The sequence below is a fragment of the Caproicibacter sp. genome, from assembly GCF_046707225.1.
Lineage (GTDB): Bacteria > Bacillota > Clostridia > Oscillospirales > Acutalibacteraceae > Caproicibacter.
In genome coordinates, this window is the sequence record NZ_JBJKOP010000051.1 from 57,672 (window position 1) to 143,021 (window position 85,350).

76 protein-coding genes (1 of these 76 cut by a window edge) are annotated in these 85,350 nt (G+C 52.5%); 21 read left to right on the top strand and 55 right to left on the bottom strand.

The features are described from left to right. The 6 genes from ACLQ3M_RS14210 to ACLQ3M_RS14235 form a co-directional block, all read right to left on the bottom strand. Positions 1-219 carry the start of a hypothetical protein gene (locus tag ACLQ3M_RS14210; RefSeq protein WP_411678349.1) on the bottom strand. Its footprint begins 585 nt before the window's first position, so only the first 219 of its 804 coding nucleotides appear in the window; its start codon is at positions 217-219; its stop codon lies beyond the left edge, outside the window. A gap of 29 nt (positions 220-248) precedes the next feature. Next, positions 249-1,181 carry a hypothetical protein gene (locus ACLQ3M_RS14215; RefSeq protein ID WP_411678350.1) on the bottom strand — a complete coding sequence of 311 codons (933 nt, stop codon included), beginning with the start codon at positions 1,179-1,181 and terminating at the stop codon, positions 249-251. Positions 1,182-1,197: 16 nt separating this feature from the next. Beyond that, on the bottom strand, positions 1,198-2,160 hold the full coding sequence (locus tag ACLQ3M_RS14220; RefSeq protein ID WP_411678351.1) for a GNAT family N-acetyltransferase: 963 nt from the start codon (positions 2,158-2,160) through the stop codon (positions 1,198-1,200). 27 nt (positions 2,161-2,187) lie between these two features. Next, positions 2,188-3,045, bottom strand: a complete 858-nt coding sequence (locus ACLQ3M_RS14225) for a carbohydrate ABC transporter permease (protein WP_411678352.1) — start codon at positions 3,043-3,045, stop codon at positions 2,188-2,190. After that, the gene (locus tag ACLQ3M_RS14230) at positions 3,035-3,928 is read right to left on the bottom strand and encodes a carbohydrate ABC transporter permease (RefSeq protein ID WP_411678353.1); all 894 of its coding nucleotides are present in this window, start codon (positions 3,926-3,928) and stop codon (positions 3,035-3,037) included. The genes ACLQ3M_RS14225 and ACLQ3M_RS14230 overlap by 11 nt, the downstream gene beginning before the upstream one ends. Before the next feature lie 146 nt (positions 3,929-4,074). After that, positions 4,075-5,373, bottom strand: coding sequence for an ABC transporter substrate-binding protein (locus ACLQ3M_RS14235; RefSeq protein ID WP_411678354.1), 1,299 nt, complete (start codon positions 5,371-5,373; stop codon positions 4,075-4,077). A 575-nt stretch (positions 5,374-5,948) separates the two neighbouring features. Between ACLQ3M_RS14235 and ACLQ3M_RS14240 the strand changes: the two genes are divergently transcribed. Beyond that, positions 5,949-6,797 (top strand): MBL fold metallo-hydrolase, encoded by an 849-nt coding sequence (locus ACLQ3M_RS14240; RefSeq protein ID WP_411678355.1) that lies wholly within the window; start codon positions 5,949-5,951, stop codon positions 6,795-6,797. Between the two features lie 181 nt (positions 6,798-6,978). Here the strand turns inward: ACLQ3M_RS14240 and ACLQ3M_RS14245 are convergent, their stop codons facing one another. The 6 genes from ACLQ3M_RS14245 to rfbF are packed head-to-tail and all read right to left on the bottom strand — an operon-like array spanning position 6,979 to position 14,918. Continuing rightward, positions 6,979-8,211: a glycosyltransferase family 2 protein gene (locus tag ACLQ3M_RS14245; protein ID WP_411678356.1), complete on the bottom strand. Its 1,233-nt coding sequence runs from the start codon at positions 8,209-8,211 to the stop codon at positions 6,979-6,981. A 6-nt stretch (positions 8,212-8,217) separates the two neighbouring features. Further along, complete coding sequence (gene rfbH / locus ACLQ3M_RS14250) at positions 8,218-9,564, bottom strand: lipopolysaccharide biosynthesis protein RfbH (RefSeq protein ID WP_411678357.1); 1,347 nt, start codon at positions 9,562-9,564, stop codon at positions 8,218-8,220. A 17-nt stretch (positions 9,565-9,581) separates the two neighbouring features. Further along, positions 9,582-10,682, bottom strand: coding sequence for a DegT/DnrJ/EryC1/StrS family aminotransferase (locus tag ACLQ3M_RS14255; RefSeq protein WP_411678358.1), 1,101 nt, complete (start codon positions 10,680-10,682; stop codon positions 9,582-9,584). Positions 10,683-10,698: 16 nt separating this feature from the next. Further along, positions 10,699-13,053: a GNAT family N-acetyltransferase gene (locus tag ACLQ3M_RS14260; protein ID WP_411678359.1), complete on the bottom strand. Its 2,355-nt coding sequence runs from the start codon at positions 13,051-13,053 to the stop codon at positions 10,699-10,701. A gap of 6 nt (positions 13,054-13,059) precedes the next feature. Then, positions 13,060-14,157: a CDP-glucose 4,6-dehydratase gene (gene rfbG, locus ACLQ3M_RS14265; RefSeq protein WP_411678420.1), complete on the bottom strand. Its 1,098-nt coding sequence runs from the start codon at positions 14,155-14,157 to the stop codon at positions 13,060-13,062. Next, the gene (gene rfbF, locus ACLQ3M_RS14270) at positions 14,148-14,918 is read right to left on the bottom strand and encodes a glucose-1-phosphate cytidylyltransferase (protein ID WP_411678360.1); all 771 of its coding nucleotides are present in this window, start codon (positions 14,916-14,918) and stop codon (positions 14,148-14,150) included. Before rfbF ends, rfbG begins: the two co-directional genes overlap by 10 nt. 195 nt (positions 14,919-15,113) lie before the next feature. Between rfbF and ACLQ3M_RS14275 the strand changes: the two genes are divergently transcribed. From ACLQ3M_RS14275 to ACLQ3M_RS14290, 4 genes are read left to right on the top strand one after another with little or no spacing between them, the layout of a single operon-like run. Next, entirely contained in the window at positions 15,114-16,424 is a 1,311-nt protein-coding gene (locus ACLQ3M_RS14275) for a hypothetical protein (RefSeq protein ID WP_411678361.1), read from the top strand. Between the two features lie 21 nt (positions 16,425-16,445). Next, on the top strand, positions 16,446-18,971 hold the full coding sequence (locus ACLQ3M_RS14280; protein WP_411678362.1) for a BclA C-terminal domain-containing protein: 2,526 nt from the start codon (positions 16,446-16,448) through the stop codon (positions 18,969-18,971). 27 nt (positions 18,972-18,998) lie between these two features. Then, positions 18,999-20,156 (top strand): glycosyltransferase, encoded by a 1,158-nt coding sequence (locus tag ACLQ3M_RS14285; RefSeq protein WP_411678363.1) that lies wholly within the window; start codon positions 18,999-19,001, stop codon positions 20,154-20,156. Further along, positions 20,143-21,261 carry a glycosyl transferase family 2 gene (locus ACLQ3M_RS14290; protein WP_411678364.1) on the top strand — a complete coding sequence of 373 codons (1,119 nt, stop codon included), beginning with the start codon at positions 20,143-20,145 and terminating at the stop codon, positions 21,259-21,261. The genes ACLQ3M_RS14285 and ACLQ3M_RS14290 overlap by 14 nt, the downstream gene beginning before the upstream one ends. 45 nt (positions 21,262-21,306) lie before the next feature. Here the strand turns inward: ACLQ3M_RS14290 and ACLQ3M_RS14295 are convergent, their stop codons facing one another. The 9 genes from ACLQ3M_RS14295 to ACLQ3M_RS14335 form a co-directional block, all read right to left on the bottom strand. Next, positions 21,307-22,479 (bottom strand): amidohydrolase, encoded by a 1,173-nt coding sequence (locus ACLQ3M_RS14295; protein ID WP_411678365.1) that lies wholly within the window; start codon positions 22,477-22,479, stop codon positions 21,307-21,309. Then, a complete protein-coding gene (locus ACLQ3M_RS14300) occupies positions 22,448-23,662 on the bottom strand; it encodes a pyridoxal phosphate-dependent aminotransferase (protein WP_411678366.1) in 1,215 nt (404 codons plus the stop codon). The genes ACLQ3M_RS14295 and ACLQ3M_RS14300 overlap by 32 nt, the downstream gene beginning before the upstream one ends. Positions 23,663-23,697: 35 nt before the next feature. After that, complete coding sequence (locus ACLQ3M_RS14305; protein ID WP_411678367.1) at positions 23,698-25,122, bottom strand: M20 family metallopeptidase; 1,425 nt, start codon at positions 25,120-25,122, stop codon at positions 23,698-23,700. A gap of 22 nt (positions 25,123-25,144) precedes the next feature. Then, positions 25,145-26,566, bottom strand: a complete 1,422-nt coding sequence (locus ACLQ3M_RS14310) for a M20 family metallopeptidase (RefSeq protein WP_411678368.1) — start codon at positions 26,564-26,566, stop codon at positions 25,145-25,147. Between the two features lie 65 nt (positions 26,567-26,631). Next, complete coding sequence (opp4C, locus tag ACLQ3M_RS14315; RefSeq protein ID WP_411678369.1) at positions 26,632-27,567, bottom strand: oligopeptide ABC transporter permease; 936 nt, start codon at positions 27,565-27,567, stop codon at positions 26,632-26,634. A gap of 14 nt (positions 27,568-27,581) precedes the next feature. Beyond that, a complete protein-coding gene (locus tag ACLQ3M_RS14320; protein WP_411678370.1) occupies positions 27,582-28,532 on the bottom strand; it encodes an ABC transporter permease in 951 nt (316 codons plus the stop codon). A gap of 20 nt (positions 28,533-28,552) precedes the next feature. Next, positions 28,553-29,539 (bottom strand): ABC transporter ATP-binding protein, encoded by a 987-nt coding sequence (locus ACLQ3M_RS14325; protein ID WP_411678371.1) that lies wholly within the window; start codon positions 29,537-29,539, stop codon positions 28,553-28,555. A 3-nt stretch (positions 29,540-29,542) separates the two neighbouring features. Beyond that, positions 29,543-30,532, bottom strand: coding sequence for an ABC transporter ATP-binding protein (locus tag ACLQ3M_RS14330; RefSeq protein ID WP_411678372.1), 990 nt, complete (start codon positions 30,530-30,532; stop codon positions 29,543-29,545). 140 nt (positions 30,533-30,672) lie between these two features. Next, positions 30,673-32,295, bottom strand: coding sequence for an ABC transporter substrate-binding protein (locus tag ACLQ3M_RS14335; RefSeq protein WP_411678373.1), 1,623 nt, complete (start codon positions 32,293-32,295; stop codon positions 30,673-30,675). Positions 32,296-32,842: 547 nt separating this feature from the next. On the opposite strand from ACLQ3M_RS14335, the gene ACLQ3M_RS14340 reads away from it, so the two are divergent. The 3 genes from ACLQ3M_RS14340 to ACLQ3M_RS14350 are packed head-to-tail and all read left to right on the top strand — an operon-like array spanning position 32,843 to position 37,373. Then, positions 32,843-33,337 (top strand): MarR family winged helix-turn-helix transcriptional regulator, encoded by a 495-nt coding sequence (locus ACLQ3M_RS14340; protein WP_411678374.1) that lies wholly within the window; start codon positions 32,843-32,845, stop codon positions 33,335-33,337. 17 nt (positions 33,338-33,354) lie between these two features. Next, positions 33,355-35,082: an ABC transporter ATP-binding protein gene (locus ACLQ3M_RS14345; RefSeq protein ID WP_411678375.1), complete on the top strand. Its 1,728-nt coding sequence runs from the start codon at positions 33,355-33,357 to the stop codon at positions 35,080-35,082. Continuing rightward, complete coding sequence (locus ACLQ3M_RS14350) at positions 35,079-37,373, top strand: ABC transporter ATP-binding protein (RefSeq protein ID WP_411678376.1); 2,295 nt, start codon at positions 35,079-35,081, stop codon at positions 37,371-37,373. Before ACLQ3M_RS14345 ends, ACLQ3M_RS14350 begins: the two co-directional genes overlap by 4 nt. A 409-nt stretch (positions 37,374-37,782) precedes the next feature. Here ACLQ3M_RS14350 and ACLQ3M_RS14355 read toward each other — a convergent pair whose 3' ends face one another. Next, on the bottom strand, positions 37,783-39,324 hold the full coding sequence (locus tag ACLQ3M_RS14355; protein ID WP_411678421.1) for a gamma-glutamyltransferase family protein: 1,542 nt from the start codon (positions 39,322-39,324) through the stop codon (positions 37,783-37,785). Between the two features lie 87 nt (positions 39,325-39,411). Then, positions 39,412-39,750, bottom strand: coding sequence for a divalent cation tolerance protein CutA (gene cutA, locus ACLQ3M_RS14360; protein ID WP_066649278.1), 339 nt, complete (start codon positions 39,748-39,750; stop codon positions 39,412-39,414). 197 nt (positions 39,751-39,947) lie between these two features. Here cutA and ACLQ3M_RS14365 point away from each other — a divergent pair, with 197 nt between their 5' ends. The 3 genes from ACLQ3M_RS14365 to ACLQ3M_RS14375 are packed head-to-tail and all read left to right on the top strand — an operon-like array spanning position 39,948 to position 41,598. Continuing rightward, positions 39,948-40,547, top strand: coding sequence for a nitroreductase family protein (locus ACLQ3M_RS14365; RefSeq protein WP_411678377.1), 600 nt, complete (start codon positions 39,948-39,950; stop codon positions 40,545-40,547). Positions 40,548-40,563: 16 nt separating this feature from the next. Continuing rightward, entirely contained in the window at positions 40,564-41,307 is a 744-nt protein-coding gene (gpmA, locus tag ACLQ3M_RS14370) for a 2,3-diphosphoglycerate-dependent phosphoglycerate mutase (protein ID WP_411678378.1), read from the top strand. 42 nt (positions 41,308-41,349) lie between these two features. Further along, positions 41,350-41,598 (top strand): heavy-metal-associated domain-containing protein, encoded by a 249-nt coding sequence (locus ACLQ3M_RS14375; protein ID WP_066649286.1) that lies wholly within the window; start codon positions 41,350-41,352, stop codon positions 41,596-41,598. 53 nt (positions 41,599-41,651) lie between these two features. Here ACLQ3M_RS14375 and ACLQ3M_RS14380 read toward each other — a convergent pair whose 3' ends face one another. Continuing rightward, the gene (locus ACLQ3M_RS14380; RefSeq protein ID WP_411678379.1) at positions 41,652-43,316 is read right to left on the bottom strand and encodes a DEAD/DEAH box helicase; all 1,665 of its coding nucleotides are present in this window, start codon (positions 43,314-43,316) and stop codon (positions 41,652-41,654) included. 223 nt (positions 43,317-43,539) lie between these two features. Here ACLQ3M_RS14380 and ACLQ3M_RS14385 point away from each other — a divergent pair, with 223 nt between their 5' ends. After that, the gene (locus ACLQ3M_RS14385) at positions 43,540-44,613 is read left to right on the top strand and encodes a M24 family metallopeptidase (RefSeq protein WP_411678380.1); all 1,074 of its coding nucleotides are present in this window, start codon (positions 43,540-43,542) and stop codon (positions 44,611-44,613) included. A gap of 70 nt (positions 44,614-44,683) precedes the next feature. On the opposite strand, the gene ACLQ3M_RS14390 is transcribed toward ACLQ3M_RS14385, so the two are convergent. After that, the gene (locus ACLQ3M_RS14390) at positions 44,684-45,931 is read right to left on the bottom strand and encodes a [Fe-Fe] hydrogenase large subunit C-terminal domain-containing protein (protein WP_411678381.1); all 1,248 of its coding nucleotides are present in this window, start codon (positions 45,929-45,931) and stop codon (positions 44,684-44,686) included. Between the two features lie 211 nt (positions 45,932-46,142). On the opposite strand from ACLQ3M_RS14390, the gene ACLQ3M_RS14395 reads away from it, so the two are divergent. Genes ACLQ3M_RS14395 through ACLQ3M_RS14405 form a run of 3 tightly spaced genes read left to right on the top strand, consistent with a single transcriptional unit; the run spans position 46,143 to position 50,048 of the window. Next, positions 46,143-46,862, top strand: a complete 720-nt coding sequence (locus tag ACLQ3M_RS14395) for an ABC transporter ATP-binding protein (RefSeq protein WP_411678382.1) — start codon at positions 46,143-46,145, stop codon at positions 46,860-46,862. Then, positions 46,859-48,712, top strand: coding sequence for a COG1361 S-layer family protein (locus tag ACLQ3M_RS14400; RefSeq protein WP_411678383.1), 1,854 nt, complete (start codon positions 46,859-46,861; stop codon positions 48,710-48,712). Before ACLQ3M_RS14395 ends, ACLQ3M_RS14400 begins: the two co-directional genes overlap by 4 nt. Position 48,713: 1 nt before the next feature. Continuing rightward, positions 48,714-50,048 (top strand): ABC transporter permease, encoded by a 1,335-nt coding sequence (locus ACLQ3M_RS14405; RefSeq protein ID WP_411678384.1) that lies wholly within the window; start codon positions 48,714-48,716, stop codon positions 50,046-50,048. Between the two features lie 72 nt (positions 50,049-50,120). Here the strand turns inward: ACLQ3M_RS14405 and ACLQ3M_RS14410 are convergent, their stop codons facing one another. The 13 genes from ACLQ3M_RS14410 to ACLQ3M_RS14470 all read right to left on the bottom strand — a co-directional run bounded on the left by ACLQ3M_RS14410 (position 50,121) and on the right by ACLQ3M_RS14470 (position 62,280). Continuing rightward, on the bottom strand, positions 50,121-51,008 hold the full coding sequence (locus ACLQ3M_RS14410) for a fructose bisphosphate aldolase (protein ID WP_411678385.1): 888 nt from the start codon (positions 51,006-51,008) through the stop codon (positions 50,121-50,123). A 161-nt stretch (positions 51,009-51,169) separates the two neighbouring features. Continuing rightward, entirely contained in the window at positions 51,170-51,982 is an 813-nt protein-coding gene (locus ACLQ3M_RS14415) for a Ku protein (RefSeq protein WP_411678386.1), read from the bottom strand. A 90-nt stretch (positions 51,983-52,072) separates the two neighbouring features. After that, positions 52,073-52,417 (bottom strand): four-helix bundle copper-binding protein, encoded by a 345-nt coding sequence (locus tag ACLQ3M_RS14420; RefSeq protein WP_411678387.1) that lies wholly within the window; start codon positions 52,415-52,417, stop codon positions 52,073-52,075. A 54-nt stretch (positions 52,418-52,471) separates the two neighbouring features. Then, the gene (locus tag ACLQ3M_RS14425; protein ID WP_411678388.1) at positions 52,472-52,930 is read right to left on the bottom strand and encodes a DUF2892 domain-containing protein; all 459 of its coding nucleotides are present in this window, start codon (positions 52,928-52,930) and stop codon (positions 52,472-52,474) included. Positions 52,931-52,945: 15 nt separating this feature from the next. Then, positions 52,946-53,638 (bottom strand): DUF421 domain-containing protein, encoded by a 693-nt coding sequence (locus ACLQ3M_RS14430; RefSeq protein ID WP_411678389.1) that lies wholly within the window; start codon positions 53,636-53,638, stop codon positions 52,946-52,948. An 11-nt stretch (positions 53,639-53,649) separates the two neighbouring features. Next, positions 53,650-54,021 (bottom strand): hypothetical protein, encoded by a 372-nt coding sequence (locus ACLQ3M_RS14435; protein ID WP_411678390.1) that lies wholly within the window; start codon positions 54,019-54,021, stop codon positions 53,650-53,652. Between the two features lie 10 nt (positions 54,022-54,031). After that, a complete protein-coding gene (locus tag ACLQ3M_RS14440) occupies positions 54,032-54,748 on the bottom strand; it encodes a DUF421 domain-containing protein (RefSeq protein WP_411678391.1) in 717 nt (238 codons plus the stop codon). Positions 54,749-54,970: 222 nt separating this feature from the next. Continuing rightward, complete coding sequence (gene ptsP / locus ACLQ3M_RS14445; protein ID WP_411678392.1) at positions 54,971-56,755, bottom strand: phosphoenolpyruvate--protein phosphotransferase; 1,785 nt, start codon at positions 56,753-56,755, stop codon at positions 54,971-54,973. Between the two features lie 21 nt (positions 56,756-56,776). Further along, complete coding sequence (locus ACLQ3M_RS14450) at positions 56,777-57,043, bottom strand: HPr family phosphocarrier protein (protein ID WP_411678393.1); 267 nt, start codon at positions 57,041-57,043, stop codon at positions 56,777-56,779. Positions 57,044-57,104: 61 nt separating this feature from the next. After that, positions 57,105-58,262 carry a mannitol-1-phosphate 5-dehydrogenase gene (locus ACLQ3M_RS14455; RefSeq protein ID WP_411678422.1) on the bottom strand — a complete coding sequence of 386 codons (1,158 nt, stop codon included), beginning with the start codon at positions 58,260-58,262 and terminating at the stop codon, positions 57,105-57,107. Further along, positions 58,262-58,702 (bottom strand): PTS sugar transporter subunit IIA, encoded by a 441-nt coding sequence (locus ACLQ3M_RS14460; RefSeq protein WP_411678394.1) that lies wholly within the window; start codon positions 58,700-58,702, stop codon positions 58,262-58,264. The genes ACLQ3M_RS14455 and ACLQ3M_RS14460 overlap by 1 nt, the downstream gene beginning before the upstream one ends. Before the next feature lie 4 nt (positions 58,703-58,706). Then, a complete protein-coding gene (locus ACLQ3M_RS14465) occupies positions 58,707-60,716 on the bottom strand; it encodes a BglG family transcription antiterminator (RefSeq protein ID WP_411678395.1) in 2,010 nt (669 codons plus the stop codon). Between the two features lie 145 nt (positions 60,717-60,861). Continuing rightward, a complete protein-coding gene (locus ACLQ3M_RS14470) occupies positions 60,862-62,280 on the bottom strand; it encodes a PTS mannitol transporter subunit IICB (RefSeq protein WP_411678423.1) in 1,419 nt (472 codons plus the stop codon). A gap of 516 nt (positions 62,281-62,796) precedes the next feature. Here ACLQ3M_RS14470 and glmS point away from each other — a divergent pair. The 5 genes from glmS to ACLQ3M_RS14495 all read left to right on the top strand — a co-directional run bounded on the left by glmS (position 62,797) and on the right by ACLQ3M_RS14495 (position 69,837). After that, on the top strand, positions 62,797-64,626 hold the full coding sequence (gene glmS, locus ACLQ3M_RS14475; RefSeq protein WP_411678396.1) for a glutamine--fructose-6-phosphate transaminase (isomerizing): 1,830 nt from the start codon (positions 62,797-62,799) through the stop codon (positions 64,624-64,626). A 216-nt stretch (positions 64,627-64,842) separates the two neighbouring features. Then, positions 64,843-65,130 (top strand): hypothetical protein, encoded by a 288-nt coding sequence (locus tag ACLQ3M_RS14480; RefSeq protein WP_411678397.1) that lies wholly within the window; start codon positions 64,843-64,845, stop codon positions 65,128-65,130. Between the two features lie 173 nt (positions 65,131-65,303). Beyond that, positions 65,304-66,212: a diacylglycerol/lipid kinase family protein gene (locus tag ACLQ3M_RS14485; RefSeq protein ID WP_411678398.1), complete on the top strand. Its 909-nt coding sequence runs from the start codon at positions 65,304-65,306 to the stop codon at positions 66,210-66,212. Further along, positions 66,209-67,000 (top strand): phosphatase PAP2 family protein, encoded by a 792-nt coding sequence (locus ACLQ3M_RS14490; protein WP_411678399.1) that lies wholly within the window; start codon positions 66,209-66,211, stop codon positions 66,998-67,000. Before ACLQ3M_RS14485 ends, ACLQ3M_RS14490 begins: the two co-directional genes overlap by 4 nt. A gap of 140 nt (positions 67,001-67,140) precedes the next feature. Next, positions 67,141-69,837 (top strand): NYN domain-containing protein, encoded by a 2,697-nt coding sequence (locus ACLQ3M_RS14495; protein ID WP_411678400.1) that lies wholly within the window; start codon positions 67,141-67,143, stop codon positions 69,835-69,837. Positions 69,838-69,962: 125 nt separating this feature from the next. Here ACLQ3M_RS14495 and ACLQ3M_RS14500 read toward each other — a convergent pair whose 3' ends face one another. The 15 genes from ACLQ3M_RS14500 to ACLQ3M_RS14570 form a co-directional block, all read right to left on the bottom strand. Beyond that, positions 69,963-72,194, bottom strand: coding sequence for a DUF3160 domain-containing protein (locus tag ACLQ3M_RS14500; RefSeq protein WP_411678401.1), 2,232 nt, complete (start codon positions 72,192-72,194; stop codon positions 69,963-69,965). 4 nt (positions 72,195-72,198) lie between these two features. Next, positions 72,199-73,230, bottom strand: a complete 1,032-nt coding sequence (locus ACLQ3M_RS14505; protein WP_411678402.1) for an FG-GAP repeat domain-containing protein — start codon at positions 73,228-73,230, stop codon at positions 72,199-72,201. Positions 73,231-73,472: 242 nt separating this feature from the next. Continuing rightward, positions 73,473-74,276 (bottom strand): MBL fold metallo-hydrolase, encoded by an 804-nt coding sequence (locus ACLQ3M_RS14510; RefSeq protein WP_411678403.1) that lies wholly within the window; start codon positions 74,274-74,276, stop codon positions 73,473-73,475. Between the two features lie 190 nt (positions 74,277-74,466). After that, entirely contained in the window at positions 74,467-74,892 is a 426-nt protein-coding gene (locus tag ACLQ3M_RS14515; protein WP_411678404.1) for a VOC family protein, read from the bottom strand. Between the two features lie 99 nt (positions 74,893-74,991). Beyond that, the gene (locus ACLQ3M_RS14520; RefSeq protein WP_411678405.1) at positions 74,992-75,264 is read right to left on the bottom strand and encodes a GIY-YIG nuclease family protein; all 273 of its coding nucleotides are present in this window, start codon (positions 75,262-75,264) and stop codon (positions 74,992-74,994) included. A gap of 175 nt (positions 75,265-75,439) precedes the next feature. Next, positions 75,440-76,687, bottom strand: a complete 1,248-nt coding sequence (locus ACLQ3M_RS14525) for a glycosyltransferase (protein WP_411678406.1) — start codon at positions 76,685-76,687, stop codon at positions 75,440-75,442. Positions 76,688-76,741: 54 nt separating this feature from the next. Beyond that, entirely contained in the window at positions 76,742-77,200 is a 459-nt protein-coding gene (locus tag ACLQ3M_RS14530; RefSeq protein ID WP_411678407.1) for a VOC family protein, read from the bottom strand. A 22-nt stretch (positions 77,201-77,222) separates the two neighbouring features. After that, entirely contained in the window at positions 77,223-77,558 is a 336-nt protein-coding gene (locus ACLQ3M_RS14535; RefSeq protein WP_411678408.1) for a hypothetical protein, read from the bottom strand. 118 nt (positions 77,559-77,676) lie between these two features. Beyond that, a complete protein-coding gene (locus tag ACLQ3M_RS14540) occupies positions 77,677-78,555 on the bottom strand; it encodes a carbon-nitrogen hydrolase family protein (protein ID WP_411678409.1) in 879 nt (292 codons plus the stop codon). 83 nt (positions 78,556-78,638) lie between these two features. Further along, positions 78,639-78,923: a hypothetical protein gene (locus ACLQ3M_RS14545; protein WP_411678410.1), complete on the bottom strand. Its 285-nt coding sequence runs from the start codon at positions 78,921-78,923 to the stop codon at positions 78,639-78,641. Positions 78,924-78,978: 55 nt separating this feature from the next. After that, positions 78,979-79,785 carry a class I SAM-dependent methyltransferase gene (locus tag ACLQ3M_RS14550; RefSeq protein ID WP_411678411.1) on the bottom strand — a complete coding sequence of 269 codons (807 nt, stop codon included), beginning with the start codon at positions 79,783-79,785 and terminating at the stop codon, positions 78,979-78,981. A 35-nt stretch (positions 79,786-79,820) separates the two neighbouring features. Further along, positions 79,821-80,336 (bottom strand): hypothetical protein, encoded by a 516-nt coding sequence (locus tag ACLQ3M_RS14555; protein WP_411678412.1) that lies wholly within the window; start codon positions 80,334-80,336, stop codon positions 79,821-79,823. Positions 80,337-80,439: 103 nt separating this feature from the next. Further along, a complete protein-coding gene (locus ACLQ3M_RS14560; protein WP_411678413.1) occupies positions 80,440-81,003 on the bottom strand; it encodes a GNAT family N-acetyltransferase in 564 nt (187 codons plus the stop codon). Positions 81,004-81,083: 80 nt separating this feature from the next. Further along, on the bottom strand, positions 81,084-81,329 hold the full coding sequence (locus tag ACLQ3M_RS14565) for a DUF3781 domain-containing protein (protein ID WP_411678414.1): 246 nt from the start codon (positions 81,327-81,329) through the stop codon (positions 81,084-81,086). A 109-nt stretch (positions 81,330-81,438) separates the two neighbouring features. Next, positions 81,439-81,939: an NUDIX hydrolase gene (locus ACLQ3M_RS14570; protein WP_411678415.1), complete on the bottom strand. Its 501-nt coding sequence runs from the start codon at positions 81,937-81,939 to the stop codon at positions 81,439-81,441. A 157-nt stretch (positions 81,940-82,096) separates the two neighbouring features. Here ACLQ3M_RS14570 and ACLQ3M_RS14575 point away from each other — a divergent pair, with 157 nt between their 5' ends. Continuing rightward, positions 82,097-82,444, top strand: coding sequence for a site-specific integrase (locus ACLQ3M_RS14575; protein ID WP_411678416.1), 348 nt, complete (start codon positions 82,097-82,099; stop codon positions 82,442-82,444). A gap of 121 nt (positions 82,445-82,565) precedes the next feature. Here ACLQ3M_RS14575 and ACLQ3M_RS14580 read toward each other — a convergent pair whose 3' ends face one another. Both ACLQ3M_RS14580 and ACLQ3M_RS14585 read right to left on the bottom strand, forming a co-directional pair. After that, the gene (locus ACLQ3M_RS14580; RefSeq protein ID WP_411678417.1) at positions 82,566-83,132 is read right to left on the bottom strand and encodes an HXXEE domain-containing protein; all 567 of its coding nucleotides are present in this window, start codon (positions 83,130-83,132) and stop codon (positions 82,566-82,568) included. 83 nt (positions 83,133-83,215) lie between these two features. Continuing rightward, positions 83,216-84,700, bottom strand: a complete 1,485-nt coding sequence (locus ACLQ3M_RS14585; RefSeq protein WP_411678418.1) for a C69 family dipeptidase — start codon at positions 84,698-84,700, stop codon at positions 83,216-83,218. Positions 84,701-85,350 lie beyond the last annotated feature (650 nt).

Genomic DNA, 85,350 nt, shown 5'->3' on the forward strand with positions numbered 1-85,350 from the left:
CGTTGCCCCGTCATAAATATCTATGCCGAGAAACAGGTACGCGTTCACCGTTTTCCCGTCGCTCCTGCGGACAAGGTTTTGTTGAATCCCGCTGACAGCGACCGCTTCGGACGCCTTGTAATAGCCCCTGTTGGAATAGACCACATAGGCCGGGCCGTCGTTGTCGCCGACTTTGCCGCTGTGATTTTTCCATGTAAGATTTGTAAAAATCCGATCCATACCGTTCGGCCTTTCTTTTGGTAATCATGTTAATGGTTCAGGTCAATATTCACGGTTTCTTCGTCATCTTTCTGAACCGACTGCAGCGTAATGCAGGGATATTGAATTCCGGATGCTTTCGTTGGCCAGAGAAAACGGTCTTTGGTGCGGTCCGCCGTCCACGGATGGCTGCCGGAGGCATCGTAAAGAGCCGCATCCTTCAGAACAGCATTTTTAAAATAAAGCCCCTCGCCGGTGTTGTACTTCAGCACTTCCGCGTAATCCGTGCTGGCCCGCCCCGCAGGATCCATGCAGATGTCCGGCGGAAACGCCATTGAAACGCAGTCGTAGTAAGAGGTCGTGCTGCCGTCTGCTTTCGAGTAATAAAGGCCCAATGTCTTGGAATCGACCATTTTGTCCCCCGCCGTCACATCAAAAACACGCAGGGTGATCTGCTCGTCTTTCTGCGAGGAATCCAAAACCAGCCTGTAGTCGTGGGTTTCGTCGAGATTCACGGAGGATTCCCACCATTTCGATTCGTCCGGATCGGCCAGGTAGCGATTTGCGCAGGCATGCCACTTTCCGCCGTTGCCGGAGCGGAGCAGGCCGGCGTCCACGCAGTTGGTCCACTGTGTTCCGCCGCGGTAGACGTCGATGCCAAGGAACGCATAAGCGTTGATAAATTTTCCGTCGGATTTTCGGTCCAGATTTGTTTTCGCCCTGCTGAGGCAGAAAACCGCCGAAGCCTTTCGGTAGCCGACCTTCGAGTAAACGGAATAGCCGGGGCCGTCCTCAGGTCCGTCCTTAATCCCGCTGTTCGTCCAGTGCAGATTATCCTGCGGAACCTCCGCTGCGGACGAAGAGGAGGAAATTCCCGGCTGAGAACCGTTTTCCGCCGGTGAAACGACACCCGCTTTGCCGGAGCAGGCCGTGCAGAAAAGCAAAAGGGCAAGGCAAATGCTTGCCAATCCCAACTTTTTCAAGCAACCCCCACCTTTTTTACAACTCTTTATATGCCGCCAGATAAGTCCTCCACGGCTGAAAACCGAACTGCCCGTAAAAATCTTTCAAAACCGTCCAGTCTATATTTACATTGCGGGCGCCCCCGCGCTGCAGATGTTTTAACGCGTCGCGGAGAAGGCGCGCGCCGAGTCCCCTGCCCCGCACGGCTGCCGAAATTCCGATTGGACCCAAAGCGCCCCAGCTTTTCCCAAGCTGCGGATTGAACTCCCCGTTTCTCTCGTCGTGATTCACATGCACTTTACAGAACCCGCAGACTTCGCGGCCTCTGCGGAGCAAAAGAATTTCGCCGGGGTCGCCCCCGCTTTCAAGGTGACGCATGACTTCAAATTTCCATCTTCCAGGAAACTCCCGGTCGAAAAAGCGCCTCATTTCGGGAAAATCGCGCTCCGTCGCGGGGCCCGTGACAAAATCGGGCGTCTCATTCATCGGTACGCCGACCCGGTCAAAATCAATTCTTGACACGTCCGCGGAAAGGTCGTAGTGCCTCGCGTCGTTCAGGACAAAGCCAAGCGATTGAAAAAACCGCTCCGTTTCCGGCTCCGGTTCCGGGATACCGGAAAAAAAGTTGTGCATCTCACCGCCCGCGATCACCGTGCGGACGCCGCTCTTTTTCAGCTCTGCTTCGGCCCGGCGGTACAAAAAGCCGCCGAATCCCCGCCGTCTGCAGTCCGCGTCCGTTACCAGAGAGCTGAGCCAGGCAGCCCGGTGATACTCCGGTAAAATTCCGTCCGAAATTTTCGTGGCAACCGCCGCGACGATGCCGTTCTCCCCGCGCAGCGCCAGCGTACCCGGAACAAATAAATCCCCGTCCTGTACCGTTTTTTTCATCAGCCAAAATTCCGTCACGTGAAACGCTTCCGGAAAGTTCCGGTTCCACAAAGCGGCGATTTCCGGGATGTTCCGCTCGCTCCACGGTTCCAATGAAACCTCTTTTTGCACCGATAACGCGCTCCCTTCCGCAGCAGATTAACCTTTTACCGCTCCGGCTACCGCTTCAATGTAGTTCTTCTGGAAACACAGGAATACGAGGATCACCGGGATAATGGAGATAATGGTGCCTGCGGCTATATAGCCGAATTTGTAATTGAACATGCCGTTGAGGTACTGCAAAGCCGTCGCAAGAGGATATTTCTGAGGGTCCTGCATAATAATGACCGGCCACAGGAATTGGTTCCAGTTGCCGATAAAGTCAAAGATAATCACCGTCGTGACCGTGGGCTTGATTTCCGGCAGCATGATTCTGGACCAGATTTTCAGCTCGCCCGCCCCGTCGATCTTCGCGGCGTCCATCAGCTCTTTCGGGATGCCGAAATAGGCCTGCCTCAGCAGGATGATGCTGAACGCTCCGACCGAGCAGGGCAGGATGCAGCCCATAAAGGTGTTGAGCAAATGCATGTAGGTTATGGTAAGGTATGTAATGACAAGCCCGGCGGCGGCCGGGACAATCATCAGCGCGACCAAAATACCGAAAACCGCCTTTTTGCCCGGAAACTTCATCATTGCCAGCGGATAGGCGCAAAGCGATGAAAAGACAACGTCTATCGCGATTGCGCCGACGGTAATGATCAGGGTGTTGACAATATACTGCGGAATATTCATGAATTTGACCACACCGACAAAATTATCCAGACTGTAGGCGCCGACTAAAAGGTTCAGATCATACAGATTGGCTCCCGTGCGAAAAGAAGTAATCAGCAGCCAGAGAAAAGGACCCGCGAAAATCGCGGCGATCAGGGTCAGAACCGCATAACGCAGAATTTTCAAAACCGTCTTTCTGGCGTGCCTTGCCGCGCCGCCCTTTGCGGCGGCCGCATTATCCGTCATAAGTCATGCCCCCACCCTTTTTGCCGTACAGGAACACGGCTATGCTGAAAACGCTTGTAATTACGGCGAGCACCAGTCCAATCGCCGCCGAATAGCCGAATTCATAATCATTGAACGCTTTAAAATAGGAGTAGTAATTGATCACCATCGTGGAATCGTTCGGCCCGCCCTGAGTAAGGACAAAGACGATGTCGAACACGCCGACCGCGGAAATCAGCGAGGTCAGAGTGCAAAACCAGACATACGGCTTCAGCAGAGGGATCTTCACCTTGACCATCGCCTGGAATCTGCTCGCTCCGTCGATCAGCGCCGCTTCGTCCAGCTCCGCCGGAATGGACTGGATACCCGCAAGATAGAGCATCATGTAATAACCGAGTCCCTGCCAGATGGTGATGAACATGATGCACAGCATGGCGGAATCGGGGCTGTCTTTAAATCCGAGCGGCTGGCTGATCCAGCCCCACTGCATCAAAAGGTTATTGATCGCGCCGTTGGAATCGAAGAGAAATCCCCAGATAATGGAAACCGCGACCATGGAGGTAACAACCGGTATGTAATAAAGTACTCGAAAAATACTGATTCCGCGTATCTTCTTATTCACAAAAATCGCAAGCAGAATCGACAATATCTGCAAAGGAGGTACCGTAAGGACAAACAGTACGGAATTGAGGATCGCTATTTTGAATTCCGGGTCGTTGAACGCGCGGATAAAGTTTGCAAAGCCGATAAACTTCGTCTGCCCCAGCACGGAGTAATCACAAAAGGCCAGGGGAATGCTTCCAACCACGGGAATTACGGCAAAAAAGAATAAAATAACAAGCGCAGGCGCCATAAAACAATAAGCGACGATTGTTCGGCGTGTTTTGGGCTTTAATTGGCTCATGACCAGTCGCACCTTTCACCCTACAAGATTCTGAAACATCGTCATTTCTCAATTTTTCCGATCGTTTTCAGCCAAAACGCCGAATGTGGCGCCCCGGGCGGGGGAACACAACCCGCCCCCGGCGGCGGGTATTCTCGGCGCCGGTGTTATTGATTTTCGGCAAGAATCCTGTTTGCGCTATCTTCGGCATCCTGAATCGCTTTTTTTGGATCCGTGCCCCCCTGGACGCAGGCTTCGTAAATTTTATTGATCGCGTTCTGAAAATTATCCTGATTCGGGATTCCTAGGCAGATATCCTTGGAATCCGCCAGCGTCTTTGCGGAGATGTCGCGGACCTGCCCCTCCAGCGTACTGGTGTCTGAAGAGAAGAACGGGTCGGCGGCCGCTTTGATTGTAGACGGCGAAACCGCGCATGCCTTGCACAGCGCCAGCTGGCACTTGTCGTTCGTAATATAATTGGCGAAATCGATCGCAGCCTTGTGGTTCTTGCTGGCCGCGGGAACAACCATATTCATCAGCGCGTCGTAAACAAACCCTGATTTTCCGACCATGGCATTCGCAATCGCCGTCGTTTTGTAAATATTCGGAGCCTCATCTTTAATTCTGTTGATCGTCTCGCCGGATGAATTGATGACGGCGAGCTTTCCGGTTTCAAACAGCTTAATCGATGTGTCCCAATCGCCCCAGCCGGTCTTCGGCAGCAGGCCCTTCGACGTCATATCTTTCAGCTCTGTGATTTTGGAAAGCGTCTGGTCATTGTTGAAGGCGGCGGTCTTCTTGTCTTCGCTCAGCATCGGAACGCCGTCGAGGAACAGCGCGTGATTGAACTCCTCCGGCATATAAAGGTAAGCGCCGGTCTTGTCCTTCATGGTTTTCGCAAGTTTGTCGGCTTCTTCATAGGTCTTCGGAACGGAAGTGACCCCGGCTTTTTCGAACAGCGCCTTGTTATAAATCATCACACACGGAGCCGCGTACCACGGGAACGCGTAAACGGAATCGCCTACGCGCGCGGAATCATAAAGAGACTTTATGTAAATTCCCTTCTGCTCCGGCGTCGCTTCCTTTTCCAGATCGACGATTGCGTTTTTGGCGACAAGCGCCAGCGTCATCTGCGTGTTCAGGTTCACAACATCCGGGGATTTTCCCCCGGCGGAAGCCGTGATCAGCTTCTGCTGAATGGACTCATACGGAAGATCAACCCATTTTATGGTAACGTTCTTATGCTCCGCTTCGTAGTCTTTGATCAAGCCGTTGAACAGGTCGGTAAAAGTCGGTTGCATGGAGATGGTCCACCATTCCACCGTAACCGGCGCGGAATCGGAACCGGAGCTTGTTTTTCCGGCCGCTGCGCTGCTTGCCGGGGAAGAGCCCGAACAGCCGGACAGAGCAGAACCAACTATGCCAAGTGCAAGGATTGTTGCAAGGATTCTCTTGGAAACACGCATATTGACACCCCTCTTAAAAATTATTGAAAGTGATACCGCAGCGAAAAAGCGGACACGTCTCCCGGTGAAAGCGCCTGAATGGAAGAAGGACCGGTCTGTCGAATGCGATAACACTTGCTCCCCTGAAAATGAAGTTTTAAATTTTGGAGCGGCATCCGGCTGCCGTTCCCCGATTTGCTGGTTCAAGTATAGCACAATAAAAAATATTTTCAATAGATTTTGAAAATTATTTTTTATATACAGTTTTATTGAGCATTTTATAGAAATATATGTCTAGTTACTATATAATATAACAATAAATCTCTTTAAAAAATATAATAAGCTATGAATATAAAAAATATTTTTATTTTTTCTTTTTAGAGGCAGAGCCTTGTGCCGCAGACCTGCCGCTTAAATTCCTTTTAATTTTGAAAGTTTCAAGCCTCCATAATGCAATTTTTTTGAAAAGTCTCCGTTTCTTTTAAAGGGATCGCTCCTCCCGCGCTTGACGGAAGCACCGGCAAAAGCTAGAATAAATCCGCCGGCCGGAAAATCCGGAATCGGCTCAACAGCAACTGAAAACGGAGGCGCTTGCCATGGAACTGCAGTACCTGGGGACGGCTGCGGCGGAGGGAATCCCCGCGCTGTTCTGCCAATGTCCGCTTTGCAAAACGGCGCGCAGTCTCAGGGGAAAAGAGATTCGCGGACGCTCCGGCCTTGTCGTCGACGGCCGGCTGATGATTGACTTCCCGCCGGATATCTTGTCCTATGCCGTCCGGTTTGACCTTGACCTTGCCAAAATCAAATTCCTCGTCGTCACGCACAGCCATACGGACCATTTCGCACCGGCCGATCTCGTTCTCAGGCTCCCTGGCTGCTATTGCAGCATCACGGACGGCGAACCTGTGATCCGTGTGTACGGGAACAGCGAAGTTCTCCGTCTGACAAGGCGGGCGCTTCGCGCCGAATATCAAACGGACCATGTTGATTTTATGAGTACCGGCCTGTTGAAGGCATTTTGCAAGGCACAGCTCGGCTCTTACGAAGTCACCCCCCTTCCGGCCGCGCACAAACCCGACGAAGAAGCTTTCATCTACCTTCTGCAAAAGGGCGGGGCCTCCCTGCTTTACGCCCATGATACCGGTTTTTTTCGTCCGGATGTATTCGAGTATCTGAAAAAGAGCAAAGTGAGGCTGGATATGGTCAGCCTTGACTGCACCTGCTGTGCGGCCAAGGAAGGAACCGCGCACATGGGTCTTCCTGACGATCTGGAAGTACTCAAAACGCTGCGAAGCTTCGGCGCCGTCACAATTGAAACAAAATGCGTAATCAACCATTTCAGCCACAACGGCGGGATGACCCACGCCCAGCTGGAGCAGGAAGCGAAAAAGCACCATTTCATCGCCGCTTACGACGGCATGAAAATCAGTCTGCCGGAAACCTGACAATCCGCACGCCCGCAAGGCTCTTTCCTAGGCGTTCCCTGTTCTAATCCTCGGTCAGTCCGTTCCGCTCATTGAACTGTCTGTTTTCAAAAAAGGCCGGGGCAGCCATCCTGTAAGGGATGGCTGCCCCGGCCTTTTTGGGGAAATCTGCGGCCCGGAAAAATGCAGGTGTGCGGATTTCCTACGACAAAGGCTTGGATTCCGGCGTCTTTCCAAAGGAAAAATAGAAATTTATATTTTTGCATGCAGAAAAGTCCTTCTCCTTGAAAGCCGCTTCAATTCTCGGGCGGGTCTCCGGGGTTACGGTTGTGAGGATCCGGCCATTTTCCGTTAACATTGAAATAAGCTGCTGAAAAAAGCCCTCCGGATAGGCCAGCGCTCCTGTATCGTATTCCACAACGATCAGGTCAAACCCGCCGCCGGAAAAAAACCGGCCGACATCATCCGGTGAACCAAAAACACAGGGCTCGCAGATTGTGGCAAGATCCGCGAGGGTTTCCTGTGCCGTTGTCAAATAAGAGAGCCTCACTTCGCTGTTGCCCCACCTGCGATATTTGTTCTTGATCTGAAGCAACGACGCCCCGCAGGAAGAGCCGATGCCAAGGACCCGGACCGGATCCGTTTTCCTGCAGTCGGCCAGAGCCACCAGAGTGTCGTCGATTTCACTCGCAATCCAGGAATCGACACCGAATTTTTGATGAAACAGCGAACGGTTTCTTACCGCCAGATTATCTTCAAAGTATTCGTTGTTGAAGGTGACGGAACCGAAATGATGCACATAGGTATCCGCGGCGAGAACCAGCCGGTAACCCAGCCGCCGGATTCGGAAGCTGATCGCATCGTCGTCGTACGAGCCCGGATTAAAATCCTCATCGAACCCGCCGATTTTTTGTATTGTGTCCGTGCGGAACAGGCAGGTGTAAGTCACCAGGCGCAATCTGTCTTCCCAGAAGCGCGAGTTGCTGTGGTTGTACTGGTCCGCGACGTTCTGCATTTCTTCCATGGAGCGGCACGGCAGCGTAATCTGCTGCCGGTTGGAGGAATAACTGCAGACCGGAACCGCCATTCCGATTTTGGGATCCGATTCCATACAGGCAACCAGATTCTTTAACCAGCGGCTTGTCGGAATAATATCGTTGCTGAGGTTCATGGTGTATTTCCCCTCCGCAAGCCGGAACCCGCTATTGATCGCCCGATCGACCCCGACGTTTTTCGGGAAGCTGACCTTTTTCTCATTCGGAAGGCTGTTGAAAAACTCTTCCGTCCCGTCGGAGGAGCCGTTGTTCACGGTAATCAGTTCGTAATCCACGTCCGTTGTATACCGGTACAGGTTTTCCACGCAAAGCTTCGTATAATCCAGATGGTTATAGGCCAGCAGCACGACGCTGACGGTCGGTTTTTGATGCTCGGACATTAAAACTCAGTCCTCCGTTCCAACGGTCTTTTCCGCAATTTTGGAAAGAAAGCGGCGCAGCACATCAAGAATATAGTGAATCATTTCGTTTGTGATGCCGGGATACACACCGATAAAAAACGATCCGTTCAAGGTCTTTTCCGTGTGAATCAGCTCTCCGGCGGTACGGCTTCGGATGTTTCGGTACCCGGGATGGCGCAGGATATTCCCGGCAAACAGCATTCTGGTCTCAATTTGATTCTGTTCCAGATACGTGACAAGTTCTTTCCGTGTAAACGGCGCGTCGTCCCGTACGGTAAGGGGAAACGCAAACCAGGACGGCTCCGCCTTTGGCAGGGCCCTTGGCAAAATGAAATATTCTTCGTACTGTTTCACGCCGTTCAAAAGCGTTTCAAAGTTCTCGCGGCGTCTTTTGGTAAACTCCGGCAGCTTTTTCAGCTGTTCGACTCCGACCGCACACTGCAGGTCGAGAGGCTTCAAATTGTAGCCGATGTTGCTGTAAATATATTTATGATCATAGCCGTCTGGCAGTCCGTCAAAAATCTGGTCAAACCGATGCCCGCAGGCGCCGTTCGGATTTCGTTCCCCGGTTCTGCAGTAGCAGGCGCGCCCCCAGTCGCGCAGGGAAAGAGCCTGCCGGTACAGGTTCAGGCTGTTGGTCAGCAGCGCGCCGCCCTCCCCCATGGTGATGTGGTGCGCCGCGTAAAAGCTGTAGGTCGAAAGATCGCCGAAGGTTCCGCAGCGTTTCCCGTCGTAAAAGGAATCCAGCGCGTCGCAGGTGTCTTCCAATACATACAGACTGTGTTTCTTTGCAAATTCCATGATACGGTCCATTTCCGCGGGATTCCCCAGCGTATGCGCCAGCACGACGGCGCGGGTCCTGTCGGAGAGCGCCGACTCCAGTCTGCCCGCATCCAGATTGTAGGTTCCTTCTTCCACGTCGATGAAAACGGGAATCAAACCGTACTGCAGAATCGGATTCAGCGTTGTCGGGAAGGCGAGCGCCGTGGTGATCACCTCATCGCCCGGCCTGAGCGGATGCGCAAGATTCGGCGAACAGAGCGCGCCGACCGCCAGCAGGTTGGCGGAGGAACCCGAGTTGGTCACAAGGCCGTAGTTCATCCCCATGCGCCGGGAAAAGTCGGAAACAAACCGATCCCCCTTTTCCCCAAGCGTCAGCCAGAAATCAAGCGCGCAATCAACGGCCGCCTGCATCTCCCGTTCGTCAAAGACGCGGCCCGCGTAATGAATTCTGCTCTTTCCCGGAATAAATTTTTCCTCCTGTTGTCTCAGTTTGAAGATTTCCTTTGTTTTCTCCAGAATCTCACGCCGCAGCGATTCCTCCGTCTCCACGGTCCCGCCCTCTTTCCTCATAGAAGCTCCAGAAAAGTATCGCAGACAAAATCCACGTCCTCATCGGTCATATTTGCCGCGGACGGCAGGCAGATACCCTTTTGCTCGATCGCCGCGCAGACCGGGTTATCAAACCGCTGTTCGTACATCGGGAACCGGCTCATGCGGGGGAACGCGGGTCTTGCATGGATATTCCGGGCGCGCAGTTCCTCCAGAATCCGGTCGCGCTTTTCCTGCGAAACGCCGGGCAGCAGCAGGGACGGATAGCAATAGTTGCTTCTGCAGCCCTCCCGTTCGCGCACCAGCCTGATTTTGCCGATTTCCCCAAGATTGCTGTCGTAGCGTTCAAAAAGATTTCTCTTCTTTTGTATCAGATCCTCCACACGTTCCAGCTGCGCCAATGCCAGCGCGGCGGAAAGATTGCTGATGGTGTACTGGTACCCGAGCTCGTCGGACCAGAACACCGCCTTGCGGTCCGTCCTCCCCATATCCGACAGACGGTAAGCCTTCCGGTAAAGGTCTTCGCTGTCGGTCAGCAAAACTCCTCCTTCACCGCTGACCGTCATTTTCGCTCCCTGAAAGCTGAAACAGGAAAAGTCGCCGAACGAACCGACCTTTTTGCCGTGATATTCCGCTCCGACCGCCGGAGCCGCGTCCTCAATGACGAAAAGGCCGTATTCCTCCGCGATCTTCATAATTTCATCCATCATGGCGGGCTGGCCGAACGAATGCACCAGCATGATCGCGCGGGTTCTGGGCGTGATCGCCTTTCTGACGCAGTCCGGATCAATCGTCCAGGTATCCGGCTCCACGTCGGCGAACACGCATTTCGCCCCCGTGTAAGCAACCGCGTGGGCGGTGGCAACCCAGCTGAAATCGGTGACGATGACCTCGTCGTCCTCTCCCAGTCCCAGGGCGGCGCAGGCCAGATGCAGCGCATGGGTGCAGCAGTGAACCGCAATCGCGTACTTGACGCCCACGTATTCGGCAAACGCTTTTTCCAGGCGTTTGATGTAATCCTCACAATGTTCGTACCATCCGTTTTGCACGGCGTCCAGAACATAGGACACTTCCTTTTCCGTAATGGACGGTCCCGCAAAGCTGATTTTATGGTTCAACAGATTTCCCTCCCGTTCAATTTGTTTCAGTAGTATTTTCTTCGCTATACCGCATCACCGTATGACACTTTCCCTCTCCGTTCTCGCCCGTCTGTTCTTCCCGCTCCACCGCGAACCCGTTCTTCCTGTAAAAACGGATTGCATGGGGATTATCCTGAAACACCCGCAGGCGGATTACTTTCAGGCCAAGCTCGCGCCGCCCCCAGCGCAGCAGCGCCATGAGCGCGAAGCCCATCAGGCCGGGGCGCGCGCTTTTTTCTCCGCGCAGGACGGCATCCACCTCGCAGCTCTTTTCCTCATAATCAAAACCTGCAAAGCCAATGTGGCCGACCGGCTTTCCGTCCGGCGCCTGAATCAGAAATAAAAGGCGGTCTTCTTTTCCGATAACCAGGCGGTCAAGCCAGACGGCGGTTCTTTCCGGCGTTGCCGTAAAGGGTTTTGCATTCAATCCCGGATTTTCATTTCTCCATTTTGAAAGCAGGGATTCGATTCCCGGCAGGGAAACGCGGAAATCCGCCGTGATCGGCCTCAGGAAAGCGGCGGCAGCGCCGCTTTCATCCGGCACTGGAATCCTGCGTGGCGAAAAATCCCCGCCGACGCCTTTATACCGGTTGAAAACCGCCCTGATTTTAGCGCGATACCGCCGGGCTTCCCCGTACGGCTCGACAATCATGTTCCTGCGTAATTCTTCCCGCGGCAGCAGGGGATTCTGGTCCTCGACCGGGCGGCCGACCTCCAGCTTCGGAACGACCAGAGTCGTTTGCGGCAGCGCAAACTCAATCAGCGCCGGCTCAGGCGAATTGAGCAGCTCCGACAGCTTTTCCGGAGATTCCCCCTCTCGTACGCGCGTATTTTCAATTCCATAGGCACCGGCAATTTTGCAAAAATCCGGTGCTCCGTAATCGTCGACCGTCGCGTTCAGCCTTCCGTCGAAATACAGTTCCTGAAACTGCCGTATCATGCCGAGACTTTGATTGTTGAACACCAGAATCTTTACCGGGATACGGTCGCGCGCAAGGACTTCCAGCTCCTGCAGGTTCATCTGCATGCCGCCGTCGCCCGTGACCGCCAGAACCTTTCCCCGGCTTCCGGCATACCACGCGCCGACGGCGCAGGGCAGCGCGAATCCCATCGCCCCCATGCCGCCCGAGGTCAAAAGCCGGTTTCCTGCCGAAAGGTGAAGGGACTGCGCCGCCCACATCTGATTCTGCCCTACATCCAGACAGACGGTGTCATCCGGGCCGATCAGTCCGGAGAGACGTTCAAGAATCCGGTTCGGGTTCCCCGGCCCGTTTTCCCCTCCGGCAGGATACCGGTTTTGATAACCCCGAACGGTTTTCCTCCATTCCTCCGTATCGGAGCAAATCTTGCCGGCATGGGAAAGCAGCTCTTCCAGAAACGCCCCCGCGTCGGCCTGAATTTGAAATTCATTCCTTTTTATCTCATGTTCCAGTTCGTCAGGATCAATATCAACCCGGATCAGCCTTGCGCCCCTGGCAAAGCTTTCCGGGTTTGTTCCGGTCTGGCGGGTATCAAGACGCGTTCCAACCGCCAGAACAAGGTCGCTGTTCGCAACGGTGAAATTCGCGCAGCGGCAGCCATAGGATCCGATCATGCCGACTGAATTTTCCATTCCCGCGCAAACATCCAGCCCCATCAGCGAGGAAACGACGGGGATGCGAAGCCGCCCCGCCAGTTCCCTGAATTTCTGTTCCGCTCCGGACAAACGGATTCCTCCCCCCGCAAGAAGGACGGGGCGGCGGCTGGCGTTCAGCAATTCCACGACTCTGCCGACGTCCGGTTTTGTTACGGGCGTCGGTGTTTCCCGATCGCCGTCCAGTGCTTCCGGCGGCACATCCTCCCGCTGAAGATCCATTGGGAGGTCCAGCAGCACGGGCCCCGGCCTTCCGGAAACCGCGATTCGCATGGATTTTTCCAGTTCTCGGCGAATCTCCATCGGATCCGTCACCCGCACGGCGTATTTTGTAACAGGAGCGGCAATCGAAACAATGTCGGTTTCCTGAAAACCGAGCTGCCTCAGCTTTTTTCTTCCCTTGTACTCGTAAGTATTGACCTGACCGGTCAGGTAAACGACCGGAACGGAGTCGAAAAACGCGCTTCCGATCCCCGTGACCAGATTTGTCGCGCCGGGGCCGCTGGTTGCCATGGCAACTCCCGGCGTGCCTTTCCTGCGCGCGTATCCTTCCGCCGCAAACGCCGCCGCCTGCTCATGGCAGCATCCGACCAGCCTGATTCCGGGGATGCGGTAAAGAGAATCGATCAGATGCGTAACCGCGCCTCCGGGATAGCCAAACACATACTCACAGCCTGTTCCGGCAAGAAAACCGGCAATATAATCTGAAACTTTCAATCGACTTTATCCCCTTTCCCCGCTTTGCTTCCCGCGGCTTTCTTCCACACGCGCGGTAAAGTCCCGAATCTGCCCGAGGCACAGGGCGAAAACATCCGGCCTTTCAAACCCACGGTACCATTCCATTGTCATCCCGAGCGATTCCTTCAGGGAAAGCTGCGGAAACCAGTCAAGGAGCGTGTTTGCCTTCGTACAGTCAAGGTTTAAAAACGAGGCTTCGTGGTCGGAATCAGGGTCGGATAAGTCTTCCCAGCTCCCGGCCCCCCACAGGTTGATCACCGCGTCCACCACTTCCCCCACCGATGCGAGCGGCCCGCCGCGCGGTCCGAAATTCCAGGATTCCGCGGTCTTTTTCGGATCCGAAAGCAAACCCGCAGCCAGCAGTAAATAACCGTACAGCGGTTCCAGCACAAACTGCCACGGTCGAATCGCGTCCGGATTTCTCACTCCGACCGGTTCGCCTTTTCTCAGCGACCGGATACAATCCGGCAAAAGCCGATCCTCAGACCAGTCCCCTCCGCCGATCACATTGCCCGCCCGCGCCGTGGCAACGGGCATGGAGAAGGACCTCCGATACGCGGAAGCCACAAGCTCCGCGCAGCCCTTGCTCGCGCTGTACGGGTCATATCCGCCCATCGCGTCGCTTTCCCGGTAGCCCCAGATCTGCTCCCGGTTTTCGTAGCATTTGTCGGAGGTGACAATCACACAGGAACGCACGCTCCCGGTCTTTCGAACGTTTTCCAGCAGATTGACGCAGCCCATGACGTTGGTCTCGAACGTTTCGGCGGGAGCGCGGTAAGACTTTCGGACGATCGGCTGGGCGGCAAGATGAAACACAATCTCCGGCTGAAAGACATCAAAGATTTCGGCAAGACGTTTGCGGTCACAAACGTCTCCTCGCAGATCCGTCAGTTTATCCTTCAGCCCGCACAAGGCAAAATTCCCGTAATCGGACGCCGGCGGCAGCGCATAACCGATTACCTTTGCCCCCAGAGCGTCGAGCCACATCGACAGCCAGGAGCCTTTGAACCCGGTGTGGCCGGTTACAAGAACCCTTTTGTTCCGAAACACTCCGCCGAACAAATCCTTCTGTGCTAACTCCATACTTTCCAAGGCGCATCTCCCCTGTTCCAAAGAGCATTTACCCTTTCAACGTCCTTGTAAGTATCGATCGCGGTCCAAAATCCGTCATGGCGATAAACGGATATCTGGGAATCCGCGGCAAGGCGGTGCAGCGGTTCCTGTTCAAACGCGCAGTCTTCAGAAGGGATATACTCGAAGACCTCTTTTTTCAGAACCATAAATCCGCCGTTTATGATGTCCTTCAGCACGGGCTTTTCCCGGAAGGCCGTGACATTTCCTTCCCGCAGCTGCATTACTCCGAACGGTGAGACAGGGTTCACCCCCGTCAGCGTGGCAATTTTGCCGGACCGCGTGTGACAGTCCTGCAGAGCGTGTAAATCCACGTCACTCAGCCCGTCGCCGTAGGTCAGCATAAACCGATCCGAATCAATGTATTCCCGGATCTTTTTGATTCTGCCGCCCGTCAGCGTCTCCGGACCTGTGTCGACAATTGTAACGTTCCAGTCCTCATCCCGGCTGGTCAGGTACCGGACCTCCCCGCTGTGCCCGGTTTGAATTGAAAAGTCGTTATTCAGCCACTGCATTTCCATAAAGTATCGTTTGATCATGTCGCCCCGGTAACCGACGCACAGGATAAAATCATGCAGTCCGTAAAAAGAGTAGTGCTTCATAATATGCCAGAGGATCGGCCTTCCACCGACCTGGACCAGAGGTTTGGGCCGGAATTCCGTTTCCTCCCTCATTCGCGTTCCTTTTCCTCCGCACAGGATTACCGTTTGCATTGCATTTTCCGCTCTCCAATCGTCTCATCTATATGCGCCGTTTATGGCATAAATCCGGTCTGACTCAGTATATGCGGGATCTCTTTTTCAGGTTCAGGACACGGTGCAAAATTCTATGCATGAATTTTGCACCGTGTCCCTGGGAACGGCGTCTTGTTTGTACGCATATACTAGCAAAAGCCGCAGGAAGCATCCATGGATCATTACAGCGGCTGGAAATTTGATGTGCAGGTGAAATATATGAGCAATATAGCATTGCAAATCGAACGGTCGGCAAGCGGGTCGATCGCAGCCGGCAGCAATGTAATTTTTGATACAACCGTGTATCTTGCGGGGAATGTCACCTATAACAGCACGACCGGAGTCATCACCTTTTTAGAGGCCGGCCGATACTCACTAAGCTGGTGGGTAGCTACGCAGGCGACGCTTTCCAGCAACGGAACCGTTTTTGCCTTGTCCTCCTCGCAGGGGGATTTTTTGGAGGGAAATTCACCGTTAAGGGCGGATGAAGTTTCCGGAATTGGAATTATTGACGTGACTGTGGCGCCCGTAACGGTTTCACTGGTGAACGCCAGTACAACCGATGTGTTTTATGCAAACGTTGTCCCGCTGAAAGCAACCTTGGTTGTGATTGAGGACGATCTGGTTGGACCGACGGGAGGAACTACCGGGCCGACAGGGCCAACAGGACCGACGGGTGCAGCCGGGCCGACCGGACCGACCGGAGACACCGGAGCAATAGGCCCAACGGGCGACACCGGACCGACAGGCCCAACCGGAGACACCGGACCGACAGGACCGACCGGAGACACCGGAGCAATAGGCCCAACGGGCGACACCGGACCGACAGGCCCAACCGGAGACACCGGGCCGACCGGCCCAACCGGAGACACCGGGCCGACAGGACCGACCGGAGACACCGGAGCAATAGGCCCAACGGGAGACACCGGGCCGACCGGCCCAACCGGAGACACCGGGCCGACAGGACCGACCGGAGACACCGGACCAACAGGCCCAACCGGCGATACCGGACCGACAGGACCGACCGGCGACACCGGGCCGACCGGACCGACCGGCGATACCGGCGCAACCGTCCAGTTACGTGGAATTCAGACTCAGCTTGACGACAGCCCCGGGGGCACCGTGACCGACGGTTCACCGGTTCTGTTCAGTACAATTTTAAGTGACCAAAGCCCCAATATCTCTTACAATGCCGCAACCGGAGAATTCACCATTACCGGCGTAGGGATTTACTATGTCAGTTGGTGGGTCGCAGAAGACAGCGCCGGTGCTGCCACATCGGTCAACTTCAGCGTAACGCTGAACAGCGTTCCAGGGCCGGTTGCATACTCGCCATTAACAACGGGCCAGGTCAGTGGCAGCGCAATCGTCACGGTAGGCGCCACTCCCGCTACCGTCACTCTAACGAACCAATCGGGAGCTACCGTAACCTATTCCACTACAACTGTTCAGGCGGGCATAACCATCATTGAAGTAAGCCTTTAATGAACTCGGGAGGAAAGTAATTTGAGCAATATTGCCCTACAAATAGAACGAACCGCCGTAGGCGGGAATATCGCTCCGGGCGGAAATGTCATTTTTGATAACGTTATTTATTCATCAGGTAATATCCTTTATAATCCCGCGACCGGCGTCATTACAATCGGCGATGCCGGAAGATATGTTTTCAACTGGTGGCTCGCCACTCAAACCTCATCCGGAGCATCCGGGATCGATTACGCGCTGGTTTCTTCGCAAGGCGACAATATTGAAGGCGTGCTGCCCATTCGAACCGGAGAGGCATACGGCATAGGAATTATAGAAGTCACCACTCCGCCTGTTACCGTATCCCTGCAAAACGTAACTGCAGGCACCACGATTTTAACCTCGCAGTTTTCTCCCAACGCGTCCCTTACCGTCGTGGAAGACGACACGCTGGGCGAAACCGGACCAACCGGGCCGACAGGGCCTGCAGGCGGGCCAACCGGGCCAACCGGGCCGACCGGACCGTCCGGCGGACCCGTAGGGCCAACCGGACCGACAGGGCCAACCGGACCAACCGGAACAACGGGGCCCACAGGCCATAACGGAGCGCAGGGCCCTCAGGGAGCAATGGGATTTGTGGGACCGGCAGGACCGGCAGGACCGACTGGGCCGACCGGGCCGTCCGGCGGACCTATGGGGCCGACCGGAGCAACCGGACCAACCGGGCCGTCCGGGTCGACCGGACCAAGCGGAACAACCGGACCTACAGGAGCGACGGGATCTACCGGCGATACCGGACCAATCGGACCGGCGGGCGGACCAACGGGGCCAACCGGCCCAACCGGACCTGGCGGGCCCGCGGGCGGTCCTACGGGGCCAACCGGACCTACAGGACCGACCGGAACCGCAGGTTCTGCCGGAGCGACCGGACCGACAGGACCGACCGGAACCGCGGGTTCTACCGGAGCGACCGGACCTACAGGACCGACCGGAACCGCAGGTTCTACCGGAGCGACCGGACCTACAGGACCGACTGGAACCGCAGGTTCTACCGGAGCGACCGGACCTACAGGACCGACCGGAACCGCAGGTTCTACCGGAGCGACCGGACCTACAGGACCGACTGGAACCGCAGGTTCTACCGGAGCAACCGGACCAACTGGCAGCACAGGGCCGACGGGGCCGACCGGAGACACCGGACCGACTGGCGACACCGGGCCAACCGGAGACACTGGACCGACCGGGGACACCGGACCAACCGGCGACACCGGACCAACTGGCGACACCGGGCCGACCGGAGATACCGGACCGACCGGCGACACCGGGCCAACGGGATCAACCGGCGATACGGGACCGACTGGTGACACCGGGCCGACTGGTGACACCGGGCCTACCGGAGATACCGGACCAACCGGCGACACCGGACCAACTGGAGACACCGGGCCAACCGGAGACACCGGGCCGACCGGAGACACCGGACCGACCGGAGACACCGGGCCGACCGGAGACACCGGACCGACCGGAGACACCGGACCGACCGGAGACACCGGGCCGACGGGAGACACCGGACCGACCGGAGACACCGGGCCGACCGGAGACACCGGGCCGACCGGAGACACCGGACCGACCGGAGACACCGGGCCGACGGGAGACACCGGACCGACCGGAGACACCGGGCCGACGGGAGACACCGGACCGACTGGCGACACCGGACCAACTGGAGACACCGGACCGACGGGATCAACCGGCGATACGGGACCGACTGGCGACACCGGACCAACCGGACCAACGGGTGACACCGGACCGACCGGAGACACAGGACCAACTGGACCGACTGGCGATACCGGGCCTACTGGAGACACTGGGCCGACGGGTGATACCGGGCCAACCGGCGACACCGGACCAACCGGACCAACTGGCGACACCGGGCCAACCGGAGACACCGGACCGACCGGAGACACCGGACCAACGGGAGACACCGGGCCGACCGGCAATACCGGGCCGACCGGAGACACCGGACCGACCGGAGACACCGGACCGACCGGAGACACCGGGCCGACGGGAGACACCGGACCGACCGGAGACACCGGGCCGACGGGGCCAACCGGAGATACCGGACCAACGGGACCGACTGGTGACACTGGGCCAACAGGGCCGACTGGTGACACCGGACCAGGCGTAACAACCTTCGGATATGTTTACAATTTAGGAACACAGGCCGTTGCCAGCGGCGCCGACGTCACATTCAGCAACAACGGTCCTCTCAGCGGAATTACCCATACCGCCGGCACGGCCGCTGTAACAGTGCCGTCCGCAGGCACGTATCAAATCGACTATTATATCAACATTACGGCGGGAACGGGAGCTTCCCTCTCCATTGCAGTGAACGGAACCACGGATGCATCAACGACCATCGATCTGCTGGTCGGGACCGGCGTGGTTTCCGGGACCGCAATGCTGACGCTGGCGGGCGGCGATGTTCTGACCCTTAGAAACAGTTCCGGCGCCACCGCGTTTACTCTGGGAACCTCTGTCAGTTCACAATTTGACGTTATCTTTTTAAGCTAATCCTTTTCGGGGGCCGCCGCTGCGGCGGTGACCCTCGGCTTTATAAAAGAGGTGTTTTTTACGGGTAAGTATAAAATCTGCGTTTACGCAATCACCAAAAACGAAGAGCAGTTTGTCGACCGCTGGATGGACGCTGTCAGCGAGGCCGATCTTATTGTCGTCGCCGACACCGGTTCCACCGACCGCACGGTAGAAAAGCTCCGGGCGCGCGGTGCGCAGGTATACCGCGAGGAAATCAAGCCCTGGCGTTTCGATGCCGCAAGGAACGCGGCGATGGACCATATTCCGGAAGATGTTGACATCTGCGTGCCAAACGATCTGGATGAGGTTTTTGAAAAAGGCTGGCGAGAAAAGCTGGAGGCGGTCTGGCAGCCGGATCTTACACGCGTCAAGTATCTTTTCACCTACAGTTACAAGGAAGACGGGGCGCCGGATAAACAATACATGATGGAAAAGATTCATTGCCGGAAGGGATTCCGCTGGATTCACCCGGTCCATGAACTTTTGTCCTACAGCGGTGGCAAGCCTGAAAAAAGCATATGGGTTCCCGGCCTCATTCTGAATCATTATCCGGACCTTTCCAAACCGAGAAGCCAGTACCTGCCTCTGCTGGAACTCTCCGCCAAAGAAAACCCTGAGGACGACCGGGTCATTTTCTGGCTTGGGCGCGAGTATATGTATTACAAAAGATACGATGAAAGCATCGTGACGCTGCGTCGCTACCTGGATATGCCAAGCGCCGCCTGGACGGAGGAACGCTGCGCCGCCATGCGTTTTATTTCGCAGTGTCTGGCCGAGCAGAAAAAGCCGGATGAAGCGAAAGAATGGCTCTACCGCGCAATCGGCGAATGCCCTTCCGTCAGGGAGCCTTATTATTACATGGCGAATCTTGCCTATCTGCAAGGCGACTGGTTCCTTCTGTTTGATATGTGCGAACAGGCGCTCACCATCAAAAACCGCTCGGGCAGCTATTTGATGGAACCACACTGCTGGGGCGCTTTCTTTTATGATTACGGCTCCATTGCGTGCTATCGCCTTGGCCTTTACCAGAAATCGCTGGAATACGTGCAGAAAGCCGCTGAGCTTTCGCCGGACGATCCGAGGATTCGGCGGAATCTCGACCTGATCCGTGCAATGGCTGATTCGGATGCCGGGAAGGAGTGTGCAGGCCATGAGGCAATATAAAATCTGCGTCTACGCCATCTGCAAAAACGAGGAGCAGTTTGTCGACCGCTGGATGGACTCCATGAGCGAGGCGGACCTGGTGGTTGTCACCGATACCGGCTCCACGGACAAAACCGCGGAAAAGCTGATTTCGCGCGGAGCGGTCGTCTATTCCGAAGGAATTAATCCCTGGAGGTTCGACGAAGCAAGGAACCGCTCGCTTAACCACGTTCCGGAGGACGTCGACATCTGCGTCTGCACCGATCTTGACGAAATTTTTGAAAAGGGCTGGCGTCGCTGTATTGAAAAGGCGTGGCAAAAGGGTACAACCATGGGCAAATACCTGTATAACTGGAGCCTGAAGCCGGACGGAACCCCCGCGGTGCAGTTCCGTTACTTTAAATGCCACGCAAGACACGGCTACCGCTGGATCCATCCCGTTCACGAATGCCTTGGCTATGTCGGGACTGAGCCGCAGCAGGTGGTCTTTATCCCCGGGATGGTTCTGAATCATCACCCCGACCCGAACAAATCGAGAAGCTCCTATCTGCCGCTTTTGGAAATGGCCGTAAAGGAAGAGCCGAGCGACGACCGCATGACGTATTACCTGGGCCGGGAATATATGTACCGGGGGCGCTGGCAGGACTGTATCAATACCATGCTGCGTTATCTCTCCCTGCCCACCGCCGTCTGGCGGGAGGAGCGCTGTGCTTCCATGCGCTGGACCGCCGCTTCCTTTTTCAGCCTGTCGCAGGTTTCGGAAGCATACCGCTGGTATTACCGCGCAATCGGCGAAGCCCCCTGGATGCGCGACGCTTATGTGGAATTTGCCAGGATGGCTTACCGGCTCGGCGACTGGCCGACCGTATTTTGCATGACGGAAGAAGCGCTCAAAATCCGCGAGCGCTCCCCTGTTTATGTCAACGCGGCTTACGCATGGGATTATACGCCCGACGATCTCTGCTCCATCGCCTGCTTTCAGCTGGGGATGTATGAGCGTTCCCTGGCGCACGCAAAGGCCGCGCTGGCGTTCAGCCCGGAGGACCAGAGGCTGAAAAACAATCTCAGTCTGATCGAGAAAAAGCTGAAAGAAACTTCGCCGGAACATGAGAAATCCCCCGGATGATAACAAAATCCATCCGGGGGATCGCATAGGGCTATTCGGTTGATTTTACTTGCCTGCTTTCAGGTAATCGCAGGCAAACCGGGCATAAAACGCGGAGCCGCGCTGCAGGGCCGCCTCATCCACCTTGAATTTGTCGCTGTGGTTGGAATAAACCGCGCCGATGTCCGGATTGCCCGCGCCGAGAAATGCAAAATAGCCGGGCGCTTTTTCCATGTAATAGCAGAAATCCTCTGAACCCGTCAGTTTCTCGACCGAAATGATTCCATCCTCTCCGTACAGTCCGACGGCGGCGTCATGCGCAACGCGGTTCAGAAGAGCATCGTCGTTACTGACCGGATCCGTGAATTTTGCGTATTCCACCTCCGCGGTCGCGCCGAATACCGAAGCGGTCTGCTGTGCGATTTTTTTCAGAACGTCTTGTGCATCGTCGGCCGTTTTCCTCGAAAACGTACGCAGGGTTCCTTCCATCTCCACACGCTGTGGAATAATGTTGAACCGGTCGCCGCCATGAATGGTGCCGACCGTTACTACCAGCGGACTCAGCGGGTCGTTCATCCGGCTGACATAGCTCTGCAAATTCATGACGATGGAGGAGGCCGCTGCAATCGCGTCCGTTCCAAGGTGAGGGGTGGAACCGTGAGCGGCCGCGCCCTTCACAATGATTTTAAAGGACGCCGCGGCAGCCATGCGGCTGCCCTCCTGAACATTGATTTTCGGGCCGCGCATCACCGCGAAAATATGCATTCCCATCACGGCGTCGACGCCGTCCATCACGCCTTCTTTCACCATGTATTCCGCGCCGTTGCCGGCTTCCTCGGCAGGCTGAAAAATCAGCTTTACGTCGCCTTCCAGCTCGTCCCTGATCTCCGTCAGGATTTTTGCCGCGCCGAGCAGCATGGAAATATGGCAGTCATGCCCGCAGGCGTGCATTTTACCGGGATTCTGCGAACGGAACGGAACATCCGCGTTTTCCTGAATCGGAAGGGCGTCGATATCCGCCCGAAGGGCGACCGTTTTTCCGGGTTTTCCTCCGTGGATCATACCCGTTACCCCTGTTTTGGAATAGCGCTTTGTTTCAATGCCCATGCCCTTGAGTTCGGCTTCAATGGTATTTGTGGTATTCTCCTCTTCCCAGCTCAGTTCCGGGTGCTGGTGAAAGTATCTTCTTTGTTCAATGATATAGCTTTCATATTTTTCCGCAAGTTCTTTGATCGGCATCCTGTATCCCTTCCTTTTCCAATTTCAGATTTTTTACAAAGTTAGAAATTCGTTTTACGCCTTTCAGAAGATTTTTCTGAGAAGTGACATACGAAATCCGAACGTACTCCGTTCCGCCCGGCCCAAACGCGGTTCCGGGTACCACAGCCACCCTTGCTTCGCGCAGCAGTCGCATTGCAAAATCCTCGGAAGTGAGTCCCGTTCCCGAAATATTTACATAAAGGTAAAATGCGCCGTTCGGCTTCACGCATTTTAAACCTTCAATTTTTTCAATTCCCTCGACCAGCAAATCTCTTCGAACGCGAAATTCGTCGATCATTTGCCTAACGGAATTCTGCGGGCCGCTCAGCGCTTCCACCGCGGCGTACTGCGCCATCGTGTTGACGCAGGAAATCACGTCGTCCTGCATGCTGATCATCAGGCGGATTATTTCCGGAGAGGACACCGCATAGCCGACGCGCCACCCCGTCATCGCATAAGTCTTGGAAAAGCTGTCGATGATAACCGTCCGCTCCTGCATGCCGGGAAAAGACGCGATGCTCACAACGGGTACTCCCCCGTAATTGTAATCCTGATATACCTCGTCGGAAATGACATAAAGATCATGTTTCACGGCAATCTCCGCTATTTTCCCGAGCGTCTCCGGGCTGATGATACTCCCGACCGGATTGGAGGGAGAGTTGAGCAGAATTGCTTTCGTTTTCGGCGTAACCGCTTTTTCCAGATCTTCACAATCCATGATGAAGCCGTTTTCCTCACGCAGGGTGACAAATTTCGGCACGGCACCGATGGAAATCGCCTGGCCGAGATAATTGGAAAACAACGGAACCCCGATGATGATTTCGTCCCCCGGATTCATCAGCGCTTTCATGGAAAGGTACAGCGCTCCGGTCGCCCCGTTTGTTACAATCACCTGCTGTTCCGGGTCTGCGTGAATTCCTTTCCTTTTCCCTACGCTTTCGGCGATTAAGGCTCTCAGCTGAGGAATGCCGGCGCTGACGGTGTACCCGGTTTTTCCCTCGTGAAGCGCCTTGCAGGCTGCTTCCACAATATGCTCCGGCGTCGGGAAGTCCGGCTCGCCGACCATCAGCTTGACGCAGTCGTCCATTTTTACGGCAAGATTGAAAATCTTGCGGATTCCGGAAGTCGGCGCGGCCAGCGCGTTGACGGATAAACTTTTCATCGTATCTCTCCTAACTTGATTTCAGACAATGCCGATTACCGGAGCGCCGCGGGTTCTACCTCCGGCGGAATCGGGCAAAGATAGCTCTCTCCATGCAGGGTTTCCTTCCACTCTTCCCGCGCCCGGCTCACGATTTCAGGGTGCTCAAAAAGCTCCGCCGCGGTCAGCGCGATGGTTTTCGCCGCCAGCAGCATTCCCTTGTGGCAAATTCCGGACTTTCCCTGCGAAACCACCTGCCAGGAGTGCCCGGGGGTGCCGAAAGCCTGTGTCGCGGCGGAGCACTGTGCGGTAGGCACAATCCAGCTGACGTCACCGACGTCCGTTGACCCGGGCATCGGCGTATCCGACTTTTGATAAGGCCTGACAAAACCGGCAATTCCGGTTTCCCGGATGACTCCGAGCTCTTCCCGGTCGCGAACCCGGGCGTTCGCGGTTGCTTTCTGGGTCGCAGTCAGCGTTTCTCCGATTTCTTTCGCAAACCCGATCTCCTCGCCGTCAGCCTGCCACGGGCCCAGCTCTTTCATCTTTTCGCTCATCAGACGACTCAGGGTATCGTTCGGAATATAATCGGTATAGCCGCTGTCAATGACGGTTTCGAAGGCGGTGCCGGTCATTAGTGCCGCACCCTTTGCAATTTTAACCACGCGGTCAAAAATTTCTTTCGCCTGCCGGAATTTCGGGGCGCGAACCACATACAGGACTTCCGCGTTTGCCTGCACCACATTCGGGGAAAGCCCGCCCGCGTTCGTGATCGCGTAATGGATTCTTGCCTCCGGAATCACATGCTCGCGCAGGTAGTTGGCGCCGACGTTCATCAGTTCCACGGCGTCCAGCGCGCTGCGGCCAAGCTGCGGAGCCGCGGCCGCGTGAGAGCTGGTTCCGCTGAATTTGAAATACGCCTGTGTCACGGCAAGGCTGCTGCATCCCCAGACTTCGTTCATATCGCCCGGATGCCAGGAGAGAGCCGCGTCCGCATCATCAAAGACTCCCTCGCGCGCCATAAACGCTTTTCCGCTCCCTACTTCTTCCGCAGGGCATCCGTAGTACCGAACCGTCCCCGAAAGTCGATGCTTCTTAATATAATCCTTGACCGCTACGGCGGCCGCCAGGGCCCCGACGCCAAGGGCGTTATGGCCGCAGCCATGCCCGCTGCCGCCCGGAACCAGCGGCTTTTTTTCCGTAACTCCGGCTGCCTGGCTCAATTCAAACAAAGCGTCAAATTCACCCAGAATCGCAATCACGGGTTTCCCGCTGCCGAAACTGCCGACGAAAGCCGTCTGCATTCCGGCAAGCCCTGTTGTAACCTCAAATCCCTCTTCCCGCAGAATTTTACAGAGCAATTCCGCAGACTGATGTTCTTCAAACCGTGTTTCCGCATAATCCCAGATGGAATCGCTTGCCTGCTCATAAAGTTCCTTTTTCCCGTCAATCAGCATGGATATTTTATCTTTGCACGCCATATTTCAGTCCTCCTTTCATCAGTCAGCGCGAGGCATGCGGCTGAAAGCCTTCCGGTATCAGGCAGTCGTATGGTTCTCCGTTTCGCCTTTCTTTCAGTTCCTCTTTCGCCCGTTCGCAGAGTTCCGGATTTTGAAACAGCCTGAGCCCCGTCAGGGCCATTACTTTGCCGGCATACAGCATCCCCGTGTGGCTGATCCCGGATTTTCCCTGCGAAACGATCTGCCAGGAATGCCCCGGTGTGCCGAGCGCCTGCGTGGCGGCGGTCAGCTGAACCGTCGGTACATTCCAGCTCACGTCGCCCACATCGGTGGAAAACGGCATCGCCTTTTCCGTCGGATGGTAGGGCACCACAAATTCGGCCAGTGCGCAGCTTTTCAGCCGTTCCGCAGTCTTTTGGTCAAACCGGCCCAAGCCGGCCGCTTTCTGCTCCGGAGTCAGGGTCTTTTCAATTTCCCTCGCAAACGCCTGATCTTCCTCACTGAAAACCGGTCCTCCCAATTCTTCCATCACTTCCTGCATCACCTTGCCAAGCGTGTCGTTTGGAACCAGGTCGGCGGTCCCCCCGTCCGGGACGATTTCGACCTGTGTTTCTGTCATCAGGGCCGCGCCCTTTGCAATGTCGCAGACACGGTCGTAAATTTCCCTTACCTGAGAAATCGTCGGCGCACGCAAAAGATAAAGAACTTCCGCTTTGGCCTGAACCACGTTCGGAGAAACTCCGCCCGAGTCGGTAACGGCATAGTGCATTCTGGCGTCCTCCATCACATGCTCCCGCAGAAAATTCACTCCCACATCCATCAGTTCCACCGCGTCGAGGGCGCTGCGGCCCAGGTGCGGGTCGCTGGCAGCGTGGGAACTGGTCCCACTGAAAACAAAATAGGTTTCAATATTGGCAAGCGTGCTGGAAGCCATGACGCGGTTCAGGTCACCCGGATGCCAGGTGATTGCCGCATCCAGTCCGTCAAAGAGATGGTCGCGGGCCATAAAGACCTTGCCGCCCCCGCCCTCTTCCGCCGGGCAGCCGTAATATCTTACGGTGCCAGGGCCTCCGGTCTCCTTCAGATAATCTTTCAGCGCAATCGCGGCCGCAAGCGATGCCACACCCAGCGCGTTATGTCCGCATCCGTGTCCGTTTGCGCCCTGAATCAGCGGCTTTTTCTCCGCGATGCAGGGCTCCTGGCTCAGGCTGGAAAGCGCGTCGTACTCGCCGAGCAGGGCGATGACCGGCTTGCCGCCGCCATAAGTCGCAAGGAACGCGGTGTCCATACCCGCAACTCCGGTTTCGACCTGAAAGCCCTCCCGTTTCAGGATTTCACAAAGCAGCGCGGCCGATTTGGTTTCCTGAAAGCGGGTTTCCGCAAGTTCCCAGATCCGGTCCGCCGCATCAAGATACCGCACGGATTTCTCGTCGATGGAAGCCAGTATGGATTCCGTTTCCGTCATAAGGCAATCCTTCTTTCAAAACGCAGCCCGCCGTCGCGCGGCGGGCCACAGTCGTAATTTCATGATCAGGACATACTTTTGGGATCGATCGCATCCCGAAGACCGTCGCCGACAAAATTGACCGCCAGAACGCTGAGCATGATCATCACTCCGGGCGGGACCCACAGCCAGGGCTGAGAGGTCAGAATCGTCAGGGACTGCGCGTCGGTCAGCATGTTGCCCCAGCTTGCGGTCGGCGGCTGTACGCCGAGCCCGAGGAAGCTAAGCCCGGCCTCCATCAGGATATTGCCGGCGATGCCGAACGTCGCGTTGACCAGAATCGGCGCAAGAGTATTGGGCAGAATGTGCTTGAACAGCTTGCGCGGAACGTGATATCCAAGCGCGGTGCAGGCTTTCATATAATCGGACTGCTTTACGCTCAATACATTGCCGCGCACCAGCCGCGTCACCTGCGGCCAGCCCAAAAGCCCGAGGACCAGGGTAATGTTCCTTGTGTTCGGCCCGACGATGCTGACAACCACGAGAATCAGCATCAGTTGCGGGAACGACATGAAAATATCACAGATTCTCATGATCAGCATATCGATCGCCTTGCCGAAATAGCCGCTGATCAGGCCCAGGACCGTGCCGATGACAACGGAGATGGCGACCGTCAGGAACCCGACCGTCAGGGAAACGCGCGTACCGAAGATCAGACGGCTCAGCACGTCTCTGCTGACGCGGTCCGTGCCGAGCGGATATTCTGCGGACGGCGCCGCGTTAAAGTTATTCGTAATTGCGTTCGGGTCGTGCGGGGCAATCGCCGGAGCAAACAACGCGCATACAATTAAAAGAAGAACGACCAAGACCCCCGCCACCGCGAGCTTATGTTTCAGAAAGCGGCGTATCACCATGTGCAAATAGGTTTCCTGCACGGCTCCGAATTCCAGCGTATCCGGCGTATCAGGTTCCGGTGCGCCGGGATTGGCTGCGTTCGGTACTTTCAGTTCTGCAACTGCCATGTCTTCTACTCCTTTTAATTGTATTTGACACGCGGGTCCACCACGGAATACATAATATCCGTCAGCAGATTCGCGGCCAGCACCATGACCGCGGCGATCAGGTTGATCGCCATTAAGGTCGGGTAATCGCGGCCTGAAATCGAATCGATGGTCAGCTGGCCGATTCCGGGCCAGGCAAAGATCTGTTCCGTAATGACCGCGCCGCCGAACAGAAGAGGAATCTGCATGCCGATGACCGTAATAATGGTGATCAGCGCGTTGCGCAGGGCGTGCCGGTTGATAACGACGGATTCCTTCAAGCCTTTCGCGCGCGCGGTTCTCAAATAATCCTGCCCCAGAATTTCCAGCATGCCGGAACGGACGTAACGGATATCCTGCCCGGCGATCTGCACCGCGAGCACAATCACAGGAAGGACCAGATGCGCGGCCGTGTCGCCAATGCCGTTGTTGCCGCCCAGTGTGAACATGCCCGAGGACGGCAAGACCTTCAGTTTAACCGCGAAGATATAAATCAGGCCGAGACCAAGGAAAAAGTTCGGGATGGAGACGCCGAAAAACGCTCCGCCGGTCGCGACATAATCCAGCGCGGAATTCTGGTGCGTCGCGCTGACAATGCCGAGCGGCACCGCGATCAGCAGTCCGACAATCAGGGAAAGACCCATCAGCAGCATGGTCGGACCGATCCGCTGTGCCAACATATCGCCGACCGGCTGATACGTCGTCATGGAATAGCCGAAATTCAGCTGCAGGATGTTCACCAGCCAGTGCCAGTACTGCACATACAGCGGCTGATTCAGGCCGAGAGCCGCTTTCTTTAATTCCAGCGCGGCGCCCGTCACATTCGGGCTGACCATCATGTCGACCGGATTTCCGGGGGCCATATTGACAATCAGAAAATCTATAATTGTAATCCCGAGCAGAATCGGAATTGCAATCAGAATCCGTCGGATAATATAGTTAAACAATCCAGTTCACCGGCCTTTCCTCACAAATCGACTTTCAGGCAGGCGACTTTGTGAGCCCTGCCCTTTAATACGGGGGTCTGCCTGCTGCACTCTTCGGTCGCCATCGGGCAGCGGGTATGGAACCGGCAGCCGGAAGGTGGGTTTGCGGGGCTGGGAACATCCCCTTCCAAAACGATTCGTTCCTTGCCCCGCAGGTGCGGATTCGGAATCGGATACGCTTCCATCAGCACCTTGGTATAGGGGTGCAGCGGGCGGGAAAAGATCTCTTCCCTTGATGCGATTTCAACGATTTTGCCCAGATACATCACTGCGACGCGGCTGCTGACGTAGCGGACAGAGCCGAGGCCGTGCGCGATAAACAGATAGGTCAGATTCATTTCCTGCTGCAGGTCGCGAAGCAGATTCAAAATCTGTGCCTGAATCGAAACATCCAGAGCGGACACGGGCTCGTCGCAGACAATCAGCTTCGGATGCACCGTCAGGGCCCGCGCGATTCCGACTCTCTGCCGCTGTCCGCCGGAAAACTCATGCGGATACCTCTGTTTGCATCCTTTGGGGAGCCCGACCAGATCCAGCAAACGGTCGACTTCCGCGCTGATTTTATCTTTGGGAACAATGTGATGAACGATCAGCGGTTCCTCCAGAATATCCACAATACGTTTGCGCGGATTCAACGAAGAGTAAGGATCCTGGAAAATCATCTGCAGCTTGGTTCGAATGCCGTAGAGGCTCTTCTGGTCCATCGCTTCAATATTCTTGCCTTCGAACACAATCTCTCCGTCCGTCGGCGTTTCCAGCCGGCAAAGAGTTCTGCCGAGAGTCGATTTGCCGCAGCCGGATTCCCCCACCAGACCGAGCGTTTCCCCGGGGAGAATGCTGAGGTCCACGCCGTCGACCGCCTTTACATGGCCTACCGTTTTTGAAATGATGCCCCGGCGGATGGGGTAGTAGAGCTTGACCTGTTTGGTTGTGAGTATGGGAGCCTGCGCTTGATTCATCTCAGCCATCCGTTAAGCCTCCTTCTTCTGTGGCAGATTTCCGGCGAAAAAGCACCGCGCAAGGTGGCCCTCGCCCCGCTGTGTCAACGGAGGCGCCTCGTTCCGGCAGCGTTCCGTCGCGTATTTGCAGCGGTTGCAGAAACGGCACCCCTTAATTTTCTGGTACATGGAAGGCACGGTGCCGGTAATGGATTCCAGCCGTTTGGTATCATCCAGATCTATGGTCGGAATCGAATTCATCAGGCCGATGGTATACGGATGAGCCGGATGATCAAACAGAGTGTAGACATCCGCGGATTCAATCACCTGGCCGGCATACATCACGATGATGCGGTCCGCCATCTCCGCAACGACGCCGAGGTCATGCGTAATCAGCATAATGGAGGTTCCGGATTCCTTGCGGAGCTTCTTCATCAGCTCCAGAATCTGCGCCTGAATGGTCACGTCAAGAGCTGTCGTCGGTTCGTCCGCAATCAACAGCTTCGGTTTGCAGGAAAGTGCCATCGCGATCATCACACGCTGGCGCATCCCTCCGGACAGCTCATGAGGGTAGTTGTCTATCACGGATTCCGCACGCGGGATTCCGACCTTTTTCAGCATTTCAATCGCATAGGCGCGCGATTCCTTCTTTCCCATCTGAAGATGAAGGCAAATTGTTTCCTGCATCTGATAGCCGATGGTGAAAACCGGGTTCAGGGACGTCATCGGTTCCTGAAAGATCATGGAAATCAGGCCGCCGCGAATTTTTCTCATTTCTTTTTCGTTCATCTTGGCAAGGTCCTGATTCTCAAATTGAATCTCGCCCTTGCTGATGCGTCCGTTTTTTCCCAGAAGCCGGATGATCGACAGGGATGTTACGCTTTTGCCGCATCCCGATTCCCCCACGATTCCCAGGGTTTCTCCGGGGTTCAGGTCAAAGCTGACATCCTCAACGGAAACGACTTCTCCCGCATCGGTATGGAACGCCGTTTGCAAATTCCTCACGGACAGCATGTATCCCATTCCTTACAACCTCATTTCTTCCTATCATGGCTTTGCCGCGGCTGCGGCCGTGACTGATCAATAAGAATGATGCTGAACGGAAGCGCCGCGCTTCCGTTCAGCAGGCAGGCTACGCTTTAAAAATTGTCAGCTTAGTCAGCTTATTTGATATCCCAGTCCTGAACATTGACGGTCATGCCGTAAATCTTCGGCTTACCGGTAACAATCCTCTTGTTGACCGCCATCAGTTCATAAGAAGCGTACAGTCCGGGAGTCGGCATTTCGTCGGCAAGAATTTCCTGCAGCTTCATGTAATCTTCCTTGATTTTGTTTTCATCCGTCTCAACATAGGCGGATTCGATCAGGCTGTCGACATCCGGGTTGCTGTACCCGTTATGATCCATGCCTGTTTCGTACAGGAACTGCAGCCAGCTGGTGGGGTTGGTCGGGGTCGTGGAGTTGCCGACAATCGTCAGGTCGTAATCCAGACTGCGCAGCTTGCTCATGATGGTTGGGAAATCGTATTTCTGAATCTGGACGTTCAGGCCGAGTGCGGTCAGGTTGCTCTGCACAACGTTTGCAACGGATTCACGGGTCGTATTGCCGGTCGGGACGTTAAAACGAATGGTCTTGCCGGTATCGAATCCGGATTCGGCAAGAAGCTGTTTCGCTTTCGCGAGATCAAACGCCGGAGTTGAAACATCCTTATTCAGGAATTTGTAGTCGCTGGCAAACGGAAGCTGAATCAGTTCGCCTTCGCCTTTGCACAGATTGTCGTTGATGGACTTGCGGTCGATCGCCATGGAAATCGCCTGGCGGACTTTCTTGTCATTGAAAGTCTTGTTGTTAATAAACAGATACTGAATGGTCCACGGAACGCCGGGGATGATGGTGAGGTTCTCCATTGCCTTGACCTTGTCGTAATCCTCCACCGGAACGTTGCCGATGCCGGGCCAGTTCATGTCGATTTCGCCGCTCTGAAGCTCCGCGGTGATGTTGCTGCCCTGCATGATTTTGAAATTGAGCTCATCGACTTTCGGCGTTCCCCGGAAATAATCCTTGTTGGCGGCAAGCTGTACATACTGGCTCTTCTGGAAAGACACCAGTTTAAACGCGCCGTCCGTCACGGCCGCGTCCTGAACCTGTTTGCTCATGAGAACCGTGGCGGGGTCAGCGTCCTTAAAAACGTGCTGCGGAACCGTTTTGATGTTTTTGCAGACAGAATCTTTAAAAACATCCATGCCGGCCTTGCTCTTCAGCGTGAACTGAACGGTATGGTCATCGATTTTTTTCACGCCGGAGACTGTGTCGCCGGTGGATTTACCGGTTTTATCCGTCCCGTCGATCAGGTTAATATAGGAACTTAGATTGGAGTTCGTTTTCGGGTTACAGACCAGATTGGTTGTAAAAACGACGTCATCCGCGGTAACCGGCTGACCATCGGTCCACTTGGCATCTTTATTCAGGTGAACCGTGTAAATCTTGTTGTCCGTCGTTTCCACCGAGTCGGCAAGCTGGGGCTTATAGGTTCCGTCGTCGCCGAGGTCCATCAGCGGCAGATAAAGAATCTGTGTAATCCATGTGGTCGCGTTGTCGACAAAGTCCAGAGGATCCAGATTCGCGGGCGTATTGGTCAATCCTACATTAATGGTCTTTTTAGAAGCCGCCGATGAGGTCCCCCCCGCCGATCCGTTTGCAGTTGTCGAACTTCCGCCGCAAGCCGCCAGCGAGGACAGGATGGTCGCAGCAGCCAGCAGAAGCGCAATTTTTTTCACAAACTTCATTACTTTCACTCCATTCTCAAAATTCACGATTCATAAAGCAAATGGCTTATTATAATCATTCCGGTGAACCCGGAAGCATTACCCGTGTAAATTCCCTCCGACAAAAAGCAAGGGGCCCTAATCCGATTCTTTTCGGATCAGGGCCCCTTTGCCGCATGTGTATAATAATTCCGTTGAAAACAAATAAAAAATGAAGCCCCGTATCGTTCGATACAAGGCTCCATTGCCAATAAACTAAAAGAAATTCAGCTTTACAGGTGTTTGTCTGTCAATTTATTTGTTAATAGCATAGCGTGTCTGCGGTCATCTGTCAAGAGAAAGCGGTATATTTCATCGCAAAAATATACACAATATTTATTTCCAATAGGCGAGTTATGTATGTCATCCTTTGCTTCATAAACTTATTTTTTATGAGATACCTCCAATTATTTTTCCTGTTGTTAATAAAACATTATAAACTTAAATATTGACCATTTCCTTTGTCGGACGTATAATTAGGAATCCAAATAAATAGGTGTTCTAACTAATTTCGAAAGGTTGTTGTCAAATGCCCGATGAAGACCGTACAGAAGAAGCAGGAGAAAAGCTGCTGACTGCCCTGGTCCAGTTCCAACGCCTTCGGGGAAAAAATTTTGAAGAAAAGAAGCGGGAAAACAAGCCGTGCAAACACAGCGATATTTTGATTCTGTTCGCGTTGAAACAAATGGAATCCGGCTGCCCGGACGGAGTCAGCATCTCGGAACTCAGCCGTGAGCTCCATGTGAAATCACCGACGGTGACCCCAACCGTTTATCACCTGGAAACCCTGAAGCTCGTAGCAAGAGATACGGACCGAAAGGACCGGCGGATCATCCGCGTGCGGTTGACCGAGGAAGGAAACCGCCTTCTTTCAGACCAACAGAAGCACTTTGCCGCTTACGTTAAGGGACTGGTTCACTATCTCGGTGTGGAGAAAAGTATTGTATTTGCAAATTTGCTGAACGAAGTATATGTCTACGAAAGTTCCAAAAGCCATGAAAACAGTAAACATCACAACCCATAAGCTCAGGAGGTTTCTGAATGCTGAAAATTTATCGCTACCTGAAGCCATATACCGTTTCTATTATTATGATTCTGGTATTTTTGTTTCTTCAGGTAATGTCCGACCTCTATCTGCCGACTCTGATGTCGGACATTGTCAACAACGGGATCATGACCGAAAATATCGACTATATCTGGAAAATGGGAGAATATATGCTTCTGATCGCGGCGGGAGGCGTAATTTGCGCCGTCGCAGCGGGATTTCTCGGTGCCAGGGTATCCGTCGGCCTTGGTCGGATTCTGAGAAACCGGATTTTCCGCCGTGTGGAAAATTTTTCGCTGCATGAGTTCGACAGATTCGGTTCTTCCACTCTGATTACCAGAACAACCAACGACATTATCCAAATTCAGACCGTTACAATCATGATCATCAATATGATGATCCGCGCTCCCCTGACCTGCATCGGAGGCATTATTCAGGCGTATCACCAGGACAGGACCCTGACGCTGATTCTTGCCGTCGCTCTGCCCGTCCTGATTTTGATCATCTATCTTGTCACCTCCAAAGTGATTCCGATTTTCCGTCAGGTTCAGCGAAAGCTGGACCGCATCAATCTGATTCTGCGTGAAAACCTGACCGGTATCCGTGTCATCCGCGCGTTCAATAAAATCGACCACGAAAAAGCGCGGTTTGAAACCGCCAACAAGGATCTGACGGACACTTATATTCATGTAAACCGCATCATGGCCGTCCTGATGCCGATGATGATGATGATCATGAACCTGGTCACCGTGTGCGTGCTCTGGTTCGGAAGCAAAAGAATCGACACCGGGGAGATGAACCTCGGCGCGCTGATGGCTTTTGTCCAGTACGCGATGCAGATCATGTTCTCGCTTCTGATGTTTGTGATGATGTTCGTCATGATTCCGCGCGCCCAGGCAGCCGCAGACCGCATTAACGAGGTTCTGCACACCGAGCCTGAAATAAACGATCCCCAGCTGCCGGAACCCGCCGCAACGGAAAAGGGCTATGTGGAATTCCGGAATGTGACCTTCCGGTATCACGGCGCGGAGCAGTCCGCGATTCAAAATGTGTCATTTTCCGTAAAACCGGGCGAAACCACGGCGATTATCGGCGGCACCGGCAGCGGCAAAAGCACGCTGATCAATCTGATTCCGCGCTTTTACGACGCGGATGAGGGTCAGGTTCTTGTCGACGGCATCGACGTAAAGGCGATGACACAGGAAGAACTTCGTAACAAAATCGGTTTTGTCCCGCAAAAGGCAAGACTTTTTACAGGCACGGTCGATGAAAACCTGCGGTACGGAAAAGAGGACGCGTCGGAAGATGAAATTCGCCATGCGGCGGACGTCGCGCAGGCGTCCGAATTTATCTCCCAGATGTCGGACGGATATGATTCCATGCTTTCTGAGGGCGGTCAGAATCTTTCCGGCGGACAAAAGCAGCGCCTTTCCATCGCGCGGGCTCTGGTCCGCCGTCCCGAAATTTATGTGTTTGACGACAGCTTTTCCGCGCTCGACTTTAAAACGGACGCGAAGCTTCGCGCCGCATTGAAAAAAGACACCCAGAAAGCCACCGTCATAATTGTCGCGCAGCGCGTCGGAACCGTTATGGACGCCGACCGGATCATCGTTCTTGACGAAGGTTCGGTCGCGGGAATCGGCACTCACAGCGAGTTGCTGAAAAGCTGCGACGTTTATCAGGAAATTGTGGCTTCGCAGCTTTCCGAGGAGGAATTGGCATGAGCGAAAATCGGAATAACACCAACCAGGCGGGAAGACCGGGTGCCATGGGCCACAGAGGCGGACCCGGCGGTTCCATCGGCAGACCCGTGGAAAAAGCCAAGGACTTTAAGGGAACGCTCAAGCGCCTGGTCAAATACCTGAAGCCGCACACCTTTAGACTCGCCGCCGTCGTTGTGTTCGCGCTTTTTTCAACCGCTTTCACCGTTCTGGCCCCGAGAATCAGCGGAGACGCGATCAATCAGCTGACCGACGGATTCATCGCAAAGCACATGATTTCGGAAGTCACTAAAGCGCAGGACTCCGTGAATAAGCCCCTGAAAGCCCAACTGGATCAAATCGACTCCGCACGCAGCCATGCTGAAAACCAGGCCAAAGCGGCGGCGCGCGCCGCGCTGGAGCAGAAGGGCGCTTCTCAGAACCAGATTGCGGCGGCCGAACAGCAGGCCGCGACAGCCGCGGACAAAGCGTTCGACGCTAAAATTTCACAGTCCGTTACGCCGCAGGCGCTGAGCGCCATGCGTGAAATTGTAAGCCTTCCCCGCATCAGCGACATTGCCGGCGCGGATGAAAAAGCGGACACCATCAACCAGTTCGCCTCCCTTGCCAAAAAGCTCCCCCAGTCGGGCAGCTCCGGCCAATCGTTCCAGCTCAGCGACAAAGATTTGCAGAAATATCTGGGTGATATCCGCGAAACCAACGGCGTCATTCCATTTGACGCCATCGCAAAAACCCTTCTGTTCCTTTTATTTGTCTATCTTCTCAGTTCACTTTTCACCTTCCTGATGCGGTACATCATGGCAAGCGTTTCGCAGGTAACGGTGTACAGCCTCCGAAAGGACCTGAACGACAAGCTCTCGCGCCTGCCGCTGAAATACTATGACGGCCACACCAGCGGCGATATTCTCAGCCGCATGACCAACGATATCGACACGGTTTCAAGCACTCTTCAGCAAAGCATGACCCAGCTGATTCAGTCCGTCTGCCAGATTCTGGGCTATATCATCATGATGCTTCTTTACAGCCCGATTCTGACGCTGATCGTACTGTGCACCCTGCCGCTCTATATCGGCGTGACCATGTTTATCGCCTCCCATTCGCAGAAATATTACAAAGCGCAGCAAAAACATCTCGGCACGCTCAGCGGACACACCGAGGAAATGTTTACGGGTCATATCATTGTAAAAGCGTTCGGACGCGAAAGGGAATCGATCGAAACCTTCGAAAAAGTTAATGACGACCTTTACAACGTGGGCTGGAAAGCCCAGTTCATGAGCGGAATTATGTATCCGCTGATGAATTTCGTAAGCAATATCGGCTATGTTCTTGTCTCGGTGGTCGGCGGTATTTTCGTAACGAAAAGCTTTTTGAACATCGGCGACATCACCGCCTTTATCCAGTATTCGAGATCCTTCTCAATGCCGATCATCCAGACGGCGAACATCGCGAATATTATTCAGTCCACCATCGCCTGCGCGGAACGCGTCTTTGAGGTTCTAGACGAGGAAGAAGAAATTCCGGACGCCGAAGACGCGGTTAAGATCGAGCATCCGAAAGGCGACATCCGTTTCGACCATGTGAAATTCAGCTATACCGAATCCGTCCCCTTGATGGAAGACATGAACCTTGATTTCAAACAGGGAGAAACGGTTGCGATCGTCGGCCCGACCGGCGCCGGGAAAACAACGCTCGTGAATCTGCTGATGCGCTTTTACGAAGTCAACGGCGGCGCAATCACGTTTGACGGCGTCAACATCCGGGACATCGCGCGCGGAAACCTGCGAACCATGTTCGGGATGGTTCTTCAGGATACCTGGCTCTTCAACGGTACCATTGAGGAAAACATCGCCTACGGCCGTGAAAACGCAACCCATGAACAGGTTATCGCGGCGGCAAAGGCCGCTCACGCGGACCACTTTATCCGTTCTCTTCCGGAGGGCTACCGGACGGTTCTGAACGAGGAAGCTTCCAATATCTCCCAAGGGCAGAAACAGCTTCTCACCATCGCGCGGGCGATTCTCGCGGACCCGTCCGTACTGATTCTGGACGAAGCGACCAGCAGTGTCGACACCCGCACGGAACTTTTGATTCAGAAAGCCATGGGGGTTTTGATGCACGGCAGGACCAACTTCGTCATCGCGCACCGGCTTTCCACCATCCGCGACGCCCACCTGATTCTCGTCATGAATCACGGAACCATCATTGAAACCGGCAACCATGACGAGCTCATGAAGAAAAACGGATTTTACGCCGACCTTTACAACAGCCAGTTCGTCGGGGCAAATCTGGAATAAGAACAGACGGCAGGGCTGCCGCGAAATAGCCTCGCCAAAAAATGTGTACAAAAAATGCGTCTTAATCGGGCTTTAACAGCCGTTTTAAGGCGCATTTTCTTGCTTCTCAGGTGGTTTTGTCCCCTGTAAAAATCAGCGATCTTGTACGGGCGGAACAACCGGCATGACGGAGCATGCTGTGAATTGTTTTGTACTGCCAGCTCTATTGCAGTTCCACAGGGCGGGAAAAACGGTAATGCTGGTTCCCCATGATCTCGGAATTCGGCCGGAACCGGGAACAAAATGAAAAAGCCGCCCTCCACAGCGGAAGTTTTACAGCAAAAAAAGCCCAGCTTTCGCTGGACTTTTCGACAGCCTAAAGCGGTGCGGAATTATATCTTGCACTGCTTTTTCGCCGGTTTAGGGAATATCACCACGCGGCGACTTGACCGTCCGCACGTGATTCGCTTCCGCCCGTCAAGACTCCGTCCTGATCTCTCCAGATAATCTGCCCCCTGCCGAATTCGGTCGGTTCCGCCGCAATGCTGACCTCATGTCCGCGCTCCGAAAGTTCCTGGACCAGATGATCGGGAAAGCCGCGCTCCACCTCAACTTTTTTTCCGCCGAGCCACCGCCAGCGCGGAGCGTCCAGGCTCTGCTGTGCGTTCAGCCCGAAATCCACCGTGTTCGTCACAACCTGCAAATGCCCCTGCGGCTGCATAAACCCGCCCATCACCCCGAACGGCCCGACCGGAACTCCGTTTTTTGTAAGAAACGCGGGAATAATCGTATGGTAGGAGCGCTTCTCCGGGCCAATGAAGTTTCCCGATTCCGGATTCATGGAGAAATTCATGCCGCGGTTTTGAAGCGAGATCCCCGTTCCCGGCACCACCAGGCCGGAGCCGAAGGCGCAGTAACTGCTTTGAATGTAGGAAACCATATTCCCTTCGCCGTCCGCCGTGCAAAGGTACACCGTGCCTCCCTTTTCAGGCTGTCCCGCCTTGGGAAGAATCGCCCGGTCGCCGATCAGCCCGCGCCGCTCTTCCGCATACAATTCACTCAGTAAAACCTCGGGGGATACTTTCATTGTCGCCGGGTCGCTCACAAATTCTCTGCCGTCTTCATAGGCCAGCTTCAACGATTCGATCATGCGATGAATGCAAAGCGCGCTGTCCCTGCTCTCCATCGGAAATCCTTTCAAAAGATTGAGCGCCATCAGCGCGACAATCCCGTGCCCGTTCGGTGGAATCTCCGAGACCTCATACCCGCGGTAACGAACGCTGATGGGGTCCACCCAGTCCGACGAATGCTGCTCCAGATCGCTTTTTCGCAGCAGTCCGCCTGTTTTCTGTGAAAAACGGTCGATTTTCTCCGCCAGCCGTCCGTGGTAAAAGCTGCCGCATCCGGTTTCGGCCAGTTCCCGCAAAGTCGCCGCCAGTTCGGGCAAACGGAACCGTTCCCCCGCCCGCGGCGCCCTTCCTTCCGGGAAAAAAGCCAGATGAAGCGGGGCATATTCCGTCCTTTTTAATGCTTCGAGGGATCCCCGCTCGAACCGCTTCCAGTTGAACGCGGTCACAGGCGCGACCGGAAAACCTTCTTCGGCATAACAGGCTGCGGGTTCCAGCGTCTGCGCCAGAGGAAGCTTCCCAAAGGTGCCGGAAAGCTTTGCCCAGGCGGCCGGAACGCCCGGAACGGTCACAGGCAGCCACCCAAAGCGCGGAACCTCTTCACAGCCTCTCTCCCGGACGGCCTCGGCATTCAGCAAAGCCGGCGACCGGCCGCTGGAGTTCAGGCCGTGCAGCCGGCCTTTCGTCCAGACCAGCGCAAACGCGTCGCCGCCGATCCCGTTGGACATCGGTTCCGTAACGGTAAGAACCGCGGCGGCTGCGACTGCCACGTCAACGGCGTTCCCTCCTTTTTTAAGGATATCCAGCCCGGCCTGCGCGGCTAGAGGCTGAGAAGTAGCGACCATCCCTTTCGTCCCGAAGACCACTTTGCGGGTCGAAGAATACCGGTATAATTCGTTTCGATCCAACCTTATTTCCCCCCGATTTTTAAGTTATTCCTGCGAAAGTCCCGTGCGGTACAGCGGAATCACATTGATCACCGGCACCTCGTAGGGATGCGCCGCTTTCACGGCGCGGATGGTTTCGTCCACTTTTTCCTGTTTGCAGATGACTTCCACCTTGTACTCTCTGCCGGTGCAAAGCCGGCCAACTTCTCCGCTGTAAGGGCGGCTTCCTTCCAGAGGTCGCCAGCAGCCGGTTACTTCGCCGTAGGAAAGGCAGCTGTCATAATTTCCGATATGACCCGCGTCTGCTCTTTGCAGCGCCTGCCGGATTTCTTCCAGATGAGTGACCGGAACAAAAATTTCCATTTTGCAGAATTCAAATTCCAACGCCGTCCCTTCTTTCTTTGTTTTATTATAATCTTCAAACTTCAACCTGTAAATCAATATAATAACGATATTTATTATTATTTTATAAAAATCATTCGTTTTTTCCTTAAAATTTCAGTGTTTCACCGGTGGATTTTACCATAAATTCAGGGTATGATGATAATAGAGAAAAGATCAAAAGAAATGAGGTGCTCCATATGACCGATACCTTTTTAAAAGTGCTGGAAAACCGTCGATCCGTTTATTCCATCGGCAAAGAACCCAGTGTTTCAGAGGAAGAGATTCTCTCCATCGTGCGCCGCGCAGTTATCGCGTCGCCAAGCGCATTCAACTCGCAAAGTTCCCGGGCAATCGTTCTGTTTGGAAAGGAACACGACAAGCTGTGGGATGACACCAAAGCCATTCTAAAAGGGATCGTCCCCGCAGAAAACTTCGCCAAAACGGAAGAAAAGATCGACTCATTCCGCGGCGGAACCGGAACCGTCCTCTATTTTGAAGATCAGAACGTTGTCACCGGTCTGCAGGAACGCTTTCCTTTATATAAGGATAATTTTCCGGTCTGGTCCCTTCAGTCCTCCGGAATGCTTCAGCTGGCCGTCTGGAGCGCGTTGGAAGAAGCCGGGCTCGGCGCGAGCCTGCAGCACTACAACCCGCTGATTGATGAAAAAGTGAGGCAGCACTGGGGCGCTCCGAAGAACTGGAAGCTGCTGGGTCAAATGCCGTTCGGCAGTGTGACGGGAAACCCTGGTCCAAAGGAAAATCTGCCCGTAGACGAACGAGTCAAAGTATTTCGGTAGAAACGGAGGCCCGCAGATGAAACTGGTCTTGGTTCGGCACGGAGAAAGCGAATGGAACAAAAAGAATCTGTTCACCGGCTGGACGGATGTTGACCTGACCGACACCGGCAGGCAGGAAGCCGCGAATGCGGGCGAACTGCTCCGCCGGGAGGGTTTTGACTTCGACCTCTGCTATACTTCGTATTTAAAAAGAGCCATCCACACCCTGAACCTCGCTTTAGAGCAGCTGGACCGGGAATGGCTGACGGTCATGAAAAGCTGGAAGCTGAACGAGCGGCATTACGGTGCGCTTCAGGGGCTGAACAAAGCGGAAACCTCGCAGAAATACGGCGAAGAGCAGGTACGGGTGTGGCGGCGCTCCTTCGACGTCCGGCCGCCCCTCCTCAACGAGGACGACGACCGGAATCCCCGCCGTCTGGAGCAATACCGTGCCGCCCCGCCGCAGGAGCTGCCGCTCGGGGAAAGCCTGGAAGACACCATTGCGCGCGTCGTTCCGTATTTTGAAAAAACGATTCGCAAAGAAATGCAGAACGGAAAGCGCGTCCTGATTGCTGCCCACGGGAACTCCCTTCGCGCTCTGGTCTATCATTTCGAAAAGCTGTCAAAAGAGGAAATTACCAAAGTGAACATCCCAACCGGCGTTCCCTTGGTCTATACCTTTGACGAACACTGGAATGTAACGGAGAAGAAATACCTTGGCGACCCGAATTTGATCCGGGCAAAAATCGAGAGCGTTGCAAACCAGGGAAAGAAACAGTAAACTCTGATAGAAACCTCCCCGCGGCACATACTAAGCGGGGAGGTGATTCTTATCTCAAAAGCGAGCGTTTATTTCAGCCTGAAGCATCCGGAAGATCAGAGAGACTGTGAAGAAATCAAGCGCAGTCTCGATTCGATTCCCGGAGTGATCTCCGTGAGCATCAGCAGAGACCGCGACAGGGTCGCCGTCGATTACGATACGACCGGCACCGGACCGGACCGCCTTCGCAGCAAGCTGGGCGAATGCGGATGTTCCATTGAAGCGGAGCACTGGCAGGAACACAAAATGTAAAAAAGCCGCGCGGATAAATTGCAGCCGCGCGGCTTTTCTTGATTTTTACAGCTCTATTTTTTTCCTGCGGTTCTGCGGCCCCGGTAGGGCGCTCCCCCTTTGCCTTGCCCTCGCCAGCTCTTTTTTGGGGTTCCCTGCCGGCGCTCCTGCTGCCCGGTCTTTCCGGAAACGGTAAAATGAACCGTGCGCTGGCGGAACTTCCACGCGGACATTTTTCGGGCAACCAAAGCGGCGTCTTTCTCGGAAAGCTCAATCGTGGCATATTCCCGGTAAATATTGATTTTTCCGATCGCGCCGACCGGGAGCCCCGTGGCGGCGGCGATTTCCGCAATCAGAATTTCGGGCCTGATTTTGTCGTTGGTTCCGATGTCCGCATGAACCCGCATCGTCCCGGTTTTCTCCGGTTCCGGCTGCATCCGGCGGATATTGCGGACGGAATCAAGCCTGCGGTTTTTTCCGGCGGTCAGCGTGCACAGCGCGGCAGCCACCCGCAGCGGAGAATATCCCTGCTCTTCCAGCGATTTCAAGTAGGGAATCCACGTTTCGCCGCTGTTTTCATCCGCAAGCTCCTTTAAATTCCCCAGGAATTTCTTCAGACGCCGCTCATGGATTTCTTCAAGATCCGGAACCGCGGCCTCGCTGATTTTTGCATTCATAAACCGTTCCAGCGACCGCATCCGCTCCATCTGGCTCCTGTTCGCCGCGAGCGTGTGGGATGAACCCGTCCGGCCCGCACGCCCGGTCCGACCGATCCGGTGGATATAATACTCGTTTTCCTGCGGAATATCAAAATTGAAAACCGCGTCGATATCCTCAACGTCGATGCCGCGCGCCGCAACGTCGGTCGCAATCAGCAGGCTGCTGCGGCCGTGTTTAAAATCGTTCATAACCTGCGTGCGCTGGCTTTGCTTCATGTCGCCGTGCAGGGCTGCCGCCTGAAATCCGCTGTCGTTCAGGTCGGTGCAAAGCTCCTCTACCATTTTTTTCGTGTTGCAGAAAATCAGCGCGCGCTTCGGGCGGTGATATTCCAGAAGAAGCTTGAGCGCATTCACTTTGTCTTTCTGCGGCACACGGTAATAAAACTGCGAAATGCCGTCAACGGTCTTCTGGCCTCCGTCCACCGCTACCATGGCGGGGTCGGTCTGGAAATCCTTTGTGATCGCCATAATCGCCGGCGGAATCGTCGCGCTGAACAGCACGGTCTGCCTTTTTTCCGGCGCCTGCTTCAGGATGGTCTGAATATCCTCCAAAAAGCCCATGTTCAGCATTTCGTCCGCTTCGTCGAGGACTACCGTCCGCAAATTATCGAGCGTCAGCGTTCTGCGGCGCAAATGATCCATGACGCGCCCCGGCGTGCCGATGACGATCTGCGCGGTTTTGAGCTGATGGATCTGCCCCGGCATCGACTGCCCGCCGCATACCGTGGAGATTCCGATCCGGCTGAGATATTTTGAATATTTGTGTATTTCGTCGCTGATCTGCATGGCAAGTTCCCGCGTCGGGCTCAGAATCAGCGCCTGCCCTCTGGAACCGTCACCGAGCGCCGTCATCTGGACGACCGGAATGCCGAACGCGGCGGTTTTTCCCGTTCCCGTGCTGGAACGCCCGATGAGATCCCTGCCCTCCAGAATCAGGGGAATCGATCCCGACTGAATGTCTGTGGCGGAGGTATATCCCATTTCTTCCACCGCGCGTAAAATTTCCGGTAATAAGTTCAATTCTTTAAACTGCATGTTGCTTCCTTAATCTCATATTATTTTTTATTTCCCTTTATTATAGCATAGATCGGAAAAGAATCCTATATGCACAGAGTCGGTCCGTTTTCGGTTTTCTTCACAGATTTTGTCACAAAAGCCCTCGTACCCCTGAAAATCCCGACTTGAAAACCGTGCTGGAAAACGGTAAAATAATTTTACACAAGCTGGAAGGAAGCAGAAAGCAATGAACCGAAAACGACTGAAAAAAGTCATTGATCAGATGCAAAAAGAAGGATTGAGCCAGATTCTGGTAACGGCCACCCCGTCCGTTTATTACCTGACCGGAATCTGGGTGGAACCGTTCGAGCGCATGTTTGCGCTGTACCTGCGAGACGACGGCACCGCAAAGCTGTTCGGAAACGAATTGTTCTGCCTGCGGCCCCAGGAAGGGCTGGAGCTGATTCTGCACAAGGACGGCGAAAATCCGGTGGCCGGCCTGTCCGCCGCATTGCGGCCCGGTAAAATCGGAATCGACAAAACATGGAAAGCCGGATTTCTGATCGGCCTTCTGCAAAGCAGAAGCGATCTGACGCCCGTCGAAGGCTCCGCGCCGATCGACCTTGCCCGCATGCGAAAGGACGAGGAAGAAATCGAGGCGATGCGTCACGCATCCCGGGTCAACGACCGTGTCATGGCTGCGGCGGTCGGCATGGTGCGCGAAGGCGCCCGGGAAAACGAAATTGCGCTCGCCGTTCAGAATCTGTACGCCCAAAACGGCGGCGACCACTCCCCCGAAATTGAAATTGCCTCGTTCGGCGCAAACGCGGCCGATCCGCATCACGAACCGTCCGACACCGTCTTAAAAGACGGCGACTGCGTTGTTCTCGACCTGTTCAACCCGATTCACCGCTACTGGTGCGACATGACGCGAACCGTCTTTTTCCGCAGCGCGGGAGCGCGGCAGCGGGAAGTTTACGACGCGGTGAAACGCGCGAATCTGGCGGCGGAAGCTTTCATCCGCCCCGGCGTGCCGATGAGCGAAATCGACCGCGCGGCGCGGAGTGTGCTGGAACAGGCGGGATACGGGAAATACTTCACGCACCGGCTTGGCCACGGCTGCGGGCTCGACTGCCACGAGTCACCGGACAACGGCCCCTCCTGCGGGGTGATCGCCCAGCCGGGCATGGTGTTTTCCGTCGAACCGGGCGCTTATCTTCCGGGCGAATTCGGCGTGCGAATCGAAGACCTTGTGCTTGTGACGGACTTCGGCTGCGAGGTATTGAACCGTTACACGAAGGATTTGACCGTGATTTCATAAACAATCAGTAATAACCAAGTATTAATATACAGGAAGTTTGAGCAAAAAGCAAACTTCCTGTCTTTTTATGCTAGAAATCGCGCGTGAAAATATCGCTGTGTTCCAAAAGGCTCTCCACCGTGTCGAATCCAAGCCGGTGCAGCAGTTCAATGACAAAAGGATTGTCGATCGGCGTCGGGTACGTCGCCTCGTCCCCGTAGCGATAAACGTTTCTGCGCCCCTCCTCCGCCGGAATCAGTGCCTTCGGCCCGCCGACGCATCCGCCGACACACCCCATGCCCTCGATGAAATTCGCCGTGACTTTTCCTTCCAGAACGTCGCCGAGCATTTTTTTGCAGCCCGGCACTCCGTCCGCCTGCGCGGCGCGCACCGTGATTTTCCGGTCGGGGTTCAGCCGCTTCACGGTTTTCTGAACCGCCTCGCTCACGCCGCCCGTGCTCGCGTAAATCCTGCCCGCGCGAGAGGAATGGTCGCGCTCGTCCTCCGGCATTTCCGCGGGGTCGATTCCGGCAAAATCGAAGATGTCCCGCATCTCCTGAAAAGTGAGAACATGGTCGGTCGAATCCGCCACATCCTTTTCGCGCGCCTCGGCCTTTTTGGCAAGGCACGGGCCGATAAAGACGGTCAGCGCCTTCGGATACAGCGTTTTGATCGACCGGCCGCAGGCGACCATGGGGGAAACGGACCCGGGAACATGCGGAATCAGCTCGTGGTAGACCCGGCGGATCATTGCAATCCACATGGGGCAGCAGCAGCTGGTCAGCTGATAATCCTCTTCGTTCAGAATATTGCGGTCGAATTCCAGCGCCTCCTTGAGCGTCAGGATATCCGCGAACAGCGCGACCTCCACCATCCCGGCAAAACCGATGCGCTTAAAGGCCGTGCGAAGCCTGCCCGGCGTGACCCTGCCGCTGAATTGGTTGATAAACGCCGGGGCAATCATCGCGTAGACCGGCGCGCCGGAGTGATGAATTGCTTCCAGAGCGGGCAGAATATCGCGGCTTTCCGTCAGCTTATGCGCCTTGCAGGCTTCCACGCAATCCTCACACCCGACGCAAAGCTCTTTGTTTACCGTCAGGTTTCCCTTCTCGTCCCGGTACAGCGCGTCGAACAGGCATTTCCCCGCACAGGCCGCGCGGTCGTTTTCCGAGCAGGCGCAGTCCCCAATGCGGATGACCGGCGGATGACGCTCCGGATTCAGCAGACAGTCCAGCTGGTGCGGATCGTATTTTTCCCGCCGAACCTGCTCCAGCTCCTCCGGCAGCCTGTTCTGTACGGAAGCCCTGACCAGCCTTTCGTATAACTCGTTAAATGTCATCGGAATCTCCCTCTTTCTTTGCTTCCCTGATATAATTCCCTTTTTGTTCGCTTTTTAGCAGATATGCTGAAAATTCCTGCTTTGGCTCAGACGGATCAGGCCGGAAAAAGATTGTTACAATTTTGTTGATTGAAAAAAATAAAAAATTAGAATACAATGAGAATTGTTATATTTTGGGAGAAATGCCGACCCGGTCGGAAGGGGGAATTCTATGGACATGATCAGTATCCGCGACATTCGGAAAGTGTATCATATCGGCACGGAAAAAGTCGTCGCGCTGGGCCGAATCAGTTTAAGCGTCGCACAAGGGGAAATCTGCTGTATTCTGGGGACCTCCGGTTCCGGAAAATCCACGCTGCTGAACGTCATGGCCGGTCTGGAACGGCCGTCGCGCGGCAGCGTGATTATCGGCGGCACGGACGTTACAAAGTACTCTGAAAAACAGTGGGCTCTATTCCGCCAGAAAAACGTCGGCTTTATTTTTCAGTCCTACAATCTGCTGCCGACCATGACCGCCGTTGAAAACGTCGCGCTGCCCCTCGCATTCCGAGGGGTCGCAAAAGAGCTCAGAACCGGAAAGGCGGTCAAAATGCTTCGCGCGGTGCGGCTCGGGGACCGGCTGCTTCACCGGCCGACCCAGATGAGCGGCGGCCAGCAGCAGCGCGTGGGCATCGCGCGCGCCTTCGTGGCAAGGCCGAAGCTGATTTTCGCCGACGAACCGACCGGGAATCTGGACAGCAAAACCGGGCAGGAGGTCATGGAGCTGATGGTCGCGATGGCGCGGAAATACGGCGAGACCCTGATTATCGTGACGCACGACCCGGAAATTGCAAAATACGCCGAGCGCATCATCACCATCCACGACGGAAGCAAGGTCTCGGACGAAAGCAGTCCCGCAGCAGCGGGGAAAAAGGAGGAGCCTGAATCATGAGAAAGAAAAAAGGAAAGGCGGCGGCGCTGCTGCTTGCCGCGGCGCTGTCGCTTTCGGCTGTGTTCGGCGCAGCGGTGCCGGCAGCCGCAAGCACAACCGCAGATAAGGTACCCGACCCACGTGCCACCGCGACGGTAACGCCGGCGGAACCGGGAGTCGGGAGCCCGTTTGGGGTTGATCTTTCATTTACGCAGAACGTTGAAAATTTTGACTGTAAAGACGTAGATCATATTAAAGTAGATGTTACTGAAGCGAGTGGGTCCATCTCCGTGAGCCACAAAGGATATTACGCGGAAAACATTTCAGAAGATTCCGGAGACAATAATATTTCAACACTTTCCTACGATTTACATATACCTCAAAAATATTTAAAACGATCCGGCAGTAACTACGGTGTTTTAAAATTTGAAATTACCTATTACAGCAGTACAGATGATAAAGATGTTGCCGAATCGAAAAGTGATAGCCATGATCTAAAATTCACTGTCGAATACCTGGTATTCAGCAAGCTGGATTCCAGCTCGGACACGGAAAACGACGGGCGCCTGACGGTCAGCTCCTACAAGCTGGACCATACGCCGGTGAAGGAGGGCGAAACATTCAGCCTGACCCTGACCGTGAAAAACTCGAGCAGCCTGGCCTGCACCCACGCGGTTTCCGTTCTGGACCTCTCCGGCGCGGAGGGCGTCAGCATCAGCGGCGAAACCGACACCAAAACGCTCGGGAGCCTGAACGCCGGGGCGACGGCGACCGTCACCTATCCGCTCAAGTGCCTTTCCAAAATGACGACCGGAAGCTACCCCGTGGCCGTCTCGCTTTCCGCCGACGACGTAACCGCGGCCTCCTCCAAAATCTATCTCCCGATCACGGGCACCAAGGCCGGGAAGGACGACACCGGCGAGGTCGGCGACAGCAAGCCGCAGCTGATCATCGAAAGCTACGACTTCGGCGGAAAGGCCGTCACCGGCGGGCAGGAATTCAACCTGGTCATGAACGTGCGCAATACCGGCTCCGTCCCCATCGACAACTGTAAAATGACCGTCGGCTCCGATACGGGGGATTCGGATTCCGACAAGTCGACGGCCGTCGGAAGCGTTTTTACGCCGTCCCAGTCCTCGAACACGTTCTTTATCCCCTCCCTCGGCTCGAACGCCACCGTGAAGAAAGAAATCGCGCTGCTGCCGAAAGCCGACGCGGCCCCAAACTCCTACGGGGTGATCGTCAATTTCAGCTACGACGCGGTCGTGGACGGAAAACGGCAAACCCTGACCTCTGAGGAAACCATCACGATTCCTCTCGCGCAGCCCATTCGCTTTGAGGTCGGCGATCCCGTCCTGAGCAATCCGTTTTATATGGGGGAACCCGGGCAGATCAGCATTGACTACGTCAACAAAGGGAAAAGCAAGGTCTACAACGTATCCGTGGAATTGAAAGGCAATTTCGACACCGAAGAAAGCAGCCAGTACATCGGCAATCTGGATTCCGGCGCGAGCGATTCCTTTCAGGCGAACCTGACGCCGCAGAAGGAAGGCTCTTTATCCGGAACGGCCACTTTCAGTTATGAGGACGCCTCCGGTAAAGTTCTGACCGTCGCCAAGGATTTTTCCTGCGACGTTCAGGCCGCGGAGGCGCCGACGATGGGCGGGCCGGACGGCCTCAACCCGGACGGCACGCCGGGGGCGAAGCCGGAAAAATCCGGGCCGGGCTGGAAGCTGTGGGCCGGCATTGCGGCCGGCGCGGCGGTCGTCGCCGCGGGCACCGTGTTTTTCCTAAAAAAGCGGAAAGCCAAAAAGATGCGCCTGCTGGAAGAAGCCGAAGATTACGACGACACGCCCGGCGGGGGAATATGACATGAAGTTCCGCGACATGATTGCGATGTCCCTCTCCAACCTGTTTCACCGCCGCGTCCGCACGGTGCTGACCGTCATGGGCGTCGTCATCGGCACCTGCGCCATCATCGTCATGCTTTCGCTCGGGTTCGGGATGCGGCAGAGCATGGAGGACATGATGAAAAGCATGGGCGACCTGACCGTCGTCACCGTTTACGGCGGCGGAGGTTCCAGGGGGTCCGGCAGTCTGGACGACAAAGCGCTGCAAAACATGCAGAAGCTTCCGAATGTGACCGCCGTCACGCCGGTCTATTATCTGGACCCGTCCTGCGTAACCGTCAGCTGCCGGAAGTATCAGTTCAGCGCCATGGTCTACGGCGTCGCGATGGACACGCTGAAAACGTTCGGTTTTCAGGCGGAAAGCGGAAATCTGCCCGGCTCCGACTTTAAAAAGACGGACATTCTGTTCGGCAGCGAATCCGGATACGATTTTATGGACCCCAAACGGCAAAATGACGGCATGATGGATCGCACGCCGGATAAAAACGGAAACATGCCGAAACCGTTCGTGGATTTGGAAAAGGATAAATTCACGCTCAGCGTCAATCTTCCGGAGGATTCCACGGCGAGAAAAAAAGACGTCAAACTCAATGTGCTCGGCGTTCTGGCACAGGATTACAGCAAAAACCCGAACCCGAGCGACTGCATTTTTATGGATATTGACTATGCCAAGGAGCTCAAGGCAAAATACAACAAACTGAACAACGTGAAAAGCAGCGAGTCCCAGGATTCCTACAGCCAGATCGTCATCAAAATGGACTCCATTGAAGCCGTGCCGGACGCCGTGCAGCAGATTACGGACCTGGGGTACCAGTCCTACAGCATGGAAAGTCAGCGCGACGCAATGGAAAACCAGCTGCGCACCATTCAGATGATTCTGGGCGGGCTGGGAGCCATTTCCCTCTTGGTCGCGGCGCTCGGCATCACCAATACCATGGTCATGTCGATTTACGAACGCACGCGCGAAATCGGGATTATGAAAGTTCTGGGCTGCATTGTATGGAATATCCGCGCCATGTTTCTGGTGGAAGCGGGAACCATCGGCTTTCTCGGCGGGGCGGCGGGAATCGGAATCAGCTATGGAATTTCGGCGCTTTTAAACTCTTTGGCGGCAAAAGCGGCGACGTCCGGGCAGGGGGGCGGTATTTTCGGCATGGGCGGCAATATTTCGATCATACCGCTCTGGCTGGTGTTCGCTTCTCTTGTTTTTTCCACTTTGGTCGGCCTCATTTCGGGCATTCTGCCCGCGAACCGCGCGATGAAAATCAGCGCGCTGACCGCGATCAAGCAGGAATAATCGCAAATAGCAGAAAAATCAGGAGCCCGCGCAAACTGCGCGGGCTCCTGATTTTTCACGCGTGAGGCAAGTTCAGGTGACGGACGCCCGATAGATCACGCGGACGGATTCGGAGAGCGTTTGATCAAACTCCTGATCCGACTGCCCCGCCGAAAGCCCCTGCGCGAGCGCGCGCGAAAAGCTTGCGATCAGGCCGTGGTTGCGCGCCAGTTTTTCATCCGCTTCTTCCTGCGAATAACCGCCGGACAGCGCGACCACTCGAACCACATGCGGATCTTCCATCAAATCAAGGTAAAAGTCGTCCTTCGTCGGGATGGACAGCTTCAGCATCACGCGGGTATTTGGCGAAAGCCGGAAAAGCTGTTTCCTAATTTCATCCTTCAAAAGCTTCTCCGCTTCTTCTTTTTCCCCGCTGTGAATATCGACCTCCGGTTCGATAATCGGAACCAGGCCCGCCGCCGCAATTTGTCGCGCAAGGGTAAACTGCTGCTCCACCACGGCGCGGATTCCCTCTTTGTCCGCAAGCCAGATCACCGAGCGCATTTTTGTGCCGAATATGTTCTTTTGAACGGCTTTTTGCAGCAGCTGATTCAGGCCGGGCATCGGCTTCATCAATTGCACGCCGTTTTCCTTCTGCGCAAGTCCCTTGTCCACCTTCAAAAACGGTACGATCCCCTTGCTGTTCCAGAGGTAGTCAGCGGTAAAGGAACCGTCGATTTTACGTTCCATCGTATTTTCAAACAGAATGGCTCCCAGAATATAGTCCGAACAAAACGCGGGGCTTTTAACGATTCGGGTCCTCATTTCATGCACCAGACGGAACATTTCTTCCTCGTTCGAATACGCGTCCGCCCCGATACCGTATGCCAGAAGTGCCTTCGGCGTACTTCCGCCGCTCTGGTCCAGCGCGGCGATAAAGCCCTTACCGTGTTCCATGCGTTCCATTTGTTCCTGATTCATAAAAATGCCTCCATTCCTTTGGTTCGGTCAGGGGCCCAATAATAGGCCCGCCGGTAAAAACGGCAGTCGGATGACTGAAACATTTTCCAGCATTATTATATTCTTTTCCCATTCCAATTTCAAGAACTTTTCCTGTTTTTATTGCAAATCCCACCCGCGTTTTACGCGCCTTTTTCCTTTTTGGAGCTTTTGCGGCTTTGGGGAGCCGCTTTTTCCTTGTTCTGATCCAGGCTGGCTTTCAGCGCCTCCATCAGGTCGATGACATTGCCGCCTTCCTTTTCCTCTTTGGCGGCGACGATCTCCTGCCCGCCGATCTTCTTTTCGATCAGCTCCTTCAGCCTGACCTGGTATTCGTCCTGATACTCCGACGGCTGAAAGGGCGTGTCCATGGTATTGATCAAAGCCTGCGCCATTTTCAGCTCCTGCTCCGCCACCTGCGGGCGGTTGTAGCTTTTCGGCAGCGCTTTGACCTCGTCCTCATAAAACATGGTTGAAATCAGCATCCCGTCCTCCCGCGGGATAATCGCCATCAGCGTGTCCCGCGTACCAAAAACAGCTTTCCCGATCGCGATTTTCTGCTCATCCATCAGCGCCCGGCGAAGCAGCTCGAACGCCTTTTCCCCGCCCGGCTGCGGGATAATCTGATAGGTTTTATCGTAATAAACGGGAGAAATCTGGTTCAGCTGCGCAAAGTGAAGAATCTGAATGGACTTTTCCTTTTCCGTCTTGATTTTTTCAATCTCCTCGTCCGTCACGACCACATAGTGGTCCTTGTCGTACTCGTAGCCCTTGACAATGTCCCCCGGCCCGATCTCCTTTCCGCAGTGCGCACAGGTTTTTTTGTAACGAATGCGGGAATTGTCCTCCTTATGCAGCTGGTTAAAATGAATATCGTTGTCCTGCGTCGCCGTATACATGGCAATCGGAATGGCAACAAGTCCGAAGGAAATCACGGATTTATGAGCAACCGCCATAAAAATATCGCCTCTGTTCGAGTTTTTCTTTAGTATGGCTCAAACAGAGGCGGATTATTTCATTTTTTGCTAACCGTCGGGGACCCCCGGTCACTGTGCCATTGCGGAGCACTCATTCGCGCAGCTTTTGCACTCGTCGGCGCATTTGACGCAGTGATCGTCCTTAAACATGGCGCAATCCGTCGAGCATTTGTTGCAGACCGTCGCGCAAAGATTGCAGAAATCCTTCGCGTACTGCGCGTCGAAAGACATGAAGCAGGCGGCGTCCTTGCAGTACCTGGCACATTCGATCAGCGTCGCGATGCAGCTTTTCCTCGCCTGAACATCCGGTTCGTTCAGGCACAGCTTGAAACACTCTTCGCAGGCCTGCGCGCACCGGTTGCACTGGTCGATGCATTTCTGATACTTGTCGGTCGCAGTTGATACGATTCCCATAAAAACACCTCTTTTCCGTTAAAATATATTTGATCAACGCCCCTGCGGAAACCCCTATTCTTTTTCCATCAGCTGGAGCATTTCATCCATGTTGGCGGGCTGAGCGGAGAAATCCCCGCGCAGCATTTTAAGCGCGAATTTTTCATTGCTGATTTCTTCCGGGGTTCTGACTCCAAACCGCCTGATGACGGGCAGCGGAGGGCACCATCCCAAAAGCGCGTGCATGAGAAGGAAAAAGCCCGCGCACCCTGTCAATGAGAAACAAGCGCAGTTCTTCTTCTGATAACCGCCGATCGACGCCATCAGTACAATGGAAGCCGCATGCGCCTCCAGAACCCGCTCGGTATTCCACTCCTCCTCCAGTTTGTGGATTCTGGCGGTAAAGGCGGGCTCGCCGCACCCCTGAATCGCGTTCAGACCGTCGACGGTCTGCGACCGGATCTCCTGATTGACTTGACTTGCGGTATGGTCAGCCACTCTTTTCGCGGTCGGCGGAAAAATACATTTTTTCATATTCCTAATTCCTTTCTAAACTATTTTAGGGGAATCGTCGCTCTCATTCTCTCTGAAAACAGATAAATTCCCCTGGCTGTCCAGCTCTGCCAGCAGTACATCCTTTTCCTCCTGGAAACCCGCGGAGGCAAGCTGGTCCGTGAGCCAGCCGCGGTCCAGCTTTGCATAGACAAGATTTTCCTGAATCACCTTTCCATCGACGATCAGGGGCAGCGAAAGTCCTTCATAGGGAGTTGAAATCCGGATGTCCTTCGGCTTGACGGGCCTTTCCTGCGATTTTGGAATGACAGACAGATTTCCGTTCGGCTCAATGATGGCAAACTCCACATCGGACAGTTTGGAGTATCCCTTCAGCCTCAGCAGTGACAGCAGAAACGAAACATTCATCTGGTTCTTCTTCAGCTCGCTTTTGATCAGGGAGCCATTTGCAACTACAATGCTCGGTTTGGAATCCACATTGTAGAATTTATCTTTGAGGGATAATTTTCCGATGAGCAGTGTCGCGACGGCCAGCGTCACGACCCCGATTGCCGCATTTGAGGCGATTTTATAAACCAGAGGCTCCGCCGCCACCGTCGACAGCAAAAGAATGCCCGAAAGCTCGTACCCGGTCATCTGCGCGATGGACTTTTTCCCGATGATCCGAATGCCGAGCCACGTTACCAATAGCTGAAGGACGCAGCGAATCACATAAACCAAAGTACTCATGGGCGCGCTCCTTACGGCTGCGGGGCAGGTTTCGTACAGTTGTCGAGCAGCGACTTAATGTTTCTTGAATAGAGGTCGGTCTCATAGACTTTTCTGTTGAGAACGGCGGTCTTCAAATTTTCGACGTCACGATTCAGGGTTGAAAAGCTTTGATCCGCATTGTTAAACTGAACATAGTACTCCACCCCGTTCCAAAAACTCTCAAAACGGTTCAATTCGTCGGCGGCGGACCGCCAGTCCTCCTCCCGCGCGGATGTGGAAATGGTGTCTAAAACTTCGGCGTACCGGCTGCCTGTGAATCGCAGATTTAAAACCGTGAAATAAAGGAGGAAGATGGTAAGGACTCCCCAAAAAAGGATCTGCGTAATGGCTTTGTTGCTCATAAAACTCCCCCTACTCAATTCCATGCTGCCCCGGCTGTTCTTTCCCTTTCATTCCTTTTGAAACATACAGGCTCCCGGAAGAATCCAGCGCGGCGAAAAACACTTCTTTTAAATTGCTGAATCCCTGTTTTTTCAGTTCCTCGTACAGCCATTCCTTCGTAAGATTGGTTGCTTCCAGATTTTCATTCAGCAAGATTCCGTCGATTACGATGTCTCTGGTCAGCCCCTTTTCGGGCGGATGCAGCTGCAGTTCCGACGGGGTCACCGGCTTTTTCCCGCTCTTTAACTGGACCGACAGCTTCCCGTCGTTTTCCAGCACGGCGTTATTTACGTCCGCAATATTGAACGCATTCTTTTCCCTGAGCAAAGAGGTAAGATCATTCAGCGTAATTCTTGCCTTTTTCAGATTCGCCTCAACAATTCGGCCGTTCTCAATCAGCATCAGCGGTTCGGAATTAACCGCTTTTCTGAATTTCATGCTTTTTAAATGCAGATAGCCTGTCAGAATCGTCAGCCCTGCGAGGGTAAACAGCATAACAATTGCCGTGCCCATGGAATCGTTTCCGGTCAGGCCGATTTCAGTTGTTACGGAGCCCAGCGTAATTCCGACGCAGAAATCAAAAAAGGTCATCTGTGAAATAGCTTTTTTCCCCATCAGCCTTGTGACCAGCATCAAAAGCAAAAAAGCCGCGGCTGAGCGAAGAAACGTTTCAAGAATTCCGATCACATTGAACCATCCTTTAAATGATTTGCGGTTCTTTTCTATTTTCCTGCTTTGAATGGAATTTATACATCGTCATGCAGGCTCCAAAGGATTTTCAGACATTGAAAAAGGGGCTGTTGCAAAATGAATTTGCGATAGCAAATTGCACAACGGAATAGCCCTCAAAGCAAGAAAATGCGTCTTGAAACGGCTGATAAAGCCCGATCAAGGCGCATTTTTTGTGCATTATTTTTTATCAAAGCTGTTTTGCAACAGTCCCTTTACTTCTTTAACTTCTTTTATTTCCGTTTCTAAATACTCCTGTAAAAGAGACCGAACCTCTGTCGCGTTCCGGCAGCAGTCCGCTTTTTCGGCGATTTCTCGGCAGCTTCCGGTATCCAGCCTGCTCAGAATATATTTTGTCTGCGCCAGCGAACCGGCGGCCATGCTGAGTTCGGAAAGCCCAAGCCCGACGAGAAGAGGAACGGCAAGCGGATCCCCCGCCATTGCTCCGCACATTCCCATTGGAATTCCCGCAGAGGACGCTGCGTCGGCAGTCAAGCGGATCAGCCGTATAACTGCGGGGTCGAAATAATTGTAGAGATAAGAAACCTTTTCATTGCCGCGGTCGACGGCGAGGGTATACTGAACCAGGTCGTTCGTCCCGACGCTGAAAAAATCAGCCTCTTTGGCAAGCGCTGAGGCCATCAGAGCGGCGGACGGAATTTCCACCATCATTCCGATCCGGATAGATTCATCGAACGGCTCGCCCTTCCCCCGAAGTTGCTCCTTTGCATCTTCCACCATGGTTTTGGCTGCGGCCAGCTCCTGCATGCCGGAAATCATCGGGAACATGATCGCCAGTCTGCCGAAGGCGGAAGCCCGTAAAATCGCCCTGAGCTGAGTCAGAAAGATTTCTTTCCGATCCAGACAATAGCGGATCGCGCGGTATCCCAAAAACGGATTGGTCTCTTTTTCAATCCCCAAATATTTGATCTCCTTATCTCCGCCGACATCCAGAGTTCGGACGATCACTTCCTTGGAGCCGAAGCATTCCGCTACCTTTCTGTATACTTCAAACTGCACGTCTTCACCCGGAAGCGATTTTCTGGAAAGGTACACCTGCTCCGTGCGAAAGAGGCCGACAGCTTCCGCTCCCTTTTTCAGCGAATCCTCCGCGTCGGCAACAGAGCCTATATTAGCGGCGGCGATGATTCTCGCTCCGTCTTTCGTCTGCGCGTTCCGAGACGCGAATCTGCCAAACAGCTCCGCTTTCCGGTGTTCTTCCTCCATTTTCGCAAGATACACTTTCCTGGTCTCCGGCTCAGGGGAAGCAACGCATACGCCCAGATTTCCGTCGAGGATGAGAGTCTCGCCGTCCGCTACTTCCTCCATGATTTCCGGCACGCCCACAACCGCCGGAATGCCCAATGATCTTGCGAACACCGATGTATGAGAGGTTTTCCCTCCTTGCCGCGTGGCAAAAGCGAGGATCATTTCCCGGTTGAGCTGAACCGTATCGGATGGGGACAAGTCGTCCGCAATCAGAATCACGGGGTGATCGATTTTAGAAAGGCCGAAAGACTGCACTCCTGAAAGATACTTCAGAAGCCGTGTGCCGGCGTCCCGGACATCCGTGGCGCGCTCCTGCATATAGCGGTTGTTCATTCCCTCAAAAACGGCGGCATACCGGTCCGTGACCTCGCGAACCGCTTTTTCCGCCGAGTACTGCCTGCCGAGGATCAGCTTTTTCATTTCCGGGCAATACGCGGGGTCCGCCAGAAACGTTTTCTGGCCCTTGATGACCGCGGCGTCTCCGCTGTCAAGCGTTTCGGAAGTGCGCGCGATCAGGCGATCGATTTCCTGTCCGGCCTGTTCGACGGCTTGATCCAGGCGTTTTACTTCCGCCTCCGTTTGCTCCTTTGATACGGTCCTGTTCGTGTCGGGTTCCGGTTCGCGCCGGTAAATAAAAGCGATTCCGCTGCGGATTCCGTCGGAGACACCGATTCCCTGATAAATTTTCTCAGCCATTTCATCACTCTCCGGTTAGCTTTATTCCCCGAAATTCGTGCGGAACAGTTCTTCCACAACCTCCATCGCTTCAAGCTCGTCGTTTCCGTTTATATCAATCCGGACGGTCATACCGTCGTTCAGGCCAAGGCTCATCAGCCCCAAAAGGCTTTTTGCGTCCGCTTCCGTCCCGTCTTCTTTCTTCATTTTAACCGCGCTCTCAAACGGGGTCATCTTTTCCACCATCACCTGCGCGGGTCTGAGGTGAAATCCATATTGACTGTTAATCGTGAATTCTTTGCTCAGCATTGTATCCTCAATCCTTCCATATGGCGCTTTTCGGTTTTCATTGATACGGAAACCGGGAACATTATTCTTTCCCTATGATCTGTCTGTATCTTTCCGCTATTCCCAGTACAAGTTTACCGCTTTTCTCCAGTCCCGTAAACCGTTGAACGGCATTTTCTATTCCGTTTTCCCTGATGCTTTTCTGAATTTCAACCGCCTTGGGGTCATCTGCAAAATCGTAGGCAAAGCCGGACGCGATTGCGTAAAGAATCCCGCCGCATTCGACTCCGTGCTTTTCACACATCAGCAGCGGAGAAACCAGCCTGTCGTTGTTTGAAAGCTTCCGGACCGGGTCCCGGCCAACCCGGGTCAGTTCGTCCTTCAGATACGGGTTTTGGAACCTCGCGATCAGTTTTTCCGAATACTGCTTCAGATCGCTTTCTCCCATACCGTATTCCAGGTGAAGAGCCCGCGCGGCCTCCGAGTGAAATTCCCGCACGGCCGTCAGGATCTCTGGGTCCCGAATCGCCTCATGTACAAACTGATATTGTTTTCGGTAGCCCGCGTAGGAAATCAGAGCATGGGCCCCGTTGAGCAGAAATATCTTGCGCTTTAAATACGGAGCAAGATTTTCCACATAATTGACGCCCTGAATCCGGCTGTTGACCTTTACTTTTGCGCTTTCAACATCCCATTCGTAAAAATCTTCGACGGCGACGTCGATTGGAGATTCCTTTTGAACCGACGTATTGGGAACGATCCTGTCGACCGCACAGTTCGGAAAGCCGACCTCTTTCCTCAGATAGTTCCGAAAGTCCTCCGTCGCCCCCTCCTCAACGGATTCCCTGAGAAGATCCGTGGCAAACAAGGCGTTTTCACAGGCGATCACGTCCAGGGGCCGCTCCGGGTTCCGGCTCCGGCGTTCCTGAAGAGCGTCCCGAAGGACCTTGCCGGTGTCTTTCAAATGGTTCGCGCCGATCGACAGCGTAATCAGGTCGGCGTCTTCCACGGCCTTGTTCAGTCCGGCTTCCTCATTCAGGCCGACCGCACGGATTTCACCGACGGTTTCCTCCTTTTTTTCTCCGCCGAGCGAAACGACCTTGTACGTGCCCAGGCGGTTGAGATTGCCGACCAGTTCCGCCGAAATATCGACAAAGGTGAGGTCATACCCCGATTTGGAAAGAAGATAACCGATAAAACCCCTGCCGATATTGCCCGCGCCGAAGTGGACCGCTTTCATCACATGACACCTTCTTCTATGATGGAAAGAATCTCCTGCGCCGTTTCGGCAAACCGAAGCCGCTCCACGTTCCCCTTATCCTGAACGGTCAGCGCAATTTTGGTCAGGATCTCAAGATGTTCGTCGCCTTTGCCCGCGATTCCGATGACAATATAGGCCGTGTTTCCTTTGCCGAAATCCACGCCGTCCGGATACTGTACGATCACAAGACCCGTTTCCATAATCTCGTTTTTATATTCGTTGACTCCGTGCGGAATCGCAATTCCGTTGCCGATGTAGGTGGTGAACTTTTCTTCCCGTTCTTTCATTCCGTCAAGATACTTCGGGGTGACATAGCCGCTGTTAACCAGCATGCCGCCCACCCGCTCGATGGCTTCCCACTTAGTCTCCGGTTTTTGTTTTAAGATAATGTTCTGCGTGGTCAGAATCTCTTTTGCCATGCGTTTATCCCCTTTCTTCCTTTGTTTCCAGAAGCAAATTTTCAAATATCTTTCGCAATTCTCCCAGACTGCTTTTTCGCAGCCTTTCGGGAAAATCCTTATTTTCAATCAAAGAAATGCTGATATCGCCCATCTTTTCCAGCACGACGGAGCTTTCGCTGCTCCGTGCCAGCATCATTAGATAAGTATCAACCGGTTCCTGAACAAACCCGACTCCATCCATCATGATTTCACCCTGCAATCTGTAAACGCCGACAAACGGGGAAAAGACCGAGTCGGACCGAACATGCAGAAGGGAAACGCGGGTGCCGGGAATCACGACGCTGCCGATCTTTTCCCGCTTTAAAATCAAAGCGCTGATTTCATGCCAATCCGCGACGGTTCCCCGTTCGGCCAGTTCGGCGGTAATCCTTCCGACGACCGCTTCAAACGGTTCCTCCGGAACGGTTTGAATGCATAGGTTCTCAATCATGCGGTGAATCATTGCAATATCATCCGCTTTTGCCGGAATTGTCCGGACAGCCGGCACCCGTTTTCTGATCCCGCCGGAAGCACGCTTTCGTATCATCGCCACGCGGCTGTTAATCCTCGCAATATCGTCGTCGCTCAGGAACGGAGAGACAACAAGAATGTTTTCGCAGCCGGTTTTCTCGTCCAGCTCCACCGTAGAAAGAATCAGATCATATTGCTCACAGCTGCTTTCCGACCAGTCTTTTAATGAAGCGAGATCGATGCGTTCGATCTCCCCGACGACGTTCTGTACCTTGTTGAGCAAAATACGGGACGCAAACAGGCCGTTCGGGCAAATGATCAGCACGGAGACACTTTTGTTGTAGTCTTCCTTTGTTTCCAGCGCGGCGCCGATATTCATCGTAATAAATCCAATCTCATCCTGTGACAGGCGGATATTGTATTTGGAAAAAACCAGCTTACAGGCAATTTCAACCGTCTGAAACAGAGTGCCGTAATGCTCCCGTACCTGGTCGAGCAGGGAATTTTTCACCTGAATTCCCATGTTGATCCGATAAATCACCAGATTAAAATAGTGAGACAGGCCGGCGATCACCTGGCTGTCTTCGGCGAGGTCGATTCCCAGTCCTTTCCGGACCTCATACAGGACTTCTTCCGCAAGTTTACTGACGGTCACGTCCAGGTCCCTGAATTTCTGATCCGTGTCATACAGACAGCTTGCCGGAAGATGGATGGAAATATACGCAATCTCGCTTTCCACCGCCGGAATCTCCCGCCGGAGCAAAAGCTGCTTCAGCTTTTCGTCGAAATGAAAGCTGTTTGCGGAAATCGCTTCCCGGATGAATTCATCCGGCAGGGAAATCGGGTGCCCTGCAACGGTCTTCTGAATGGAAATCATCGTGTGAAACAGAAGGGTCAGATAGGGCACGTCGTCGTTTGTTTCTTCCGGAATCAGGGCCATGACTTCCTTTGATATTTTCAGAATCCGGTCCCCGAACAAAAGCCTGAAAAACGAATGAAGAACCGGGTCTTTCTTTGTTTCGTAAATATAAGGCAAAAGCTCTTCGACCGGCTTGTATTCATAGATTAAAGTTACCAGCGCGTTGCGTCTGTTCCATTCGGAACCTTCTATCCGAATTCCATATCTTCTTTTCCTGCTCAAGGTAAGATTTTTCCCCTCAAGCCACTGTTCAATACTGTCCATGTAAAAACTGACGGTTGCCTCGGCAACATCCAGCTGAAAGCTGAAAAACGTGGATTTATACGGTTCATCCGCCAGCAGCAGCTGCGCCGTGATAAACAGGATTCTCTGTTTCGGCGTCAGCAAAAGGCGCTTGGGAACATTGCCCAGCATTTGCCTGAGCGCCTCTGTCTGTTCCGCGTTTGCAGCAAGGACCAGAGCAGAATTTTTCACCGAAATTTTCATCTGTCTCTCTTTGAGCACACGGTTTATGGAAGAAATTTCCCGAAACACCGTCCGCTGGCTAACCTCCATCTGTTTTGTAAGCGCTTCAACCTCCAGCCTGTCGGACTCCAGCAGCAAGCCGAGAATAAACTTTTGTCTGGTAGAAAGTTCTTCCGTATTTCATCACTTCCCTATTTTATCGTAGCGGTCGGATCTGCACCTGAAAGAGAAGAAAGGGGGCTCCGACACGGGTGCTTTGTGCCGGGCCCCGATTGGTTTGCCGTTAAGATTTTGACTGGCTCCGTTCCTTCAAAGCGGAAATGTACTGATCGTAGGCCGCGCTGTCCAGGAAATTGTTCACCGTGATAATCTGTGCGTTCGGAACGACTCCTCTGGCCCGTTCGGCAAGGCTTTCCTGCGTAAACACGACTTTGGCGTCCGCCGGAATTTCGCTCACGGGCGCATGATGCACCGCGATGTCCAGTCCTGCGTCTTTCAGTTTCTTTTTCAGGATTGTTTCTCCCATGGCGGAAGAGCCCATCCCCGCGTCGCAGGCAAAAATGATCAGACTTGGAATTTCGCCGGAAACGACCTGCCCCGCGGGCTGGGCAGCGGCGCTTTTCTTGCTTTCCGCTTTCATGTCTCCGACTGCCGCCTGCGCCTGCGCAAAGGAACCGTCGTCCTTATCGCCGGCGCTGGAGCGTTTGACAATCGCTGCGGACACCAGGAACGACACCACCGCCCCGGTTGTGATACCCGCAAGAACAGGCAGAAGTCCGCCTTTCGGGCACATGGCGATTTCCGCGATGATGCTTCCGGGGGATGGAGAGGCGACAAGGCCGGCTCCGGTAATTACGAACACAAAGTCCGCGGACATACCGCCCAGAATAACGGAAATCAGAAGAAGAGGATTCATCAGAATATACGGAAAATAAATCTCATGAATTCCGCCGAAGAAGTGAATGATCACGGCGCCGGGCGCGGAACTTTTCGCATTGCCCTTGCCGAACATCCAGTAGGCGAGAAGCACGCCGAGTCCCGGGCCGGGATCGGTCTCAAGCAGGAAGAAGATGGATTTTCCGAACTCCTTCACCTGAGAAATGCCAACCGGGTCAAAAATGCCATGGTTGATCGCGTTGTTCAGGAACAGAATCTTACCGGGTTCAACCAGTATCGCAATCAGCGGCAGAAGCTTTACCGATGTAATCCACTGGGCGGCGTTTCCGAGCGCCGTAGTCAGGCCGCCGACGGCCGGGCCGATTGCGAGGAAACCAAGAACGGAGATCAAAGCGCCAAGGATGCCGGCTGAAAAAGTACTGACCAGCATCTCAAATCCGGCTTTTACCTTGCCTTCTACCACCCCGTCGAATTTCTTGATTAAGTACGCGCCAAGCGGGCCCATAATCATGGCGCCCAGGAACATGGTCACCGAAGAACCGATAATCACACCCATGGTAGCGATTGCGCCGACGACCGCGCCGCGCTTGCCGTAGACCATGTTGCCGCCCGTATAACCGATCAAAAGCGGCAGCAAATACGTAATCATCGGGCTGACCAGCTTGTTCAGCGATTCATTCGGAATCCAACCCGTAGGGATAAAGAGAGCCGTTAAAAGCCCCCATGCGATGAATGCGCCGATGTTCGGCATAACCATACCGGCAAGGAATCCGCCGAACTTCTGAATTCCCGCCTTTGTCCCCATTTTCTTAGCGGGAACCTCTGCATTTCTTGCATCAACCACTAAAACTCCTCCTTCACTCCATCATATTTTGTAAATAATAACGGTCCGCAGTTTTAATATAACATCGCTTATATTTTTATACAAGAACATTTACTTTAAACCTGTCGAGACAATTTCATGACAAAATTGACAATAACCCACTTAGTATGGATGGAAATTAAATCATTATGCCGAAGCAACCGGCAATCAAAGGACTTGATGCAAAACTTTCCTCAGCCCGCGGCTTTTTTCAGGAACAATTCCACTTGAAAATGTTAATCTGGTATTGTATGATATGTTTTGGCTTTCAAAAAAGAAAACACAGCGCCAGAACTCGTATTGCGCGAGTTGACGAGGACAAGGAGAATCGAAAATTCGGCGGATGCCTTGCGGTACGGTACTACCGGAAATGTTGAAAAAAACAAAAAGCGATTTTTGAACAAATTCAACAGGGTACCTTGAAAGCCTGAATTCATTTATGAAAGGCAGGCAAAAAACATGTGCGGAATTGTTGGCTACATCGGCGATCAGGAAGCGCAGCCCGTTTTACTGAACGGTCTGTGCAGGCTGGAATACCGCGGGTATGACTCCGCAGGAATCGCGGTACTGAATCACAAAGGGGAAATGGGCCTTGCAAAAAGCAAGGGGCGGCTTGCAAACCTTGAGGAAAAACTGAAGGCCGCCGCTCTGTCCGGCACCACCGGCATCGGCCACACGCGCTGGGCGACACACGGGGAGCCTTCGGAGACGAACTGCCACCCCCACACAAACGCGAAAAAGACCATCAGCGTGATTCACAACGGAATCATTGAAAATTATCTGCACCTGAGAGAATTTCTAATTTCAAAGGGGTATCGCTTTTATTCCGAAACGGATACGGAAGTGATTCCGAACCTGATCGACTACTATTACAAAAACGATCTGCTGGAGGCGGTCACAAAAGCGGTCTCCAAGCTGGAGGGCAGCTACGCGCTGGGCATCATGTCCGTTTACGAGCCGGATAAGCTGATCGCGGTCCGCAAGGACAGCCCGCTTGTCATCGGCATCGGCAAGAATGAAAACTTTATCGCTTCGGATGTTCCCGCCGTTCTGAATTACACCAGGGACTTTATTTATCTGGAGGATAAGGAGTTCGCCGTGATTCGGAAGGATTCGGTCGAGGTTTACACGCTGGAAGGCGAACGAACGGAAAAGCCGGTCAAACACGTTACCTGGAACGCCGACGCGGCGGAAAAGGGCGGCTACGAGCATTTCATGCTGAAAGAAATCTGCGAACAGCCGGGCGCCATCAAGGCAACCATGACCTCGCGAATTCTGCCCGGCCAGCCCGTCAAGCTGGACGATATCGCGTTTACGGAAAAGGAAATCAAAGAGATAGAGAAGATTTATATCGTAGCCTGCGGAACCGCCTATCACGCGGGGGTCGTCGGGAAATACGTCATTGAAAAAATGGCGAGGATTCCGGTGGAAGTCGACATCGCGTCCGAATTCCGCTATCGCGACCCGCTTCTGAACGACAAGACTCTTTTGATCGCGGTCAGCCAGTCCGGTGAAACGGCGGATACCCTGGCGGCCATGCGCGAAGCGAAAAGCAAGGGCGTTAAGGTTATGGCCGTCACCAACGTGGTGGGCAGTTCCATCGCGCGTGAGGCCGACAACGTTCTTTACACCTGGGCGGGACCCGAAATCGCCGTCGCCTCAACCAAGGCTTACACGACCCAGTTGATTACTATGTATATTCTGGGGCTGTATTTTGCTCAGCACCGGGGCACCATGACGAACGAAGAGATCGAGGCTGTGAAAAGCGACATGCTGACTCTGCCCGAGAAAGCGGAGAAAATGCTCGGCCACAGGGAGACGCTTCAGAAGTTCGCGTCCAATAATTACATGCACAAAAACATGTTCTTCCTCGGCAGGGGCATCGATTACGCCGTCGCTATGGAGGGCGCTCTGAAGGTCAAGGAAATTTCCTATATCCACTCGGAAGCCTATGCCGGAGGAGAATTGAAGCACGGCACCATCGCGCTGATTGAAGAGGGAACGGTCGTTATTGCGCTCGCAACGCAGAGCAGGCTGTATGACAAAATGATCAGCAATATCCGCGAGGTTACCACCAGAGGCGCAAAGGTTCTCGGTCTGGCGGTTGAGGGAAACAACAGCATTGAAAAGGTGGCCGAGGCCGCTCTGTATGTCCCCCCCGTTCAGGATATCCTGATTCCTGTGCTCGCGGTGATTCCCCTGCAGCTTTTGGCCTATTACACCGCCGTTCAAAAGGGCTGCGACGTGGATAAACCGCGGAATCTGGCAAAATCCGTTACCGTCGAGTAATTGAAGCTTTTTTCACATGTCTTTCAGCGTACAAAAAGGCGCTTTCAATCATTTGAAAGTGCCTTTCCTTTTGGGGGAATTGATCCTGAAAAAAATTCCCGAACCCCCAAAAAAACATTCCTGCAAACGAATTAATCTATAATAGTGAATTTTTTGGGGGATAGTTTCATGATGTACCGTGTTGTCCTAAGAATAAAAATTCAGGAAGACCGTTGGATGCAGATCGGGAGCGGCCACGATATCCTATGGGATGTGCGCGATCTGATTGAAGCCTCCAGCGGATGGACTGTTTTGAATCAGGATGACATCGGGCCCGCAAACTCCTTTCTGTCACTGCTTGAAAGAGGAATCTGGGAACTGACGAAATCCGCGGATGCCTATCAGGACTATGAGGTCATGTACGGACTTGGCACAATCAGAGACACTTTAGCTTTTTACCGCAGTCTGCTCGAGGACTGCAAAGAACATCCCTACACCGAACTGTTCGGAAAAATCGTCACCTGAGCAAAACGGCGACTTCATCATCACGGCCCGGAGCCGGTATTGCGGTAAAAACGCTTTGCCGGCGCCCGGGCTCTTTTTTCTATAATTTTCTTTCGTAACCAAAGGCGCATAAATTCAATCGGAAAGCAGAAATTATACAGACAGGTTCACCGAATAAAACAACATCAGGTAATATGAAAAACATTAAATTGATTTATAACCCAAGCTCTGGAAAGAATAAAAAATCCCCCGTGCAATTAACGGATATTCTGACCCAACTTCAGTCATCCGGCTTCACGGCGGAACCATTTCTAATTGAACCCGACAGCGATCTTTCTCAAATCGTCAGGGAATCTCTTTCGAAGGGAATTGACCTGTTTCTGGTGTGCGGCGGCGACGGAACCGTGTCATCCGCGGTCAGAGCGCTGTATGGCACCAATTCTACCATTGGTATCATCCCGGCCGGAACCCAGAATAACATCGCATTCAGTCTTGGAATCCCCTTAGACATTCCGTCTGCCGTTTCCGTGCTTTCCGCCGGCCTGCGAACCAGGGTAGATGTGGGAATGGTCACCTGCGGCGGAATCCGCACCCCGTTTTTGGAGGTCTGCTCCATCGGCCTGCTGTCGAGTCTCTTCTCATCAGCGGATCAGATTCAGCATGGCAATCTGGTCCCTATCAGTGATTTTCTGCTTCAATTTGTCAAAAACAAACCGTGCGAATTTGAGATTCGGCTGGACGACAGATTCCAGATCACCGGCGACGGCTACGCCCTTGTAGCGGCAAACATGCCCTATATTTTTCACCGCTACAGAGTTGGGGAGGAGCGCTCCTATCAGGATGGATTTTTAAATCTTTATCTTGTCGCGGAGATGTCCAAGCTGGACCTTGTGGGATGCGCGGTCAAAAGCAATCTTACGGAGGACCCCAGAATTCACAGGCTTTGCGCCAAAAAAATTGAAATCAAAACCAGCCCTGAGATGCCGGTTATGGCGGACGGTATCGGCCTGGGAAAAGGCCCCGCCCTCGTTGAAATGAAAAACGCGTCCGTCCATATTTTAACAGCCCTGCCCGACGACCCGAAACGAAGGCCCGTCCTATGAAGCATACGCTTTCTTCCAAGCCGGACGGCGCCGCGGTCAATCGGCGCAAGCGGATCGACCCGTCCGTATGGTTTTTTCTGATTCTGATCTCTTTCACCGCCGCCGCGGCCGTCTGCCCGGTTTCCGTATGGTCTCTGCTCTGGCAGGCGATCAAAGCAAGGCTTTTCCTTTCGGGGATGCTGCTCCTGTTTTGCCTGACCGCGCTCTCTCTGATCTGGAAAAAATTCCAGCGCATCGACGAAAGGATCTTCGAACTATTTAATTTTCAAGGGCAGCGTCCTCGGTGGCTTGACCGTCTCATGCTTGCGTTTACCCAGCTTGGCAACGGGCTCTTTGCGGCCGCGGCGGCCCTTATTTTCTATCTTCTGGGGCGCAGGCTGCTGGGTTATGAATTGATTCTTGGAAATCTGGCCCTGTGGCTTGTGGTGGAACTGATCAAAATGGCCGTCGGCAGATCGAGGCCCTATCAAACAATCCAAAAGATCCGGATCGTCGGGGTCAGAGAAAAAGGGGCGTCTTTTCCCAGCGGGCACACCAGCCAGGCGTTCTTTATGGCGGCCCTCCTTTCCCACTATTTCAATCTTGGCACCGGACAGGTACGCCTGCTATACCTGGCCGCGCTGTGCGTCGGCATGACCAGAATGTATGTCGGCATGCATTATCCGCGCGATGTGCTCGGCGGAGCGGTTCTAGGCACCTGCTGGGGATTGCTGGGAATCACCGTCAACCAATACATTCTCAGCCAGCCGTTCTCGGCTTTATGGAAAATCTTTGGTCAAAGCTTATAAATGAAGGCGGACGAAATGATGGAAGAAACTCCGGACAAATTCTTTTCCGGGCGGAACGGACGGGGTTCCATATTGCTTCACTGACGGCAACATGATATAGTTAGTCATGACGTTATCCTTTCAAGCTTTGGTGAAGTATCATGAAAAAATTGGTCATTGGAATATTAGCCCATGTCGACGCCGGAAAAACCACTTTGACGGAAGCAATGCTCTACCGCGGCGGGGCCCTGAAAAAACTGGGCCGCGTGGATCATCAGGATTCATTTCTGGATTCGGACGTTTTGGAGCGGGAACGGGGAATCACCATTTTTTCCAAACAGGCGGTCCTGCCGCTGGAACATACGGAAATCACGCTGCTGGACACCCCCGGCCATGTGGATTTTTCCAGTGAAATGGAGCGAACGCTGCAAGTGCTTGATTACGCGGTTCTGGTCGTCAGCGGGACCGACGGCGTCCAGGGCCACACCCTGACGCTTTGGAAGCTCCTGAAGCGGCATCGGATTCCGGTTTTTTTGTTTATCAATAAGATGGATCTGCCCGGAGCAGACCGAAGCGCTCTGACCGAGGACCTGAAGCGAAAGCTGGACGACCGCTGTGTAGACTTTTGCGAAACAGCGGAGTCTTTTTATGAAAATGCGGCTCTGTGCGACGAAAATCTTCTGACCCGTTACCTGGAACAGGGGACCGTGTCGGACGAAGAGATTGCCGCTCTGGCGGCGCGGCGTGGAATCTTCCCCTGTTTTTTCGGCTCCGCGCTGAAGCTGGACGGTGTGGACGGCTTTTTAGGCGGTCTGGAACGATATACCGCAACTCACGAGTACCCTGCCGAATTCGGCGCGAAAATCTATAAGATTTCACGCGACGCGCAGGGCACGAGACTGACCTTTCTCAAGGTCACCGGCGGAAACCTGAAAGTAAAAACATTGCTGACAAACCGGCGCGACGGCGTTCCGGGCGAGAAACCATGGGAAGAAAAAGTCGACCAGATCCGCATCTATTCCGGCGAAAAGTATCGTACGCCGGGCGAGATTCCGGCTGGCACCGTATGTGCCGTGACCGGGCTGAGCCGCACCCGCCCCGGGCAGGGGCTGGGGTTTGAGTCAGCCTCCGAAGCGCCTGTGCTGGGTCCTGTGCTCACCTATCAGGTCCTTTTACCGGAGGGAACCGACCCGCACGGCGCGTTGCTGAAGCTGAGTCAGCTTGCGGAGGAAGACCCCCAGCTGCACATTGTCTGGAACGAGCATCTGCGCGAAATTCATCTTCAGCTGATGGGCGAAGTGCAGCTGGAAATTTTGAAGCGACTTATTCTGGAGCGATTCGGCCTGAAAGTGGAGTTCGGGCAGGGCGGCATTGTTTACCGGGAGACCATCGCGGCGCCTGTAGAGGGCGTGGGCCACTTCGAACCGCTGCGTCATTACGCGGAGGTTCATCTGCTGATGGAGCCCGGGGAAAGAGGCAGCGGACTTCAATTCGGAGCCGCCTGCAGCGAAGAGGTTCTAAGCCGAAACTGGCAGCGGCTGATTCTGACTCATCTGGAGGAACGGACGCATCCCGGCGTGCTGACCGGCTCCCCCATCACGGACATGAAGATTACTCTGGTTGCGGGACGGGCGCACCTCAAACATACCGAAGGCGGCGATTTCAGGCAGGCGACCTACCGGGCGGTGCGTCAGGGACTGATGACCGCCGAATCCATCCTGCTGGAACCATGGTACGAGTTCCGCCTGGAAATTCCGGCGGAATTCGTCGGGCGGGCCATGTCGGATCTTCAGCGCAGATCCGGCGTTGTGTCCCAACCGGAGCATTTTGGGGAAAATGCCGTTTTGACCGGCACCGCGCCGGTTCAAACAATGAGGGACTACGCTATGGAGGTTACCTCCTACACCAGGGGCCGGGGCAGGCTCGTTTGCTCGCTGAAAGGCTACGAACCCTGCCATAACCAGGACGAAGCGGTCGCCGCCGTCGGTTACGACAGCGAACGGGACACGGAAAATCCGGCGGATTCGGTTTTCTGTTCCCACGGAGCGGGCTACGTGATCAAATGGGATCAGGTTCGCAGGCATATGCATGTAAACAGCGAAATCATCCCGGCGGCGCGGGACGGGGATGCGGTAACCGAACCGCACGCCGCCCCGCGCCCGTCCGCTGCCGCCGGCTCTCTGGAACAGGACGAAGAGCTGAAATCCATTTTTGAGCGGACCTACGGCCCGGTGGAACGCAGAAAATTCACACGCCCGAAGAAACCGGACCCATCGGAGCGGGAATTCTCGGTTCAGCCCCGTTACTCCGGGCCGGAGTACCTGCTGGTGGACGGCTATAACATCATATTCGCCTGGGACGAGCTGAAAAAGGCGGCGCGGGAAGATCTGGACACGGCGCGAAAACTCCTGTCGGACATTCTCAGCAACTATCAGGGGTTTAAAAAATGTGCGGTGATTCTGGTTTTCGACGCATACAAGGTTCCCCACGGCGCCGGAGAAATATCCCGTTACCATAATATCAGCGTTGTTTTTACCAAAGAGGCGGAGACAGCGGACGCATACATTGAAAAAGTAACCAATGAAATCGGGAAAACCCACCGGGTCACGGTCGCCACTTCCGACGCGGCCGAGCAGCTGATCATTTTGGGTCACGGGGCGCTGCGCCTTTCCGCCGACAGCTTCCGGGCGGAAGTGGAACAGGCCGAAGGCGAGATCGCGTCTATTCTTTCGGAAAACCGCATAAAAAACAGATGTCCGCCCTTTCACCGCGCCGTTGTGAAAGAACCGGGAAGTTCTCTCAGTCAGACGGAAAAGGATCCGGCTGCCCCCGGTTCCGGAGATATGACCAACCACTAATCATATCGCGAAAGCCCCCGAAATTGTTCCGAATCAACGGAACCAATTTCGGGGGCTTTTCTGTTTGATAGGATCATTCCGTATGATTTTTTCAACAAGTCGGACCTATCAGTCCCGCAGGCCCACTAAGAATTATACGGGTCCTGGGGCTCCGGGATTTTTCCCTTTCCCCCGCTGATAAACGAACGGGTCCACGAAGGCTGGGCCGGCGCCTTGTTCTCTTTCAGCATCTTCTGCCATTGCTCGTCGGTCAGTCTTTTATCCGACTCAAACTCGTAATAGCTGAACACCGCGCCTCTGGTTAAATAGAGCTTGCCGCCGATCGGAACCACCACATAGATTGCATGCGCGGGACCCACGCCCGCTTCCAGGTAGCCGCCCTGATCGAATTGATTCGGAGCGATCGTGTGAAAGTCGGCGACAAGGGCCATGTTTTTATCGGTCTCGGATTCGATTTCAAACCACCTTAGCCCGTCGGTCGCGAAAGAAGCCGTCATTTCTTCCATGTTCTCCCCGTAGTCGTAAAGCCGGGCGTACTCGTCGTCGGTCAGTTGTTCCCCTTTCAGCTCCTTGACGGAACAGTCCCGCAAAAATTGCAAAAGATCCTCCAGATATTTTACCGGGCCTTCCATATTGTTTTTGCCCTCTTCGTTTTCCCCGGTAAGCAGATTTCTTGCGGAGAGGTTCTCTCTGGAATACTGCGTCAGCCACAGCAGCTTGTCGTACACCTCGACAGCGGGCTCCACATATCCGAGGACCTTCGGCTCCTCTCCGCCGCCTTTTTCAGCCCCGCTCTGCTTTCCGTACAGAATGGTGTCGTGGCGCAATTCGGACCAGCTGCCAAGCGCAGTGTTCAGGGATTTGTCCGTCCATGCCCGATTCGTCATAAAGGAAGGATATCCGTTTCCGTAAGGCTGCGTCAGCCCTTTTAAAACCCACAGCCAGCCGTAATACAGATTCGACCGCCACGTCTCTTCGGGAAGTTTTGAAAACTGCGCCCTTACACTTGTGAACTTCGCGGGGTAACCTTTCCATTGGTTTTCCTGTTTGGAGAGCTGGATTTGATACGCCCGGTCCGAGCCCAGAACTCCCATGACGTCAAGCCCGCTGGGAATTGGCCGCTGAATCGGTTCCACAAGCTCCTGAATCATTTCGGAATCGGCTAGATATCTCTGACCCATCAGCCGCAGCTGCTTGCCCACGGGGGTGTTTACTTGTGTGTATTTGGCCGCAATTCTCGGTTCCGGGAGTGTCTTTGCCTCCTGATAGAGCGCGTCCAGCCGTTCGCCGTCGCTCAAAGTCTCAAGGTTCGGCTGATCCCCGTAAACTTTCCGCAGCAGATCCCTGTAATCATAAATCGTGAGATCGTCGGACGCCCCCACGTAAAACGAGGTGGGGGCATAGATTTCCTCCCAGTTCGTGATGTCCTGCGTGCCGTCCTTTTCCATAAAAAGCGCGTAGGTGACAAGAAGCGCCTGAAGCGTCTGTTCCACGTCCCTCTCCTTCTGGTCTTTATCCTTGTAGAGCGGGAAAGGCGCCTGACCGTACCACATCATGGCGGTAAAATACCGTTTGAAATCGTCGTTTCTGGTATAATGCCCTCTCGGCTCAAACTGGCTGTAATCCAGTTCAAACGGAAAGATCGCGGACTGAGAGTAGCCCTGTTTTGCCTGAATCAGGGAATATTCTTTTTCCGCCAGATTCTTCGCTTCGTCCGGCGTCTCCTGCGGCAGCGCTTTTCCAAGCCCAAGCTCCGCCGCGGCAAAATAAGCGATATTTTTCAGCGCGGCGGCTTTTACTTCCGGGTTCTGAACACCTTTGTAAATTTGAACGGATTTTTTCAGCATGCTGCCCGTTAAATCGTCAACCGCTTTGAACAGACTGTTCTTCTCCAGGTTTCGCAGAGAAAAATCGTAGAAGATATGATAAAGCTGCAATACCGAATCCGCCGTGATAAAGCTCGGTATTTCAAGGTAACTGTTTTTTTCGTAAAGATAGAAGAGCTGCTCCTCGGCAGTCGGTGACACCATAAAAGCGTTCTGAGACAGCAGCTTTTTCTCCCCTTCCGAAAAGCTGCCGAACTGCTTCAGATTATCAATATTGGATAAATCGGGATTCACTTTGTAGGGCTCCACTTTGGTTACAAACTGCGACGGAGAATACGGTACGGCGACATTCTTGTTCACCGCGGACTCCAGGGACACCAGACGGAAAGCGGTGCTTTTCACCGTTTTACTTTCCGTTCCGTCCACGGAAACCGCTGGTCGTGAGGTAGTCGTGCCCTTCGCGCCGCATCCCGTCGCCGCAAGCAGAAAAGCACAGCACAGAACCGACGACATAGTTCGCCTGAAAAACATAGGATCATCCCTCCGTTTCAAATTTACCCCTGCTGTAGTAAAACACCGACGGCGTTCCCGCGCCCTGCTTCCCGCAGACGGCGGAAACCGTTTTCCCGTCGGAATTGAGCGCGACCATTTGATCGAACGCGTCCGAAACACCGATAGATTCAAAGCCGAACCCCGTCCATTTGTATGCGTTCAATTCCTTTTTTCCTTCTCTCGTGGATTCCACAGAGATTAGCTCATCCAAGCCGTCTCCATCCAAATCGCAGAACACATAATCGTCAAACGGCCTCGACAGTCTTGAACCGAGCCATTTCGGGTAGAGCTTGTTATTGTGAAAATAATAAAGGAACGGTCTTTTGGCGTAGACAGGATGATATTTTGCCACGGTATACACCCCAAGCGAAACCTCCTTTTTTCCGTCCCCGTCCACATCGCAGACCTGAACCTTCCACGGGTTGAGCTTTTGAAACGACGCGTCATAAGTCTTTTTCGTTTTTACACCGTTAAACTCCAAAATGATCAGCCGGTCTCCATACAGGGCGCCCCTCTTTTTCAGCAGAAGGAAAACGTCATCGTTTCCGTCTCCGTCATAATCCGTGACAAAGCTGCTGATTGGCGTCGTTGAACCGTCAATTTTATATTCGGTTACTTCCGTGCCGCCGTCAAATATTTTAATTCCCGTTCCAAAGATCAGCACCGCATAACTTTTTCCACCCGCCGTCAGCCTCTCCATTTCAATAGATTTATCTTCCCCGGAATCAACCCAATGAAATATGGGAGTTCCCCACACGTTCCCGTGAAAAAGCAGGTGGATTCCCGAAAGGCCGGCCAGTTGATACTCGTCGCCGGAAGCAACCCGCAGCTTTTCCGTTTTGACCAGGGTATGTGCAAGAAAGACCATGCAGAGCAGAACCGCCGCCAGCAGAACCGCCGCAATTAGGAATCTTTGCTTTCCGGAAATGAGCGAGATTCCGTCCGGTTCGGTCAAAAAGCGCTTTTTCACGGTTTTTCTGAATCGGATTTCCACGTGCCCGCTTCTGCTCTCCATCGATTCTCTTTCTCTTCTTCCATGTTTCCGGAATTGTGGAAAATAATGTATTTTTATTATAGCATAGAATCCATAAGGTTCCCAACAAAAATTAAGGATATAGCCCGGGTCGGGTTACATCCTTTTTGTGGAAAACTCGTTTCGCGCTGTCAAAATATGTGCGGAATGAAGTACACTGACTGAGAAGCTTAAATCATCGCCCGAGCTTCTCAGTCCGCCATAACCTCACACTTTTGACATGATCATCTTTCCAAACTCATTGTACGAAATACCTGACAGTATTTTTGGAATCCATCCGATCCAATGATATAAATATTAGGCATATAAGCTAATCTTTTTCTGGAGTATGCAATGCGTTCCAGACCGTTATCGATCGCCGTATGATTGCTTAAAGCCACATCTACATTTTTGCGCATTGACGCATCTACAAAGTAATCCAATGATTTCAGGTACTGTTTCACTTCAGCCTTTGTCCAAGGCGGCGTAGTACCTCCCCATAATGCTGCCATGTGATTTTCTCCGTTTTCTGTTACGGGAAATATATAACTCAGGCAGCCGGGGGTATGGCCGGGCGTACTGTAGACAAATATTGTCTTGTTGCCTAATGTTATGGTGTCTCCATCTTGCAGATAGTGATCAATATCGTAATCTTTCCATGTTTCAGGTCTATCCGGTTTTGTCGGGTGTTCCTGCCAGAAAACATCATCTGCTTTGGAGAGGTATGTGTCCACATGATATTGTTCAACAAACCATTTACCGCATCCCGTATGGTCAACATGACCATGCGTTAAAACAAGCTTTTTAATGGTGTCCGGATTCCATCCCACATCCTTAATTGCAGCTACGATAGCATCAAAAGCTTTTTTCGACGGCCAGATGGCATCAACGATAATCAATCCATCATTCGTCTTTAATACGAAACAGTTTGTTTCCTTCTGGGCAACAATCAGCAGGTCGTCGAAAATGAGAGAATGGGTAAAAAATGACATGTCTTCCATTGCCCTGATCGTCTCGCTTGTTAAGGCCGGTTTCTCTAATCGATTCATTTACTGCGCACTCCTCTGTACAATTTATGTTTCAGCTCAGTACAGAGGTTAAACGGTTCCTGGGGGGCATACGATCACTTCCTTGACTGATATCGTCCGACAACTAAATTACAGCGATTGCGCTTCTAATGTGATAATTTCGTGAGGAAGGAGAGACTTCCTGTGCTCATTCAACCGAGCTTAGAACTTTTTATAATAGCGCAAAATTGGAACTTTCAAAAATTGACTTCATTTGACATAGACAAAAAGGGTGTCCGGAGGGGTCAAACATTACTCTCCAGCCATCAGAAAATTGCTCATCTGCGATTGTTGCCCCGCATTTGACTGCATATTCGACCGCTTTTTCCAAATCATTGACCGCGAAATCGAGATGCGCCATCTGCTGCTGTGTTCCCGGCTTTTCCGGCCACACAGGCGGTTGATACTCAGGATTCCGCTGAAACGTTATCCCCGGATATGCCCCCTGCCCTGCGCCCGGAGCGCCTATACATACATAGTCCTCATCCTGATACGCTATTTCCCATTTGAGCAGCGCTGCATAGAATTTTGCTAATTCATACGGGTCTTTGCAGTCCAACGTTAATGCGTACATTTTGATTTTCAGTTCATCACCCATTAAACGATCGCCTCCAATTATGATAAACAATAGAATTTATTATGAAACAACGCTTACAAACCATAGTGAAAATCTTATGGCTGCTTTTATTTTTGAGCCTTATAGAACTGAGCCGGATGAAATTAAAGCAAGCTTTTCAAGATGACTTAGTTTCTTGAGAGCTGCCTCCCGCTTTAGTGCCTCCCCCTTTGTAGGAAAGCACTCCGTAAAAACCAGTTCAACGGGCAAGCGAGAGCGTGTATACTTTGCGCCTCTCCCACTATTATGGATTGCGGCACGACGGTTCGGGTCAGTTGAGTAGCCGCTATAGACTGTACCGTCGGCGCATAAGAGCATATATGCAAAATGCCCGGTTGTTGTTTTCATTTTCATTCTTGTGATTCCTTTTTTCGGCAGAGTAAAATTTCAAATAGCCGTCTTGCCCTGTTGCAGAACTTATAACCATAATGAAAAAGGTTAGAAGTTAACTCAGTTCGTACTTTGCCAAATGCAGAGCTGTCCGATTTGTTTTCTTTGATCTCCTGCGCGCAGGAGATCATTACGCAAATCATGCAAGGCTTTCAAGATAGCGAACCGCATTTTCAACGCCATTCTCCAAATTGATTTTTTTCGCAAGTTCCCCTGCCGTGTGCCGAATTTCGCTGCTGTCCAGATCGATGAGCGCATTCGACAAATCATCGGCCGTCATGGTCTTTTCTCTCAGCGGCTTCACGGAACAGCCAAGTTTATAAAGCCGGTTTGCCCAGAACGGCTGGTCTACTGAAAACGGAATGACTAACTGCGGTACACCGGCGCACAGTGCTGCAGCCATAGTTCCCACCCCTCCATGGTGAATTGCGCCTTTCGATTTTGCAAAAAGCAAGTCGTGCGGAGCTTGCTTTGTCACGTAAATCCGCTTGTTGTCCGAATTCAAAATTCCGCTGTTGCCGGACAAAACCACAGCCCGGTTGTCTGTTGCGGCTAAGGCGGCTTCCAGTTTTCTCATGAATGTATCCGGATCTTTCAGCGGCATACTGCTGAAAGTAACCGCAATCGGCTTTTTTCCGTCCCCCAAAAAAGCTTCCAAATCAGAGTCAAGGTTACTTTCCGAATGATAGTAGAAAAAGCCGGCAAGAAAAACATGGCCATTCCAGCTTTCTACTTCGGGGAAAAGCAGCGGACTGACAGGATAGACCGTAGGGATTTCCTTCCCGCTCCGGTCGAACGTGTAGATTCCGGCTTTGCGTTTCGGGAGACCGAGTGTTTTTTCGCGAAAATCGTTGATATCCTTGATCTGCATTGATTCGGCTTTTCGATTTACCAGGTACGTCATGCGGTTGATTGTTTTTCCAAAATTCGCCGTTGGGGACACGGCAAGATTGGGAAACTCCGTGATTGGATAAGAAACGGGGATTGGAGGCATGCTGACACACGGAATTTCAAGACGAACGGCGATGTCCACGGCGCCTAACGCCTTTGGATGATACACAAGAATATCTGCGTTTTTCGCCCCGTCATAAAAATCGTCCATTGTTTTGCGATAAGCGGGCCGGATAACATTTTTGGAAAGCCGCATGGCAAGTCCCATATGTTTTAAAGGAGACTCTAAAACGGCCTTACCCTTTGCAGTATTTGCCAGAGCCATTAAATCCAGCGTGGCCTTGTTGAAGTGAATTCCGTTGCTTTCAATAAACCTTTGAAAGCTTTCGCCCGTGCAGATCGTTGTCTGATGTCCGTGCTTCATCAGGCATTTTGCAAGCGCCACATAAGGCTGTACGTCCCCGCGTGAACCTAACGTTAAAAAACATATCCGCATTAGAGCCTCCTTATATAAGCCTCCGTTTATCGACCGATAAAATCCAAGTTGAAGTCAGTCCTTTCCTTTTCTCCAACTTTGCAATTCAATAATATTTCCTTCCGGGTCTTTAGCATAGACAAAAACCGCTTCCAGCCCGTCAGGATAGGCCGCAGTAACCAATTCCCCGACGCTGCTTCCTCCGGCACGGATAATTTCCTTTAGCGTTGCCTCAACATCATCCACTTCAAAGGCTATATGTGCGATGCCGGGCCGGTTAATTTCTGCAGGAACAGTCTCTTTCAGTGAATCGTAAGAGAATATTTCCAGGGTTGGATGCTCTTTGTTATAGCCGGGCAAAAGAAGATGTTCCCCTGTAATATGCGCATCGCTCAAGCCGGTAAGCCCGTCCAGCCACGCTCCGCGCAGGTCCCGTGTCTCGTTGATACTTTCGCAATGAAATACCGTCTTATAAAAATCTATCAATTTGTTTGCGTTCTTGGCAATGATGTTTGTATGAACATATCGAAACATTACAAGGACTTCCTTTTTTCGTTTATTTTAAATCATAATACTTTAAAAAAGGATTTTCCGTATCGGAAACCTCTTGCAGAACCACTATCGGATCGGATACCAAGCCGAATTTCTCATCTTCAGGGTATGTTACGGCTATGGTCGGGTCATTGCCCGCATATGCCATCACGCTATCCATTGTGTCCCATTTTGTGCATAAAAAGAAATGTGCATATTCCCCTTGCTCTACAATTTTCAAATAGGCACCTTTGTTTCCTTTTATTGAAACGGTATCCTTCACACCTGTTTCATGCTCATATTTTTCAAAGGAGTCCCTCATTTGAATTGGTACAATACCGTGCCATGTTCTCGAAATCATTTTTTATCCGTTCCTTTGCATTTGATTTTAACATACTCCGTCCAAATAGCATAACTTCATACTATTTCCGCAGTACGGACAAATATCATTATTCATTCTGGACAATTTAAGAGATTCGCTATTTCCGATAATCCGATCTAATAAATGGTTCTTCAATGCTTTCAGCAACGAGCAGCTTATATTTTTGTGGATGGCGGTATGCGTTGCCATGCACCTCGTGACTTCTATATTCTCTGATTTCATCAACCGGATAATCCGCAATAAAAATCCCTTCTCGTTCATCTGCTTCAAAGATTCGTGTATCTCTTGAACCGGAATCGGCCGGCCCGTATGCAATGCCGTCGAATGCCGAAGAATGGCCGTTGCAGTCAGGCTGGCCTTGTGGGTAATTGACAGTCGCAATGCCAACCATGTTTTCGAAGGCTCTCGCCCGAAGCTGCGATAAGCGGTTTATTTCCATCGGGCAGGCGTTTGGAACTAAAATAATTTCAGCGCCCTTTAACATGAGAATCCTTGCGCTTTCGGGAAATTCCCGATCAAAGCAGATCATGGCGCCGATTTTCACATTACCTTGTTCCGTATTTAAATTGGTAACGTAAAAATCATCGCCGGCAGTCAACCTGCGTTCCTCGCCAAAATCACAGGTATGTACTTTTGCATAGGTTAGTACTTTGTTCCCGAACCGGTCGATCAGCAGCAGGGTATTCCGGGGAGATGGTTCATAGTCTTCAAGAAAAGTTATTCCGATCGCCATATTCAACTCTTTTGCCAATTGGGCAAATGAATTGACAAAGTCACTGTCAGCGGATACGGCACTTCTTCTTAATTCCGCAATATCTTCAGGAATATGATACCCGACGCTCCACATTTCAGGGAACAATGCAATATCCGCGCCCATGCTTTTTGCCTTTCTGCAATACCTCATTCCCTTTTTCAGATTGCCGTCTAAAGTGTCTTCAGACAGAAGCTGCAATAAAGCTACTTTTAGATTTTTCACCGCAAGATTACCTCTTTCCGTGTGCGCAGGCTTCCGACGTCAGCAGTAAATAAAGCTTTGGTTCGCTTTCGTTTCCCAGCATTTCATTCTGTAGTCTTTTTTAATAATTTCACAGCATAATCAATGAGAAAAGCCAGAAATAGCGGTATGACAATACTTCCGAAAGATAACGTTGTTCCACCAGATCCATGGGGTTTATTTACCATGAAAACACTGATGTCCATTCCGTAGCCTATAAGCTGTTCCATTATAAACAGCACTAAAAATATGACTAAAGCTCTAATGTGCCAGCCTTTCTTCATACAGATAAAGCTTACTGCAAATATGGAAATAAAAGATAAAGCAATGTAAATCCAATGAGGAAACATATATTATTTCGCTCCTTCCAAACAGGATGTTTTTTGTGGGATAATTTGTTGTCCGTTACCTTACCTTCTGCCCTATATACATAGCATGTTCGGAATAGCTTAAATACTCTTCTCTTTCACATAGCTTTTCCGCCACTTCCGTCCATTTATCGATTACTTCGTCTGGCTGGCTAAGAATATTTTTCTCACATGGAGAAAGAATGCTTTCCTGTCCAAAAAGATGTTTCTTTCTCAGCGGAAATCTCGCAAGGAAAGGCAATATGTCTTTTTGCCTGATAAAAAATGCTTTCGTAAAGGCATCCCCTGCGTACGATTTGTCTTTTAAGACGGCGTTCAGGAATGTCTGTTCTGAATCCTCCAGTATCAGTTGAGGCATATATTTCATATCATAGATGATACCTGAAAACATTAAAATAAAAGAAATATAAAGGAATCCTCCGTTTTTCAATAAAGACAAAGCTGAATCCAGTGCGGCAATTCTGTCTTTTTCGCGGAGTAAATGATACATTGGTCCCATAAGAAATATGTGGTCATACTTGCCATCAAGAATCTTATCAACATCTCTGGCATCTGCGGAAACAGCTTTTATCCCGGTATGCAGTTCTTTGGATTTTTCAAGGGCAAACTTCACATTTTCTGATGACAGGTCCACCAAAGTAACGTCGCAACCTTTTTGGGTATAATAGATTGAATAGCGCCCCGGTCCTCCGCCGATGTCAAGTATTTTATCCCCTGGCTTTATGTATCTGTTCATCATACGAGTCGTCACTATGAATTCAAACGGATGTTTTTCAAGCCTGTCCCATTCCTCTTTTACATCCTGATCATAATGTTTCTGGACAATTCTAATATTTTCCTCCATTCAGGTGTTCCTCCCCCTACCGTTGACCTGCTTTATCAAAAGAACGTACCAAAATCATCGTCTGGGATTGGTCGTTCCAAACCAAGTGTTTTAGGCCACATCCCGGTGTCTTCAATAACAAAGCCCATCAGCATTCCCATATGGCTGTGCAAATGCCGATGCTGTGCTAAAATAAGCGTGAAGCGGGTCCACTCGCACTTTTCCGGCTTTTGCAGCAGAATATTGTCGGTCAGCTCGTCATTGTAGTCGGTGATCTTTCTTTTTAACATATCGAAATAGCGCCCGATATCCTCCCGATTGAGTCGTTTCTTGCTCTGTACGTCCAGATTGTTGAGTTCCCTTTCATGAAAAGAGGGCTGAATATACACCCTCGGATTGATATACCATTGATCCAGTGAATGCAGCATGTGGTAGATGTGCTTCCACAAAGGCATCTCACAATAGGATTTGTCCCAAAGTTCATCGGGAATGCAGGCAATGACATTTTCAACTTCCCATAAAGCGCGATTTGTCTCATCTTTGATGATTTCGGCACAGGTCGATTCCTTCACTTTTTTCGCACCTCACTTCATTACATTTTCGCAGGGTTTACACATTCAGAGTATGTTCCAAGCTGACCGTTATGCTCATAATTCCACTGACAATCGAAATTTGTCATCGGGAATAAGTATATCCTTCTAAATTGACTGTATCTTGTCCACCCCAATTTTTCCCTTCCGTCAGGACTTCCTCTTTTTTGAAGCCATTCTTCATCAGCGCCTTGGACGAGTAGACATTCTCCGGCATAACATATGCTTTGATAACGGGGATCTTTACCTCCGCAGACAGATATTCGATTAACAAATCAACGATCTCTGTGGCGATCCCCTGGTGCCAGTAATTTTCGTTGATGCGGTACCCTATGGTAATCTGTCCGATCCTTTTCTTGTAGTCAAACATCTCTGCCAAACCAACCAGTTTATTCGGATCACTATGCAAGTAAACTCCGGCAATAATGAATCTCTTTTTCTCAAAATCCCTTCCGCCGAGATTTCGAATGGCAGCCAGCAGATTGCTTTTGCTTTTTTTGTACAGAAACGGCGGAATATACCGATAAACGTTCTCGTTCTCCGTTATTTCCGCAAGTGCATCTACATCGCTTTCCACCATTCTTCTGACGAACAGTGTTTTGCTCTCTAAGTATGGGAAAATGCTAAATAATTCCGTCAAATCAATCACCGATTCCGTTTTATCACTCTATCGTGTTAAATCAATAACTGGATTGTGGCCCCCAGAGGCATTGCTCCCGCTCAGCTTGCTCATTTTATGCACTTGTGCGCTGTGATAATCGTATCACTTTGAGCATTTACTGTTATTTTGCAGTTATCCACAGAAACATACCAATTCTTACCTTTTCGTTCGATAAGCGAGTTAGTTTTCGTAATCATATCACAGCAATATTTAACAACATCAGAAACATCGATTTGAAGATTTCTTTTTATTCTGTCAGCGCCCATTTCCGTTGTATGTAATTTATCTAAATGCAGGAGTAATTCATTGTCCATTTCTCTATCCCGACTTTCTGTTATATACAAAATGGGCGACAGATTTTTCTGTCGCTCCAGATTATCGAAGAACTCATCCGGCGCATTAAGAAAGGGGCGATCCCGCCACCTACAGCACGCCCTTAGATCTTAAGTATTTCCTTAATGTAGCAATATGCATTGGATAAAATTGATTTTCCCTATTTTTTAGCTTTTCGCCCAATTCCGATAGAGAGATCCATTTTAAATTTTGAGTTTCATTAGTCGTTTTTAATAAAGTTCCTTCCGCTTTACATATGAAGACATGAACCATTATTGGATAATAACCCTTTATATTTTGTGAGCAACTAAATGGTGTATAGTTTAATACCCGATAGCCGTTTGCTTCATAAATGGTCGATTCTGCTTCTCCTGCTATTTCAGTTACATCAAGGCCCGTTTCTTCTTTGATCTCTCTTCTCAAGCAATTATAAACATTTTCGTATTCTCTTATTTTTCCGGCAGGGATTTCAATCATACCTTTTTCCAATGGTGCATCATCCTTGCATCTTTCTTGTATTAAAATGTGAGGAACCTGATCAATCGTTCGTTCTATTATTCCGCCAACACCTGGTTTTGAAAACTGTTCCACCTAAATTTCGCCCCATTTCTTTACTGCTTTTTATTCATTGTATATTGTTCGATGGTATCCACATGATGTGGGTCCTAGAAGTTACAACTTAAACCTCGCATATTGGATTAATAAACAAAGCACTAAACCGCTGACGCGGTGGTTTGGATTGGGATAGATGCTGCGTTTTCAAGAACCTGCTACGATTGCGGCAGGTTTTCTCTTCTTTCGGTACAATGGAATCATCACTTTCAAGGAAGATGGTTTCATGACCAATGAAAAAGTATACCTGCGTGCCTATGACGAAATCAAACTGCAAGGGTTTTCGCCACATACGGTGAAAGAATACCTCGGAAAACTGACGGCTTTTCTCCGATTTTTTGATAACCGTCCCATCGATTCCATGGGAGAGGAGGAAATCCGTGAGTTTCTGCTTCATCAGCTGGATGCTGGAAAGTCCTCCAGCACAGTGAATCTCTACAACAGCCTGCATTTCATCTTCGGCACCGTTTTAGGAAAAAGCTGAACTATCGACATCACAGATAGGTTTTTCGAGCGTAAGATGTGTCCCTCCCACTAAATATTAATCCTCATAAATTTTTGACCTAAAACGTCGGTCGGAAATGATCCCCTGTGAAATAACCGTCCTATTTTTTTGACATGACAATCTTGAACACAATCATATGAATGACAAGAGAAAATACGCAACTGCAAATCCACCATGTAGCTACATCAGAAAGGCCGTTGGTAGAAATGAAATAAGCAGCGTAGATTGACAAAGAAAACTGCACAAGCGACATTACCAAGCCCGGATTCCATTTCATCAACTTAATGCCCTGATAGATATGAGTTGAACAATTCATAATACTAAAAATAATAATAAAAAGTCCAAAACCAATATTGAAGCAGGCTGCAATGCCAAAGATCAAGAAAGCAATCCATACTAATACTATATTAATCCAAAATATCTTAATATCGGTTATTCTTTCTTCACCGAGAGGCAGATTAAAGACCTGCTCATTCATAAATTTTTTGAATCCGCCGGGCCAATAATGTTCCTCCGTTTGATGGAACAAGTAAAGAGGAATGTTACAGAGCGCCCAGAAAACCGGCTGATCCCATCTGCTGAAAACAAATAAGCCTATTGTTGCAATAATACCTATAAAAGGGCACAATCTTGCCCAAGCCTGATTTGCCGCAAATCGCTTAATCATACTAATTGATTCCCTCATCGTCCAAAGGACTTAAATCCATATCAGTGAAAAAGCGGGAAATAAGACTGAGCGCCGTGTTCCGATCAAGCATCCGATCTGGAGAAAGCGTTCTTCATCTGGCTGCTCAATTCAAAGAGGACTTTGTCCAATGTCTCAGCGGTCTCTTTTTTCAACATTTCGGCAATTTCCTGATTAGCCTGTTCCCGAAGAACTGCCCGTCTTGCAATATCACTTTCCCGCCGGAGCTTCTCATCATACTGGCTGATCAGCGCATGCCCATTGGACTGTACAGCAAGCTGATACCGCTCAATATGAAATACTGACTTCCCGTAAGACGCATCCGCCATTGCGGCGATCATGCGGCTGGACCAGTAGAAATTATCGGTTGAAATTTCCTTTGTTGTATTGGCAAGATATTCCGGTGTTGCGGATACATTGGCATAAAAAGGTACCAGTACATTAAAGGCGTTGGATGCAAATGCGATCCACTCCACCGCACGGAACTCTTCCGGGATGTCCTGGCGCATCTGGATCAAAGCCATAAAATCGTTTCGGTTGATGCCGATTGGGCGGAAGACACCTTTTATCGTTGGATCGCCATGTCCCTCATAAGGATCATACGGCGTTCCCTGATAATGAGAGGACAACACATATTTTACATCCTCTGGAGTGATCTTCTTCTCCGGCACCATGCACCAGGGCAAATCATCGGAACGCGGCTTGAAATTCGCATCCGGACCGTCCCATGCTTTGGTGTGCGGGTTAAAATACCGCAACATGTACCAGGCGCGCGGCGTATTGTAAACATGATCCGCGTCATTGTGACTTCCAAAAGCGTCTCTCGGATTAAAGTCTCCGTTCAGCGACAAGTCCAAATGGTTCTTCTCAATGAACTCCTTCATGTCATCTGAACACATATAGTTTTTCTTTTCAGTAAGTGCATCCTCCAGATCAAACCGGTCAAGTCCCAGCTGATTCGGCATCACGACATAAACATCATCCGGCACCTTTCTGGCGATCCAGTGATGGCCGCCAATGGTCTCCAGCCACCAGATTTCATTGACATCCTGAAAGGCAATACCATTCATTTCGTAGGTACCGTACTTTTCCAGAAGGCCACCCAGCCTCTCAACCCCTTCGCGGGCACTGTGAATATAAGGAAGTACAATCGAAACGATATCCTCCTCGCCGATGCCGCCGGCAATTTCATGTTGACCGTCCTGCGCCGGATGATACTCTACCAGCGGGTCCGCTCCCAGCACTCTCGGATTGGAAGTAATGGTTTCCGTGGCTGTCATGCCTACATTTGCCTCATTTACTCCGCTGGCGGCCCAAATGCCCTCGCCTTCTACAGCATTCGGTACTGCCGTAAAACGCATGGGATTTTTGGGCAGTTCGATTGCCACATGGGAAAGCACTGATTTGTAAGCAGCCGATTGGTCTCCGGGATGGATCGTTACGAATTTTTTAGCGGTAAAATGACCGGAACCGGAATCATCGTTTCGTGCGATCATGGTAGAACCGTCATAGGATGCTCTTTTCCCAACCAGAATTGTTGTACAAGCCATAAAGATTTCCTCGCCCTTATAAAGTAGTAGTATTTAGAGCCCCTCTCCAAGGGCTATATTAACCTACCATAAAAATCCAGCAGCTTAGGAATATTCTTGCACTCTAATATCACTGTTTTTAATTCCAACATTTTCTCATCTTCTTTTCTCTCCAATTTATTAATTATAGGATCGTAATATTGCAGAATATCATAAACATTAAAGTTCTCCCGTTTATTAATATTTAATAACTGGCGTTCGCATTGTATAAATCATCAGTCCTGGTCCCCTTCTCAGAGCGTACACATTATATGAAGTTCAAAGGGGAGAGGGTCAACACAGTATCCGTTCCCATATATTTCCTACATTCTCCATAGTTCTCCTGCCTTTTAAATAGCTGATATTCGTATCGTAATTGAAATCATTATATAACAAAGCGAACTTTTTGCAAACTTTTTATGTTGATCAAAAAGCAAAAGGCTAGAACTTTTGCAATTGCTTCCTGTAAAAAAACATTATTGCAATCGTCCCACCCATGATAGAAATGGAGCGGTATCATAGAAGTGCAGAGGTCAAACACCCAAAATGTGATAGAATTAAGGAAAGAATGATGGGGTGTTTGAAATGCGCAAATATGATAAGGAATTTAAAGAAGAAGCAGTCAAACTGTC

Excerpts from the sequence above, each read along its gene's own strand:
- ACLQ3M_RS14225 (WP_411678352.1), bottom strand. The coding sequence starts at position 3,045 with ATGACGGATAATGCGGCCGCCGCAAAGGGCGGCGCGGCAAGGCACGCC.
- ACLQ3M_RS14230 (WP_411678353.1), bottom strand. The coding sequence starts at position 3,928 with ATGAGCCAATTAAAGCCCAAAACACGCCGAACAATCGTCGCTTATTGT.
- ACLQ3M_RS14235 (WP_411678354.1), bottom strand. The coding sequence starts at position 5,373 with ATGCGTGTTTCCAAGAGAATCCTTGCAACAATCCTTGCACTTGGCATA.
- ACLQ3M_RS14240 (WP_411678355.1), top strand. The coding sequence starts at position 5,949 with ATGGAACTGCAGTACCTGGGGACGGCTGCGGCGGAGGGAATCCCCGCG.
- ACLQ3M_RS14245 (WP_411678356.1), bottom strand. The coding sequence starts at position 8,211 with ATGTCCGAGCATCAAAAACCGACCGTCAGCGTCGTGCTGCTGGCCTAT.
- rfbG (WP_411678420.1), bottom strand. The coding sequence starts at position 14,157 with ATGGAGTTAGCACAGAAGGATTTGTTCGGCGGAGTGTTTCGGAACAAA.
- rfbF (WP_411678360.1), bottom strand. The coding sequence starts at position 14,918 with ATGCAAACGGTAATCCTGTGCGGAGGAAAAGGAACGCGAATGAGGGAG.
- ACLQ3M_RS14275 (WP_411678361.1), top strand. The coding sequence starts at position 15,114 with ATGGATCATTACAGCGGCTGGAAATTTGATGTGCAGGTGAAATATATG.
- ACLQ3M_RS14290 (WP_411678364.1), top strand. The coding sequence starts at position 20,143 with ATGAGGCAATATAAAATCTGCGTCTACGCCATCTGCAAAAACGAGGAG.
- ACLQ3M_RS14295 (WP_411678365.1), bottom strand. The coding sequence starts at position 22,479 with ATGCCGATCAAAGAACTTGCGGAAAAATATGAAAGCTATATCATTGAA.
- ACLQ3M_RS14300 (WP_411678366.1), bottom strand. The coding sequence starts at position 23,662 with ATGAAAAGTTTATCCGTCAACGCGCTGGCCGCGCCGACTTCCGGAATC.
- ACLQ3M_RS14305 (WP_411678367.1), bottom strand. The coding sequence starts at position 25,122 with ATGGCGTGCAAAGATAAAATATCCATGCTGATTGACGGGAAAAAGGAA.
- ACLQ3M_RS14310 (WP_411678368.1), bottom strand. The coding sequence starts at position 26,566 with ATGACGGAAACGGAATCCATACTGGCTTCCATCGACGAGAAATCCGTG.
- opp4C (WP_411678369.1), bottom strand. The coding sequence starts at position 27,567 with ATGGCAGTTGCAGAACTGAAAGTACCGAACGCAGCCAATCCCGGCGCA.
- ACLQ3M_RS14325 (WP_411678371.1), bottom strand. The coding sequence starts at position 29,539 with ATGGCTGAGATGAATCAAGCGCAGGCTCCCATACTCACAACCAAACAG.
- ACLQ3M_RS14330 (WP_411678372.1), bottom strand. The coding sequence starts at position 30,532 with ATGGGATACATGCTGTCCGTGAGGAATTTGCAAACGGCGTTCCATACC.
- ACLQ3M_RS14335 (WP_411678373.1), bottom strand. The coding sequence starts at position 32,295 with ATGAAGTTTGTGAAAAAAATTGCGCTTCTGCTGGCTGCTGCGACCATC.
- ACLQ3M_RS14340 (WP_411678374.1), top strand. The coding sequence starts at position 32,843 with ATGCCCGATGAAGACCGTACAGAAGAAGCAGGAGAAAAGCTGCTGACT.
- ACLQ3M_RS14345 (WP_411678375.1), top strand. The coding sequence starts at position 33,355 with ATGCTGAAAATTTATCGCTACCTGAAGCCATATACCGTTTCTATTATT.
- ACLQ3M_RS14350 (WP_411678376.1), top strand. The coding sequence starts at position 35,079 with ATGAGCGAAAATCGGAATAACACCAACCAGGCGGGAAGACCGGGTGCC.
- ACLQ3M_RS14355 (WP_411678421.1), bottom strand. The coding sequence starts at position 39,324 with ATGGTCGCTACTTCTCAGCCTCTAGCCGCGCAGGCCGGGCTGGATATC.
- ACLQ3M_RS14365 (WP_411678377.1), top strand. The coding sequence starts at position 39,948 with ATGACCGATACCTTTTTAAAAGTGCTGGAAAACCGTCGATCCGTTTAT.
- gpmA (WP_411678378.1), top strand. The coding sequence starts at position 40,564 with ATGAAACTGGTCTTGGTTCGGCACGGAGAAAGCGAATGGAACAAAAAG.
- ACLQ3M_RS14385 (WP_411678380.1), top strand. The coding sequence starts at position 43,540 with ATGAACCGAAAACGACTGAAAAAAGTCATTGATCAGATGCAAAAAGAA.
- ACLQ3M_RS14390 (WP_411678381.1), bottom strand. The coding sequence starts at position 45,931 with ATGACATTTAACGAGTTATACGAAAGGCTGGTCAGGGCTTCCGTACAG.
- ACLQ3M_RS14395 (WP_411678382.1), top strand. The coding sequence starts at position 46,143 with ATGGACATGATCAGTATCCGCGACATTCGGAAAGTGTATCATATCGGC.
- ACLQ3M_RS14400 (WP_411678383.1), top strand. The coding sequence starts at position 46,859 with ATGAGAAAGAAAAAAGGAAAGGCGGCGGCGCTGCTGCTTGCCGCGGCG.
- ACLQ3M_RS14405 (WP_411678384.1), top strand. The coding sequence starts at position 48,714 with ATGAAGTTCCGCGACATGATTGCGATGTCCCTCTCCAACCTGTTTCAC.
- ACLQ3M_RS14410 (WP_411678385.1), bottom strand. The coding sequence starts at position 51,008 with ATGAATCAGGAACAAATGGAACGCATGGAACACGGTAAGGGCTTTATC.
- ACLQ3M_RS14415 (WP_411678386.1), bottom strand. The coding sequence starts at position 51,982 with ATGGCGGTTGCTCATAAATCCGTGATTTCCTTCGGACTTGTTGCCATT.
- ACLQ3M_RS14420 (WP_411678387.1), bottom strand. The coding sequence starts at position 52,417 with ATGGGAATCGTATCAACTGCGACCGACAAGTATCAGAAATGCATCGAC.
- ACLQ3M_RS14425 (WP_411678388.1), bottom strand. The coding sequence starts at position 52,930 with ATGAAAAAATGTATTTTTCCGCCGACCGCGAAAAGAGTGGCTGACCAT.
- ACLQ3M_RS14430 (WP_411678389.1), bottom strand. The coding sequence starts at position 53,638 with ATGAGTACTTTGGTTTATGTGATTCGCTGCGTCCTTCAGCTATTGGTA.
- ACLQ3M_RS14435 (WP_411678390.1), bottom strand. The coding sequence starts at position 54,021 with ATGAGCAACAAAGCCATTACGCAGATCCTTTTTTGGGGAGTCCTTACC.
- ptsP (WP_411678392.1), bottom strand. The coding sequence starts at position 56,755 with ATGGCTGAGAAAATTTATCAGGGAATCGGTGTCTCCGACGGAATCCGC.
- ACLQ3M_RS14450 (WP_411678393.1), bottom strand. The coding sequence starts at position 57,043 with ATGCTGAGCAAAGAATTCACGATTAACAGTCAATATGGATTTCACCTC.
- ACLQ3M_RS14455 (WP_411678422.1), bottom strand. The coding sequence starts at position 58,262 with ATGAAAGCGGTCCACTTCGGCGCGGGCAATATCGGCAGGGGTTTTATC.
- ACLQ3M_RS14460 (WP_411678394.1), bottom strand. The coding sequence starts at position 58,702 with ATGGCAAAAGAGATTCTGACCACGCAGAACATTATCTTAAAACAAAAA.
- ACLQ3M_RS14470 (WP_411678423.1), bottom strand. The coding sequence starts at position 62,280 with ATGGGGACAAAGGCGGGAATTCAGAAGTTCGGCGGATTCCTTGCCGGT.
- glmS (WP_411678396.1), top strand. The coding sequence starts at position 62,797 with ATGTGCGGAATTGTTGGCTACATCGGCGATCAGGAAGCGCAGCCCGTT.
- ACLQ3M_RS14480 (WP_411678397.1), top strand. The coding sequence starts at position 64,843 with ATGCAGATCGGGAGCGGCCACGATATCCTATGGGATGTGCGCGATCTG.
- ACLQ3M_RS14485 (WP_411678398.1), top strand. The coding sequence starts at position 65,304 with ATGAAAAACATTAAATTGATTTATAACCCAAGCTCTGGAAAGAATAAA.
- ACLQ3M_RS14490 (WP_411678399.1), top strand. The coding sequence starts at position 66,209 with ATGAAGCATACGCTTTCTTCCAAGCCGGACGGCGCCGCGGTCAATCGG.
- ACLQ3M_RS14495 (WP_411678400.1), top strand. The coding sequence starts at position 67,141 with ATGAAAAAATTGGTCATTGGAATATTAGCCCATGTCGACGCCGGAAAA.
- ACLQ3M_RS14500 (WP_411678401.1), bottom strand. The coding sequence starts at position 72,194 with ATGTTTTTCAGGCGAACTATGTCGTCGGTTCTGTGCTGTGCTTTTCTG.
- ACLQ3M_RS14505 (WP_411678402.1), bottom strand. The coding sequence starts at position 73,230 with ATGGAGAGCAGAAGCGGGCACGTGGAAATCCGATTCAGAAAAACCGTG.
- ACLQ3M_RS14510 (WP_411678403.1), bottom strand. The coding sequence starts at position 74,276 with ATGAATCGATTAGAGAAACCGGCCTTAACAAGCGAGACGATCAGGGCA.
- ACLQ3M_RS14515 (WP_411678404.1), bottom strand. The coding sequence starts at position 74,892 with ATGGGTGATGAACTGAAAATCAAAATGTACGCATTAACGTTGGACTGC.
- ACLQ3M_RS14520 (WP_411678405.1), bottom strand. The coding sequence starts at position 75,264 with ATGAAAATGAAAACAACAACCGGGCATTTTGCATATATGCTCTTATGC.
- ACLQ3M_RS14525 (WP_411678406.1), bottom strand. The coding sequence starts at position 76,687 with ATGCGGATATGTTTTTTAACGTTAGGTTCACGCGGGGACGTACAGCCT.
- ACLQ3M_RS14530 (WP_411678407.1), bottom strand. The coding sequence starts at position 77,200 with ATGTTTCGATATGTTCATACAAACATCATTGCCAAGAACGCAAACAAA.
- ACLQ3M_RS14535 (WP_411678408.1), bottom strand. The coding sequence starts at position 77,558 with ATGATTTCGAGAACATGGCACGGTATTGTACCAATTCAAATGAGGGAC.
- ACLQ3M_RS14545 (WP_411678410.1), bottom strand. The coding sequence starts at position 78,923 with ATGTTTCCTCATTGGATTTACATTGCTTTATCTTTTATTTCCATATTT.
- ACLQ3M_RS14550 (WP_411678411.1), bottom strand. The coding sequence starts at position 79,785 with ATGGAGGAAAATATTAGAATTGTCCAGAAACATTATGATCAGGATGTA.
- ACLQ3M_RS14565 (WP_411678414.1), bottom strand. The coding sequence starts at position 81,329 with ATGGACAATGAATTACTCCTGCATTTAGATAAATTACATACAACGGAA.
- ACLQ3M_RS14575 (WP_411678416.1), top strand. The coding sequence starts at position 82,097 with ATGCTGCGTTTTCAAGAACCTGCTACGATTGCGGCAGGTTTTCTCTTC.
- ACLQ3M_RS14580 (WP_411678417.1), bottom strand. The coding sequence starts at position 83,132 with ATGATTAAGCGATTTGCGGCAAATCAGGCTTGGGCAAGATTGTGCCCT.
- ACLQ3M_RS14585 (WP_411678418.1), bottom strand. The coding sequence starts at position 84,700 with ATGGCTTGTACAACAATTCTGGTTGGGAAAAGAGCATCCTATGACGGT.